Genomic DNA, 101,857 nt, shown 5'->3' with positions numbered 1-101,857 from the left:
CGATCTATCAACCATCTGAGGGTGGTATCAGATTGATGGGGTGAAGGTGCCCCATCAACCATTAAATCCGTATACCCTTATCAAAAAGAGCAGACCTACAATCTGGAATACCGTGGCCGCAACGTCGGCTTCATCGACAAAATCGACGCCAATGTCTTCCAAATCAACACCGACGACACCAAACCGCCTAAAGGCGCTCCTTCTCCAAAAGCCCAAGCTTCCGGCACGGCGCAAGGCGGCGTTCCCATTGGCCAGCTTGAGTTAAGCAAAATCAAAGCAACCGGCGCGAATCTGAACCTCGCCAGCTCTTTCGGCGACGGACACATGGTGAAATACGGCGTCAACTACCGCCACGAAACCTCCGAGCCGTCCGACAAAGGCGCGTGGCTGAAGATTCTCGGCCTGTATGACCGCGACAAAGAGAAGAAATCCGAATACGGCGTGTACGCGGAAGGTATCTGGAACCTGCACCCCGTTACCCTGACCACCGGCCTGCGTTACGACCATTTCAAATACAACGCCGCCAGCAGACAAAGCGCGTCCCACGGCCAGCTCAACCCCAGCATCGGCGCGATTTGGGACATCAACGACAACTTCTCGCTCTTGGCAAACCTCAATCAGGCAAGCCGCGCGCCCCGCCTGAACGAAGCCCTGTTGGCTAACGAACGCGCAGGCGCCGCCGCCGATTTGGACAGCAACCTCAAAGCCGAAACCGCCCGCCGTGCCGAACTCGGCTTCAAATGGCGCAACGATAACTTCAACGTCAGCGGCAGCGTGTTCCACCAACGCATCAAAGACCTCATCGTCTACCGTTGGGCAAAAATCAACAACAACACCGCCTCCATCACCGAACGCGGCAAGATTTACAACGGCGGCACGCTCAAAACCTACGGCTACGAACTTGACGCATCCTACCGCTGGGGCGGTCTGACCGCGCGCGCCGGCGTGTCCTACGTCAAACCCCGTCTGAACGGCGAAATGTACTACGGCGAAAGCCCGATTCAAGCGGAAGACCACGAAAGCTCGTTCACCTTCTGGAACACCGGCCGCCAATGGCTGACCGGTCTGTCTTATCAGTTTGAAAACCCCAAACTCGAAATCGGCTGGCGCGGCCGCTACGCCCAAAGCGTGAAATACACCGACGTCGCCCGCGGACAAGGCACGATACACGGCAAGAAATCAGGCTACGGCGTACACGACATCTACGCCAACTGGCAGCCGCTGAAAAAAGACAACCTGAACGTCAACTTCGCCGTCAACAACATCGGCAACAAGCAATACCGTTCGCACAGCCAACGCTTCCCTGACGGCAACGGACGCATGCCCTTCTACGAACGCGGCCGCGAGTTTGCCTTGGGCGTGAACTATCGTTTCTGATGATACGAACGACGTTATAAAGAAACCAAAGGCCGTCTGAAATTCAGTTTTCAGACGGCCTTTTATAATTCGTAGACAATTTGATTTTAAAGTATCTCCTCTCCCTTTCTAGTTACACAACGGATTATCCAGTCTTCAAATCTTCTCCATTGGGCTTCTTTTCCAAATCGGTCATGATTTGATTCCTTCTGAAAACTGACTACCAATTCTTCCAATATAAATAAAATATTATATAGATCATCTCCAGTGCCGTCTGAAAATATAAGGCTGTATTTTTACATTTAACCATGACGTTGGAGTTTAAAAATACAATCCAAATATTCATTACACTTTTACTGTAAACCATTTGACAAAGTCATCTTTAAAGCTATAATATTTCTCATATATGATTTTTGTTATATATATTTATTGATAGACAATTCATTCTGAAACAAGGAGCAATAAAATGAAACGAAACTTGGGTACTTTGGATCGCGTAATCCGTATTGTTATCGGCGTAGCGCTGATTGCTGCAGCCGCTACCGGACAAATTGGCTGGTGGGGTTGGCTGGGCATCGTCCCTCTGGGCACAGCACTGATTGGCAACTGCGCACTGTACAGCTTATTGGGCATCAACACCTGCCGCATCAACAAAAAATAACGAAGACAAAACATGAGTACGGTCGGACAACTCCCGCGAATCACGCCTTCCGAAGCTACGGCAAAAATCCGTGAGGACGCGTTGGCAGTCGATATCCGAAGCCAAGCCGAATATCGGGGCGGGCATATTGGCGGTGCATTATCCCTTCCGCCTGAACAGCAGCGAGACAAACTGCCCGATGATACAGCCCCATGCCTGATTTTTTATTGCCTGAGCGGCAAACGTACAACACGGGCAGAAACAATATTGTCAGTGCTTGGCCAAGGTCGAGAATGCTATATTCTAGAAGGCGGCTTACAGGCATGGAAGGCTGCAGGGCTTCCTACTGTTGCCGACCGTGCCGCACCGGACATCATGCGGCAGGTGCAAACCATTGCGGGCAGTTTGATTCTGTTGGGCGTGCTGGCAGGTTGGCTGGTATCGCCTTGGTTTTATCTGATAGACGTAATGGTCGGTGCAGGCCTGTTAACGGCGGGGTTAACCGGATTCTGCGGCATGGCACGCCTGCTGGCCAAAATGCCATGGAATCATTAAGCAAAGGCCGTCTGAAAGTTGCTGCTAAGACTATTATGACTGATAATTCGACCTCCTCATTTGCCGACAAGCGTGAAAAATGACCACTGCCGACAATCAACCACCCTACGAAGAAGCCACCGCTTTTCTCAAACTACTGGCCAATCCCAACCGCCTCGCCGTATTGTGCAAACTACATGAAAGGCCGCACAATGTAACCGAGTTGGCTGAATCATCCGGACTGCCACAAGCGGCAATGTCCAGCCAATTAGCCCTACTGCGTGAAGCCGGTTTGGTATCGTTTGAAGTGAACCATCGGGAACGGCAATATTACATTGCCGACCCGAGGGTAACCAAGATGATACAGTTGCTGTATTCCTTTTTCTGCGCAGAAAAATCTTGAAATATTGCCGGAATAGGAAGGCCGTCTGAAAATTTTTCAGACGGCCTTTATTGTATTTATTTTCAGATGACCTTTTTATACTGCTTCTATATTTACACTTAAAGCTCGCGTGCGTACCGCACACACCCTGCCTACAGGTTTAATGCAGGCTATGGCTTGCTATCGTGTGCCACTTGAAATAAACAACGTAAATATGAGCGTGTGTTGTTTAATGTGGATTGTTAGGGACTAATCTGATTCCTGCTGCTTCCAATCTAATTTCAGGCCTTCCTGTCATAAAATCCCAATCTTTTGGCATGGTGGATTTGAGTTTTAAATTGAAGTCCATAAACTTTGCTTCTTCTTTCGTAATATGTGCCACCTTCCAATTTTTCTGTAATGCATGCGCCAATTCTTCTTGTGTATATTTTTGCTCCTTAATTAACTCTTCAAGCTTTTCAACTATATACGCACAAGGGACAACGTGCTCAATACGACCCTGAACCCCATCTAATAATTTTTCTGATTTCCCTAAAGAAATAAAATACTCTTGTGGGTGTAATAAAGAATCGAATATTCGGCTATGGTAACCTATTCGTACTCCTGTACTCTTTTCGTGTTCAACTAAATTTGTAATATGACGAACCAGCAATAAACAAGTTTGAAAAATTAGCTTATTTTTTTCATCTAGCATTTTATTGTCTCCAAATAATTGTTTGTCTGAATAAATTTAATCTAAATGTTAGATTGTAACCCGATATTATCGTTGAAATAACAATAAATTGCGATGACGGAGCGTTTAAGCAAGTCATAGCCTACATGAAGTCTATTTATAGTGAACGTTTGGGACGCACGCGGTTAAAAGATTTGACAAGATTAATTGCTTTTATATTCCATATCGTCTTTATAAAGGGTCGTCTGAAAGCTGAAAAATCATTTCAGACGACCTTTTTTCACTAGCCTCTACTTTGCTATCACCCTGTCTTTCAAAGTCTTCAATACGTTCTTCACCGTATTAATCCGCACTTCGATATTTTCCATCTCTGCGGTAAATCGCAGCTTATCGGCTCCGGCAAGGCGGTATTTTTTATCTTTTTGAATCAGCAGGATGATTTCGGTTGGATCGACATTGTTATTTTTACCAAAGGTTACCGTTACCGCTTCGCTGGTCGCATCAATGGCATCAATGCCTAATTCTTTTGCCGCAAGCCGTAAGTGGTGGCTTTCGATGAGGGTTTTGACGGGTTGTTCGGGCAGGCCGAAGCGGTCGACGAGTTCTTCGTGTATGGCGTTGATTTGCTGCACGGTTTCGCAGACGGCAAGGCGTTTGTAGAGGACGAGCCGTTCGTGGATGTCGGGGCAGTAGCTTTCGGGCAGCAGGGCGGGGCTGTGCAGTTTGATTTCGGTGGTGATGCCCAGCGGCGCGTCGAGGTCGGGCTGGCGGCCTTTTTTGAGGTCGCGCACGGCTTGTTTGAGCATTTCGGTATAGAGTGTGAAGCCGACCTGTATCATTTCGCCGGACTGCCCTTCGCCGAGGATTTCGCCGGCGCCGCGGATTTCCAAATCCTGCATGGCGAGGGTGAAACCTGCGCCGAGTTCGTCTGCCGCCGCGATGGCGTCGAGGCGTTTTTCTGCGTCTTTGGTGATGTATTCGGGCGTGAGCAGGTAGGCGTAGGCTTGGTGATGGCTGCGGCCGACGCGCCCGCGAAGCTGATGCAGTTGCGCCAGCCCGAATTTATCGGCGCGGTTGATGATGATGGTGTTGGCGTTGGGGATGTCGATACCGGTTTCGATGATGGTGGAACAGAGTAACACGTTGAATCTTTGCTGCAAAAAGTCGCGCATGACTTGCTCCAGCTCGCGCTCGCGCAGTTGTCCGTGCGCCACGCCGATGCGGGCTTCGGGTAGCAGGGTTTCCAGCCGCTCGCGCATGTTTTCGATGGTATCCACTTCGTTGTGCAGGAAAAACACTTGTCCTCCGCGTTTGAGTTCGCGCAACACGGCTTCGCGCACGCTGCCTTCGCTGAAGGGTTTGACAAAGGTTTTGACGGCGAGGCGGCGGCTGGGTGCGGTGGTAATCAGCGAGAAGTCGCGCAGACCTTCGAGCGCCATGCTGAGGGTGCGCGGAATTGGCGTGGCGGTCATGGTGAGGATATCGACATTGGCGCGCAGGCGTTTGAGCTGCTCTTTTTGGCGCACGCCGAAGCGGTGTTCTTCATCGATAATCACTAAACCTAAATTTTTGAATTTGATGTCGTCCTGCACCAATTTGTGCGTGCCGATAACGATATCGACCGTACCGTCCGCCATGCCTTCCAGCGCGGCTTTGGTGGCTTTGCTGTTGTTGAAACGCGAAAGGCTGGCGACTTTCACGGGGAAATCGGCGAAGCGGTCGGCGAAGTTTTGCGCGTGCTGCTCGACCAGAAGCGTGGTCGGGGCAAGTACGGCGACCTGTTTGCCGCCCATTACCGCCACAAACGCGGCGCGCAGGGCGACCTCGGTTTTGCCGAAGCCGACATCGCCGCACACGAGGCGATCCATAGGTTTCGCCTGCGTCAAATCTTTAATCACGGCGGCAATGGCGGCGGCCTGGTCTTCGGTTTCTTCATAGCCGAAACCGTCGGCAAACGCCTGATAGTCCATCTCGTTGATTTCAAACTTGTATCCCGATTGGGCAGCGCGTTGGGCGTAGAGATTGAGCAACTCGGCGGCGGTATCGCGCGCTTTTTCGGCAGCTTTGCGTTTTGCTTTGTTCCACGCGCCGCTGCCGAGCTTGTGCAAAGTAACGTTTTCATGCGCCTGACCGGAGTAGCGGCTGATTAAATGCAGCTGCGAAACAGGCACATAAAGCTGCGCTTCGCCCGCGTATTCGAGCAACATCATTTCGTTGGTTTCATCGCCCAAGTCCATTGTGACCAAGCCCATATAGCGCCCGATGCCGTGTTCTTCGTGTACAACAGGATCGCCGATATTGATTTCGGCAAGGTCGCGCAACAGGCCGTCTGAAACGGCGGCGTGTTTCTTACGATGATGTTTGCGTGAGCGGGCAACATATTGATAAAGATCGGATTCGGTAATGACCGCGATGTTTTGATCTTCTAATTTAAACCCGTAAGCCAACGGCGCCACTGTAATCATCAGCGGCTCATGTGCCGACAAAAAGCCCTGCCAGTCGGATACACTTTTGACTTTTAAGCCGTTTTGCTGCAAGAAACCGAGCATGGTTTCGCGCCGTCCCAGACTTTCGGCACACAGCAAAATCCGTCCTTCAAAGGCCGTCTGAAAATCCTTCAATGCCTGCAACGGCTCGTCGGATTGGCGGTTGACGGCAAGGTCGGGCAGGGTGTGTTCCTTGCCGGAAACATCGGGCAGCACTTGTCCGTAGTTTTTCAGATGGCCTGCAAAGACATCAGAAGAGAGATACAAATGCTGTGGAAGCAAAGGCGGATATGTTTCATCGCCCTGTGCCATGGCGTAACGCGATTTGACGTCGCTCCAAAAACGGTTTGCCTCGGCATGAACATCGCCCAAAGAGACAAACAGCGCATCTTCGCCGATATAGTCAAACAGCGTTTCCAGCTCGTTTTCAAAAAACAGCGGCAGATAATATTCCACGCCCGCGCCGAAGTGGCCGTTGCTGACGGCTTTGTACACAGCGGCATCGTTCGGATTGCCATCGACTTCCTCACGAAAGCGGCTGCGGAAAATCTTTTGCGCCTCGCTGTCGGTGGGAAACTCGTGCGCCGGTAGCAGGCGGATTTCGGAAACGGGGGAAATGGTGCGTTGCGTTTCAGTATCGAAGGTTTTAATGCTGTCGATTTCATCGTCAAACAAATCGATGCGGTACGGTATTTCGCTGCCCATCGGGAACAAATCGACTATACCGCCGCGCACGGCAAACTCGCCTGCCGCGACAACATGGGAAACATGGTTATAACCTGCATCCACCAAATCACTTTTCAGACGGCCTATATCCAAAGTCTGCCCTGTTTTCAGCCAAAACGTACGCCCTGCCAGAAACGGCACGGGTGGCAGCTTCTGCATCGCCGTGGCAACCGGTACGAACAACACATCCGCAGTGCCGCTTTTAATCTGCCACAATGCTGACAAGCGCTCCGACACCAAATCCTGATGCGGTGAAAAACGCTCGTAAGGCAGCGTTTCCCAGTCCGGCAGGAATACCGCCGTATCGTGCGGACGGAAAAACAGCCAGGCCGTCTGAAGGCGTAGCGCCTGTTCCGCATCTTGGGTCAAGACAACCTTGAGCTGCTTATGCGGCAGATAACGCGCCAAAGCCAAGGGCAGCGAGCCTTGAGACAGATTGAGCCAACGGGATTTTTCACGAGGTTTGGGAATCGGATAGGTCATGACAAAACAGTTTGTAAGTAAGTAAATACAAGCACCATAGGCCGTCTGAAAAATTTTCAGACGGCCTTTAGCGATCAAATAGATTTTCAATTTTACTGGATACAGGTTTAAAAGAATATAAGCCCTTACATTCAGACGGCCACGCCGGCCAGTTTTCCAATAAATCCGGTTATCACCAATGCCGCAACGCCCCATAGGCACACGCGCAAAACGGCGGGAACAACAGGCGCGCCACCGAGTTTGGCGGAGACATAGCCTAGTCCTGCCAGTCCGCACAAAGTGGAAACTGCCAAGGCCGGAACAATGGCGCTAGAAGCTGTCAATGCGACCAGTAACGGCAAAATCGCGCCGGCACAAAATGAAGCGGCAGAAGCCAGCGCAGCCTGCATGGGACGGGCGGAAGAAGCTTCGGTAATGCCGATTTCGTCACGCGCGTGGGCGGCGAGCGCATCGTGTTCCATCAAGGCTTTGGCCACCTCTGCGGCAAGCGCATCGGACAAACCGCGGAGGCGGTAAATTTCCGTCAGCTCTTCCAACTCCGCATCAGGATTATTTGCCAACTCAAAACGCTCTTTGTGTAAATCGGCTTTTTCCGTATCCGATTGGCTGGACACAGAAACGTACTCCCCCGCCGCCATTGATACTGCGCCCCCGATAAGCGCCGAAACGCCCGTCAACAGCAGGGTTTGGAAATCAGGCGCGGCAGCGGCTACGCCCGTCAACAGCGAGGCAGTGGAAATCAGGCCGTCATTGGCACCCAATACGCTTGCCCGAAGCCAGTTGTTGCGGTCGCTGAAATGGCGTTCGCTGTGGTGTGAATACATATATGCTCCGATAAATTGGCTGTTTCCAGATGATGATAACATTGTATTGTTTTTTGAAATCAATGTCAGTTTATCCCTTCAAATCAAGCATTCTTAAATCTTTCTGCTGCCATTTCAAACCATAAAACCAACACTCCTCTTTGGATTTTTTCAGACGGCCTTAACGCTTTTACAAGCAAATTTATTGTTCCAAGTCATGGCATTATCACAAGGCAGTTTTGTGCTGCTTGGTTTATTCGTTTAAAGATGCTATCTTTATGAATCTTTCCACTCCTCAATCCATTGAAAGGATGTATCATGGCCGAAGAAAACAAAATCAAAGTAAACGATTTGCCTGAAGATAAAAAAGAGCAAACCGAAGAAACCGAGCTGCCCGTTATCAACAACGAAGAAAAACGCGGCGGTCATGGCGAAGGCGGTTGCTGCGGCGCATGCGGCGGCTAATCTTCCCGACAAAGCCCCCAAGGCCGTCTGAAAAGTCTTACTTTTCAGACGGCCTTTTCCTTTCTAAACAATTACAGGTAAATCAATGAAAGGATGCGGGAGAAGAATTTAAACCCAACCGCGTTTGTGCTACATTCACATCTTTACAAACCACAACAATCTGCACACGCAGACACACAAGGAAGAAAAAAATGTTTTGGTATATCGTCAGCTTTTTCGCCATTATCGTTTCCCTGCTCGCCCTCTGGGTCAACGCCAGCGCGTTCGGTATGCAGGATGACGGAACGCCACAATCCGAATATGAAAAAATGTTGGGCCTGGGTGCGAAGCTGAAAGACAAAGATACGGTTGCCAAGGAACGCGAAGCAGCGCGCCTTCACCCTGACGATTAAGCCTTACCGACTGGACAATCTTGCCAAACTGGGCTAATGTTCCAAACGCATAACGCACACCAACACAACTATACGAGAAGGTAAGAGAAATGACTGTACGAATCGAACACGATTTATTGGGCGACCGCGAGATCCCTGCTGAAGTATATTGGGGCATCCATACTTTGCGCGCCATTGAAAACTTTAAAATTTCCACGCAAAAAATTTCCGACGTACCGCAATTTGTCCGCAGCATGGTCATGGTTAAAAAAGCCACCGCGCAAGCCAACGGCGCATTGGGTGCCATCAAGCCGGAAATCGCGGCCGCCATCGAAAAAGCCTGCGATGAAGTATTGGTCAAAGGCCGCTGCCTCGACCAATTCCCGTCCGACGTTTATCAAGGCGGCGCCGGTACTTCGGTCAACATGAATACCAACGAAGTCATTGCCAACCTCGCATTAGAAGTCTTGGGTCACGAAAAAGGCCACTACGACATCGTCAATCCGATGGACCATGTTAACGCCAGCCAATCCACCAACGACGCCTACCCTACCGGCTTCCGCCTTGCCGTGTATTACAGCATCGGCGAATTGCTCGACAAACTGGCCATCTTGAAAAACTCTTTTGCCGCAAAAGCCGAAGAGTTTAAAGATGTTTTGAAAATGGGCCGCACCCAGCTTCAAGATGCCGTGCCGATGACTGCCGGACAAGAGTTTCAATCTTTCCAAGTGTTGTTGGAAGAAGAAATCCTCAACCTCGACCGTACCCGCTCCCTACTGCTTGAAGTCAACCTCGGCGCCACAGCCATCGGTACCGGCGTGAATACGCCTAAAGGCTATGCGGCTTTGGTTGTTGAGAAACTCTCCGAAGTCAGCGGCCTGCCTTGCAAACTGACTGAAAACCTGATCGAAGCGACCTCCGACTGCGGCGCATATGTGATGGTACACGGCGCATTGAAACGCACAGCCGTCAAACTGTCTAAAATCTGTAACGACTTGCGCCTGCTCTCTTCCGGTCCGCGCGCTGGTTTGAAAGAAATCAACCTGCCTGAATTGCAGGCCGGTTCTTCCATTATGCCTGCCAAAGTCAATCCCGTGATTCCCGAAGTCGTCAACCAAGTCTGCTTCAAAGTCATCGGCAACGACACCACCATCACTTTCGCAGCCGAAGCAGGTCAGTTGCAGCTGAACGTTATGGAGCCGGTCATCGCCCAATGTATGTTTGAAACTATTTCCCTCTTGGGCAATGCCGCGGTCAACCTGTCCGACAAATGCGTCAAAGGCATTACGGTCAACCGCGAAATCTGCGAACACTACGTCTTCAACTCCATCGGTTTGGTCACTTATCTGAACCCATACATCGGCCACCGCAATGGCGACTTGGTCGGAAAAATCTGCGCCCAAACCGGCAAAGGCGTGCGCGAAGTCGTACTGGAGCGCGGCCTGTTGAGCGAAGAAGAGCTCAACCGCATCCTCTCTCCAGAAAACCTGATTAATCCTCATCTGTAATTAGGATTTGAAATCAAAGGCCGTCTGAAACTTTAACGTTTAAAGTTTCAGACGGCCTTTTCGTATTGATATTGATATTTATCGAATTTTTTTTGCGAAATTCAGAATTAAAAGATAGCCTGACCGTCAGGTTTGATTTAACATGGTGTTGCCCCAGCCTGTTTCCTCCTTAAGGTTATGCCGGTAATGATGCCTCAAAAGGAACCGGATATTGGAATAACATCTTCATTTATTAGGAAAACCAGATGAATCAAATTACACGCGAACAAATGCTGCAAGTATTCGAAAATCGCTGCTCCACCCGTTATTACGATCCCAACAAAAAAATCAGCCAAGAAGATTTTGCAGCGATTCTAGAATTTGCCCGCCTCTCCCCAAGCTCCGTCGGCTCCGAGCCATGGAAATTCTTGGTGATTCAAAACAAAGCCCTGTGTGAGAAAATCAAGCCTTTCAGCTGGGGGATGCAATCGCAACTGGATGACTGCAGCCATCTGGTGATTATCCTTGCCAAGAAAAATGCCCGTTACGATACCCCGTTCTTCCGCAGTGTTGCCGAACGCAGGGGCCTGCAAGGAGAGCAACTGGAAAAAGCATTGGCAAGATACAAAAGCTTCCAAGAAACCGACATTAAAATTGCCGACGACCAACGCGCACTCTTTGACTGGAGCGGCAAGCAGACCTATATTGCTTTGGCCAATATGCTTACAGGTGCAGCGGCCATCGGCATCGATTCCTGCCCAATCGAAGGCTTCAACTACGACAAAATGAACGAAGTATTGGCAGCAGAAGGCCTGTTTGATGCCAACGAATGGGGCGTATCCGTAGCGGCAACATTCGGCTATCGCGCCAAAGAAATCACTAAAAAATCACGCAAGCCGATTGATGAAATGGTGACTTGGGTCGAATAAGTAGTTTGTATTCTCAGGGCGGCAAAACCGCCCTTTTACTTTTCCAAAAAGAGAAGCAAATTCCGTAACAACAAATACTTCTAAATTTAAAATCAGAAGGCCGTCTGAAACCATGTGTCAGAAATCCTAGATTTCATTTCACACCGTTTCAGACGGCCTGATTTAATACGCTTCTACTTAAAACGATACTTTCAAACTGCCGTAGAAGGCACGGCCATGCTCGTTGTAGGTCTGCGCGCCGTTGCCGGTGCGGTACAGTTTTTTGTCGAACAGATTGCTGATGCCGCCGCGCACGGCCACGCGTTTGTTCCAGTTGTAACCGGCGTTGATGCCCCAGATGCTGTATCCGCCCAAAACGGTTTGGTTGCGGGCTGAAGCCAGGGTTTCTCCGCTGCCGCCGCTGCCGCTTTGTTCGATGTTGTTGATGGCGACCGAACGCGGTTTGGTGCGGCCGTATTGGGTGAAGGTCAGGTTGGCGTCAAAGCGTTCGTTCGGCGTCCAGGCCAGCGTGCTGTTGATAGTGAACTTCGGAATCAGCGACAGGGGGTTGCCTTTGTAGTCTTCCGATTTCTGCATGTAGGTGAAGTTGTTGCTCCATTTCAGCGTGTTGTGCAGGGGGATGACGAGGTTGCCCTCCAGGCCGGAAACAGTCGCCCTCGGTGAGTTGTCCCATTGGTAGAGGATGCCTGAGCTGGTGCTGCTGCGGGCTATGATTTCCGTGCCGGTGATGATTTTGTTGCGGTAGGCATTGTGGAAGTAGGTTGCCGAGGCCTGCCAGCCGTTTTTTTCGAATTCGATGCCGATTTCCTTATTGACGCTGGTTTCGGGTTTTAGGTTGGCATTGCCCATAAAGTAGCAGTGTGGGTCGCTGCCCAATTCCACGGGGCAGCCGTTACCGCGCGTGTACAGGATGAATTCGGGGTTGCTTTGGTACAGGTTGGGGGCTTTGTAGGCGCGCGCGATGCCGCCTTTGACCAGCCAGTTTGCGCCGATCTGCTGGGAGAAGTTGAGCGCGGGACTCCAGTTGCCGCCGCTTTTGCTGTTGTGGTCGTAGCGCAGGGACGGTATCAGTTTGGTGGACGGGGTCAGCGAAATATTGTCTTCGACATAGATTGCCTTGTTCTGCTGCGATGTTTTGCCGCCACGTATGGCGGAAACGCCCGGGAAGGTCGATGTTTGGCCTTGGTCGGTAAAGCCTTGGCGGTTGGATGAGGGATCGTCCAGTTTGCTGTCGGTAAATTCCGCACCGACGGTCAGTACGTTTTCTACGCCGAGTTTGAACGGTATGTTGGCCTCGCTGCTGAAACGCAGGTTTTTCAGACGGCTTTGGACGTATTCCGTGCCGACATAGCTGCCCTCAGGCCCGCCTGCCAAACCTTCGGGCAGGTGGCTGTTGGTGGTGCGTTCGTAGCTCAATACGTTTTTGGTGTCGCCCCAGTCCCACGCGCCGTCATGGGTCAGGGCGTAGGAGGAACGGTAGAGGCGAGCGGTTTCCTTAATGCCGCTCCGGTAAATTTCGCGCAGGGTCGAATCGGTGTCGGAAATCACCACGCCTGTGGCAGTATCTGTAATGACGGTCCGTGTATTGGCAGCATTGGAATTTTGCGAATCGCCGTTGTAGATATTGCCCTGACGGCTGTAGCTGCTGTCTAAAATCAGGGTTTGTGACGGACTGATTTTCCATTGTAGGCGGCCGGCTATGTCTTTATTCTTCACACCTTCCACCCCTGCCGCTCCATAGGTGGTGTTGGTAACAGTGCGGGTTTGTCCGGCAGGCACAACGACACGTCCGCGTTCCCGTATCGGGCCGTTTTTCGTAGTAACAGTGGTGATAGAATCGCGGTTAATGTCTGTGGAATCGGCATCGGTTTTGTTGAAATTGCCGTAGATACGGAAGCCCAATACGTCTTGGATAATCGGCCCGCCAAGGTTGAAGCCGACACGGTTGGTTACCCCTTCCTTGCTGTCTTGCGGCTGGTTAGTGTAATAGTTCACTGATCCTTTGAATTCTTTCGGTACTTTTTTGGTGACAATGTTGACCACGCCGCCCATCGCACCCGAGCCATAACGCGTTGCCGCCGGACCGCGCAAAACGGTGATGGATTCAATTTCTTCAACCGGCACCCAGTTGCTGTCGCCGCGCGTATTGCGTTCGCCGCGCATACTGATACGCTCGGATTGGCGCGAGTTCACAGGCTTGCCGTCAATCAGAATCAATGTGTTTTCAGGGCCCATACCGCGCAAGTCGATTTGGCGTTTGTTGCCACGCTGACCCGTCGCTGTATTGCCGGTCAGGTTGACGCCCGGCATGGTGCGGACAAATTCGGAAATATCGTTGACGGCCGGACGCTTGTCAATGTCGTCTTTCGAAATACGCGATACGCCGAGCGATTGCTGCAACTGCTTCTCGGCAGTAACGTAAACGGTATCGACTTCAGCCTGCTCAACTGCTTTCTCTTCAGCTGCGTGTGAGAATGCACTAATTAACGCCAAAGGCAAAATGGCGAGTGTGAATGTTTTCATTGCATCGTTTCTCTTTAACTTTGTTTGTTAAAAATCAAAATAAAAATTATTCGAGATTTTAAATAAACTTAACAGAGTTTTCAATGCAATTAAGAGTGATTTACAATTATTCGTTAAATTAAGCCAATAAAAATAACCAAATGCCTAATAATTAAAAAGGCCGTCTAAACCGGCATGAAAGGGAATCTGAGATTTCCATCATACCGTTCAGACGGCCTTATTCAAATTTTAATTATTTGCCTGCTGCTTTTTGCAAAAGGGCATACAATTCGTCTTTGAGTTTGAGTTTGGCTTTTTTCAGCTCCTCGATTTCTTCGGCGCCGCTGGTTACCACGTTATTCACCAAACCGGTAATTTTATCGTCCAGCTCGTTGTGCTCCTCAAACAAACGGGCAAAGTGTGCATCCTCTTGTTTCAGTTTAGAAATCAGATCGCGATATTCTGGAAACATTTTGTTTTCCTCTCTTGTTAATTAAATAAAAAAGTACTGCTGCCAAAAACTAGGACGAATTAATCTTTAGCTTCATTATAACAAACACGGGCGTTTTATCCAGTCTTTTTTAAGCCGAAACTGTTTTATGTCAAAATTAATAATATCACCATTAGCCATCGTCCCAATGGAAAGAAACAGGTTTCTAGACGGTTTGCCGACTTGGGCATACAATCGGGCTTATGCGTTTACACAATGGCCGAACCACCCTATTCCGTCATATCAACGGCATGGACGGACAATTTATCCTGCTTGAAAACCATCCTTCATGGATGCCGGTCAATGATGCCGATTTCAACCATGCTGCCCCCTTGCCTGACGGTTTGGCCGTGCACGAAGAATCATTTTATCCATTTGAAAAAATAGATGCCGCCGAATCGGCAGACAATATCAAAATCTTCAGCGAAGAAGCTCTACGGTTGGAGAAAGAACGATTAAATGCAGTAGCCTTGGTAGAACTGGCAAAAAATCTTAAAGCCGCCCAAGCCGAATCCGATTTGGTCGCACTTCTGGAAAAAATGGATTTTCATTTAAAACAAGATGATATTTTCAAATAAACCCTTCAATCTCAGGCCGTCTGAAACCAAACACCCGACACAATTGTTGACAATGCAAGAAAAATAGTTCATCTTGAACCAATCCGCAGCACTCCATCCCATATTTTCAGCCCATCACAAAGGAATCGAGAACATGTTTTCAAAAAGCGTTACCCTCGCACAATATGACCCCGATTTGGCAGCAGCCATCGCCCAAGAAGACAAGCGCCAGCAAGACCACGTCGAGCTAATCGCCTCTGAAAACTACGTCAGCTGTGCCGTTATGGAAGCCCAAGGTTCGCAATTGACCAACAAATACGCCGAAGGCTATCCTGGCAAACGCTACTACGGTGGCTGCGAATACGTTGATATTGTCGAACAATTGGCGATTGACCGCGCTAAAGAGTTGTTTGGCGCAGAATATGTCAATGTCCAACCGCACTCCGGCTCGCAAGCCAACCAAGCCGTATATGCTTCAGTTTTGAAACCGGGCGACACCATTTTGGGCATGTCTCTGGCACACGGCGGCCACTTGACCCATGGCGCAAGCGTTAACATCTCCGGCAAACTCTACAACGCCATTACTTATGGTTTGGATGAAAACGAAGTTCTCGATTATGCCGAAGTAGAACGCTTGGCGCTTGAACACAAACCTAAAATGATTGTGGCCGGCGCATCTGCCTATGCGCTACAAATCGATTGGGCAAAATTCCGCGAAATCGCCGATAAAGTCGGCGCATACCTCTTTGTCGACATGGCGCACTATGCCGGCCTGATTGCTGGCGGCGAATATCCTAACCCCGTACCATTCTGCGACTTCGTAACCACCACCACCCACAAAACCCTGCGCGGCCCTCGCGGCGGTGTGATTTTGTGCCGTGACAATACCCACGAAAAAGCGCTGAACTCTTCTATCTTCCCAAGCCTGCAAGGTGGTCCGTTGATGCACGTTATCGCTGCCAAAGCCGTGGCGTTTAAAGAAGCGTTGCAACCTGAGTTCAAACAATACGCAAAACAAGTGAAAATCAATGCTGCCGCTATGGCGGAAGAGTTGGTTAAACGCGGTTTGCGCATCGTTTCCGGCCGTACTGAAAGCCACGTTTTCCTCGTTGACCTGCAACCGATGAAAATCACCGGCAAAGCCGCCGAAGCCGCTTTGGGCAAAGCTCATATCACCGTCAACAAAAACGCCATCCCGAACGATCCGGAAAAACCATTCGTTACCTCCGGCATCCGCATCGGCTCCGCCGCCATGACCACACGCGGCTTTAACGAAGCCGACGCGCGCGTATTGGCAAACTTGGTTGCCGACGTATTGGCCAACCCTGAAGACGAAGCCAACCTCGCCAAAGTCCGCGAACAAGTGACTGCTTTGTGCAATAAATATCCGGTTTACGGCGCATAAGCATTTCGCCTTGGATAAAATAACAGGCCGTCTGAAACTTCAGACGGCCTTTTTTTATTGCAACTTTCTTTTAAATTTCAAAACTGTTTGTTTCACTGACTTTGCGTATCATGCCTGCTGCGACAGTATGGTTGGTGGCTTCGTCAATCAAAATAAACGCGCCTTGTGCATGGTTGTCTTCGTATGCGGCAGCAGAAAGCGGCTGCTGGGTTTTGAGGCTGACGCTGCCGATGTCGTTGAGCTTGAGCGTTTCGGCGGATTCGACGCGGCTGAGGGTGTTCACGTCCCAAACATAGGCAATTTCGCTGATTTTTACGGGCGTGGTTTGGGTAGTGTGCTTCAGCAAATATTTGCGGCGCAGATTGAGCGGAATATCGTCAAACCAGCAAAGCGCGGCTTGAAATTGTTGTTCGGGAACAATGGCGCTGTCGGCTGAAACAATACTGTTGCCGCGTGAAATATCGATATCGGTATCCAAAACGACAGTCAACACTTCCCCTGCCTCGGCAGATTCGGTTTTACCGTTTGCATTATAGATTTCGGCAACTTTGGCAACATGGCCGCTGGGTAAAACTTTAACTTCATCGCCCACTTTCAGACGGCCTGCTTCCAATCTGCCTTGATAGCCGCGGAAGTCGTCGCTGCTGCTGCCATCTTGGCGCGCCACGCGTTGTACGGGAAAATGCGCGGCTTGGTCAGCGGCATTTTGACGGTTGACAGGTAGGCTTTCAAGCAAAGGCAAAAGCGGCAAACCTTCATACCACGCGGTTTGGCTGCTGGCATTGACGATATTGTCGCCTTTTAAGGCGCTGATGGGTAGGAAGTGGATTTGTGCTTTGAGGCCGATTTGTTCCGCCAGTTTTCGATAGGCCTCGATAATGGCTTGATATTTGGCTTCGTCAAAGTCGAGCAGGTCGAGTTTGTTGACGGCGACGATGATGTTGGGGCAGCCCAGAAGTTTTAGAATCGCGCTGTGGCGTTTGGTTTGGGGCAGGAGGACAGGCTCGCTGCCGGAAAAATCGACGCGCGTGGCATCGACCAAAATAATGGCGGCATCAGCAGTTGATGCGCCGGTAACCATATTGCGCGTGTATTGCTCGTGTCCCGGCGTGTCGGCAATAATGAATTTGCGTTTGGGCGTGGCGAAATAACGATAGGCCACGTCAATGGTAATGCCTTGTTCGCGCTCGGCGGCAAGGCCGTCTGTCAAACTGGCAAAATCAGGCGTTTCGCCGTTTTCAGTGGCACGGTTGAGCTTGTCAATCTGGTCGGTCAGTAAGGTTTTGCTGTCGTAGAGCAGGCGGCCGATGAGGGTGGATTTGCCGTCATCGACACTGCCAGCGGTAATGAAGCGTAAAAGCGGAGCGGAAGCTACGGTCATGATTCTTTCCCATTTCTCGTGATTTCTCAAACTGACTGCTACTTTAAACAGGCCGTCTGAAAATGGGAAAGAATGTTTGGTTGTTAAAAAAGCTGTTTTCGTTATATCGCAAAACTATGGGATATTACCTCACACCATCCGTTTTCTCCGGGTCGCCAACCAACATACAATCGACCCTAAGCACACCATTCCCGCACCCTGCCAAAATGTCATGGACAAAGGCGCGCTAATCAAAAATGATGACACTACCGCAGACAATACCGGAATGAAATAAGATGCGCCTGCCAATACGGTCAGGTTGCCGCGCGAAATACCGATATTCCACACTGCATAGCCCAAGCCCATACAAGACGCGGCGGCAACGGCATAGCCGAGCGATACGGAATCAAAACTCAACGTATCCGCGCCGCTGAGAAAATACTCTATCCACAACAATATCGACACCAGCGCAAAGAAAAAGCCGACGCTGCTGCCTTCCGCTTTCACGCGCGCCGTCAGCGTACAATATGCCGCCCAAAACACCGCATCCGCAAATGCCATGATGTAGCCGCCGGGATTGGTGCGGACATTGTGGTAGATGCCGGAAATTGACAAGCCGACATCGCCGCCCAATACAGTGGCAATCCCTAAAAACGACAGCACAAAGCCGATGACTATCCACCATTTTGACGGCTGTTTGTTGAAATATACCGCTCCGACGATGGTAAACGTCGGCCACAAATAATTGACCATGCCGATTTCCACCGCCTGTCTCGCGTTTTGCGCAAAACCGACCGAGAGCGACAAACACAGTTCGCAGCCGACAAAAAACACACTCGCCCAAAACAGATAGCTGCGGTTGTAATTGCGTAAATGCGGCCGGCCGAAAATCAGCCAAATCAATACGGTGGACAGGGTGTACATCATTGCCGCTCCGCCCACTGCCCCCATATGCAGGCTCAAAGAGCGTATCAGAGAAATGACAAAGCTCCACAAAGCAACGGCAAGCAGCCCGATGGCAGTGGCTTGTTTAGAGGAGATGTTTTGAGATAAGAAATGAATCATGGCGTATGTGCTGAAGATGGTTTTATTAGGTTTATCGTAGTTTGAATATATCGTTTCTACATTAATTATTTTAACGGTTTCAAGGCCGTCTGAAAATGATTGTTTCAGACGGCCCTCCATTTGCAATTAGTCCTAAACATGACTATAATCCGCATCCAATTAGTCAATATTGAGACCAATTTATGAATCAGCTCGACCAACTCGGCATGCGTATCAGCCACATAGACAGCGCATTTGACCAATGGATTAAACAGCAAAACACCAACTCAATACCTTCGCCGTTCTCTACACCTTGGCCACCGAAGGCAGCCGCACTCAAAAACACATAGGCGAAGAATGGAGCCTGCCCAAGCAAACCGTTTCCGGCACATGCAAAACGCTGGCGGAACAAGGCTTGCTGACATTTCACGAAAGCGAACAAGACAAACGCGAACGCTTATTGTCGCTGACCGAGCAAGGCAAAGAATCCGCCGCACCATTGGTGCAAAACATGCAGGAATTCAGCAAACGAATTTTTACCGCCTTCGGTGAAAAACGTGCAGCCCGACTGTTTGCCGATTTGGACGCGTTGGCCGAATTAATGGCGCAAACCCTCAATACTAAATAAGGAAGGAGGGCAACCATGTGGAAAATGTTGAAACACATCGGTCAAACACACCGCCGCAAACTCATCACAACCTTCTCTCTCGTCGGCTTGGATAATCTGCTCTTGCTGGTATATCCCGTGTTTGGAGGCTGGGCGATTAATGCCGTTATGGAAGGCAACGTCTGGCAGGCAATGTTGTATGGTGTGGTGGTCTTATTAATGTGGATAATCGGCGCCGCCCGAAGGATAGCCGATACGCGTACATTTACCAAAATCTATACTGAAATAGCCGTCCCGGTCGTTTTGGAACAGCGCAAGCGAGAAGTACCGCATTCCGCCATTACCGCACGCGTTGCCCTATCGCGCGAGTTTGTCAGTTTTTTTGAAGAACACCTGCCCATCGCTGCTACTTCGCTGGTCTCCATCTTCGGTGCATGTATGATGTTGCTGATATTGGAATTTTGGGTGGGCGTATTGGCTGTCGCGATACTTGCCCTGTTTTTATGGTTGCTGCCGCGTTTTGCCGCCATCAGCGAAAACCTATATTTCCATTTAAACAATCGGTTTGAACGCGACAACCACCTTATCCGCGACGGCAACGAGCATCAGCTCTACCGCCACTATGGCTGGTTTGCCAAACTACGCGTGCTGATTTCCAACCGCGAAGCCTTAGGCTATCTCAGTATCGGCATGGCGATGAGCGTATTGTTCGGCTTCGCCTTTATACACATGACGCTTAAAGGCTACGGAAGCGCCGGCCATATCTATTCCGTCAGCACTTATTTATGGATGTTTGCAATGAGCTTGGACGATGTACCGCGCTTGGTCGAACAATACTCCAATCTAAAAGATATCGGACAACGCGTTGAACTCTCGGAAGAAAACAATCTTTCTAAGGCCGTCTGAAACCTTAACACACTATCAGGACATATTATGAGTTGGTTTTATTTAATCTTAGCCGGTATGCTGGAAATCGGCTGGCCATTGGGCTTGAAGCTGGCACAACAGGAAGGCTACCGCTGGCATGGCTTTGCCGCCGCGCTTGCCTGCATCGTCGGCAGCGGATACTTCCTTTACCTTGCCCAAAAAAGTATTCCGATGGGTACAGCCTACGCCGTCTGGACAGGCATAGGCGCGGCAGGGGCTTTTTTGGTAGGCGTTGTATTTTTCAACGATGCTGCCAACTTCGGCCGCTGGCTTGGCGCATTTCTCATCATCTCCGGCGTCGTAGTGATGAAACTCTCCAGCGGAAACTGAAAATCTCGTTTCTATCCAATCCAAGGCCGTCTGAACAGGTATGCTCAGACGGGCTAATACCTTCCCGAATATAACGAAATCATCTTAAATTAAAACCAAGCATTCTTTCCTTTTTTCAGACGGCCTGTTTAAAGTGGCGACTGTCCATTATTCAAACAATCGGTTATAGCCGTCCAATAAAGGAATCCAAATGAGCCAAGCCAATCCGCTTCCCCCCGAACTCTCCGTCCAACTCTCCACACTATCCCCCACCCAACTTGCCTGGCTCTCCGGCTATTGCTGGGCGCAAAGCCAAGGCGTATCCGGTATAGTAGCCGAACCATCTGCCCTGCAAACGGCCGCTTCGGCAGTCAGCCGCCGCGTGTTAGTCCTCTCCGCCTCCCAAACCGGCAATGCCCGCAGCGTTGCCGAATCCCTACACGCCAAACTTCAAGCCGCCGGCGTAGAAGCCCGCCTCAGCAGCGCAGGCGATTTCAAAAGCAAAACCCTGCCCGACGAAGACATCGTCCTTTTGGTTACCTCCACCCAAGGCGAAGGCGAACCGCCCGAAGAAGCCCTACCCTTGTACAAATTCATCTACGGCAAAAAGAAACCTGATCTCAGCAAACTCACCTTTGCCGTCTTGGGCCTTGGCGATTCCTCCTATCCCAACTTCTGCCAAGCAGGCAAAGACTTTGATGCCAAATTTGCCGAACTGGGTGCAGGCCGTCTGAACGACTTGGGCATTTGCGACTTAGAATTCCAGGCCGATGCCGACGCATGGATTGCCGCCGTCGTACCCAAAGTGGCTGAGTTAACCGCCCAAGCAACAAGTCCAAGTACAACCGCTGCACCAAACAGCTCAGCCACACCAAGCAACGATGCCATCTACACCAAAGAAAACCCCTACATAGCCACCCTATCCGTGCGCCAAAAAATCACCTCGCGCGACGCGGAAAAAGACGTCGAACACATCGAAATCGATCTCAGCGGCTCAGGTTTGTATTATCAGGCAGGCGACGCGCTCGGCGTATGGCCGCTTAATTCCGCCGACCTCGTTCAAGAAATCCTCGACCTCAACCAACTGAACGGCAACGAAACCGTCCAACTTTCAGACGGCCGCGAAACCGACATCCGCACCGCCCTGACCGAATCCGCAGACATCACCCAAAACACACCGGCATTCGTCCAACAATACGCCGAATTAACAAACAACGAGGAACTCAAAACCATAGTTGCAGATAAAGCCCAACTGGATGCCTACCTCGCCGCCACACCGCCCGTAGGCGTACTTGCCGCCTATCCGCACCCACTGGACGCACAAACCCTATACAGCCTCTTCCGTCCACAAACCCCTCGCCTTTACTCCATCGCCTCCGCACAAGATGAAGTCGGCGAAGAAGTCCACCTCACCATCGGCGTCGTCCGTTTCGACCACCACGACCACACCTACACCGGTGCAGCTTCCGGCTACTTGGGCGAACGCCTCGAAGAAGGCAGCGAAATCCGTGTCTTTGTCGAACCCAACCCCAACTTCTGCCTGCCCCAAAAGGGCGATACACCCATCATCATGATCGGCGCAGGCACAGGTGTTGCCCCCTTCCGCTCCTTCATGCAACAACGCGCCGCCAATGGCGACAGCGGCAAAAACTGGCTCTTCTTCGGCAACCAACGCCTAGCCGACGACTTCCTCTACCAACTCGAATGGAGCGATTGGCGCAAAGACGGCCTCCTCACCCGCGCCGACCTCGCATGGAGCCGACAAGGCGAACACAAAGTCTATGTCCAACACAAAATCACCGAACGCGCCGCCGAAGTTTGGAACTGGCTGCAACAAGGCGCACACATCTACGTCTGCGGCGACGCTACACGCATGGCACGCGATGTCGAAAACGCCCTGATCGAAGTCATCGAAACCCAAGGCAAACTCAGCCGTGACGAAGCCGAAGACTACCTCAACGACCTGCGCGAAGACAAACGCTACCAACGCGACATTTATTGATTGGATAAACAAAAATAAAGGCCGTCTGAAATTCAGTTTTCAGACGGCCTTTTTAAAGAGCCTGCTCGGATTGTTATCAATTCACCCGGTTTTGCATTATAATTGTGCAAATTTGACTCACTCGAAAGAAAATAAATTGGAAGGATTACAACAACTTGTAGATTTATTGGTGGGTTTTGTCGATTGGATATTGAAATTACTGGCATTCTTGTTTTAAACTACGTTCCATTCTTTTATACATTAAAGACGTATTTTCATCATGCAAACCGCGCAACGCTCTGCTACTTTCTTCTATTGGTACCACACAAACGTGCGGTACTTTTTTGCGCTTGTCTAAAACAGACCAAATTGAAAATACGCAAATTAGAGCCGCCTCATTTGAGCGGCTTTTTTTATACCCACCATGGCCGCTTAAATCCACCCATTTTTAAGAAATAAGGAATACAGCCATGACTGCCTCAACTAAAATCCACAGCCAAACACAAATGTTACACACCTGCCGCATGGTCGTTGACAGCAACAGCCACCACAGCATGCTCAACATGCACACTTTGCCTGATTCGCCTGACAGCCTCATCAGCGAAGCCCTGATTCCGCAAGTACGCACCATCGCGACCTTGATTGCCGCAGAGCGCCACGACTTCAATCAAAGCAGCCCCAACGTTTTTACTGATGAAGCGGATTTCTTCGCAGCGCGTATTTTGGTTTTGGGCGTACGCCGTTTCCATTTGGACATTACCCTGCTGCCTATGCTCAAAACCGCCAACAAACGCGCCGAAGCTTTCGCCAAACGCCATCACATGCCCTTCTCTCCCGCTGAAATGCAAATGTCCCTGCACACCCGCCGCCCTGCCAACCTGCTGATTATCGAAACCGAACACGAAATGCCCGCACTGGGCAATCTGGCTGCCAACAGCCGTGCATTTGCAGCGCAACTTTCCAATATTATTTTGTAAAACTACTTGAAAAACAGGGAAATGGTTTAATATTAGGCGAACACACTCCGCCGAAATCTCGGCAAAGACAAACTTCTCTCAGGAAAAACAATGAAAAAACTGATTGCCTTAGCCGCCCTTTCCACTTTTGCCCTTGCTGCCTGCAAAGACAATACCCAAGCGCAGCTTGAGCAGCAACAAAAACAAATCGAAGCATTACAACAACAGTTGGCACAACAAAACGGCCAACAAGAAGACAATACGGTTTACCAGCTCACGCCTGAAGCCGTGAAAGACACCATTCCTGCCGAGGCACAAGCCAACGGCAACAACGGCCAACCGGTAACCGGTACAGACGGCCAACAATATATCTACGACCAATCCACCGGCAGCTGGCTGCTGCAAAGCTTGGTGGGCGCGGCAGCCGGTGCATTTATCGGCAACGCATTGGCCAACAAATTCACACAGGCAAGCAATCAAAACAGCCCGATTGCACGTCAAGCCCGTGCCAACTATTATCAAACCGCACGTCCAAACAGACGCACCAGCCAACAGCTGAATACGCGCACCCTGCGTGCCCAGCAACAAAACGCTCAACAGCAACAGCGTTACCGCGAAACCGCGCGTCAGCCTTCCAACTACCGCCGCCCAAGTATGGGTCGGGGCTTTGGCCGCCGTCGCTGATTCGGTTTATATTCCATCTTTAATATAAATACGCACAATATAAAAGGCCGTCTGAAAATCTGATTTTCAGACGGCCTTTGGTTTTCTCTATTTTCTTATTGTAGACTTGCGGATCTGGTTGTATGCATTATGCCCAGAAGTCTCGCGGAGCGTCCAATACAGGTTTGACGATGCCGGTACGGATGGCAAAATCGCCAAAACCTTCATCATCTAAACGGTTTCGAGACCAATCTGCCACCCAGCCTTCGACAATTTCAAGGATTTCAGGTTCAGTAATGTTTTCTTTAAACAGGCGCGGAATGCGGGTGCCTTCGCGGTTGCCACCTGCGTAGAGGTTGTAGCGTCCGACGGCTTTACCGACCAAACCGATTTCCGCCAGCATGGCGCGACCGCAACCGTTGGGACAACCGGTTACGCGCAAAACGATGTATTCGTCTTCCAAACCATATTTAGCGAACATTGCGTCGATTTTATCGGAGAATGTCGGTAGGAAACGCTCAGCCTCCGCCATCGCCAGCGGACAAGTCGGCAAGGCAACGCAGGCCATCGAGTTCTCACGCTGGATGGTAATCGATTTGCTGATTAATCCATGTTCTTTGGCGATTTTATCAATCGTATCTTTTAATTCCGGCGGTACATTGGCGACCACCAGATTTTGATTGGCCGTCAGACGGAAGTCACCGGGATGGATTTTGGCAATTTCGCGGATGCCTGTTTTCAATGGTCTACCGGGATAATCGAGCAGGCGGCCGTTTTCAATAAACAAAGTCAAATGCCAGTTGCCTTCATGCCCTTGTACCCAGCCGATATGGTCGCCACGATGGGTAAACTCGTAAGGGCGGATGGGTTCAAACTTAATGCCCATGCGTCTTTCGACTTCTTCTTTGAACACATCCACGCCCACGCGTTGCAGCGTATAGCGTGTACGGGCAGCTTTGCGATCGCTGCGGTTGCCCCAGTCGCGCTGGGTACTAACGACAGCTTCGGCAGCATTGAGGGTGTATTCAAGCGGAACGAAACCAAATTCGTAAGAAGTGTTCGGATAGGTTTTAGTATTGCCGTGTTCACTGGATAAGCCGCCGCCGACCAATACATTGAAGCCCACCAACTTGCCGTTTTCTGCAATCGCCACAAAACCCAAATCGTTGGAATGAATGTCCACATCGTTGTCGGGCGGAATTACGACGGCAGTTTTAAATTTGCGCGGCAAATAGGTTTTACCCAAAATCGGCTCGACCTCATCAGCAATTTCTTTATTACGCGGCTCGGTCGGCTCGGTTGTAAACACTTTTTCACCGTCCAGCCAGACATCGGCATATGCCATGGTACGCGGCAGAAGGTGCATACTGATGCGCGCCGCCCATTCATAGGCTTCTTGGTGCAAAGTGCTTTGTACAGGATTGCTGGTACACAACACATTACGGTTGACATCGCTGGCTGTGGCAATGGAATCGAGACCTAGTTTGTGCAATGCCTGATGTGCCTGTTTTAAATCGGTTTTCAGAATGCCGTGGTATTGAAAGGTTTGACGGTTGGTCAGGCGGATAGAGCCGTAAATCGTATTTTCACCGGCAAATTTGTCGATACCCAGCCACTGCTTCGGCGTAATGATGCCGCCGGGCAAACGGCAACGCAACATCATGTTTTTTAAAGGCTCAAGTTTTTGTTCGGTACGCTCGGCACGAATATCGCGGTTGTCCTGTTCGTACATACCGTGGAAGCGGATAAGCTGAAAGTTGTCGGCAGTAAAGCCGCCGGTAAAGTCGTCTTTCAACTCCTCCTTAATCGTACCATGCAGATAATCGCTGCGCTCTTTCAAGGCTTCGTTGCCGGACAAAGGCGTCTCAGGCAGCTTGGCGCGTGGGTCAGTTGTGGTAGCAGTCATTGAAGCACTCCTTATTTTTGGTATAGGCGTTACTTTAATGAGGCCGTCTGAAAATGAGAAAGAATGGTTTGTTTGTTTTAAAGACGATTTTGTTATATCGGTAAAATGCCGCACTTACCTATAGCTAATTTGAATTTACTATATTTATGTTCTGACTGATGAGCATTGGCAGATTAGAAATAAATTGAACAGATGACTTACATCATTAGCCTGCATCAAGCCCGATTCTAATTAAACCCACTATAATCCATTATTTTCCACGGGCTTAAACCGTAAAAATACAGCAAGCAAACTTTATGTCTCACTCCCTTATACGCACCTTCGCTCAAACCTTTAGTTTTCCCTATACAGAAACGTTGCAAGAACTGCCCCCACTGGAAGACAACCGTCATCTGCATTTGGGTGCATTAGCAGATTTCTACTGCCATATGGACGGTACATGGCATTCCGACAATCCACTTGCCAATTATTGGCTAGAGATGGAAACTCTGTTTTTACAATGGGTGACTTATCCCAAATTGCCCAACAGTTGGCACGATTGGGCCTTCGGCTGGGATAGGAAGACCAAGCAATATCTGCCTACACAAGGCTGGCGTGAAGAATGGGCGATATTTGGCATAATGTTTGACGATTCAATTCTTTTTGCTGATACCACCGCTCCCGGCAGTCCTGTTTATTGGTTGATAATAGGTTACGGTACAATAGAAAAACGCCGCCTTATCGCCCCTTCCGTAGCAATACTAATGCAAACCTTATTGGCAATTTATGATTTTGAGCGCGAATGGCGGAAAGCAGGCGGGGAGTTCTACGATGAAGAAAGCTGCGACATACCTCCAGAATTATATTCTGCTCTGCATGATTTACTACAACGGGAACTGCCACCAGAATGCGCGGCAGGATTTGAAAAAGCGTTTTGGGGCTGATGCTGTAATTGCAATCTAGAAAACCTATTCTCTAGCCGTCTGAAATTTCGGCTTTAGGGAACAATTATTTAAAATAATATGATTGATTCGTTTGAAATATCAGTTTGAAAATGCTTGAAGGATTGATAGGCTGCTGAGATATAAAAAGGCCGTCTGAAAATCTGATTTTCAGACGGCCTTGATATTGGATGGGGCAAACCGATTAGGCTTGTTTGTTCCAACGTTCGATAGATTCTTTGATGACTTGTTTCGCTTCTTCTACATCGCCCCAATATTCAACTTTAGTGGTACCTGCTTTTTTCAGGTCTTTGTAGTGGTTGAAGTGGAACTCGATTTGTTTGATCAGTTGTTGCGGCAAATCGGCCAAAGTTTTGTAGGCGTTGCCGTTGTTACGGTCGTCGGCCGGAACGCAGACGATTTTGTCATCCACTTCGCCGTCGTCAACGAATTTCATCACACCGATAACGCGTGCTTCCAGGAAAATACCGGTTGCCAAAGGCTGCTCGGTCACCAGCAATACATCCAATTCGTCGCCGTCTTCGTCCAAAGTTTGCGGAATGAAGCCGTAGTTGGTCGGTTTGGCGAAAATTGCCGGTTCAACGCGGTCGAGTTGGAAAGCGGCCAGTTTGCGGTTCCATTCGATTTTGTGGTTGCTGCCCGCAGGGATTTCGTTGACAACGTTGATGATGCCGCCGTCCACATCGCCCGGGGTCAGGATTTTATTGAAGTCTGCCATGATGGTTTCCTTTGATTTTAAATAGAGTCAAACGGCGAAAGTATAGCAAACCCAAGGCCGTCTGAAAATGTGAAACTGTCGTATTCAGACGGCCTTTTTGGCATTCAGCCTTTTGACCAGTTCTAAAATTGCGCGTTTATTGGAAGGCGAAAACACTTTTTCTGCCGCTTCTTCCGCACTAAACCAACCGTAGGCAACGTGTTCGTCCGGTTGCAGGACGATAGGCGTATCGCGCGGAATTTGGGCGGAGAAGATGTGTTCGCGGTTTTCAAAAACGCCTTTGGGATAGCGATGGCGCCAGTGATGATAGATTTCATAAACGGTGCTGTCGTGCCAGTTTTCCAGCTGTCCGTCTGCAAGGCGGATACCGGTTTCTTCCCACACTTCGCGCCATGCGGTTTCTTCGATACGCTCGCCCTCTTCCAAGCTGCCGGTAACCGACTGCCAAAAACCTTGCGGCGCCGTGCGTTCAATCAGCAGGATATTGCCGTCTTTATCATACAAAACAACCAAAGCGGAAACGGGATACTTCAAAGGCTTACTGCTCATGACTTGTCCTTGCCGGTTTGGTTGGGGAGGCTGATTTTTTGTAGTAAGTAAGCCAAAAGGTTTTCCATGTATCACTCAAAAATGGGAAATTGATATTCAGACGGCCTTTGCCGGAAATCCGCAAAGGCCGTCTGAAATTATACCTGATTTAACTGCGCCAGTTTCCAAGACACCAGCTCTTCCGCTTCTTCCGGCGAGTTGGCCTTCAATCCTGCTTCGCCAAAATACGAAATTTTAGGCAACTCGCACAAAAACTTATCGACGTCTTCTGCCGTCAAAAAACGGCCGTGCAAATCAAATCCGACATTTAAAGCACGCCCTTTGATTTCCGCCACCCTGTCATGCAAATGGCCGTACAAGTGATACCAGCCCTGATAGCAGCCGTCCCATTCCTGAATCGGATAGTGAAAAAGAACCAGCGTATTCTTAATTTCCGGCAATTTAAGTTTCAAATACGGCCGTATGGACGACAGCAGCGGATGGCCGTCATGCTTGGTTTGACTGCGGAAAAAGTCGGCATGTTGCCGAATCACATGATCATGATTGCCGTAAATCAAGTGATGTTGCCCGTTTAAACGCGACAAAACGCACTCTATCTGCTTATGGTCGTGGGCAAAGGAAAAATCGCCCAAGTTGTACACCGTATCTTCTGGCGTAACGGTTTCATTCCATGTCTGAATTAAAAATTCATCCATCTGCTCCACGTTATCGAACGGTCGAAATTGCGGGCAAAATTTGGCGATATTTTTATGTGAGAAATGTAGGTCTGATGTGAAGTAGATTTTGCTCATACCGTGCTTTCTGCGTTGCAGGCTTGAATCGTATCACGCGCGGGCGTATGCTGAGTAATGTTTTTATGTGCTTCAAGGAGTTCGTATGCGTTTGGTTATTGCCGCGCCGGCCAACGGCGCAATATTGAAAGACGCGCTCAAAGCGCATCTGCAAAACGACCCGCGGGTCAGCAGTTTGGTCGATTTATCCTCGCCCGAAGGAAGCTATCCGCAACTCTCGTTTGCCGCGGCCGAAGAAGTCGCGGCAGGACGAGCCGACCGTGCGCTGTTGATTTGCGGTACCGGCGTGGGTACGGCGATTGCCGCCAATAAAGTGCGCGGCATTCGGGCGGCGACGGCACATGATTTGCTTACCGTCCGCGGCTCGGTGGAAAACTATAACGCGCAAGTTTTATGTATGGGGCAAAACGTGATTGCCGCTCCGGCTGCTTGGGCATTGGTCGATATCTGGTTGGACTTGCGCCACGACACAAGTAGCGGCTATGCGCCTAAGGTCGGCGAAATCGAAGCATACGAGCGCGAAAAATAAATGATAAATTTTCTATGCATTTTCTTACAGGTTCCGGACCATAATATTTACAAAGTTTCTAGAAATGGAAAAATTTATACTAACCACACAATTTATAGTTTAGCTTTTATTATTTATACCATACTAAGAGAATAGACATTTCTTTTTATTTGGGATATTATTATTTCATATAACTTACTAAACTCTTTTACAAAAAGAAAGATATCGATGGAAACCTTCTCACAATATATAGTTATTGATACAGAGACAACTGGATTATATAAAGGATCAAGACTTGTCCAACTTGGATGGATTGTATTTGATAAAAATGGTAATAAATTATCAGAAAATGAATACTTGATAAAACCTGTTAATTATACAATTCCAGAATCAGCAATAGCTATCCATAAAATTACAACCGAACAAGCAATAGAAAAAGGATTCTTACCACAAGAAGTTTTAAGTTATTTTATGAATGATATTTTCAAACCAAATACTTTATTAATTGGACATAATATTGAGTTTGATATAAGAGTCCTTGAAACAGAATTAAAGCTTTTAAATATTTTTCCTAAAAACCTTCCTATTTCAACTTATTGCACAATGCGCTCTACAAAAAATATTTGCAAAATTCCAAGTGCTAACTATAGAGACTTCAAAATACCAAAGCTCATTGAATTATATCGGCATTTATTTAAAAAGGGGTTTACAAACGCTCATAATGCACTAGCAGACTGTCGAGCAACTGCAGAATGTTTTTTCGAATTAAAAAGATTAAATTTAATTCAAAATAGTTACATTCATACTTCCATATTCAACAAAAAACAACCTCAAATTATTATTATTGAAAAAGAATACCCAAAAAAAGAAATAAAAACTAATCAATATAAATTTGAGAATACCAATACCAATACCAGTACCAATACCAGTACCAGTACCAATACCAGTACCAATACCAGTACCAATACCAATACCAGTACCAATACCAGTACCAATTACAATTGGATATGGTGGGTTATTGTCATTTTGATCTACTTTTTACTACCTAATACTTGCTCCAATAAAAAAGATAAATTATCAAGTTATAGCACATCGACATCAAATCCAACAACACCCCTAATAATAGAAAAACAACGTGATAGTTTACCTCCACCAGTAGAAGACCCAATAGCTCATGCACAGATACTCATTAACAATCAAGATTATAAAAGTGCTTTACCTATTTATACTAAATTAGCCTACCAAGGTAATGCCACAGCGCAAGATCAATTGGCTAGAATGTATCTTATGGGGCTTGGAGTAAAAATAAATCTTAGTAAAGCAGTTTACTGGTTTGAAAAAGCTGCCAATCAAGGATTTGATAATTCACAATATGAATTAGGCCTAATGTATGCTACTGGCAAAGGAGTTATACAAAATTATCAAAATGCAATATTTTACTGGCAACAAGCAGCTACTCAAGGAAATGAAAACGCAAAAAAAGCTTTACAGGTATTAGCAGAAATGGAGCAAAAGGAAAACGAAGATTATAGAAAAAAACAGGAGGAACAACAAAGATTATTAGAAGAAAGACAACAAGCAGAACAGCAAAGATTGTTAGAAGAAAGACAACAAGCAGAACAGCAAAGATTGTTAGAAGAAAAACAAATGTTAAATAGACAACAGGAGCAGTTGCGTTTAGAGAAACAACAGGAAAACGAATTAACAGCTGCTGTTCAACAATCACAATACCTTTTACAAAGTACATGGAATAAAATTCCGAATAATATTCAAACTAGCTTACTTAATGAACAAAACAATTGGGAAGCTTACCGTAACCGAAATTGTGAAAGTTATCGTAACAATAACACAACCAAACTGAATTGTTATATCCAGTTAAATCAAGAGAGAACTCAATATTTACAAGGATTTATTATTCAATAACGGGTAGGAATTACTCTAAATAATAGAGTGATTCCTACTTACCAAACTAGTATTATATTTAGAATTAAATGAACACCGTCTTGTTAGTATGAGATTTTATAAGTTGATTATGTATCAGCACTATATAATTAAAAAATAATTCAAACTATTGTTTTTTAATATATTTTTTAAAACCGTCTCAAAAACGCCTGAATAAACGCGATTTTATCCAATTCCGACATGGCATTGAATGTTTCCTGATGCTCGTGGATATAGTCGATTAAAGGATAAAATTCTTCATCAACATGGCGTTTGTCCAGCTTGCGGCCGATATTGCCTTCGTTGCTTCGTCCCAGAAACTTGGAAATCAGGTAATACGGCGATTTGAGTTTGAACAGCATTTCGCCGTTTTGCGCATCAAATACCATAAAGCCTTCGTGTTCCACATTTTTCAGACGGCCTTTCAGCTCGCCGAACGTGATGTTTTTCAGCGTTTCGGGGCGGCGGATGCCGTATTGTTTGCCGATTTCGTCCAATTCCGCTTCGCTAAACTGACGACCTGTCGCCACATCGATGCAGCCGATTAGGGTTTCCCCCAATTCTTCGCGGATGATGTGTACGTCTTTCGCATCTGTGATTTCAAACAAAAAAGTATGGTTCGGATACGCGCGGAACAGGGTTTCGTATTGCGCGCAATGTGCGGCGGTCATGTCGGCAAACGCGCTATCAAGCGAACCGGTGGTCGAATACAGCACTTTACCATCAAACTCCGCGCCGTGGGAAGGATGGTCGTCTGAAAGCAAGACGAAAGTGCAGCAGCCGAGGAAGCCGTTTACTTTCACCACTACGTCCACCAATCTCTCGTCACTGATTCGGATCGGATAACGGCTGCCTTTGGCAATACGTTCCGAATAATTGAACACTTTTTTAAACGGGCGCACGATGATTCGATTATGCGCATCGATAATCAAACCGCGCATTTCCAGCAAAGCATCATCAAAGCGGTTGTTATAGAACACGCTGCGGGCGTATTTCAACACGCGCAATTCGGGGTAACGCTTGGACGCTTTGGCGGTAAAGTTACGGCTGCCGTGTTGCAGATAGTGATCGGTCACAAAAGTTTGCTGCGCTTCGTCAAACACCAGCGGCTTATGCTCGATAGCCTGCATCTGTTCGATTTTTTCTAACTGCTCCGCATTTGCCGGCTGCACGGCCTCGATGTGGATTTCGTTTGCCACACGGTTTTGGTTCAGCTTGATATACGCCGCCAACACGTCATGCTCTTTCACGCCGTGCAGGTTAGGATAGAAATTGTGCAGTCGATAAATTTCTGTTTCAAAACCGCTTTTCTCCGCCTGATCCAATAAATGACGGCAACGCGAAGCTTTTTGGTTGGTATTGGAATTAATGATCAAAATATTTCGATTCGGATTTTGGCGTCCAAGTCTCAAAGTTTCAGTCATCAAAGCATTGCCGTGTTTCTGCGCTTTATCCACCGCTTCGCCCGACCAACGATATTCACCATATTCATCGGTAATAAACAAATCGTTTTCAATACGGACCACTTCCGCATCCGGATACTGCGCTTTAAATTCGGCGGCTTTTTGTTCGGCAAACGTCGATTTTCCCGAACCTTGATGACCGCGGATTAAGATGAATTTTTGCATTTTGTTTCCTTATTCTTTTTCTCAGCTTGTCCTGAATAAATAGGCCGTCTGAAAAATATTTCCACCCTTTTTTTCAGACGGCCTTAGCTTTAGTTCACAGCTGCCAACGGCGTTTTCTCAATCTCTTCTACCCAGAAATCTGTACCCATACCTCGTTCGGCAAAGGAACCGATTAGGGAGAATACTTGATCGGAGAAGCCGCCGATGTTCAAGATATCGTGACGGTTTCGTGCTTGAGCCTGAACGTAGGGCTGGATATCCAAACAAACGAGTTTGGCTTCCGGACAGCGTCGTTTCAGAATGTCCCACTCTTTCATCAGGCTGGTTGTTGCGCCCCATCCTTGGCTTTCATCTGCCCAACTTTCGTTGTCTGACACGATGACGACCAAATCCACGTCGGCTTTTTCACGGTTCAACATGGCGAGCGGTGCGCTGCAAGCCGTTCCGCCGCCGCCGATATTGGCGAGTTTTTCGGCATTGGTCATGATGCTGTCGCGCGGGTTGAGCTTCACGTTTACCGTGATTTGTTCAAACGGCATCACGCGTGCTTGCGGGTTGGTACGCAACATGGCGGCGGATACGAGCGCGGCAATGTCGATGCAGCGGGTTTTGCTGGTCGCGCTGCCGCGATAGCCTGTAACTGAGCTGTGCATAGAGCCGGAAACGTCCGGACAAACCACGACTTTGCCTTGGATTGCCGGTACGTTTTGTACGGCGGTTTCCATCGCATCTTGCAGGGCTTCACGGATTTCAGACGGCATTTGGTCAGATGTTGCCTGATACGCGGTCAGCAACTGATAAGGCAGGACGCGGGCGCGGGCAATGGCGGTTTCGTCACGCAGTTTTTCTGCCACCATTTTGATGTTTTTGCTTTTAGCAAACACTTCGTGGCGCAGGAAAGTGTTCAGGTTTTGACGAATCTGCTGCCATGAGCCGTTGCGGGCGATTTGTGCCCAGTCGCCGTTGTTCAAGTCTAAAGCAGTGAGCATTTGGAAAGGAACGTTGGGCAATTCGCCTTGGCGGCTTTGTTTGTAATCTTCAAAAGCGCGGGTAATGGGTGGCAATGCTTCGCGGTCGTACGGTTTGCCGATCAGCCATGCAAACCATGCGGCACGCCATGCTTCACGCGGTTTTGGGTGCACCATTTTGACCACGTCTGCCAGCGACGGCGAATTGCCGACGGCGGCGTTCAACAGTTGTTTTTCGGTAGCGGTCAAAAGCCAAGTCTGCATCAGTTTTTTCGGACGGTTGCCGAAAGATTTTCTGCCGACTGCACCGCTGCGGATAATTTGTGCGAAGTTACGCAACATTTTACCGTTGTCCACTACTTGGTCGAATACACGAGCGAGCATGTTCACGTCTTTTTGCGCCAACACGGCAAGCAACAGCGCAGGCATATCTTTCATAAAACCTTTTTGACGGGCATATACGGCAGTTTTGGCAATAAACTCGGCATCCAGGCTTTCTGCCAATTTCAGCACTTGGTCAAGTTGGCTTTGTGCATCAGCATAGAAGGTATTATTCAGACAACCGGTAGCCGCAAGCTGTGCCAGCTGTTGTTTGGGCGTCAGCGTGTAGGCGATGCCGCCGGCTTCATTATGGGTATCGGTTTTAGTAAAACGGTTTTTAATAGATTGAAACAAATTAGTATTAGCCATTTTCATTTTCTTTCATATTGTTGGTTTGAGGCCGTCTGAACTTGTTTTAGCTTTGTTTTTCAGACGGCCTTGAATGGGTGGCAGCGTGGCGGCTAAAGATGAAGAGAAGCGTTTTTAACTGAAAGCTAATGTATTCTCTTCCGGGCATCCGCCTACTGCCGTAGGGCGACCAGTTTAATTAGGATCATTCGGGTTTGTAGCAAGAAAGGAATGTAATCCTAATAGCATTCGCCCATAAGGGGTGGCACATTGGGCAACAAAGAGTGGAGAAATTTTTACGCGCTCTATCCTCTGAGCTACTCTGCCATAGTTGGCGACAGAGACGGGACTCGAACCCGCGACCTCGAGCTTGGCAGGCTGTAATTCCTCCGGTATTTGCCAAATATACCGAAAACGGTTTTTATATCAGCCCGCCTGAATATTTCAGACGGCCTCGAATGGATGGCAGCGTAGCGGATAAACATGAAGAGAAACGGTTTTAACGTGAAAGGTTAATGTACCCTCTCCGAGCATCCGCCTGCTGCCGTAAAAGTAATATGGCACGCAACAAGTTTTTAAGGGAAACATGCCTTTACTCTACCAACTGAGCTACTCTGCTATTTTGGATAACAGAGACAGGACTCGAACCTGCGACACAAGGATATCCATGTTGTAGTTTCCCCAGGCATTTGCCTGCCATATTGAAAAGGGTGAGCGACTAAATAAACAAGACGTTCAACGTCTATCAGACGAGACAGGATTCGAACCTGTTAATCCAAATGTAGTCTTGTTGGCATTCGCCCTGTAACCACACAGCAACTAAATTTACGGAAAATTTTTCTCCGGTAACTGTATTTCCCGAAGCATCTGCTGTATCGTTACATTCACAACATAGCCAACAGCGTGCCAAGAATAAAATTTTTATAAAAATAATTTTTAATTAATTGAATATAAAGAAAATATATTTTAAAGTGGCTTTTATCGCCAAATAGCGTATAATACTAAAAAATATATTTATAGATAGTTATATAGAAAATAAAATATACAAGGATATATGATGCGATTCGATGATTTGGACAAACACTTGCGGCTAAGTAAACGGAAAATTTGTCCTGGAAAAATAATTTAAAGGCCCTCTGAAACATGAATACCATCCCCAAAAAACAAGTCGCCGTCAGCTTTCTTGGTACAGTGCTGGACAAAGGTTTCGGTCAGGGCCGTTGGTTGAAATGGCGGCCAAACGTCGCCATGAATCAGCGTCAAGATTTTCATCTCGACCGTATGGAGCTGTTTTATGCGGAGAAATACCGCGAACTGGCGGATCATGTAAAAGCCGATATTCAGCAAGTATCGCCGCACACAGTCGTCAATCTCGTGCCTATGGAGCTGGCAAACCCGTGGGATTTCTCCGAGGTTTATACCAAACTGCACGATTGGGCAGCAAACTATCCATTTGATACAGAAGAAGAAACCTATCTCACCCACATCACGACAGGTACACACGTTGCCCAAATCTGCCTGTTTTTATTGGTGGAATCACGTCAAATCCCCGGCGTACTGTTGCAAACCGCTCCGCCCAAAAATCAAAGACGCAGTATGGAGGACGGCAATGTCGGTAGTTATGAAATCATCGATTTGGACTTGGCGCGTTACGACGTGCTGGCCGAACGCCTCGCCGCCGTGCGCGATGACGCAGTGCGCTACCTGAAAAGCGGCATTTCTACCCAAAACGCCGCCTTCAACCGCATGATTGCCGAAATTGAACAAGTCGCACTCAACTCTCCTTCCCCCATTCTGCTTTCCGGCCCGACAGGCGCAGGTAAATCCATGCTGGCACGCAGGATTTTTGAATTGAAAAAAGCGCGCCATCTGATTAAAGGCACATTTGTCGATGTAAACTGCGCCACCCTTCGCGGCGACGGCGCAGCATCTGCCCTGTTCGGCCACAAAAAAGGCGCCTTTACCGGTGCTGCAGAAAAGCGTGAAGGCTATTTGAAAACCGCCGACGGCGGTGTATTGTTTTTAGATGAAATTGGCGAATTGGGCTTGGACGAGCAAGCTATGTTGCTCAAAGCCATTGAAGAAAAACACTTTTATCCCGTCGGCAGCGACAGCGAAGTCAAAAGCGACTTCCAACTTATCGCCGGCACCAACCGCGACCTACGCCACGAAATCCGCGCCGGACGCTTCCGCGAAGACCTGTTCGCCCGCATTAATATCTGGAATTACCCACTACCTGCACTCGCCAACCGTCGCGAAGACATCGAGCCCAACGTCGAACACCAGCTCGCCTTAGCCTCGCAAGAACTCGGCCGAACCACCCGCTTCAACAAAGAAGCCCTGGCCACCTACCTCGACTTCGCCCACTCCAACCAAGCACCATGGCGCGGCAACTTCCGCGACCTCGCCGCCAGCATCATGCGCCTGGCCACACTCGCGCCGCAAGGCAGGATACAAGTAGAACAAGTCCAAGCCGAAATCGAACGCCTCAAATGGTTATGGTCGGAAGAACCCTTTTCAGACGGCCTCCTACATAACAGGCCGTCTGAAAAAGCACAAGACTACCCCGATAAAATCGATTGGGACACATTGGATTTATTCGACAAACTACAACTGCAACACGTTATCGACGAATGCCGCAAACATCCCAACATGGCCGCCGCCGGCCGTGCATTGTTCAACGTCTCCCGAACAGAAAGGGCAAAAGTCAATGACAGCGATCGACTGAGAAAGTATTTGCAACGGTTTGGACTGGAATGGGGGGATATTTAAATAGAGTGGGCAGACTAGTTCATTTTGAGAGCATTATTTTTTATCATTTATAAAAAACAAAAGGCATCAATCTGATGCCTTTTTATTTTCGTTAACATAAAAAATTAACGTTCATACCAACGTTTGGTCGATTCACGAATCACTTCTTTGGTTTACTTCAAAAATGCCGCATGATAGGCAATATGCTCGCCAACAAAACTGGCGATGAAGTAATAGCTATGATCATAGCCTTTGTGGAAGCGCACATCGACTGGTTGATTTGCCGCACGACAGGTTTCAATAAAATCTTCGGTACGTAATTGTGTTGGCAAAAACTCATCTTCCAAGCCCTGATCAATGCGCATACCTTGTACTTTATAGCCTTGTTGAATGAGTGAGCTGGCATCATATTGCTGCCATTTTTCGCGATCTTTTCCTAAATAGGCAGAAAAGGCTTTTTCTCCCCAAGGCACGAGGCTAGGCGATAAAATGGGCGAAAAGGCAGAAACACTTTGATAACGTTCTTGGTTTCGCAGCGCCAATACCAATGCGCCATGTCCGCCCATTGAATGTCCCATAATCGAACGTTTGCCGTTGGTAGGGAAATTTTCCTCAATCAGACTAGGCAACTCATTCAAAATATAATCATACATTTGATAATTCGTCGCCCAAGGCTGCTCGGTCGCATTAAGATAAAAGCCCGCACCCTGCCCTAAATCGTAAGCATTATCGTTCGGCACTTGCTCTCCGCGAGGGCTGGTATCGGGAGCAACCACAATTACTTGATGTTCTGCCGCGTAACGCTGAAAGCCTGATTTGGTAATGAAATTTTGTTCCGTACACGTTAAGCCGGAAAGCCAATAAATCACACCAAGCGGTCGATTCTCCGGATTATCCGGCAAATAGACGGCAAATTTCATTTCGCATTGCAGCGTTTGGGCATGGTGTGCCCACACTTGTTGCGAACCACCAAAAATTTGATGTTGTTCAATCAGTTTCATCGCGTACCTTAGTAATGAATAACAGCGCGGATCGATTTACCTTCATGCATTAACTCAAAGGCTTCATTAATTTGATCGAGCGTCATTGTGTGGGTCACAAACGGTTCTAACTCGATATCGCCTTTCATTGAATCTTCCACCATTTTCGGCAGTTCAGAGCGGCCTTTCACGCCACCAAACGCCGTGCCTTTCCAAACACGACCGGTTACCAACTGGAACGGGCGAGTTGAAATTTCTTGCCCTGCACCCGCTACGCCGATGATAATGGATTGTCCCCAACCACGGTGTGCGCTTTCTAATGCTTGACGCATCACGTTTACATTGCCGATACATTCAAAGGTATGGTCAATACCCCATTTATTGATGTCTAACAACACATCTTTGATTGGTTTATCGTAATCGTTAGGATTTAAACAATCCGTTGCACCAAATTGTTTTGCCAGCTCGAATTTTGCAGGATTGGTATCAATAGCAATAATACGACCCGCTTTAGCTTGACGTGCACCTTGCACCACAGCTAAACCAATCGCCCCTAAACCAAACACTGCAACAGAGTCGCCTTCTTGCACTTTTGCCGTATTATGTACCGCACCAATACCTGTGGTAACGCCGCAGCCGAGTAAACATACTTGTTCGTGGTTTGCTTCCGGGTTGATTTTCGCCAGTGAAACTTCGGCAACAACTGAGTATTCACTGAAAGTCGAACAGCCCATATAGTGATAGATCGGCTGACCTTGATAAGAAAAACGCGTCGTGCCATCTGGCATTAAGCCTTTACCTTGTGTATCACGCACTGAAACGCATAAGTTGGTTTTACCTGAACGACAAAACTCACATTCGCCACATTCAGCGGTGTAAAGAGGAATGACGTGATCACCTGGTTTTACGCTTGACACACCTTCGCCCACAGCAACGACCACACCCGCACCTTCGTGTCCAAGCACCACAGGGAATACGCCTTCAGGATCGCTTCCTGACAACGTAAACGCATCAGTATGGCACACACCAGTGTGAGTGTTACGAATTAACACCTCGCCTTTGCGTGGCATTTCTACGTCGATTTCCACAATTTGTAAGGGTTGATTTGGGGAGAATGCCACCGCCGCACGAGATTTGATGGTTGGATTGGTTTGTTTAATTTCCATTAATTTTGCCTTTTAATTCATTAATAAAGTTATCTAGCCTACGAAAGATAACCACAGTTTATACTTTGGAACCCACCCTGAAGCAAGCATTTTTGCAATTTTGGCTCCGGCGATAGCTTGATCGACTAAAGGGCTGCCATGTAATTGGCGGTTAAAGGCTTCCGAATATTTCCCTTAGTCATGAAGCTGTCCAGTATGGCAGGCACCGAATACCCGAGCAAACTCCACCGCCATTTTCCCAACATTGACCAAATGGCTTTGTAAGGTTTGCCAATGTTCGTAAGGCAAGAGATTACCGAGTTTGTCTTGGGCAGAATGGGCGTAGTAAATTAGGGTTTTCATATTGAAATTCTAAAAAATTTAAACTGATATTATGCAATGATAATATGATATTAAATTTAATATGCAAATAGAAAAAATGCTGTCTGAAACTTTTTCAGACAGCATTGTTATTGATTACCCTTTATGACTTGCTTCTAATATCCTTCACAGCTTTCACTAAAGCTTCGGAAAGCGAAGGATCAAAAGAAGAGCGGTCTGCTTGGACAATATTTGAACATACAGCCCCTCTTCCTTACTTAGACATGAGATACGGTGGCAGAGTTTCAACACACAGCCGCCCGAAGGCGGCTGGACGTGGGCAATGTCATGATGTTGCGTGGCGATTGGTTTCAACACACAGCCGCCCGAAGGCGGCTGGTTGTTTTAATTCGAAATTAATTTGTTTCAAAGGGTTTCAACACACAGCCGCCCGAAGGCGGCTGATTCACGCTCGGCAGGCGTTTGGTATTCGGCGATGTTTCAACACACAGCCGCCCGAAGGCGGCTGTTCAAGACATGAATGTTTGGCTAAAATGGCCTGAGTTTCAACACACAGCCGCCCGAAGGCGGCTGTCGAGGTATTGACAGCTACAAGCAACGATATCCGAGTTTCAACACACAGCCGCCCGAAGGCGGCTGTTCTATTTGGATGAGGCATTCATTTTTCCTTTCAAGTTTCAACACACAGCCGCCCGAAGGCGGCTGTCGAGGTATTGACAGCTACAAGCAACGATATCCGAGTTTCAACACACAGCCGCCCGAAGGCGGCTGTTCTATTTGGATGAGGCATTCATTTTTCCTTTCAAGTTTCAACACACAGCCGCCCGAAGGCGGCTGTAGGAATCTTTGGCCTGTTCCTCCGGATTCTTATTGTTTCAACACACAGCCGCCCGAAGGCGGCTGGCGCCAGGCGTTTGATGTAGGTATAGCCCTGAAACGTGTTTCAACACACAGCCGCCCGAAGGCGGCTGCCAGGCGTTTGATGTAGGTATAGCCCTGAAACGTGTTTCAACACACAGCCGCCCGAAGGCGGCTGTTTTGAAAACCTGCCGAGCAAGAAAGCCCGCACACAGTTTCAACACACAGCCGCCCGAAGGCGGCTGAGCCTCTCTTAAAAGCCTTGTTCCATCAGGTTTCGCAGCCCCGATTTCGCTAAGCTCCTAAGAAAAGCGTGAACGCGAGTATAACACAGCCTTTTCCGTTACGCCCGCATTCGCAATATCCTGATTATTAAAGAACAATCCCAATTCGCCAACCCTGCCGCATTTTCATGAGAACCGCAGGTTGGCGATTTACACAATCAACGTATCCTTAAACACATCCACCGCCGGTTTTGCGCCGTGGTGTTCCACTTTGCGCCGCCATTTACTGCCCAGATGGTAAAAGCGCAGACTGTCGGTTTCGGGGTTGTAGGTTTTTAAGAGTTTGTCTTTTAAAACAACCCATTGATCGGGCGCGATGTCGCATTCGAACACCGAATACTGTACGCGCACGCCGTAGTCCAAACACAATTTTGCCACGCGCCGCAGCCTTGCCTGTCCTTCCGCATCTTCCAGCGAAATATCGTAAGTAATCAGCATCAGCATTTTGTATTCCCATGTGCAGGCTGCTTTAGAGGTCGTCTGAAAACATCCAACCCATTTTCAGACGACCTGCAAACCTATCTCATCAAAAACGGCGGATATTCCGCCAAATCTCCGCGCAAGTGCCGCGCCAACAGCATTGCCTGAATATACGGTAGCAGCCCGATTTCCACTTCCTCGCCTAAAAACGGATGAACGATTTTCTCCTGCTTTTTCGCCTGCAAGGCTTGAAACGACAGCTTACGCGCATCGGCTTTTAAACTCACCGCGCCGCTTGCTTCGGTAACGAAATCCTGCGGTTTGATTTGCCCTCGGTTAATCAGCGACAACACCAGCCTGTCTGCCCACCACGCGCGGAATTCTTCCAAAATATCCTGCGCCAAACTGTCGCGTCCCGGTCGGTCGGCGTGCAGAAAACCCACCTGCGGATCCAGCCCCACGCCTTGCAGCGCGCCGCTGATGTCCTTGCCCAGAATGCTGTACACAAACGACAACAGCGCATTCACCCCGTCTCTGGGCGGACGGCGGTTGCGCCCGTCAAAAACAAAACCGCTTTTTTCGCTCAAAAGCTGCCCAAATACGCCGAAATAACGCGCCGCCGCATCGCCCTCAATACCGCGCACCACGTCCAGCTCCGCCGCGCCCTTCAACTGCCGCAGTGAAATGTTCAAAGCATCGACCGCACTTTGAATCGCCGCATGCTCACCATAATTGCGAATCTGCCGCTGAAGCACCCGTTTACTTGCCTGAATCTTTGCCGCAATGATATTACGCGCAATCGGCACGGGATTTTGCTCCGACACCCGATACTGCGCCCGACGCAACAGCACATTGCCGCTCTGCCGCCCTTGAAGCCGTCCCAAGAAACGCCCGTTTTCCGTAAAAAACGCCAAATTCACATTATTTTCGCCGCAAAACCCCAGCAGAAAAGGCGACACCAGCACATTTCCAAAACAGAAAATATGCCCGATGGAATGCACCGGCAACTGCGCTACCTTCTTACGCTCCTGCTCCACCACCAGCGTCTCCCGCTCCTTATGCAGATAACTGCCTTGGGTGGTGATGTAGAGCGTGTTTTGCAGTTTGCGCATGGGGAACTCCTTAGGTTTTGACTGTGCTTTTTAAAGGAATGTTTAGTTTATTTATCTAAAAAAAAACAGTCAGTTAAATGAATTAATCCTAATTAAAACGTTATATAATTAGTGGAATTTCCCAAGATATCCATTTAGATGTAAAAAAGGGTCTATTCATACAGGAAATAGATGTATTAAACATAAACAACGCTCTTGCTCCATTTAAAATTTCCCACTCTTCTGCAGGACCCAAGTTAGTACTTAGGCTGTCATCGTAAATCTTTTGAAGATTTTTAATTAAATAGTCTTGGACGCTCACAATATCCGAAAAATCAAGTAGCTTATTACTGTAATATATGCAATTCAAATTAGTATCTTTAGGCAAAACTTTAAAAGATGAAAATTTTCCTTGGAGAATATTTCTAAAAGTATTCCACTCATACATTGATATACCATTTTTAGTGCACATATCAAGGTTTTCGATAGAATGTATCAGTATAAATCTGCAGTTTTTTGCCATATCTAATTTATTAACTATTTTTTTACCCAATCTTGATATAAGCCGCTCTTTAACTTTATCAGTTAGTGCTTTTGAACGTAGAGAGCATAACTGATCTATTCCATGATTCAATGATTCATTTCTGCAATATTCATTAAATTCGTCCTTAAAAAATGGATGAATAGTCGCGATTCTATGCTTAATCTGGCAGAAATATATTAGATTAGATGACCTATCATAAATAATGATGTCTGCATCATATTTCTCTTTGGGATCATTTATACCATTTGTTACTATAAATCTATTGCTATCGAGCTTATTTTTTAGGTATTCTAAAAGATAATCACCTTCAAACCATGAACCAATCTTATTCATGTTAGTTAAATATTTAGATGATATTGTTTTAATTGCAAATTTAAGATTGATATTATTTAGTCTTATTAATTTATTATCTAGCTCTGTTACTATGCGATCATTTTCATGGACTTCAAAATCATCTAATTTTTTAAAAAGGTATTTAATTTCATCTTCAGAAAAACCAAATTCATATAATTTATCCCTGCTAATAATTGGTTGAGTATTATTTATATTTTTAATATCATGTTGCAATGAAAAAAATGAAACGATCTCTGCTAATCTTCTGATATCTGAAAAAATCACATTATCAGCGGAATCTAAAAATTTCGTATAGAGTGGATGGAAGCTTATATATTTATCTAATACAATATCTACAAAATTCTGGAATAAATAAGAATCTCTATGAATTACTTTACGACCAATTTCATTCCTAAATATCACATCAGAGAAATGACTTTGCTTAGTAAAGTATCGTGCAAACCAAATCATCTTATAAGATTTCAATAATTCTTTATTTAATTTATACTTTTTACATCCTTCATAATTACTATCATACTCTATAATCCCCAGTAAAATATATGAAACAAATTCACTAAAGGCATAAAAAGCATAAAGGTTACATTTATCTTGATATGATAGTTGGTGCCAGAGTGGAAGATTATTTTTAACCAAATCATCCTTTATCCTTTCTCGATATTCATTTTCTATAATTTTAGCGTTATCTATTAACTTTTCTTCTCCATTGTCTAATATATATGTTTTGCATCTGATACTTTTTACTCCTTTAGTAAATAAATGTTTCTTATTTGCTAGGCTGTATGAAATATATTTCCTAAGTAGGAACAATTCTCTTCCTAGAACACCTGGAATATATTTTTTGATATCTGAGTCTGAGATATCAAGAGGCTTGTCAATAAGTGATAGAACAAATTTACGCTTTTCCTCCTCCATTATCTCCAAATGACTCATTAAACATTCAAACCAATGCACAGTTTTATTCATATAAATTTTCCATAGTTCATTTACTCAAACAACCCCTCCACATACCCCACACTCCTATCCCGTTTCCCCAGCAACGCCGGCTGGCAAATCTCCACCAGCGAACAGGCTTTGCAGCGTTTGCCGTAGTCGGGCGGCGGAGTTAGGCCGCTGTTTAAAAGTTCGCGGACGGCGGCGATGGTGGCGAGTGTTTGGGCGCGCAGGTCGTCTGAAAACACGACGGGGACGCGGTGGCGGGTTTGCATATACCACAGCGCGCCCTCAGAGACGGTTTGCCCCGTCATTTCTTCCAAACACAAACCTTGGGCACAAAGCTGAATTTCATCCATTGGGTCGGGTTTGGGCTTGCCGCGTTTGTATTCCACAGGTTTCAGACGGCCTGTTTTCGTGGCCACTTCCACTAAATCCAACACGCCGCTGATGCCCAGTTTCTCCGCCGAGACATGCACCGTCCGCTCAAAACGCACACCCTTGCGCGTTTCCGGCTCGCCCGAATCCACCCGCTCATGCAGCGCCTTGCCCTGCGCGATCAAATAGTTCTCCGCCCACGCCTGCTCGTTGTGAATCACCGCATTGGCGCAGGCAGAAGGCGTAGTGTTGCAGGGCAGAAAGGGGAATCAGGCGTGTGTCCTGATTTTCCCCTTGGGTTTCGGTTAAAAGTGCGGTCATCTTTTTAAGTGTTTTTAAAGCAGTTCTTCCACACTCACGCCATTGAGGCCGTCTGAAACCACGCTGATTTTGTAATCGCCAAAACCGCTTGCGGGCGTACCTGATTCGCCGTTTACGCGTTCGACTTTTACGGCGTCAAACAGTTTATGTGCAGGCTGGCTGCCGAGTGCGCTATCGTGTTTGAAAACAATCAGTTTGCGTGCCGCCATTTCGCCACGGGCGGCGGAGCGGTCATGCTCAAACATCAGCGTCAGGGCTTGCCAGAGTTTGGCTAAGTCGTCGTCTGAAAAACCGGTTTTGGCGGCAAGGTTGGCGGAGATAAAGCCGTGCACGCGGTAGAGCGCGTAAGGGACGATGTATTTACGCCCCATAGTGCGTTCTTTTTCCAAGTCTTTTTCATTGGTTACCGCCATGCGGGTGATGGAAACTTCCAGCGGCACAATCGGGTCGATGGATTGGGCGAACGCCAGTTGTACCGGACCGCGCACTTGTCCGCTGTTGACTTCGGTGGTCATCACGGCGCCGAAGGTGCGGATATCGAAGAAGTTTTTACACATCCACGCGGTGATATCGAGGGCTTTGGCTTCGTCTTTTGGCAGTTTTTTTTCTTTAGTATTTGGTTCAATCCCTAAAGCCTCATAAGCGCGTTTGTTTTGCAGGTTTAACACGCTTTTTTCTTTGACGTAGATTTCGTAACCGGCTTCGTTTTCGCTGCTGATTTCTACAAAATTACGGATTTTGCGTTTTAGGCAGACATCGGTTACCAAACCTTTGCTGGATTCGGGATCAAGACGCGGCATATTGCCCGCATCGGGATCGCCGTTGGGGTTGCCGTTGATTACATCAAAAAAGTAAACAAATTCATAGCGGTTTTGAATGGCAGACATTTTCAGGCTCCTTAGTTCTCAATAGTTTCAGCGGTTTCTTTTTTAGCAAAATAGCTTTGTTTTTGGTGGTAATAGCCAATGGCGAAGCGGCCTTGCTCGTCAATGCTCAAATGGCGCGGGAAGGTTTCGGGCAGTTTGGCAATGATTTCGCCCAAATCTTTATCCAAATTCACCGCCATGCCGGCTTTGTCTTTACGCAAGCGCGATAAATGGTGTTTTGCACCCGACAAAAGACGCGGAAAAACGGAAAACGGCACGGCGGATGCAGAGCCGTAATAGCGGTCGGCAATGCCGGTATTTAATTCGCCCAACGCCTGATATTGAATGCGCTCCAATACGGCAAACAGCCGCCCTAAAAGATAGGCGCGATTCGGGCTTTCATTGTTCAAACTCATAGGAACTCCTTCTTCGATAAAACCTTTTCTAAAACGCCGCTCTAATACGGCTTTCATCATTGCCACGCGCAGACCGTTCACGTCGCCATCGGCGCGGATTCGGGTAATCAGTTGCGACAGTAAACTCAAGGGATACGGTGTACCGCAAATCACGGCGCGGGTCATCTCACCTGCCAACACGGGCGAGATGTTTTCGCTTTTGCCCAATACGGCAGTTTGCAATAAAAGTCGCCAAATAGACGGCGGCGTTTTCCATGCACAAGGCTCAAGAGCTAAATCTTGCCAATGCTGCGCCAAATTTTCCGCCAACTGCCCAAACGTGGTATCCAGCCAAAACCGAACAGAAATCCGCGCGGCATTAGGGGCAAGCCCTAAGATATAAAAACGGGTATTGGGAGAGAGTTCGGGCGCAATTTCTTGCAGCGGACGACCTTTGCCGATTTGTTCCAACACGTTAAAAATTTTGGCGCTTTCTTGTTCGTCATCCGGCGGCGTAAATACGTGCACGAAGAAGCCTTCGGCAGCCTGCGCAGTCGCGTTATCGTCCGCTTCCGCCCAAAAGACCGTACTGGCGTCGCCGATAGTCAGGCAGTGATTATTCGCTTCTTGATTACGTTGGCGCAACAGATAGTTCAGCGCGGTGGTGTAGGCAAAGGCAGATTGTTCGGAAACAGGCGCATTTGCGCCCTGCTCCTTGCCGAACGAGGCAAAGGCTTCTTTGTTGAACGAAATAATCGAACCGCCGGAGCTTTGCCCGCCAAACACGCCTTTAATTGCAGGATGCAGCCGTGCAATCGGGGCGGTGTCGCCGCTAATCAGACACAAGCCCTCAAGAGCTTCATCGCTTTTTAGGCAGCCTGCCCACAAGGTTTGTGCGGCTTCGCGTTTATGGATAAGTGCGGTCGGTTTTTCAAGAGAAAATGCGATATTGGCATCCAGTATTTCGGCAGGCAGATTTTCGGCAGCAAAATGTGCAGGCTGCCAGTTTTGCAGAAAACGGCACAAGGCTTGCAGGCCTTCATCTTCGCTGTTTTGCAGTAAATCAAGATGGTATTGCTTGAAGGCGTCAAAGGTTTTTTCAGACGGCGTAAACGGTTTTTCTTTGGCTTCGGCTTTGTTTTTATTGGCTTCCACGCCAAGCGCGTAGGCAGTTTTATCCCACAAAAAATTCGGTTTGATACCCGACGTGCGTTTTTCAGGGCGCGGCACACTCATCAGCTTCGGTTGCGGCTTTTTATCGGCTGTCAGATTCGGCACAACGGTTTTCAGACGACCTTCTTTATCCAACACCAAAATCCAGCCGATTTTTTCCTCGCTAAAGCCATAAGGCGGCACTTTCGGGGTGCCCATTTCATCGGTTTCTGCTGCCAAACGGCGGTAATAGCGGGCAAGGGATGCAAGAATCATGCTTTCACCTCCTCGGCGTAAAACGGCGGCACAAGAATGACGCCCTCTTTCATTTCCGCACGGAAAAAATGCGGCGTGTTGCCGTGGTCAAAATCAATATCGTGCAGCATCCAGCCCAAATCGCGGTTTGCCTCGCTTTCCGATAACGCCGACAGCGGCAGCGGCTCGCCCTCGTCAATCAACGCAAAATCGGCAGGAAATTCACGCACGCCCAAACAAGGCTGCTGAAAGCATTGCCCCTTTTTCGCACGGCGTTTGAACATCTCGATATGTTTGGTAACGGTCTCATCCGCGCCTGCTTTTGCCGTCAGCACCGCATGGGCTTCAATCACATAAGCCACGTCTTTAAGCACCGTCGCCGCGCGCTGCTGGCGGTCGTCTTCAATCAGCGTATATAAATCGGCAACGCTCTTACGTTTGATCGCGCCGCTGACCTTGCCCGCCGAAATCTTGCCGCCCAACTCATTACGCCGCACCGACTCAAACTGAATCGGTTTCAACACATAAATCCTATCAATCACCCAGCGAATCGCCGGCTTCCAATGTACCGCCGCCAAAATCCCGCGCGCTGCCGACGGCGTGATGACATCATAAGACACCCGCTCCACCTTCATCTCCGGACGGGTAAAACAGGCATAATCGCCCCAAACGTGTAGGCGGATTTGGTTCATTTGGTTCTCCTTTTGTTTGGAAAGTGCGGTTTCAGACGACGTTTAAAAACGTTGGGAGAATTGACCGCACTTTTTTGCACCCTCAACTACAGTAATCCAATCATTTCCTCAATGGATTGTTTAAGTTCATCTTCTGTATAAAGTGTATTTTGTCGATTTTCAGGATGATGAATATGGTTACGGATAAATGTTTGTAAACTTACGGGATATGGTTGTCTAACCGTGCCATCACTATTTACTCTAGTCCAATATTTACTGAATTGGATTCCTTGAGCATTAATCCATTGTTCAAAATCTCTCTCACTAAATTTTCCATTCTTATCTTGTAATCTTCCGTATAATTCATTATGTAATTCCACGGTAGGCAATTTATACGCTTTAAAATTAATCTCTCCCCAAGTTGGACTCCAAGGAAAAATTTTTTCCAATGAAGCATCTTCAACAGTATTACTAATTCCATCTTTTCTAAAAATAAACAGACCGACGTTATTTAAATGCGGTGTAACCAAAAAATATGGGGAATGCGTAGTCAAAAATACTTGTTTTGTTTTTGAAATTTCCAGTAAGGCCTCAAAAAGTTTGGTTTGACCTTTCGGATGCAAACAAATTTCAGGTTCATCAATAAACAAATAAAACGGCTTGGTTTGACCTTGCTCTTCATCATGTGCTAACTCTTCTGCATAGACTTGAAGCAAAGCTAATGCGACTGAACGCTGCATTCCATTACCTTTTTCAGACATTGGGATATCCACGCCATCGTCAATGAAGATAGATGCACTTTTAAAAAATGAATCTATCTTTAGTTCATCGAATCTAAAATGAATATGTGCTTGTCCAAATTGTTCTGTAAAAATATGCTGAACTTTTTGTTCAACGACTGCAATTTTTTGACGTAACTCTGAATTGGGATTATTAAAAACACTGTTAAAACTATCTTGGAAATCCCTATATTCAGAGGTTGTAATGTGAGCCTGTGCAATTTCTTTTAGCAACAATCCACAAAGAGTTGTTGATCCAAAAGCTGCCTCATCGCTAGGGTTTGTATCAGCCCAGATAAAATTTGTCTCAAAGAGTTTTTTGAATGGTGCATCAATACCACTTGGGTTGGAATACCCTTGTGAATTTTCATTCCATAAATCTAATTGTTTACAATCTACTGTACTTCTCCTTGCTCTAAGTTCATTATTACTTGTAATTGAATTGATAAAAGCAGTTTGTTTATTGCTCTGAACAAAATAATTAACTGAATTCTCAATATCACCGCAAAAAGTGAGTTCAATACAAGCATGTTCTGGCTGTGTATTATTCTCACGCTTGCTTCTAATTCGATCAATTTCTCCTTTGATTCCGTTTCGTAAAAAATCCACCGCCTCAAAAATAGATGACTTACCAGAGTTATTTTCTCCAACGAATATATTTAAACCACTACCAGGCGTGGTGCCATCAGGAATTTTAAAGTTGATCTGATGGTTCTCACCAATAAACCCTTTAAAATTAGATAAACAAATACTTTTTATAAACATAACAGTTTCCTTTTCTTAGATTAAAAATAAAGATTGAGTTAAAACACCAAACTCTCCTCTCTTATAAAATCAGTATCCTCCCAACTCAACCCCGCCACTTCATCATACAAATCCAGTCCAATCAGCGTATAAAACTGTTTGCCGAAGTTTTTCTCGTTAATCGGTTCGATACGCCCTGCTTTATACAAGGCAGCGAGGGCTTTTTCGGGGATTTGGACGATGTAGGGTTGCAGTTTGCGTAAGAGTCCGCCGATGTGGTCGGCGTGATGCAGGCTGCTAATGAGGTTTTCGGCATCAACATCGAACGGAATAATCAGCGGCTGCATATGGCTTTCGATCATGCAGAATTTGTCAGCGATGGTTTGGAATGGGAAATCGAGGCTTTGTCCTGTATCATTGTGCATTTTCAGGATTTTTTTATTGTCCAGTTCGCTGCCTTTTAATTGATAAAGCTCGGCGAAGTAGGCAGCGACGGCTTGGGTGGATAAGAGGTCGTCTGAAAAGCTGTCGGCAGTCAGGCGCATAACGGCGGCCTGGGCGGCAAGTTCGGGCGGGGCTTTCCATTGTTCTTCGGGCGCGAATATCCAGACAAAGCTGTTTTCAGACGGCCTTTTGCCTTCGCGGTTACAGCGCCCTGCGGCTTGGGCAACGCTATCTAAACCTGCCTCGGCGCGCATCACCAGCGGAAAATCCACATCAACGCCGGCCTCAATTAAGGAGGTGGCGATAACGCGGCAGGGTTCGCCGTTTTTCAGACGGCCTCGGATTTCATCGAGTTTTTGGCTGCGGTGTTTGGCGCACATTAAGGTGGTCAGGTGGAATGTGCCCTCAAGGTATTTGGCTTGGTCGTACAGGCTGCGGGCGTGGCAGCGGTTATTGACGATGACGAGCATTTGCGGGTGTTCGGCAAGTTTGGCGAGCAGGTCGGCGTCAGTTTGTGTGCCGATATGGTGCACGGTGGTGCGGCGCAGTTTGTCGAAAAGTGCGGTCGGTTTCGGGGCTATTTCACGCACGTTTTCAAAGCCGCGATAGAAGCCGTTTTCGGCTTGCACGGCTGGCTGGGTGGCGGTGCACATGACGACGCTGCAGCGGTAGTTTTGCGCCAATTCTTTGATGGCTTGCATGATAGGCAGCAACAGATTGAGCGGCAGCATTTGCGCTTCGTCGAGGATGATGACGGAGCCTGCGATGTTGTGCAGCTTGCGGCAGCGCGAGGAGCGGTCGGCAAAGAGGGATTCAAAGAATTGCACGGCAGTGGTCACGACAATCGGCGCGTCCCAGTTTTCCGAGGCAAGTCGCAATTTGTCTTTGGTGGCCTCATTTTGCAGTTTGCCATCGTCGAAGGTGCTGTGGTGTTCCAACACGGCTTGTTCGCCCAATTCGCCAAAGGCTTTGCGGAATTCAGCGGCATTTTGTTCGATGATGCTGGTGAACGGGATGACGTAAATCACGCGCCGCATACCGTGCCGTTTGGCGTATTCCAGCGCAAATGCCATGGAAGTGAAAGTTTTGCCGCCGCCGGTCGGCACGGTGAGCGTGAACAGCCCTTGCGGTTGTGCCGCTTGTTCTACGGCGTAATCGAGAATTTCGCTGCGCAGGCGGTTTAAGGCGGCATTGCGTTTTTCGGCTTCGGTTTGCTCTGGAGCTTGGGTGACACGTCGTCTGAAAGTGTTGATAAATTGATTGAAATTGTGTTGTAAGGCGTTTAGATCGGGATAGTCGCCTCGCTCGACGGCTTTGTTTTCTAGGTTTGAATAAAAGGCTTCAGTATCAAGATAATCGGCATCTACCAAGCAGGAATAGAGCATTCTGGTGAAAAAAGCGTAGGAGAAAAAAGGATGATGCGCGTCGGCTTTGAGTGGTGGCGGAGAGAGGGTTTCAGGAAGCTTGATTTCTTGTTGCCACAGGTTATCGAGAGCGGGAATATCTGCGCCAAATTGCAATACTAACCGCTGCTTTAACGTGCGGCGGTTATCCCCTTCACCATTGCCATTTGCCAACCCGGCATGATGCCCCGCAATGCAAAACGCCATCAGTTTGCCGATAACATTTCCCCAGTGTTCTACCGCAATTTTTGCTCCAGCGGTGGCATGATCAACTGAAGGACCGCCATGCAATCGGTGATTAAAGGGTTCCGAATATTTCCCTAAGTCATGAAGCTGTCCCGTCTGGCAAGCAATTTCCTGTGCACCAAATACCCGAGCAAACTCCGCCGCCATTTCGCCAACATTGACCGAATGGCTTTGCAAGGTTTGCCAATGTTCGTAAGGCAAGAGATTACCGAGTTTGTCTTGGGCAGAATGGGCGTAGTAAATTAGGGTTTTCATATTGAAATTCTAAAAAATTTAAACTGATATTATGCAATGATAATATGATATTAAATTTAATATGCAAATAGAAAAAATGCCGTCTGAAACTTTTTCAGACGGCATTTTTATTAATTACCCTTTATAACTTGCTTCTGATATCCTCCACCGCTTTCACTAAAGCCTCGGAAAGCGAAGGATCAAAAGAAGAGTGGCCTGCTTGGACGATTCTCAATTCTGCTTCAGGGAAGGCTTGCGAGAGTTCCCACGCGCTTTGCATCGGGGTGCACAGATCGTAGCGGCCTTGGACGATGATGGTTGGGATATGGCGGATTTTGTCGATGTTTGCCAAGATGGCTTTATCGCCCTGCAACCAGCCTTCGTTCACGAAATAATGGTTTTCCATTCTTGCGATGGCAAGGGAGGCTTGCGGGTCTTCATCCACGTCTTTTGGTTCAAACCGAATAAGGTAGCTTTCCCAATCTGCCCATGATTTAGCTGCTTTGAGGCGCGTAGCTTCATCTTCGCTGAACAGCATTTCATGGTAGGCTTTAATTAGGGCTTGGCGTTTGTTTTCGGCTACGGGGGCAATGAATTTTTGCCATTGAGCCGGATAAATTTGGCTTACGCCACCTGCTTCGTTCAACCATGCCATTTCAGACGGCCTGCACAGGAAAATACCGCGCAAAACTAAGCCGCTGACGCGATCGGGATGGGTTTCGGCATAAGTCAGCGACAAGGTGCTGCCCCATGAGCCGCCGAAAACCAGCCATTTTTGAATGCCGAGCATTTCGCGTACTTTTTCAATATCGGCAACCAAATCCCATGTGGTGTTGTCTTCAATACAGGCATACGGTTTAGAGCGTCCGCAACCGCGTTGATCAATGATGACGATGCGGAAATGCTCTGGGTTGAAAAAGCCGCGACAGGCCGGTGATGCGCCTGCTCCGGGGCCGCCATGCAGGAAAATCACGGGGTGGCCATCAGGATTGCCTGACTCTTCCCAGTAGATTTCGTGAATGTCGGATACGCGCAAAAGGCCGCTATTTCGTGGTTCTTGAATCGGATGCATGAGCTTTCTCCTTTGTCTGATGAATAGGTTGATTGTAACACTTTACCTGCTGATTTTTCAGACGGCCTACATAGGTTTATCGCCACAAATGGCGTAAAATAGCACTTTTTTGACAGGATTATTTATGACTGACAACAAACAAACACATGCGGCACCCGAAGGACAACTTTTATTGCGTACGGTAGCCATGCCGCGCGATACCAACCCTAATCAGGATATCTTCGGCGGCTGGATTATGTCGCAAATGGATCTAGGCGGCGGTATTTTGGCGGCAGAAATCGCACAGGGACGAATTGTAACCGTAGCCGTTCAAGAAATGAATTTCATCAGACCGGTAAAGGTCGGCAACGTCGTGTGCTGCTACGGTCATTGTGTCCGCGTAGGCAATACTTCTTTGCAACTGAAAATCGAGGTATGGGTTAAGACTTTGATGAACGATATGGTAACGGAAGACCGCCAACTGGTCACCGAAGCCGTGTTCACTTACGTCGCTATCGATGCACAAGGCAATCCGCGCCCTATTCCTCGCGAAGGCAATGCAAAGCTGGCACATTTGTAAGTTTAAAAATCAAAACAAGGCCGTCTGAAACCTCAATGTTCAGACGGCCTTTTTTCATACAGAAGCAAAATGTAACCAGCAATATGATGATCATGTCTTTAGGCAGATTGGCCGGACGGATTTCCTCCAAAATGCTGCTGCGCAACTGGGTTATCGTCTGCATGGGCAATTTGGTGGGCACACTGGCAATGGCTTTTTTCCTTGGGTACTATGTCGGTATGATTGAAGGCAGCATGGCAGAAAAAACCATTGCTGTGGCGGAGGCAAAAGTCCATATGGATTTCGGCCGCGCTTTTGTATCGGCAGTAGCATGTAACTGGATGGTCTGCATGGGCGCGTGGCTGCATTTTGCCGCTAAAAACACAACCGGACGAATGCTGGCCATTTGGTTCCCCGTCATGATTTTCGTATTAAACGGCTTCCAACACCTTGTCGCCAATATGTTCGTTATCCCAGCGGGTATTCTGGCAGGCGCAAACATCACATGGGGGCAATTTTTCTTTAACATGATTCCCGTATTCTTGGGCAATGTCGTCGGTGGTGCATCCTTTGTCGGCGCGTCTTATCTTTATACTTATAAAGACACGCTGAAAGATAGTGCCGAATAGCCCTGCTTTAGAAACAACAAAACCTGCTTTGAGAAAGCAGGTTTTGTTTCAGACGGCATTGGTATTAAGTTTTAAAATCCATTCGGACACATTATTCAGATAAATCATCCAAACGAAAAAAGAGCCGTTTTTAAAACGACTCTTTCCAATTTTTTGGTCGGAGTGAAAGGATTCGAACCTTCGACCCCTTGCACCCCATGCAAGTGCGCTACCAGACTGCGCCACACTCCGACTCGATAAGCTGTGAATTCTAGTTTCAAACGCTGATTTTGACAAGTGCTTTTTAGAAAGGGAAATTTACTCGTTTGAAAACATTTAAATTATTTGTAAACAAAAAAAGGCCGTCTAAAATCATTCAGACGGCCTTTGATTATCCAGGCAAATATCAAGCTTCAACCGGAATAATACCGATTTTGGCCTGCCATTGTTTTGGCGCAATGGCGTGAACCGATTCACCGTTGCTATCCACCGCAACGGTCACAGGCATGTCTTTGACTTCAAATTCGTAAATCGCTTCCATACCCAATTCTGGGAACGCCAAGACTTTAGATGCTTTAATGGCTTTGGCAACCAGATATGCCGCGCCGCCGACAGCCATCAGGTAAACGGCTTTATTATCGGCAATGGCTTGGCAAGTTGCTGCACCGCGTTCGGATTTACCGATCATACCCAGGAGGCCGGTTTGTTCCAGCATTTGGCGGGTAAACTTATCCATACGGGTGGAAGTAGTCGGACCGGCCGGGCCAACAACTTCGTCACGGACTGGATCAACCGGGCCAACGTAGTAAATCAGTTTGTTGGTGAAATCTACCGGCAATTCTTCGCCTTTGTTGAGCATATCAACCAAACGTTTGTGCGCGGCATCGCGTCCGGTCAGGATTTTACCGTTCAGCAACAACACGTCGCCGGTTTTCCATGTTGCCACTTCTTCTTTGGTCAGATTGTTGACATCGACACGTTTGCCGTTGTCCGGGCTGTAAGTCAAATCCGGCCAGTCTTCCAAAGATGGGGCTTCCAGTTTGGCCGGGCCTGAGCCGTCCAATTCAAATTCGATGTGGCGGGTAGCCGCGCAGTTTGGAATCATGGCAATCGGTTTGGAAGCCGCGTGGGTTGGGTAGTCAAGGATTTTGACATCCAGCACGGTGCTCAAACCGCCCAAACCTTGTGCGCCGATGCCCAAGGCATTTACTTTTTTGTAGAGTTCTAAGCGTAGGGCTTCGGTTGTAGACAATTCTGCACCGGAATCGGCTTTTTCTTTGAGTTCCTGAATATCGATATGGCTCATCAGGCTTTCTTTGGCCATCAACACTGCTTTTTCAGGCGTACCGCCGATGCCGATACCCAAAATGCCCGGAGGACACCAGCCGGCACCCATTTGAGGAACGGTTTTCAATACCCAATCAACGATATTGTCTGAAGGGTTGAGCATGGCAACTTTGGTTTTGTTTTCAGAACCGCCGCCTTTGGCTGCGCAAGTGACTTCGACTTTGTCGCCTTTTACGATTTCCATATGTACAACGGCAGGGGTGTTGTCTTTGGTATTTTGACGTTTACCAGCCGGATCGGCCAATACAGAGGCGCGCAGTTTGTTGTCAGGATAGGTGTATGCACGGCGTACGCCTTCGTTAACCATTTCCTGTACGCTCATCTCGGCATCCCACTGTACATCCATGCCCACTTTCAAGAATACGGTCGCAATACCGGTATCCTGACAAATCGGACGATGGCCTTCAGCACACATACGGCTATTGACCAAAATCTGCGCCATCGCATCTTTGGCGGCAGGGTTTTCTTCTTTTTGATAAGCCTTATACAAAGCCTGAATGTAGTCTTTAGGATGGTAGTAGCTGATGAATTGGAAAGCATCGAAAATACTTTGGATAAAGTCTTCTTGCTTGATGACGGTCATGATTGTGTTCCTTTTCGGGAGTCATGGTAGGAAGGGTTTGTTTATTTTTTAAGAGACCGATTTTTTCAGACGGCCTTCAATAGTGTAATAGTGCTTTCAAATGAATAATTCAGACAATATCATTTTCATACCTTATTGATTTAAATAGAATTTAATATCGCATTAAATCACTTGGTTATTGATAATATATATCCACTGACCATTCACTTACACAGAAATAAAATTACATTATTTTTAAATGATATTCTAATTACAAGTCCGTCTGAAAATGTTTGCTTTAAGTATCTGAGAAAGAAATTTAGTAGCTTGTATTTAAAAGGAAACTACCTAAATTTCAGACGGCCTTTCTTATTTTCCAATACGATACACAATTGTAAAATCTGTGTCATTTTCTCCCTCAATCTTCTTGACTGATATCAAACTCATTTAATTTTCTGAAATTTTATAACAATCTTTTCACTTACTTACCTATAAGAATATTATTCAATATATACAACAATCTATGTAAAATTGTCTAACATATAATAATGATTTTTACTAGTAAATATACGAATATTTTAAAATTTATAATAAAAAAGTAATTTTATTTTACTTTTAAAATCAAGTTGTTGTAATAAATTTGTCTAAATAATAGGCATATTTTGTTTGCAATCCTCCTTCTATAAAACCTTAGGTTACCCCTATCATCAAAACCACTAAATTCTGATACACTTCGACTCATAAAGATAAACATTGATTTTAAAAGAATTTCCGAGTAAATCACTTGGATATTTTCCTCATACGCAATAAATGTAATAAAAATACAATTAATCAAATTACCCACTATTCCAACTTCCAATTTCACAGGAACAAACCATGAGTGAAAATTTGTTAACCCTGACCATAGACGGCCATGAAGTCAAAGCTTCCGCCGACTCGTCAATCATCCAAGCCTATGCCCGTTCAGGCAATGCGATTACTGCCAATGTCGGCTGTATGGGTCAAGGCGTATGCGGTTCCTGCCGCTGCATGATTCGTAAAGAAGGCGAGCGCGAAGTAACCACCGCACTGGCATGCGAGACTAAAGTTGAAGAAGGCATGCATATCAGCTTCTTGGACTACTTTATTCCCGAGCATATCCAATATTACGACGTCGGGGAAATTGGTGACGGCTGGAACTGGTTGGACGATACCGCCAAAGCCTTCCCAGAAGCGCAAAACTGCCGTCATTGCGGCGGCTGCAATCGCGCCTGTCCTAAAGGTTTGCAAGTAGAAAACGGCGTAGCGCAGGTAGTTTCCGGCGATTTCGGCGCAGCTGCGCTGACCTTTGACCAATGCGTGATGTGCAACCTCTGCACCCTCTCCTGCCCAGAACACATCCGTCCGAACCACTTGGGCCTGTTCGCCCGCCGTATGAAAGCGGCGCGTACGTTGCGCCCTGTGGATTTGATGCGCCGCCTACGCGAAATCGACAGCGGCAAAATGAAAGTCGAATTTGAAGAGGAGTCAGTGTAATGGTTAACAAAATCCAAGGCATAGACTACGAAACCGCCCTTGCCAACCTGCGTGCGTCCTCATTGGAGCTGCGTGGCGATTTACCTGAAAAGAACGAATTACTGAGCCAATTTCACCCTGACTATCAGGCAAATGCGCGTGTGAAACTACCTATCGGTCCAAACCAAGGCGATTACTGCCATCCTGATTTGGCGAAACTGCTGATCAGTCATCCACTGATTGACGACTATGATTTGTCGGGCGCGGAACATTTGAACACTGACGTGCTGGTTATTGGCGGCGGCGGTGCGGGCGCGGCAGCGGCATTGTCTGCGACTGAAGCCGGCGCACGCGTCATCATGGCGAACAAACTGCGTATCGGCGACAGCAATACCGTGATGGCCGAAGGCGGCATTCAAGCAGCGGTCGGCGCAGAAGACAGCCTGCAACAACACTTTGACGACACCATCAAAGGCGGCCACAACGTCGGCAAAAAAGAATTGGTGGCACAAATGGTTACCGATGCGCCGTCCGCCATCCGCTGGCTGATTGGCTTGGGCATGACCTTCGACCTTGCCAAAGGCGCGGACAGCAACGGCATGTTGAGCCGCAAACGCGCAGGCGGTACGACCGTACCGCGCATCCTGAGCTACCGCGACTTTACCGGCCTCGAAATGATGCGCGTACTGCGCGAGGCTGTCGAACTCGACGAAAACATCACCCAGCTCAACCGCCACCCCGCCATCGAATTATTGTCGGACGAACACGGCCGCTGCGTCGGCGCGATTTTGTACGATTTGGAAAAACGCTCTTTGGTGTTGGTTCACGCCAAAGCCGTGGTATTGGCAACCGGCGGCAGCGGACGCCTGCATTTGCAGGGTTTTGCCACTTCCAACCACTATGGCGCGACTGCAGACGGCCTGGTAATGGCTTACCGTATCGGTGCCAAACTGCGCGATGTCGATTCTTTCCAATACCACCCGACCGGTGTTGCCCACCCTCCGCACTTGGCAGGCGCGCTGATTTCCGAAGCCGTGCGCTCCGCAGGCACCAAGCTGGTCAACGGTTTGGGCGAACGTTTCGTTGACGAATTGCAACCGCGCGACGTTGTTGCCGCTGCGATTCTGCGCGAATGCCGCGAAGGCCGCGGCGTGGTACGCGATGGTCAAGTCGGCGTGTTCCTCGACACCCCGCGCCTGATTGCTAACGACCCTGACGTATTGAACCGTCTAGTAACACTCGGCCATGTTGCCCACAAATGCGGCATCGACCCTGCTGTTGAGCCGGTCATGATTCATCCGACCCTGCACTATCAAAACGGCGGTATCGAAATCAACGGCAACGGCGCGACCTGCGTCGAAGGCCTCTATTGCGCCGGCGAAGTAACCGGCGGCATTCACGGCCGCAACCGTCTGATGGGCAATGCACTTTTGGACATCATCAGCTTCGGTCGCCGTGCCGGTAAAGCCGCGGCAAATTGCGGCCTGCCGCTGAAAAAAGTACGCGGCGGTGTCGGACACGTCCACGACCTGCAACGCGAAATGACCCGGGCCGGCCTGACCAGCGACATCAAAGCCCCCGTTTTATATCCCGACTACGGCAAATTCGATTTGCGCGAACACGCCGGTTTGCAGGAGCAACAATCATGAATCAAGCCAATCAAAACTTACTGCATCCTTCCCGCCAAGTCGGCGCAGATTTAGCCGCGTGGCGCAAAGTCGGCGGCGGCGAAGGCCTGCTGGCTGCGCTTGCCGATCCTCAAAGCATTGTTTCCAAACTGCAAGATGCCAATCTTTGCGGTATGGGCGGTGCAGGTTTCCCGACTTGGCGCAAATGGGAGGCCGCCGTTGCCGCCCAAAGCAAAAATGGCGACAAATACGTCGTCTGTAATGCCAACGAAGACGAACCGGGTACATTTAAAGACCGCGTACTGCTGGCAAATACGCCGCACCAAGTCATCGAAGGCGTCCTGATTGCCGCCGTTGCCTGCCGTGCCAATAAAGCAATTTTGTACGTCAACCCTCATCAAACCGAATCCATCGCTTCCATCACACCGGCCATCGAGCAATGGAAAAACAGCGATTTGTTTATCCGCATCGAAAACTACTTGGGTAAACCTTTGGACTTGCAACTGGTTGAAACTTCAGGCCGTTATATCGGCGGCGAAGAAACTGCCGTAATTTCATGGCTGGAGGGCGGTTTCCCCTTCCCCCGCCGCAAGCCGCCTTTCCCCGCCGAAAGCGGTGTCAACGGTGAGCCGACCCTTATCAACAATACCGAAACCTTCGCCAATATTCCGCAAATCCTTGCCAAAGGCGCGGAATGGTACAAATCTTTGGGTTTGGGCGATGCGGCCGGTACAAAACTCTACTCTCTCTCCGGCGACGTATTGAATCCGGGCCTGTACGAACTGCCAATGGGCACGACCTTGCAATCGCTGATTTACGATCACGGCGGCGGTATGCTCGAAGGCCGTACGTTTAAAGCCGTATTTACCGGCGGCCCGTCAAACACGCTTTTGACCGTAAAAGATTTGGATGTGCCTTTGGACTTCGTGTCCGTACGCGAACGCAAATCCAGCCTCGGTACCGGCGCGATGATTGTGATTTCCGAAGGCACCAGCGTGGTGCGCAAAGTGGCCGAGTATGTGGAATTTTTCGCTTCCAACTCATGCGGTCAATGCCCGCCTTGCAAAGGCGGCACATTCCAGCTTTCCCGCCTGCTCAACCGCGTGGACACCGGTATCGGCACTTCCGACGACCTGCGCGCCCTGCAAAGCCTGTGCCAACTGTTGCCACGAAGCGGCCGTTGCGGTTTGATTGACGGCGCAGTTACCGTGTTGCAAAGCTCGCTGCGTACCTTCCCCGAAGAGTACGGCCTGCCGCAAGAACAGGAGTAAAACGGCGTTGTTTTCAGACGGCCTGTTACTATAAAGGCCGTCTGAAAACAGATTTCCCAATACTTTAATCCTCAAATTAGGAGATTCAAAATGGGCTTCAAGCCAATTCCTGCTGCGGTCGCACTTGTGCTGACGCTGCTTATCTGGTTCGTTATCCCCGTTCCTCAAGGCGTATCGCCTGACGCATGGCATCTTTTGGCATTGTTTGTCGGCATCATTGCCGGCATCATCGGCAAAGCCATGCCTATCGGCGCCATGGCGATTTTGGGCATTACCTTGGTTGCACTGACCGGCGTGACCAATGAAAAAGCCGCCGACGCAACCAAAGACGCTTTGAGCAGCCTCAACAACTCACTCATCTGGATGATCGGTATCGCCATCATCATCTCGCGTGGCCTGTTGAAAACCGGCTTGGGTATGCGTATCGGCTACCTCTTGATTTCCCTCTTCGGCAAACGCACGCTGGGCGTAGGTTACAGCTTAGCGCTTGCCGACTTGGTCATCGGTCCGGTAACGCCGAGTAATACCGCGCGCGGCGGTGCCATCGTACATCCGATTATGAAATCCATTGCCTTGAGCTTCGACTCCGACCCTGAAAAGGGTACGGAAGGCAAAATCGGTAAATACCTTTCACTGGTCAACTTCCACTCCAATGTAATTACCTGTCTGATTTTTATCACCGCCACCGCACCTAATCCACTGGTGGTCGAATTGGTTGCCAAAGCCACCAATTCACAAATCCAACTCTCTTGGGGTACTTGGTTCTTGGCAATGATCGTACCCGGCCTGCTTGCTATGCTACTGATGCCGCTGGTGCTGTATTTCCTGTATCCGCCTGAAATCAAACAAACCCCTAACGCCACTGCATTGGCAAAAGAGCATTTGACCCAAATGGGACCGATGAAGCGTGAAGAAAAAATCATGCTCGGTATTTTCCTGGTTCTGCTGCTGTTGTGGGCGGGTATTCCTGAGATGCTGTTTGGCGTGAAAGTGGACGCTACTGCCACCACCTTCCTCGGCTTGAGCCTGTGCCTGTTGACCGGCGTACTGACTTGGGACGACGCGCTGAAAGAAAAAAGCGCGTGGGATACCATTGTTTGGTTTGCTGCCTTGGTGATGATGGCAAACTTCCTCAACAAACTGGGCCTCATCAGTTGGTTGTCCGACTCCATGCAAGGCGGTATCGCCCACATGGGTTTGGGTTGGGAAGCCGGTTGTGCCCTGTTGATGCTGGCCTACCTCTACGCCCACTACGTTTTCGCCAGCGGTACGGCACACGTTACCGCCATGTTCGGCGCATTCTACGGCGCAGGCTTGGCCTTGGGCGCACCACCGATGCTGTTTGCCCTGATTATGGCAGCCGCTACCGGCATCATGATGTCGCTGACCCACTACGCTACCGGTTCTGCACCTGTCATTTACTGCTCCAACTATGTAACCATGACCGAATGGTGGAAAGCCGGCTTCATCATGAGCGTGCTCGAAATCCTGATTTTCGGCACTGTCGGTATCTTGTGGTGGAAAGTTTTGGGCTACTGGTAACCTTCTGGCTTATTTAAAACTCAGGCCGTCTGAAAACTCCAATTTCAGACGGCCTTTTGTTACAATTTCATTTTTACCGAACACACTCAATTACCGTGAAAATACTCATCCTCGGCAGCGGCCAAGTCGGCTCGACCGTCGCCCAAAACCTTGCCTCCGTTCCCAGCAACGACGTTACCATCATCGACATCGACGAAAAAGCGCTCAACCGCATCAGCAGCCGCCTCGATGTCCAAACCATCGTCGGCAACGGCGCATCGCCCTTTACCCTCGAACAGGCAGGTGCGGCGGACTCCGACCTCCTGCTTGCCCTGACCCGCAGCGACGAAACCAACATCGTTGCCTCCAAAATCGCCGCCGACCTGTTCAACATCCCCGGCCGTATTGCACGCGTACGCTCAAGCGAATACCTCGAATATCCGGTTGCCGGCAGCGACAAACCCGAAGAAGGCAGCCTCAACATCTTCGGCATTACCGAAACCATCAGCCCAGAACAACTGGTTACAGAACAACTTGTCGGCCTGCTCAGCTACACCAGCGCATTACAGGTACTCAGCTTTGCCAACGACCAAGTCCGCATGGTGATTGTTCAAGCTCGCAAAGGCGGTTTGCTGATCAGCCGTGAAATTGCCGACATCAACCAACATCTCCCCGAAGGCGCGGACTGCCAAATCTGCGCCATCTACCGCAACAACCGCCTTATCGTCCCCACGCCGCAAACCGTCATCATCGAAGGTGACGAGGTACTTTTTACCGCCGACATCAGCAGCGTCAACATCATCATGCGCGAACTGCGCCCCAAAGAAGCGCGTACCCGCCGCATCATGATTGCCGGCGGCGGTAACATCGGCTACCGCCTCGCCAAACAGCTCGAATCCAAATACGACATCAAAATCATCGAATACAAACCCCACCGCGCCGAATGGCTAGCCGAGAATCTGGACAACACCCTCGTCCTGCAAGGTTCCGCCACCGATGAAACCCTGCTGGACGAAGAATACATCGACGAAATCGACGTCTTCTGCGCGCTGACCAACGACGACGAAAACAACATCATGTCCAGCCTGCTGGCGAAAAACCTTGGTGCCAAACGCGTAATCACCATCGTCAACCGCTCAAGTTACGTCGATTTGCTCGAAGGCAACAAAATCGATATCGTCGTTTCCCCCCACCTGATTACCATCGGCTCCATCCTCGCCCACATCCGCCGTGGCGACGTCGTTGCCGTCCATCCTTTGCGCCGCGGTACAGCCGAAGCCATTGAAGTGGTGGTACACGGCGACAAAAACACTTCCGCCATCGTCGGCCGCCGTATCAGCGGCATCAAATGGCCAAGCGACTGCTACATCTCCGCCATCGTCCGCGGCGCAACCGGCGAGGTCATCATGGGACACCACACCGAAACCATCCTCCAAGACGGCGACCACATTATCTTCTTCGTCTCACGCCGCCGCGTTCTGCCGGAACTGGAGAAACTCATTCAAGTTAAAATGGGCTTTTTCGGTTAAACCCAAAATCCGTTTGCTTGAAGTCATAAAAAGGCCGTCTGAAAACCTTTTCAGACGGCCTTTATTTCTTGTTTTATTTATGCTTTAGCAACGCTGTTTTTACGACCAAACCAAACAAAACCAATCGCACCCAATACAATCATCGGTACGCTCAACCATTGACCCATGGACAAACCCAAGGTCAACAGGCCGAGATAGTCGTCAGGCTGGCGGGCAAATTCGGCAATAAAGCGGAACAAACCGTAACCGCCCAAGAACAATGCCGCCGTTTGTCCGGCCGGACGTGGTTTTTTCGAGAAAATCCAAACGATGACAAACAGGCAAATGCCTTCAAGGGCAAACTGGTAAAGCTGAGACGGATGGCGCGGCAGCATGCCGTATTGTTGCAGCCATTCGGCCCACAAAGGATTGTGCGCCGCAGCTTCCGCATCTTCGTAACGCGCTTGCGGAAAACCCATTGCCCAAAAAGCATTGAGTTCGGTCACGCGTCCCCAAAGTTCGCCGTTGATAAAGTTGCCGATACGGCCGGAAGCCAAGCCCAGCGGTACGAGTGGCGCAACGGTATCCATCAATTTTAAAATGCTGATGTTGTGCTTACGGCCAAACAGCCACATGGCAACGACCACACCCAAAAAGCCGCCGTGAAACGACATACCGCCTTCCCAAACTTTGAAAATATCCAACGGGTTGGCCAGATAGTCGGAAAATTTATAAAACAAAACGTAGCCGATACGGCCGCCCAAGATCACGCCCAAGATACCCCAAGTCAGGAAATCGTCGAGTGTTTCTTTGGTAAACACAGAATTGCCCTGCGCGATACGGCGACGGCCCAAAATCGTAAACAGGATAAAGCCAACAATATAGCTCAAGGCATACCAGCGGATGGCAAGCGGGCCGATGCTGATCAGCACCGGATCAAACTGGGGATGTATCATCATAATGTGTGTTCCTTATCTCAAAGGCCGTCTGAAAGCCTGAACTTTCAGACGGCCTGTATGCGGTATCGGATAGTTTAACGCAAATCGCCAACCACATTCAAAATAGCAGACAACATTGCCTCGCCCAAGCGCAGCGAGCGTTGGCCGTTCCAGCCGAAATCGTCGTCCGGCAGGTTGGCATTGTCTTTAAACGGCATTTCCAAAGTATAGGCAAGGCAGTTGAAATGATTGCCGACCCAGTTGGTCGCCAAAGTCATGTTTGCCTGACCCGGCGCATCTTTGTCATAGCCGTAATCGTCTTGGAAATCGGGGCTGGCATTGAGCAACGCGAGCTTGAATTGGTCTTCCAAGGCTTCGATGCGCTCGTTGTAGTTCGGCACGCCTTCGGTACCGGCCACAAAGACAAACGGCAGACCTTCATCGCCATGAATATCCAAGAACAAATCCACGCCGGTTTCCATCATTTTTTCACGGACGGTAAAGACTTCGGGGCTTCGCTCCAAAGTCGGGGTTTCCCATTCGCGGTTGAGGTTGGCGCCGGCGGCATTGGTGCGTAGATTACCCAAAACCGAACCGTCCGGATTCATATTCGGCACAATGTAAAAAGTTGCACGGTCAAGCAGCATGCGCGCGGTCGGATCTTGCGGATCAAGCAGGCGACCCAGCAAACCTTCGACAAACCATTCCGCCATGGTTTCGCCCGGATGCTGACGGGCGATAATCCAGACTTTCATATCGCTTTCGACTTGGTTACCGATGGTCAGAAGGTTGATGTCGCGGCCTTGAACGGTACTGCCCAAATCGTCGATACGGCACAAACCGCTGCCCTGAGCATCGCCCAAAAGGTTCAAATGCTGCTCGTTGGAATAAGGCTCGAAATAAGCGTAGTAAACGCTGTTGGACAAAGGCGTATGGTTGATGGTCAATACGCCGTTTTCGTAGCTGGTCGGCACGCGGAACCAATTTTGGCGGTCGTAAGAAGCGCAAGCCTGATAGTCCTCCCAGCCCAAAGGATACGCAGCGTCCGCCGCATTTTCAAAATGCATCACGCAGTTTTGATAGGCCGCACCCTGCAAACGGAAGTAAAACCATTGGGCAAACTCCGAAGCATTGTCGGGACGCAGGGCGAGACGGATATCGGCAGGGTTGCTCAAGTCTTTGACAACGACCGAACCGGCATCGAATTGGGTGCTGATTTTCATCATGGGTATCCTTAGTAATCGGCGAAGAGGCCGAAGCAAACCGTCATTTTACCGTTTGCATGAGGCTGGTTTCAACCATTTAACTGATTTAACAGGATTTCAAGCGCTTGGAAATATTGTTTCAGACGGCCTTTGGGATTAAGATAAAGGCAGAAATCATGAAACAAGGTTGAAACCATGACCCAGCAACAATCTGTCTCCCCTTCCATCAAGGCGCGCGTCCTTGCTGAATCTTTACCTTATATCCGCCGTTTTTCCGGCTCCATCATCGTCATCAAATACGGCGGCAATGCCATGACCGAACCTGCCTTAAAAGAGGGTTTCGCACGCGATGTCGTCCTGCTCAAACTAATCGGCCTGCATCCCGTCATCGTTCACGGCGGCGGCCCGCAAATTAATGAAATGTTGGAAAAAGTCGGCAAAAAAGGAGAATTTGTTCAAGGCATGCGCGTGACCGACAGCGAAACCATGGACATTGTAGAAATGGTTTTGGGCGGACACGTCAATAAAGAAATCGTTTCCATGATTACTACCTTCGGCGGTCGCGCCGTCGGCATTACCGGCCGGGACAACCACTTCATCAAAGCGGAAAAACTCCTGATCGACACGCCTGAACAAAAAGGCGTGAACATCGGCCAAGTCGGCACAGTGGCCGACATCGATACCCGTTTGGTGGAAGGCTTGGTTGAGCGCGGCTGCATTCCTGTCATTGCACCCATCGGCGTAGGCCAAAACGGCGAAGCGTTCAACATCAATGCCGACTTGGTTGCCGGCAAACTGGCGGAAAAACTTCAAGCCGAAAAACTGCTGATGATGACCAATATCCCCGGCGTACTGGATAAAGAAGGCAAATTATTGACCACCCTCACGCCAAGCCGCATTGACGAACTGATTGAAGACGGTACGCTGTACGGCGGAATGCTGCCTAAAATTGCCTCCGCCGTCGAGGCCGCCAAAAGCGGGGTCAAAGCTACGCATATCATAGACGGCCGCGTTCCCAACGCCCTGCTCTTGGAAGTACTGACCGATGACGGCGTAGGCTCGATGATTTTGGGCGAAGGCTAATCCGTTTTTCAGACGGCCTTATGCCTTATTTAATCAGCTTTTCACCCTAAAAAGGGTAAAAAATGTTACACTATACGGCTTATGTTTGTTTGAGCGATATTGACGTGAAACAAACTTACAGTCGGTTTCATACCGACTCCGATGCCATACCTGGCAAAGACGGTATAATGTCTGCATTCATCAGACTTTGGCAATCATCCTTAAGGCCGTCTGAAACGTAACAAAGCTACTTTTCTTTTACCATCCTATTTGGAGATATTCATGAGCGCAATCGTTGATATTTTTGCACGCGAAATTTTGGACTCCCGCGGCAACCCTACTGTAGAGTGTGACGTATTGTTGGAATCCGGCGTCATGGGACGCGCAGCCGTACCAAGCGGCGCATCAACCGGCCAAAAAGAAGCTTTGGAACTGCGTGACGGCGACAAATCCCGTTACTTGGGCAAAGGCGTATTGAAAGCCGTTGACCACGTCAATAACCAAATCGCGCAAGCCCTCATCGGTATCGATGCCAACGAACAATCTTATATCGACCAAATCATGATCGAATTGGACGGTACTGAAAACAAAGGCAACTTAGGTGCCAACGCCACTTTGGCCGTTTCCATGGCCGTAGCACGCGCAGCCGCTGAAGATTCAGGCCTGCCGCTGTACCGTTACTTGGGCGGCGCAGGCCCAATGGCTCTGCCTGTTCCGATGATGAACGTAATCAACGGCGGCGAACATGCCAACAACAGCCTGAACATCCAAGAATTCATGATCATGCCTGTCGGCGCAAAATCTTTCCGCGAAGCTCTGCGTTGCGGCGCCGAAATTTTCCACGCACTGAAAAAACTGTGTGATGCCAAAGGCTTCCCAACTACCGTGGGCGACGAAGGCGGTTTCGCACCTAACCTGAACAGCCACAAAGAAGCCCTGCAACTGATCGTAGAAGCAACCGAAGCCGCAGGCTACAAAGCAGGCGAAGACGTATTGTTCGCCCTGGACTGCGCATCCAGCGAGTTCTACAAAGACGGCAAATACCACTTGGAAGCCGAAGGCCGCTCTTACACCAGCGCAGAATTTGCCGAATACTTGGAAGGCCTGGTTAACGAATTCCCAATTGTTTCCATCGAAGACGGTATGGACGAAAACGACTGGGAAGGCTGGAAACTGCTGACCGAAAAATTGGGCGGCAAAGTTCAATTGGTCGGCGACGACTTGTTCGTAACCAATCCAAAAATCTTGGCTGAAGGCATCGAAAAAGGCGTGGCAAACGCATTGCTGGTCAAAGTCAACCAAATCGGTACATTGAGCGAAACCCTGAAAGCCGTTGACTTGGCCAAACGCAACCGCTACACCAGCGTAATGAGCCACCGTTCCGGTGAAACCGAAGACAGCACCATTGCCGACTTGGCAGTTGCTACCAACTGTATGCAAATCAAAACCGGCTCCCTGTCCCGTTCTGACCGCATGGCGAAATATAACCAATTGTTGCGCATCGAAGAAGAATTGGCCGAAGCCGCTTACTACCCTGGCAAAGCCGCATTCTACCAATTGGGCAAATAAGCAGAATATAGGATATTGATTGTATGAAGTGGGTGACTTTTGTTTTAACCTTCGCACTTTTGTGCTGTCAGTACAGCCTTTGGTTTGGTAAAGGCAGCGTCGGGCATACGGAAGAATTGCAGGAGCAGCTCGTCCGTCAGGAGGAAAAAAACCAAACGCTCACTTTGCGCAACAATTTCCTCAATGCGGAAGTTGAAGACTTGGCACACGGACAAGAGGCCATCGCCGAAATTGCCCGCGTCGAATTGGGCTATGTCCAAGACGGCGAAGTGTATTACCGAATCATCGACCGCCGCTAAACCCTGCAAAACAAAGGCCGTCTGAAAACATATTTTTCAGACGGCCTTTTTCATCGCAATCGCTATATAATCACATATCCCAAAATCAAATCACACTCATCATGTATGACGTAAACACCCACGATGTCCGCCGATTCTTTGCCCACGTCTGGCAACACAGACTCGCACCGCTCCAATTGGACGGCCTGCAACAAAAAGCATTGCGCATTATCGAAGCCCATCCCGAATACGGACACTATCTCGAAGACATCGAACAATATTTAGATAAAGAATGGCTGCCCGAAGACGGCGAAAGCAACCCATTCCTGCATATGTCGCTACACCTTTCCCTGCAAGAGCAAAGCGCCATCGACCAGCCCCCGGGCATCCGTGCCATCCACCACCAACTTTGCGCCCGTTACAACGGCGACTGGGTCAAAGCCGAACACGATATGATGGAAGCCTTGGCAGAAACCATCTGGGAAGCGCAACGCTACGGACGGGGCCTTGACGTCAATGCCTACATGACCCGATTACGGAAATTGGTCGGCTTAGGCCAAGAAGAAAAAGCCCGCCTCAATCCCCATGAAGTCGGCCTGATGGATACAAAGTAACTTCTTTTCAGACGGCTTCACCCCATACAAATCCTTACGCTTGCCAAAGCCAACATTTCCATCTTTCATGCTAAATTACTTTTTTGAAATCCGCATTACAAGGAAAACCAAAATGCTCCGCCCAGCCCTTACCGCCCTACTACTAGCCGTCTCCCTGCCCGTTGCAGCAGAAAGCCTCAATTACAACATCGTTGAATTTTCCGAATCCGCCAACATGGAAGTGCCGCGAGATACCATGACCGCGCATTTCAGCATCAACGCAGAAGGCAAAGACCGTCAAGCCGCCAACCAAGCTTTCATGAAGAAATTCAACCAGTTCAACAAAATCTCCCAAAACAGCAAACTTAAAGCCGAGCTGATGGAGCGCAACGCATCCCCGCGCTATCAATACACCAACGGCAAACGCACCCAAACCGGCTGGGAAGAACACGCCTACTTCAAAGTAGAAAGCAAAGACTTTGAAGCACTCAACCGCCTGATTGCCGACAGCATCAATATCGCCATTTTGGAAAGCTCCTCGTTTTCCGTATCCAAAGAAAAACGCGAAGAAACCGTCGACCAACTGAGCAAGGCCGTCATCCTGCGCTTCAAAGATCGCGCCCAAAACCTCGCCCAAACACTCGGCTTCTCCAGCTACAAAATCGTTAAACTCAACCTGGGTCACATCGGCAACCGTCAAGTCGGCGGCAATTTTGCACGCGCCAAAATGCTGCGTGCAATCCCCGCCGCAGAAGTAGCGGCAGGAATAGAAGATGGCGTACCAGCCTCCCCAGGTTCGGAAGAGATCAGCCTGACCGTCAACGGCTCGGTGCAAATGTAGGATTTTCTTTGAAATCATTTTAAAGGCCGTCTGAAAGTATATTTTTCAGACGGCCTTTTATATTACTCAATGATTAGAATGGAATATCGTCGTCGATATCATCAACCGGAGCGGTCGGTTGTGCCGGAGCGGGACGACGGGCTGGGGCTGCTGGGGGTTCTTGAGCCGGAGCAGATTGGTATTGCTGTTGTGGCGCTTGTTGGTAACTGCCTTGGCTTGAATGAGCGCCTTGGTTGTAGCCGTCATCGTATGGTGCGCCGCCGCTGTTGTCGTTGCGGCCGCCAAGCATTTTCATTTCGTTGGCGATAATGTCGTAAGCGGTGCGCTCGATGCCGTCTTTGCCTTGGTATTTACGGCTTTGGATACGGCCTTCCAGGTACACTTGGCTGCCTTTACGCAGGTATTGACCGGCGATCTCGGCGAGCTTGCGGTACATGGTAATGTTGTGCCATTCAGTACGTTCTACGCGCTGGCCGTTACGGTCGTTCCAAGTTTCGCTGGTGGCAACGCTGAAGTTACAGACGGCCTCGCCGTTGGGCATATAGCGGACTTCCGGGTCACGGCCGAGGCGGCCGATGAGGATAACTTTATTCAATGACATTTTACACTCCTGTGATGATTTTTTCGGCGGCCTCTTGGTCGAATCCTTTTTGCAAGGCCTTGATATAAATGGTTTGCTTGTCTGCGCTAAAGCTGATGCTTTCAACGCCTTCAATTTCGGTCAATTTTTGGTAGAGCAAATCCGGATTTTGTTGCCATTCGGCGTTAAGCGGATAGCTGAGGTTTTTGACAGGCTTCGGTGCCGGCGAAATGACTGCCAATACCAGCCACAGCAACATCAGTACGCTACAAAAGGCAAATACGCCTGCAAAACCGTATTTTTGGAACAATAAACCACCGGTTGCGCCGCCGACAAACAAGCCGACCGACTGCATGGTGTTATATACGCCCATCGCCGTACCTTTCAAATCGGACGGAGCAATTTTTGACACCATAGACGGCAAGCTGGCTTCCAATACATTGAAACCAATAAAGTAAACAATCAGATAAGCGGTAATCAACCATACCGAGTGCATTCCAAACAGCAAACCTATTTGCGCCGCGGTAATGCAGACGATACCAAGGATAAACACTTGTTTGAGCTTGTTGCGCGTTTCGCCGACGATAATCAGCGGCACCATAATAATCAGGCCGGTAATGGTTGACGGCAGATAGACTTGCCAGTGATGGATTTTTTCCAAACCCAACTGCGTCATGGCAAACGGCAATGCGGTAAATAAAGCCATTTGCGCCGCATGCAAGGCAAAAATACCGAAGTCGAGATTGAGCAGTTGGCGGTTTTTCAATACCTCGCCCATACGCGAAGGCTGCGCCTGCGTGTCTTCGTGCATTTTTGACACTTCGGGATCAGGCGTCATCCAAGCAACCACGCCGATACTGATTACAGTCAGAATACCGGTCAGCGCAAACAGGCCGGATACGCCGATAAAGCTGGCAATCATCGGTGCCAGCACTAGGCTGACGGAGAAGGTCAAGCCGATACTCAGGCCGATCATCGCCATCGCACGCGTCCGCACTTCATTACGGGTCAAATCCGCCAGCAAAGCCGTTACCGCCGCACTGACGGCACCCGCGCCTTGAATGGCACGCGCGGCAACCAACATCTGCAGGCTGTCGGCAACTGCAGCCAAAAAACTACCCGCCGCAAACACAATCAGGCCGGCATAAATCACTTTTTTACGGCCGAACTTGTCGGAAGCCATGCCCAAAGGCAGTTGCAGCAAAGCCTGTGTCAGCCCGTAAATACCCATTGCCATGCCGACCAGAGCTTTATTGTTTTCTGCGCCGGGCAACGAAGCGGCATACATCGCCAAAACAGGCAACACCAAAAACATCCCCAACATACGCAGTGCGTAAACGCCGGAAAGTGTGGTACTGGCACGCCACTCGTGCGGAAACATTTGAATGCGGTTATCTCTTGCCATAAAGAATGTTTCAGACGGCCTTAAGTTTGCGAAAGGCCGTCTGAAAGTGTGAATTAACAGATTTTCTGATTATACAGGATTCAAAGGAATTGCATGGGGTCAAATCGCAAGCTGTTTATCGCAAACCTGCTTCATCGGTATAAAACAGTTTCAACTGAAAACCAGCATCACGCAAGATCCGCCCTATCCCATTTATCCTGAATCAACCCCACTGCCATCTATTTCGCCACGCGCCTAACACGGCGTTCGGATATTTATTACTGCCCAAACTGCCGTTAAACCTTGCCAAAGCGCGGACAATATTGCCTTTTTCGATATTGTTGTAATGGCGAAGAATGGTGCAGCCATAGCGCAGATTGGTGCGGATATCGAAAAGATTGTGCGACGGATTGCCAATATAGTTTTTCCAAAACGGCATCACCTGCATCAAACCGCGCGCTCCCACTCCGCTGATGGCATATTGACGAAACGCGCTTTCTACTTCAATCAAACCCAGAATCACTTGGGTGTTGAGTCCGGCACGACTGCTTTCGTATTGAATATTGACCAACAAACGGCGGCGCTCGCCCTCATCGGGAATAAAGCGTGCCAATCGGGAAGACATCGCCGCCAACCAACGTTCCCCTTCCCTCGAATCGGCAAACACCAGCCGCGCAGGGCTGGCACTATTGATCGAACTACGCATCACGGAAGCCACATCATCGGCCAGCGTTTCTTCACGTTGCGCCCCCGCCCATGCGGTCGCAGGCGTCAAAAGCATGGCTCCGCCCACTTGCAACAGACGGCGGCGCGATAAAAATAAGGAATCTTGGTTTTCCGATTTCATGTGTTTCTCTTTTTAGGCCGTCTGAAAAGTTCAGACGGCCTTTGATATATTTGCTTAAAATCAGCATTATAAAATACATCTATGAGCAGAATCAAAGAGCTGTATTCCTTTTATTGTCAAGTGATACCGCCTCAAGTAACATTTAGGTTTTTCTAATCAAGCGGTATTTTTTATGACCACCACTCCCGCCAACGTTTTAGCCTCCGTCGACTTGGGTTCCAACAGTTTCCGCCTGCAAATTTGTGAAAACAACAACGGCCAGCTGAAAGTCATCGACTCGTTCAAACAAATGGTTCGCTTTGCCGCCGGCTTGGACGAACAAAAAAACCTGAGTGAAGCCTCTCAAGAACAAGCCTTGGAATGTTTGGCAAAATTTGGCGAACGCCTGCGCGGATTCCAACCTGAAAACGTGCGAGTGGTGGCCACCAACACTTTCCGCGTCGCCAAAAACATCGCCCAATTTCTGCCCCGTGCCGAAGCAGCGCTGGGTTTCCCCATCGAAGTGATTGCCGGCCGCGAAGAAGCGCGTCTGATTTACACCGGCGTAGTGCATACCCTGCCGCCCAAAGGCGACAAAATGCTGGTTATCGACATCGGCGGCGGTTCGACCGAATTTGTCATTGGCTCGGATTTGCAACCTCTGACCACAGAAAGCCTGCCTTTGGGCTGCGTAACGTACAGCATGCGCTTCTTCCAAAACAAAGTGACCGCCAAAGATTTCCAAGCCGCCGTTTCCGCCGCGCGTATTGAAATCCAACGCATCAGCAAAATGATGAAGCGTACCGGTTGGGATTTCGCCATCGGCACGTCCGGTTCGGCAAAATCCATACGCGACGTTTTGGCAGCCGAATTGCCGCAAGAAGCCGACATTACCGCCCAAGGCATGCGTTATCTTGCCGATAGGATTATCGAAGCCGGTTCGGTTAAAAAAGCCAAATTTGAAAACCTCAAACCCGAACGAATCGAAGTTTTTGCAGGCGGATTGGCCGTGATGATGGCCGCTTTTGAAGAGCTTTCGCTGACCAAAATGACCGTTACCGAGGCTGCCCTCCGCGACGGCGTGTTCTACGACTTAATCGGCCGCAGCCTCAATGTCGATATGCGCGAACAGACAACGGCGGAGTTCCAAAAACGCTACCACGTCAGCCTCAACCAAGCCAAACGCGTTGCCGATACCGCGCAAGCCTTCATGAACAGCCTGTGCCACGCCAAAAACGTAACCGTTCAAGAACTTGCCCTGTGGAACCAATACCTCAGCCGCGCAGGCCGTCTGCATGAAATCGGCTTGGATATTGCCCATACCGGTTATCACAAACACTCCGCCTACATTCTCGAAAACGCCGATATGCCGGGCTTCTCACGCAAAGAGCAAACCATTTTGGCGCAACTGGTTATCGGCCATCGCGGCGACCTTAAGAAAATGGCAGACATTATCGGTAACAACGAAATCATGTGGTGTGCCGTATTGTCCCTGCGCCTGGCAGCCCTCTTCTGCCGCTCGCGCCTGCCGCTTGATTTGCCGCCGCAAACCCAGCTTCGCATCGATGAAAACAACCACAGCTTCATCTTGCGCATCAACGCCCAATGGCTGGAGCAACACCCCCTCATCGCCGATGCGCTGGACTACGAAAGCGCGCAATGGCAAAAAATCGATATGCCTTTCTCGGTTCAAGCACAATAAACCGCGCTCCGTTATAATAGGCAGCTGTTCAAAATCCAAACCGCAGGCCGTCTGAAAACGACAGCCTGCCATACATCAAGGAAAACCATGAGAAAACCCCAACGTGGCTATGCCCGCCAAGACCGTGTCAAAGAACAAATCATGCGCGAGCTTGCCGAACTCGTCCGCACCGGCCTGAAAGACCCGCGCGCAGGCTTCATCACCATCAACGAAGTCGAAGTTACCCGCGATTACAGCCACGCAACCGTGTTCTACACCGTCCTCGACGACAGCACACGCGACATTACCGAAGAAGCTTTGGAACACGCCAAAGGTCATTTGCGCAGCGAATTGGCCAAACGCATCAAACTCTTCAAAACGCCTGAGCTGCACTTCAAATACGACGAATCACTCGAACGCGGCATGAGTATTTCCAGCCTGATCGACCAAGTAGCGGCGGAAAAACCGGTTGAAGACTGATTGATTAAAACACACAGGCCGTCTGAACCCTTTCAGACGGCCTAAACATTAACACTCCCCCAACTTAATATGACAGCCAAACCCACCAAACGCCCTGTCAACGGCGTTCTTCTCCTCGACAAACCTGAAAGCCTTTCCAGCAATACCGCCCTGCAAAAGGCGCGGCGCTTGTTCCGTGCCGAAAAAGCCGGGCATACCGGCGTACTTGATCCTTTGGCTACAGGGCTTCTACCTGTTTGTTTCGGTGAAGCGACCAAGTTTGCCCAATATCTGATTGATGCCGACAAAGCCTATACGGCCACTCTGAAACTGGGCGAAGCCAGCAGTACGGGCGACGCCGAAGGTGAAATCATTGCCACCGCACGCGCCGATATTTCATTGTCCGAATTTCAGACGGCCTGCCAAGCCTTAACGGGTGATATCCGCCAAGTGCCGCCGATGTTTTCCGCCCTCAAGCACGAAGGCAAACCGCTATACGAATACGCACGCAAAGGCATCGTTATCGAACGCAAAGCGCGCGACATCACCATTTACTCCATTGATATCACTGAATTTTATGCACCTAAAGCCGTGATAGACGTACGTTGCAGCAAGGGTACCTACATCCGCACACTCAGCGAAGACATCGCCAAACACATCGGCACATTCGCCCACTTGACCGCCCTGCGCCGTACTGAAACCGCCGGCTTTACCATTGCCCAAAGCCACACGCTCGAAGCCTTGACAGAATTGGATGAAGCCGAACGCGATGCCCTATTGCTGCCTTGCGATGTCTTGGTGCAACATTTCCCCAAACTTGAGTTAAACGACTACGCCATTACCATGCTCAAACACGGCCAACGCCCCCAGTTTACCGAAGACATTTCCGCCGAACAGCCCATCCGTGTATACAACCGAGACGGCGCATTTATCGGACTGGTGGAATATCAAAAAGAAATAGGCCGTCTGAAAGCCTTGCGCCTGATGAATACCGCCGATAAATAACTTCCTGCAAAGAGAGCCGATCATGAAAGTCTATACCGCCGCCCAAATGCGCGAACGCGAACAAGCAGCCGTCGATAAAGGCACAAGCTTCGACCAACTAATGGAAAACGCCGGCAGTTCTGCCGCCCGAGACCTCATGCAGCGTCATCCTCAAGCCGGATGCGCCCTGATTGTTTGCGGCAAAGGCAACAACGGCGGCGACGGCTTAGTCATGGCAAGATATATGCAGGCGCAAGGGTGGCACATCGATATTCTGTTTTCACTCGGAGAAAACCTCTCCCCTTTAGCTCAAACCAATCGCGAACGCCTCAACGGTTTGCCCCATATTGAATTGATATCCGCACAAGAACTGGAAGGCCGTCTGAAAAAAGGTTACGACATCATTATCGAAGGCATATTCGGCACAGGCTTCAGTGGCGCACTTCCAACCGAAATCGCCGCCCTCTGCAGCCAACTCAATCATTCAAACGGCCTGAAGGTCGCCCTCGATATCCCCACCGGCCTCAACTGCGACACCGCCGAAGCCGATCCCGACACATTCCGCGCAGACCTGACCTACACCTTTGCCGCCTACAAACCGGCACATTTAAGCGAATCCGGCAAAACCTATTGTCAAGAAACCGTCTGTTTACCTATTGGCATTGATTAAAAAAGCAAATAAGATGTCATATTTAAATCGCTTTATTTTTAGAAACAACACATTCTAAAAGAAACACGCCAATTAATTTACGACCAAATTATCAACGACACGGAAACAGATAATGAACGAACAAGAATACCGCCAAACTTTTAAAGAAGATCAAGCCGTCGGCTGGGAAGCCATCGATGCTGTGCTTAAAGCACTTTATGGTGATATCAAACCTCGTCATTACGGCTCTATTATCAAATACATTCTAGGTGGTGATGACCCATTAGACGGCAGTAGTATTTATGATTGCGAAGAGCAAACCTTCCATCGCCACATTGTTTCCTACGGCATGAGCGAACTTTACTTTAATCCAGAACTTGCCGGTGCAGATTACAGTAAATGGGGATTTGAATTTACCTTCCGTACTCCCCCTTACGATCAGGATCCGGATTCTGGCTACAACACCAAACACGAGCCTTACTGGGCAATTAATCTAATGAATAATCTTGGCCGTTACGTTTTTGAAAGTGGTAACTGGTTTGAAGCCTATCACTTTACTTCAACTAACGACCCTATCCGAATGGATACAGAAACCGCCATCGTCGGCGTAGCCTTCGCACCAGACCCCAAGCTGCCCGCTATCAAAACGCCAAACGGTGAAGTTCAATTTCTGCAGATGGTCGGCCTTACCCAGCCCGAGCTTGACTGGCTCTGGCAAGATCCAACAACCAAACGTTGCCAAGAGCTGATCGATATGATGCGCAAAGACAATCCGCTGTTGATTACCGATTTAGCGCGTACAAAAAGCTATGTACAACCCTAATTGATAAAGCCAAAGGCCGCCTGAAAACAAATTTTCAGACGGCCTTTAGTTTATATTTCAAATAAAAAATAGCAACTTACTTCCAAATCTGAGCCAATTTAATCCCCAGCGCCGTCAAACCAAACGAACCGAAAACATGCAGACAGGTCGCCATCAAAGCCATGCCCCAACGTTGCGCCTGCATCAAACCCACCATCTCCACTGAAAAACCTGAAAATGTGGTCAAGCTGCCGAGAAAGCCGGTAATCCAAAGCAAACGCCATTGCGGATCGGTTAAGAGTTCTGCCAATACGCCGATTAGCAGCGCTCCCAGCCAGTTTGCCGCCAATGTACCGATAGAAAAAGGCGCAGAAGACACCAGCACTAAGCCAAACAACCAACGCAATACAGCCCCAACAGCGGCACCGCAAACAATAGGAAAAATATACGCAAACATAACAAGTTAAACATTCAATTCAAAAAACAGGCCATCCGGTCATGAGGCCGTCTGAAAACCCAGCAAGGATGCCTTCATATCTTATTGCCAAATCTTAGGCGCGGATTTCAAATACCTGTCGTCATCGAAAGTACAAATCCATTGCGGCTTGAGCGCGATGAAAATAGCTGTTGAAATACCGCTCAAAAATGCCTCTGCCCAAGCGATTAAGAAGAAAACAGGAAAGGCGGTTTTCCATAATACCGTCGTATCAAATACATCCGCCCAGTCTAACAAACCGACCAAAATTACGCCGGTAAACACCATTCCGACCGCCGCAGCCCAAAAACCATTCAGAAAAATAAAGATAAATATATTGGCAGGCAAACGCGACACCCAATGGCGGAAACCCAAGTTCACCAATAAAGGCGGAAGCAATACGGACAAGGCATTGATGGGGAACATATGCCAATCGCCCCAAAGCCACAAATACGGAAAAAACAGCAATACGCCAAGGCAGAAAGCGGCAGAAGTGCCCAGCATTAAAGCTGTCAAGTTTAAGGCAAGCAAATGATAGCTCATGCCGGCTAGTTGTCCGCTTTCCGGGGAGGCATTCAAACTCCAAGCCAGCGGCAACATCACGGCAGCCACCAAAAAAGCGGAACGATGCTGCGATACCGACACCCATGCCTGCTTTGCACACAAAGCAAAAATCACCAGCAACACAGGCCATGCCGCCATCACGACACCAACGGGAAACCATCCGTTTTGAAAAATCATCATCTCATCCGCAAAATGTTCAGACGGCCTATTATACGCGTCTCAAGCCATAGCTTTGACAATCCTGTCTGCCTTTGCCGTTAAAGCTTGTTTCGGCTGGTTTTGTTTACCCGAAAAAAGCGTTAGAATAACGGACTTTGCCGTTTAATTAAGGGGATGGACGCATGCTTTGGACAATATTGGCTTTAATTCTGCTTGCTGTCATAGCCGGCTTGTTCTGGTGGCGCCAGAAACAAGAGCAAAAGTGGCGCCAAGAATTGGCCCGACTCAGTGGCGACGAACAAGAAATAAACGAAGAAGACAGCCCGGTCGGTTTTTCCGACCAACTGGACAGCCTGAAACGTTTGTTCAGTATGAACAAGCACACTGCCGACAACCATAAAATCGCCCGCATCCGCCTGCTTTCTGCGCTCGAACACAATAAAACGCAACGCGCCGAAACAAACGAAGAGCATGCAGCAGAGCCGTTTGCCGAAGAGCCGGAACACATCGCAGCTACCGAAGAAGAAATCAAAGTTGCGCCTAAAACCCGTAAATCTGCCAAACCGGAACGTATTCCTAAAATCACGCCGTTTGCACAAATGGAAACTCCCGAATACAGCCCGTCTTTGGTGCAAAACAGCAATTTTGAAGAAATCACATTAGAAGAAGCCACCCGTTCCCTGCACGAAGCAGCGGTTGAAGAATGGAACGAGCATTTGGCAGAAAAAAATGCGCCGATTTACAAAGACGAAGTTGAAACTCCATTATTGCGCGCTTCATCCCTGCCGATGACCGGCATGGAAATCATCGACTACAACGACCCTATCTTGCGCCGCACACGCGAGCGTGCCTTGGCGCGTGCCAATAATGTCCGCGTGGCAGAAGCCAATGCGCCGCATATCGAAACCGTTCAGACGGCCTTAAGAACTGCCGAAAAAGAAGCCATCCTCCCCTATACTTCCATGCAGGCATTCCCTTCTGAAATCCAAGCGGAAGATATTCACGACAACCTTGCCCGCCGCACCGCCGCCCGCCACAAACTAGCTGCGGCCGTCGCCCCATTGCGCGACTACTCTCCGCGCACCATCGAAAATGACGAAATTCTGGCCAATTTGGGACAAATCAGCCGTCCTGCCAGCCTGCGCCGTCAAGTTCGCCATACCGAAGCGGCCGCCGAAAGATGGGCGCGCAAACAAGCTGCCACGGAAGCTGTTGCACCACAACCTGCCGTATCGGCAACGCCGTCCCGTCCAAAACCGGCTGCGCCTGTTAAAAAATCCCCTTATATCTCCCGACCTGCCGCGCCAAACGCAACCGTAGTCGAGCCGCCTGCCGTACCGGTTGTCCCGATGGCGAAAACCGATATTCCCGAGCCGCCCGTTTTCCAAACCTCGATTGCACCGATTGATATCCCCGAGCCGCCTGCTTTCGAACATAAAATCCAAGTGCCGATTTTTGATTCGCAAGTCAATGCGCATGTTAGCAATCAGCCTGAACGCAGTATCCGCGATTATTTAATCAGCGAATCTGCGGAAGAAGAAACAGAATTCGATGGTGAGCCGGAAGCGCCTGTACAAGCGGAAACAGAAGCGATTCAAGCGGTTGAAACGATTGAACCTGTTGAACCTGTTGAAACAATCGCAAGGCCGTCTGAATATACACAGACAGTCATTGAAACGCCTGTTCGAAGCGTAGAACCAAGCGTTCAAGAAGATACACCAAGCATAGCTATTCCAACTTCGGCAACCCTGACCGAGGCACACCTGCCGACCACTGCCCTGCTCCTGCCGCCGCAGTTTGACCCAAGCGCCTCGCAAACTGAAGAACAGTTGCTGGAAAACAGCATTACCATCGAAGAAAAACTGGCCGAGTTCAAAGTTAAAGTCAAAGTGATGGACTCCTATTCCGGCCCGGTCATTACGCGTTATGAGATTGAGCCTGATGTCGGTGTACGCGGCAGTGCCGTTTTGAACCTTGAAAAAGACTTGGCGCGCTCGCTTGGCGTGGCTTCCATCCGCGTGGTGGAAACTATCCCAGGCAAAACCTGCATGGGCTTGGAATTGCCTAATCCGAAACGCCAAATGATCCGCCTGAGCGAAATCTTCAATTCGCCTGCATTTACCGAGTCCAAATCCAAACTGACCCTCGCACTCGGCCAAGACATCACCGGCCAGCCTGTCGTCACCGACTTGGCCAAAGCGCCGCATCTGCTGGTTGCCGGTACGACCGGTTCGGGTAAATCCGTGGGTGTGAATGCCATGATTCTGTCCATGCTCTTCAAAGCAACGCCTGAAGACGTGCGCATGATTATGATTGACCCGAAAATGCTGGAATTAAGCATTTACGAAGGCATTCCTCACCTGCTCGCCCCTGTCGTAACCGATATGAAGCTGGCCGCAAACGCGCTGAACTGGTGCGTCAACGAAATGGAAAAACGCTACCGCCTGATGAGCTTTATGGGCGTGCGCAACCTTGCCGGCTTCAACCAAAAAATTGCCGAAGCCGCCGCTCGTGGCGAAAAAATCGGCAGCCCGTTCAGCCTCACGCCTGAAAATCCTGAACCATTGGAGAAACTGCCGTTTATCGTGGTCGTGGTAGATGAGTTTGCCGATCTGATGATGACTGCAGGCAAGAAAATCGAAGAGCTGATTGCCCGTCTTGCCCAAAAAGCACGCGCAGCCGGCATCCATTTGATTCTTGCCACCCAACGCCCAAGCGTGGATGTCATTACCGGACTTATTAAAGCCAATATTCCGACACGCATTGCCTTCCAAGTGTCCAGCAAAATCGACAGCCGCACGATTCTTGACCAAATGGGTGCGGAAAACTTGCTCGGTCAAGGCGATATGCTGTTCCTGCCACCCGGTACCGGCTATCCGCAACGTGTACACGGCGCATTCGCATCAGACAACGAAGTACACCGCGTAGTGGAATACTTGAAACAATTCAGCACGCCTGACTATATCGACGATATTTTAAGCAGCGGTTCGACCGAGGACTTTACCAGCACCAGCCGCAGCAACGACAGCGACCTCGACCCCATGTATGACGAAGCCGTTTCCGTTGTCTTGAAATCGCGTAAGGCCAGCATTTCCAATATCCAACGCCAACTGCGCATCGGCTACAACCGCGCTGCCCGCCTGATTGATCAAATGGAAGCCGACGGTATTGTTTCCCCGGCGGAAAACAATGGCAACCGCACCATCTTGGCGCAAAGCAGTGAGCATTTAGATTAACTTATCTCCATCAATAAAAGGCCGTCTGAAAAGTTTTCAGACGGCCTTTTTTAATCAGATAATGGGTTCAGAGATTCCAATTAAATAAACAAGCAAATAAGTAATCTGTAAACGGCATTTCTTACAAAAACAAATGCTTTTGCATTAACGGCATTTGCTTCGCTATCAAATAAATCCAGTCCCAATAATCAAAATTCGACCTGCCAAATATATGTCCCTATCCATTTGTCGCCATTTTCAGACTGCCTTTTGTCAAGACCGGAAAAAACAGGTAAATCCGTTTTTCGATTAGAAGCAATATTATTATGATTCATGCCTTCGGCAACACCCCCACCCTTTACGAGGAAAAACAAATGAAAAAATATTTTGCAGAATTTTTCGGCACTTTCTGGCTGGTATTCGGCGGCTGCGGCAGCGCAGTTTTGGCAGCAGCCTACCCTGAACTTGGCATTGGTTTTGCCGGTGTCGCCTTGGCATTCGGCTTGACCGTACTGACCATGGCTTACGCCGTCGGCCACATTTCCGGCGGCCACTTCAATCCTGCCGTTTCCGTCGGCCTTTTCATCGGCGGCCGTTTCAACGGTAAAGACCTGTTGCCTTACATCGTATCCCAAGTTATCGGTGCGATTGCCGCCGCGGGCGTTCTGTATCTGATTGCTTCCGGTAAAACCGGTTTTGATGCTGTTGCTTCCGGCTTTGCCAGCAACGGTTTCGGCGAGCACTCTCCTAACGGTTACGACATGATGGCTGCTTTGCTGATCGAATTCGTACTGACCGCATTCTTCCTGATTATCATCATGGGTTCTACCGACAAATTGGCTCCGGCCGGCTTTGCCCCTATCGCCATCGGCCTGGGTCTGACCCTGATTCACTTGATCAGCATTCCTGTGACCAATACTTCCGTTAACCCTGCACGTTCTACCGGCGTTGCCTTGTTCCAAGGTGGCTGGGCTGTTGAACAACTGTGGTTGTTCTGGTTGGCTCCTATTGCCGGCGCAGCAGTTGGCGCGGCTATTTACCGCTTCGTTTTGGCTAACAACGACAAATAATCTTGACGGAATGACATTCCCGGTGCGGCTGACACTTCTAAACTGACCGCACCCAAGTTGCCGAGACACAAACGCACCGCCTGCCTCAGACGGTGCGTTTGTTTTTGCCGTGTTACAATATTTTCTTTTCCCACATTCTCAAACCATCATGCAAACCTTACCTTTTCAAACCGATATCGCTGCCAGAATGCTTGTCAATACCGAAAACGAAACCATTCATCCCGATGCCGTATTCGTACAAACGCAAAACGGCTATTGGATTGCCTGGCACGACCAGCAAGCCGCCCTGCTTGCCCCCGACACACCACCCGATATTCCCTGCTTTTGGGTAGAAGGCGCAGAAAGCCTGGAAGAGCTGGTAAGCATGGTAGAAAACGGCGAATTTGACGAAGTTGAAGAATTTGACGGCGATGATGATGCTTGGCAAGAAGCACTCGGATGCGGCCATCATCATGAAGGACACTGCGGATGCAGTCATTGAGATGCACAAAACGCCTGCTTCCGGCACTTGCCCTTTGTCTGACGCTTAACGGCTGCGTTATAGGCGCGGCTGTCGATTTGGCTGCCACAACCGTCCTGACTGCCGGAAAATTGGTCGTCAAAGGAACGGGGGCAGTGATTGATGCCGCCATTCCCGACAGTAAAAAAGACAAGGATAAAGAAAAAGAGAAGGAAAAGAGCAAAGAAAAGCCAAAATCGGAAGAAATCGTCTATAAGGAAGATTCATCCGACGAAGTAGCGCAATAATCCTTTAGACGGCCTCAGTAAGGTAACCAATCCTACTGAGGCCGTCTGAACATTCATCCTTACATATAGCCCTGTTCGCGCAAAGAGCAGGTTTCTTTTGCCGTCACGATAAAATGGTCCAACAGCGTAATATCGACCAAACTTAAAGCCTGTTTCAAACGCTCTGTAAACTGCACATCAGATTCAGACGGCCTTCCCGAACCACCCGGATGATTGTGTGCCAAAATCAAACTGTCGGCGTATTCATCCAATGCCAATTTGACGATTTCACGGATATAAACCGTGTTTTCCGCCACCGTACCACGCGACAATTCCCGTACCGCAATCAATTGATTTTGACGGTTGAGAAGCAAAGCAACGCTGACCTCGATTTTTTCATGCCCAAGATGCAGGCGCAGATAATCCGCAACCGATTTCGGGTTTGACAGAACCATCTGCTCCTGCAAATCCTCACCCAAAATCCGCCGCCCGATTTCTTTGACCACTGCAAATTGAGTATAGCTCGCCAAGCCCATGCCCTTATAAGCAGCGAGTGTTTTGGCATCCGCACTCATCAGCTTCCCCAAACTGCCAAACTCGCTCAACAAATAACGAGCCAAATCGACCGCGCTCATACCGCGCGTTCCGACACGCAACAAAATCGCCAGCAACTCCGCATCACTCAACGCCGCCGCACCATGCGCCAAGAGCTTCTCGCGCGGCCGTTCCCCTTCAGGCCATTCTTTGATACTCATGTTTTCCCTTTTATTCATATAGCGGATTTAGTTTTTATTTAGAACAAAACCATCTTGCCCGCATAAAACGCAATCCGCACGATTTTATTAAAATTAATGCAATTTGCGTATTTTATTCTATCTTAAATTATTTTTTAAGACATTTAAATATAAATTAAACCCTTTTGTGCAGAAAAACAACGTTACCCATTTTTGCTATCCTGTTCCCCTGCCTGCCTTTCCTTTCCTATTTGTTTCAAATCAGCCGCTACAAGCATTTTCATATTGCCCCTATGAGGCTTAGGCTAATATAATATTGAGTTTGCCGAGAGCAAAAGCTGAGGCTTAAACTGCTTTCTATCCACGCTGCCCGTGCGCTTTACAAGAGTTTCAGACGGCCTCCGTCCAACTCCCGCCAGCAATCAAACAGCTTTTTATCACCCATTCGAAAATCCGTTTTGCCGGTACTCGTCTTTCTTTTTGGAGTATTGCCATTATGACCGCAACCACTGCGTCTTCAGCCAAACCTTATTTGCAAATCCAAGGCTTGGTGAAAAAGTTTGGTGACAATTACGCTGTCGATAACATCGACTTGGACATTTACCAACATGAAATCTTTGCCCTTTTGGGCAGTTCAGGCAGTGGCAAATCCACGCTGCTGCGCATGTTGGCAGGCATGGAAAGCCCAAACCAGGGCAAAATCATTCTCGACGGCCAAGACATTACCAAGCTTGCTCCGTATGAGCGCCCAATCAACATGATGTTCCAAAGCTATGCCCTGTTCCCGCACATGAGCGTTGAACAAAACATCGCTTTTGGTCTGAAACAAGACAAAATGCCTAAAGGCGAAATCGACGCCCGCGTCGAAGAAATGTTGCGCCTGGTGCAAATGACCAAATACGCCAAACGCAAGCCGCACCAACTCTCCGGCGGCCAGCAACAGCGTATCGCTTTAGCGCGCAGCCTGGCGAAACGTCCTAAAATCCTGCTGCTTGACGAACCTTTGGGCGCACTCGATAAAAAACTACGCCAACAAACCCAACTGGAATTGGTCAACACGCTGGAACAAGTCGGCGTAACCTGCATCATGGTTACCCACGACCAAGAAGAAGCGATGACCATGGCTACCCGTATCGCCATTATGTCTGACGGCCAATTGCGCCAAGTCGGCACCCCTAGCGACGTGTACGACTACCCTAACAGTCGCTTTACCGCCGAATTTATCGGCGAAACCAATATTTTTGACGGTGTCGTTGTTGACGACCGCGCCGATTTCTCTATCGTCAAATGTGACGGCTTGGAAAACCACGTCCGCATCGACCACGGCCTGGGCGTTCCGAACGAGCATGAAATCTGGATCAGTATCCGCCCTGAAGATATTGATTTGCATAAAGAAAAACCAGAACATTTGGGCGCACACAACTGGGCTCAAGGCACAGTCAAAGAAATTGCCTACTTGGGCAGCTTTGCGATTTACCACATCAAACTCGCCAACGGCCGTGTTGTCAAAAGCCAAGTTCCCGCACCTTATTGGTATGTGCGTAACATTACGCCGCCGACTTGGGACGAAACCGTCTATATCAGCTGGCCTGAAAACCAACCTACGCCTCTGTACAGTTAATTTGAGGGAAATGCAATGGACCTTAAAAAACTGAAAAAGAAACTGTTTCGCCGTCCTGGACAGCATGCAGTGATTGCCGTGCCGTATATCTGGCTCTTGGTGCTGTTTCTGATTCCGTTCGCCATCGTATTAAAAATCAGCTTTGCCGAACAAGAAATTGCCATTCCGCCATTTACGCCGTTGACGACGATTGATGAAGACTTAGGCCGTCTGAACATTGCCATCAGCTATCAGAACTACGCCGACATCTTCCAAAACTTTTGGAATACGCTCAATCCGTTTGGCGACAGTGAAAACAGCAATATCTATCTGATGACCTACTGGTCTTCGATTAAGACTGCGCTGACAACGACCATTATCTGCCTGTTGATTGGTTATCCGACCGCTTATGCCATTTCACGCGCCAATCCGGCTGCGCGCAACGGCCTGCTGTTGGCAATCATGCTGCCTTTCTGGACCTCTTTCCTGTTGCGTGTTTACGCATGGATGGGCTTATTGGGTCACAACGGCATCATCAACAATTTCTTAATCAAATACGGAATCATCAACGAGCCTTTAGATCTGTTCTACAATGCTTTCTCGCTGAATTTGGTGATGGTTTACGCCTATCTGCCGTTTATGATTTTGCCGCTGTACACACAACTGGTAAAACTGGACAACCGTCTGCTCGAAGCTGCTTCTGACTTGGGCGCAGGTCCGATCAAATCCTTCTTTACCATTACCCTGCCTTTATCCAAAACAGGCATCATTGCAGGCTCTATGCTGGTCTTCGTTCCAGCCGTCGGTGAATTTGTGATTCCTGAATTGGTGGGCGGTTCTGAAAACCTGATGATCGGTAAAGTATTGTGGCAGGCATTCTTCGACCAAAACAACTGGCCGCTGGCTTCTGCCGTCGCCGTCGTTATGGTTGCCCTGCTGGTTGTACCGATTGCCCTGTTCCAGCACTATGAAAACCGCGAATTGGAAGAAGGAGGCAAATAATGCAGAAAACCAAATTATCCTGGTTCTTGAAACTGATGCTCCTACTCTCGCTGGCATTCCTCTATATTCCGCTGGTGGTTTTGGTCATCTATTCTTTCAATGAATCCAAACTGGTTACCGTTTGGGGCGGTTTCTCAACCAAATGGTACGGCGCATTGATGGAAAACGACACCATCTTGGAAGCAGCTTGGCTGTCATTGCGTATCGCCATCGTTTCCTCACTTGCCGCCGTAGCACTCGGCACATTAGCTGGTTACGCTATGGCGCGTATCAAGCGCTTCCGCGGCAGCACCCTGTTTGCCGGTATGATTTCCGCGCCTATGGTGATGCCTGACGTGATTACCGGTTTGTCCATGCTGCTGTTGATTATTCAGGTGCAAATGTTCCTGCAAGGCAGTGAATTGCTGCAATCGCTCTACTTTGATCGCGGCTTCTTCACCATCTTCCTCGGCCACACCACACTTTGCATGGCGTACATTACCGTCGTTATCCGATCGCGCTTGGTGGAATTGGATCAATCCTTGGAAGAGGCCGCTATGGACTTGGGTGCCCGTCCGCTGAAGATTTTCTTCGTGATTACCCTGCCGCTGATTGCCCCTGCGATTGCTTCCGGCTTCCTCTTGGGCATTACCCTGTCTTTGGACGACTTGGTGATTACCTCCTTCCTGTCAGGCCCGGGTTCATCGACATTGCCGCAAGTGATTTTCTCCAAAATCAAACTCGGCCTTGACCCTCAGATGAACGTTTTAGCAACCATCCTGATCGGTATCATCGGTACGCTGGTTATTGTCGTTAACTACTGGATGATGCGTCAGGCAACCAAACGGGAACGCGAGGCTGCCGAAGCCTACCGCCAAGAAAAATTGGCAGCCGAGAAAGCCGCCTAATATGCAGACAGGCTGTCCGATAAAGCGTCGGAACAGCCTGTTTTATTAACTTCATCTTATCCTTTCAGACGGCCTGAACCCAAACCCACATTCCAGGCCGTCTGAAAACCTATTTTCAATGAAGTGAAAACAAACCTAAAGCTCAAATCATGATCAATCCCAGCTTCAAAGAATACCTTCCTTCCTACTATGTCAGCACGGCCAATCCCCATCCGTCTTATCCGACGCTTGAAGGCCGTCTGAAAACTGAAACCTGCGTTATCGGCGGCGGCCTGTCCGGCTTATGCACCGCCCTACCGCTTGCCGAAAACGGCGATGAAGTCATCGTACTTGAAGCCGCCCGTATCGGTTTTGGCGCATCAGGTCGCAGCGGTGGACAAGTCATCAGCGACTTTGCCTGCGGCATGGAAGAAATCGAAAAACAAGTCGGTTTGAAACAGGCCCAATGGTTCTGGCAGCAATCCCTACAAGCCGTTGAACTGGTTGACTCGCGCATTCAAAAACACAACATCCAATGCGATTGGCAACGCGGCTACGCTACCGTCGCCGTCCGTCCTCAGCATTGGGAAGAATTGCAACAATGGCACGAACACGCCCAAAAACATTATGGCGCAAGCCATTACCAGCTTTGGGATAAAGCCACGCTGAAGCAGCAACTTGCCAGCGATATGTATCAAGGCGCGCAATTTGATCCTTTATCCGGCCACTTACACCCACTCAATTACACCCTAGGCATTGCCAAAGCGGCAGCCGATGCAGGCGCACAACTTTTTGAGCAATCCCCGATGACGCGTATCGAGCCATGCGATAACGGCTGGCTGGTGCATACTCCTAACGGCAGCGTTGAGTGCAAAAACCTCGTTTATGCCGTCAATACCTATGCAGGCTTACACCCGAAATTCAAAATATTGGAACAAAAAGCCATTGCAGTCAGCACCTTTATCATCGCCACCGAGCCCCTGGGCGAACGTGCCAAAGACCTGATCCGCAACAATATGGCCATCTGCGACAACCGCCACGTCCTAGACTACTATCGCCTCAGCGCCGACGGCCGCCTGCTCTTCGGCGGCAAAGACAACGAGTTTATCGATGACCCTGACCGCATGACCGAACTCGTCCGCCAAGACATGCTGAAAGTTTTCCCGCAACTTGCCGACGTCAGAATCGAGCATTCTTGGGGCGGCGAATGCGACATTACGCGCAACCTCGCCCCACATTTCGGCCGCCTCGCCCCTACCGTTTTCTACGCCCAAGGCTATTCCGGACACGGCATGGCGATTACCGGCATTGCCGGTTTGGCGATTGCCGAAGCCATCATGGGCGATGACGGCCATCTGAAACCTTTTGAGCAACTGCGCCACAGCAACATCATTACCCAGCCTTTCCTGCGCAAACTCGGCTCTTTCCTCGGCTCAAAATACTATCAATGGAAAGACAGCCACTAAACCCAAGCAAGAAACATATTTCAGACGGCGGCAGATTCAAGTAAAATTCAGGCCGTCTGAAAACTTAGATACGACAAAATTCAATCATTCATCAGCAAGGAAACCATCATGAGCAACCATCATAAACTCATCATCCTCGGCTCCGGCCCTGCCGGCTATACTGCCGCCGTCTATGCCGCCCGCGCCAATCTCAACCCTGTGATCATTACCGGCGTTGAGCAAGGCGGACAACTGATGACCACCACCGAAGTGGACAACTGGCCTGCCGATGCCGAAGGTGTACAAGGTCCGGAACTGATGGCCCGTTTCCAAGCTCATGCCGAACGCTTCGGTACCGAAATGATTTTCGACCAAATCCACACCGTTGATTTGCAAAACCGTCCGTTTACCCTCAAAGGCGATATGGGCGAATACACCTGCGATGCGCTCATCGTTGCCACCGGCGCATCTGCCAAATATTTAGGTTTGCCAAGCGAAGAAACCTTTGCCGGGAAAGGCGTTTCCGCCTGCGCAACTTGCGATGGTTTCTTCTACAAAAAACAAGATGTTGCCGTAGTAGGCGGTGGCAATACCGCAGTAGAAGAAGCCCTCTACCTTGCCAATATCGCCAACACTGTTACCCTGATTCACCGCCGCGACAGCTTCCGCGCCGAGAAAATCATGGTGGACAAACTGATGCAACGCGTCGAAGAAGGCAAAATCATCCTCAAGCTCAACAGCTCGGTTGATGAAATCTTGGGCGATGAAAGCGGCGTTACCGGTGCACGCCTGAAACACAATGACAGCAGCACTGAAGAAATCGCCGTCAAAGGCGTTTTCATCGCCATCGGCCACAAACCCAACACCGATATTTTCAAAGGCCAACTCGATATGGATGAAACCGGCTACCTAAAAACCAAAGGCGGTACCGGTGACAATGTCGGCGCAACCAATATCGAAGGCGTATGGGCGGCAGGCGACGTCAAAGACCATACCTACCGTCAAGCCATCACCAGCGCCGCTTCCGGCTGCCAAGCCGCGCTTGATGCCGAACGTTGGCTTGACCGCCACGGCGTATAAGCCTCTAAGCTACGCCCTATTCTTTAAAACATCATCAACAGGCCGTCTGAAATTTCAGACGGCCTATCATCTGTTTGCCATTCGGATTTTCATTTTCATGGCAAATTTATATCAAATAAGTACTTTTGCTTTATAATGACAACAAATACCCAATAAACAGGGAACAAATATGAAAAAAACACTAACGACACTTATCCTTTGCGCACTGACTCCTGTCGCCCTGGCTGCCGATACTTACGGCTACTTGGCCATGTGGCAAAACCCAGCCGACAGCAATGAAGCGCTGCAAATCAAAACCACCAAAGAAAATGCCACCCAACTGGATGCAACAGCCGAACTCGAAACATTCTGCAAAGGCCAAGATGCCTTAGCCGGTATCGGCGCAGGCCAAGCAACAGGCTGCAAAACGGTTGTCCCACTGCACAATACCTGTATTGCTGTTGCCTACCCTAAAGCCATGGGCAAATTGACTGCTCAAAACGTAGTGGCCATTACCTCCCCTCGTTTCAAAACCGTGCATCAAATTGCCTTGAACCAGTGTATCAAAAAATACGGCTCACAAGGACAATGCGCTTTAGAAACAGTATATTGCACTTCTGAAACCTACTATCAAGGTACGGTCAAAACCCTCTGGGAAAAAATCAAATCCATTTAAGGTCGTCTGAAAATAAAACCGGCTTGCCCGATATTCTCCATATCACGGCAAGCCGGTTTTTTTATCCTGGCTTTTATTTGCTGTTTTTTTCCAACAATTTGGCCACAACGCCTTCAGCCTGTTTCACCAAATCAGGGTTGGTTCGGAAGTGGTTTTCATCGTTCAAAGAGTAGCTGACCGTAGAAACCGCATACTTCGTGCTTCGCAACACAAATACGCCTTTACGCAAGATTTCGTTATTGCCTTTGGTTTTGTAACGCAGGTTATACGGGCAAGAAGAATCATACAGTTTGCCGCGGTTGTCCGCGGTTACAATCGTACTGCCAATGCCGCGTTTCGCCAAAGCTTTGGACAAAGCACGATCCAAATCATGCGGTCTTACTTTTGCGTTTTGAATGATGCAGACATGTTTGATGCTGGTCAGCTCTTCAGGTTTCAATACTCTTTGTTCCGTAGTGGAACACGCGCCCAGCAACAATACGGCTGAAGCCGCCGCTAAAATCATGGTTTTCATCTGTTTTCCTTTTAAAATGTTCAAACAATAAATATTCAGACGGCCTTTATCAAAAGGCCGTCTGAAAAAATCAACGTACGTTTTTCATCAAACGTTGTTTCTCACGCTTCCAATCCGCTTCTTTCAGGCTTTGGCGTTTGTCATGCTGTTTCTTACCCTTGGCCAAACCGATTTCCACTTTGATTTTACCGCGAGTGTAATGCAGGTTTAAGGGCACAATCGTATAACCGGCGCGTTCGGTTTTGCCGATTAACTTATTGATTTCCGATTGCTTCAACAACAACTTACGCGGACGGACAGGGTCGGGTTTGACGTGTGTCGAGGCAGTGGGCAATGCGGTAATGTGGCAGCCCACCAAATAGAATGCGTCTTTTTTCCAGTAGATATAGCTTTCTTTTAATTGCACGCGTGCAGCGCGGATGGCTTTGACTTCCCATCCCTCCAATACTATACCGGCTTCGATTTGGTCTTCGATAAAGAAATCGTGAAAGGCTTTTTTATTATTGGCAATACTCATTGTGCTGATTCTTTACAAACTTTTCAGACGGCCTATTTTATCAGGCATGCTTAAAAAATAAAACGGCAAACGGTTTTGAAACGTTTATTCGCTTAAAACATGGCGGTGGTAAAAGCGGTCTATATCGGCAATGGCTTTTTCATCTTCAGGGCGCAAATCCAGTTTCAAATCGGCAAGGCGGATCAAGATTTGGTCTTCACGCTCGGCAACGGCGCAGCTGACTTCTCCTTCGCTGCGGAAATGACGGATAAGCTCGTCCAACTGGTTTAAAGCATTTTGATAAGATGAATTTGGATTCATAATTTTTAACTCGAACGCCCATAAAAAATGGCGGGAAACCCCGCCATGATTTTACGGCTTACGCCGCGCATTTGATTAAGCAGCTTGAATGTTAGCAGCTTGTTTGCCTTTATGGCCGGTGGTTACGTCGAAAGATACGCGTTGACCTTCTTTCAGGGTTTTGAAACCATCCATGTTGATCGCTGAGAAGTGAGCGAACAAATCTTCGCCACCTTCATCAGGAGTGATGAAACCAAAACCTTTAGCGTCGTTAAACCATTTTACGATACCGGTTGCCATTAGAAACTTCCTATACTTAAAAATTAACAAAATCAGCAAAACAAGGCATACAGCAAACTAAAACGTTCAGCGTTTCTCCCACGTATCACATACGCGGTCGAGTGCCAACTTCTGCTTAACCGTCTTTTTACATTTGTTAAGACAAAACGTCAAGCTATGTTTTCAAAAAAGTGGGAAAATAAAAAAAAATTGCCGAAATACAACAGAAAACTGTTTACACTCTAAAACAGGCCGTCTGAAAACTGAAACCTAAGCTTATGAACCATCCGAATACCGACCACCAATCCGATACCCTGCTCAGCGATATCAACACACAGCCGCCGAAACGTTACGGCGTATTTTTATTGAACGACGATTACACCACCATGGAATTTGTCGTCGAAATCCTGACCGAAGTCTTTATGCTTACACAGGAACAGGCAGTGGCCGTCATGTTGCTGGTGCACCACGAAGGCAAAGGCCTGTGCGGCACCTACACGCGCGATATTGCGCAGACCAAGCAACATCAGGTCATGGAACGTGCCAAAGCTGAAGGGCATCCGCTCAAATGTATAGTCGAAGAGGTTTAAATCATGCTTTCACCCGAATTGGAACACATCCTGCAACTGCTCTACCGTGAAGCACGCAACGCCCGTTATGAGTTTATCAGCTTGGAACACCTGCTTTTGGTGTTGATAGAAGAAGATGCGGCTGTGCCGAACGTCTTGAAACTGTGTGGTGCGGATTTGAAAGTCCTGTCCGAGCAGCTTGCGGCCAGCGTTGCAGAAAATACACCGCAAATTCCCGATCATCTTCTGGATACGGTCGAAACCCAGCCGACATTGGGCTTCCAACGCGTCATCCAACGGGCAATGGTGCATACCCAGTCTGCCGGCAAAGCCGCAGTAGAGCCTTTGGATATTTTGGTTGCCATGATGAGCGAATCTGAAAGCCATGCCGTTTATTTCCTCAAATTGCAATCCATTACACGCTTTGAAGTCTTGCGTTGCATTGCCCATGGCTCGCCTGATGACGAAGACTGCAATGATTCAGACGGCCTGGGACGCGAGGGCGAAGAAGCGGAACAGAAAACCGGCTCTCTTTCCGACTACACCGTCAACCTCAACGCCGAAGTCAAAGCCGGCCGTATCGACCCTTTGATTGGTCGCAAACACGAAATGGAAAGGCTGGTACAAATCCTGTGCCGCCGCCGCAAAAACAATCCGCTTTTGGTCGGCGAGGCTGGTGTGGGCAAAACCGCGCTGGCGGAAGGCTTAGCACACCAAATCGTCAACGGCGATATTCCCGACGTGCTGAAAGAAGCCGAAGTATACGCACTGGATATGGGTTCGCTTTTGGCGGGCACGAAATACCGCGGCGACTTTGAAGCACGGGTCAAATCCGTCTTGAAACAGCTCGAAAAAATCCCGCACGCCATTTTATTCATCGACGAAATCCACACCATCATCGGCGCGGGCAGCACCAGCGGTGGCACAATGGATGCGTCTAACCTGCTCAAACCTGCGCTGGCAAAAGGCTCGCTGCGCTGCATCGGTGCGACCACTTATGACGAATACCGTACCATTTTCGACAAAGACCACGCCTTAAGCCGCCGTTTCCAAAAAATTGACGTGGTCGAGCCTACCATTTCCGAAACCGTACAAATCCTGCGCGGCTTGAAACCGATGTTTGAAGATTTCCACCAAGTCCGCTATACGCAAGGCGCACTTGAAGCCGCAGCCGAACTTTCCGCCCGCTACATCAACGAACGTTTCCTGCCCGACAAAGCCATCGACGTAATGGATGAAGCAGGCGCGGCGCAACGGATTTTGCCCAAATCCAAACAGAAAAAAGTCATCGGCAAAGCGCAAATCGAAACCGTCATCGCCAAAGTTGCGCGGATTCCCGAAAAAACCGTGTCGCACGACGACAAACAAGTGTTGCAATTCCTCGGCCGTGATTTGAAAAACATGGTTTACGGTCAGGAAAACGCCATTGACGCGCTGGTTGCCGCCGTCAAAATGTCGCGCTCCGGCCTCGCCCTGCCCGACAAACCGATAGGCAGTTTCCTCTTCTCCGGCCCAACCGGCGTCGGCAAAACCGAAGTCGCCAAACAGCTTGCCTACTCGATGGGCGTACCGCTGCAACGCTTTGATATGTCCGAATACATGGAACGCCACGCCGTATCGCGCCTCATCGGCGCACCACCAGGCTACGTCGGCTTTGAACAAGGCGGCCTTTTGACCGAAGCCGTCAACAAGCAGCCGCATTGCGTGTTGCTCTTGGACGAAATCGAAAAAGCCCACCCCGACATTTTCAACGTCCTCCTGCAAGTCATGGACGCAGGCAAACTGACCGACAACAACGGCAAGAGTGCCGACTTCCGCAACGTCATCCTGATTATGACCACCAACGCAGGCGCGGAAAGCCTCAGCCGACCCAACCTCGGCTTTACCGCCAAACGCGAGCGCGGCGACGAAATGCAGGCAATCAACAAACTCTTCACGCCCGAGTTCCGCAACCGCTTGGACGCGATTATCCCATTTGCGCCCTTGTCCGAACCCATTATCGTCAAAGTCGTGGACAAATTCCTGCTCCAGCTCGAACACCAGCTCCTCGACAAAAAAGTCGAAGCCGAATTCACACCGGCATTGCGCAAATATCTGGCGGAAAAAGGTTTCGACCCGCAAATGGGCGCACGCCCGATGAACCGCCTGATCCAGGAAAAAATCCGCAAACCGCTCGCCGACGAACTTCTGTTCGGCAAACTCACCGAAGGTGGCTTTGTGCTGATAGACTGGGATGCAGCAAAAGAAAAAGCCGTGTTGAAGTTTAAGAAAAGCAAGGTCAAACCTGAAACAGAAACTGTTTAACCGACTGAAAAATAAAAGGCCGTCTGAAATTTCAGACGGCCTTTTTATCCCAATCAAAAATCTGATTTACAAAACAGATTTAACAGTGGCAACCACATTGTCTACGGTAAAGCCGAATTCTTTGAACAGCAAATCAGCAGGTGCAGACTCGCCGAAGCGGTTGATACCGACCACGGCGCCGTTCAAACCGACGTATTTATACCAACCGTCGGCATGTCCGGCTTCTATGGCTACGCGTGGCAAACCTTCCGGCAGAACAGCGGCTTTATAGGCGGCATCTTGACGGTCGAATACATTGGTAGAAGGCATGGAAACAACGCGTACGGCAATACCTTGTTCTGCCAATACTTTTTGCGCTTCCAGAGCCAATTCAACTTCAGAACCGGTAGCAATTACAACAGCTTGTGCATTGCCTTGAGCTTCACTGATGACGTAGCCACCGCGTTTGATGTCGTTCAGCTGTTGTTCATCACGCGCTTGGAATTTCAGGTTTTGACGGCTGAAAATCAAGCTGGACGGATGATCGGCAGCTTTAACGGCTTCAGCCCACGCCACCAAAGATTCAACGGTATCGCATGGACGCCATACATCCATATTTGGAATTAGGCGCAGAGTGGCAGTTTGCTCGATAGGTTGGTGGGTAGGACCATCTTCGCCCAAACCAATGGAATCGTGAGTGAACACAAATACAGGGTTGATTTTCATCAGCGACGCCATACGCAAAGCATTACGCTCGTATTCGCTGAACATCAGGAAAGTCGCGCCGAATGGTTTAACACCGCCATGCAGGGTAAGGCCGTTCATGATTGCGCCCATGCCGAACTCGCGAACGCCGTAGTGAATATAGTTGCCGCCGTGTTCGCGGGTAACGGAAACGCTGTTTGACCAGTCAGTCAGGTTGGACGGGGTCAAGTCTGCAGAACCGCCCACCAATTCAGGCAGCTCTTTTGCCAAGATTTCGATGCTGTTTTGGCTGGCTTTACGGGTGGCGATGGTTTCTGCTTTGGCGCACACTTCTTTCAATGCGGCTTGAACGTAAGCATCGAAGTTTTCAGGCAGTTTTTTATCCATGCGACGCACAAATTCTGCGGCTTCGGCAGGATATTTGGCTTGATATTGAGCGAAGAGTTCGTTCCATTCGGCCTCAAGTTTCGCGCCTTTTTCTTTTGCATCCCATGCAGCATAGATCTCTTGAGGGATTTCAAACGCAGGATAAGCCCAACCCAAATGTTTGCGCGTGGCTTCGATCTCGTCCGCACCCAAAGGCGCACCGTGGGTTTTGTGGCTGCCTTCTTTGTTAGCACTGCCTTTACCGATTAAGGTTTTGCAGCAAATCAGGGAAGGTTTGCCGGTTTCGGCGCGGGCGGCTTCAATGGCCGTCTGAATGGCATCGGTATCATGACCGTTTACATTTGGAATCACCTGCCAGCCGTAGCTTTCAAAACGTTGCGGGATGTTTTCGGTAAACCAACCGTCCACTTTACCGTCAATGGAAATATTGTTGTCATCATATAAAACAATCAGTTTGCCCAAACCTAAAGTGCCGGCAAGCGAGCAGGCTTCGTGCGATACGCCTTCCATCATACAACCGTCGCCCATGAAGACGTAGGTGTGGTGGTCAACGATGTTCAAACCGTCTTTATTAAATTCGGCAGCCAAGATTTTTTCGGCTAAAGCCATGCCCACTGCGTTGGCAATACCTTGTCCCAATGGACCGGTCGTGGTTTCCACGCCGTCGGTGTAGCCATATTCAGGATGGCCGGGGGTTTTGCTGTGCAGTTGGCGGAAGTTTTTCAGATCATCAATGGAAACGTTGTAGCCGGTCAGGTGCAACAGGCTGTAAAGAATCATAGAAGCATGACCATTGGAGAGGACAAAACGGTCGCGGTTGTAGAATTTCGGGTTGGCCGGATTATGATTGAGGAACTTCGTCCACAATACTTCCGCCATTTCCGCCATACCCATAGGCGCACCCGGGTGGCCGGAGTTGGCTTTTTGTACGGCATCGACTGAGAGGAAACGGATTGCGTTTGCCAGTTGAGACATGGTTTGACCTTCCTTGGACAAGATTGGAAATATGAAAAAAGGTGTGCCGATTATCGCCTGAATCAGCCGTGCTTTCAAGGATAGCTTTTGATATTCGCTTTGTCAGACGGCCTGTTTCCACTCGGTTGCCCGAAACGGACAGGATAGATGATATTAACTGTTATTTCGTTTTGAAACAGTGCTTTATATATTTTTATCGTGTAAATAGCAAATCACTATAAGTTTGCATACAGGCTGATTCGTAAACCTTTGAATACTGCCCTTTTCAGACGGCCCTACATCAAACGGCCACAAGGAATCCATCGTTAAGACGAAGTCCCTCTTTTGCTTTGAATAGAGTCAAATGTTATGATTTGTATGCACGCGAAAGGCCGTCTGAAAATATTCACATCAAATTACTACCATGACAACAGGCTTGTGTGCACTTCATCAAGGAACACTGAAATGTCACCAGAAAACCAAGCTGAAAATACCACACCCTCAACAGAAAAAACAGCAAAAGCCACTCCGCCCAAACCTTCCAAACCTAAATCCAGCGTGATTCAAATCCATCCTGAAGGCGAACGCATCCATCCTAAAAAGGCGGAAGGACGCTTTGCCAAACTGCGTATCGCCGCAGTATTGGCGACCCAGTTTGTATTTTACGTTATTCCATGGTTCAACTGGAGCGGCCGTCAGGCGGTTTTATTCAATATCCCTGACCGTCATTTCTTCATTTTCGGACTGTCGCTGGGTATGGGCGATTTGATTTACCTTGCCTTACTGCTGATGATTTGCGCATTCGGATTGTTTTGGTGGACAACCATTGCCGGTCGTTTGTGGTGCGGCTATTCATGCCCGCAAACGGTTTACACCGAAATTATGCTGTGGATTGACAACTTGGTCGAAGGCGATAGAAACAAACGCCTAAAACTGGAAAAATCGCCTTGGAACTTTACTAAAATTCGCATTAAGGCCACCAAATACCTGCTGATTTTCCTTGTCTGCGCATGGACAGGTATCACTTTTGCAGGCTGGTTTATCCCGATCCGCCAATTTGTTCCCGATTTATTCACCGGAGCAGCAGGCGGCGGCGCAATGTTTGCCGCAGCATTTTACGGATTCATGACTTTCTTCTTCGCCCACATCATGCGCGAAAAAGTGTGTCTGCATATGTGTCCGTATGCACGTTTCCAAAGTGCAATGTTTGACAAAGACACGCTGATTATTTCTTACGATACCGAACGCGGCGAACCGCGCGGCGCACGCAAGAAAACCGCCAACAAAGAAGACAGCGGCTTGGGCGACTGCATCAACTGCACCATGTGCGTGCAAGTCTGCCCCGTCGGTATCGACATCCGCGACGGTTTGCAATACCAATGTATCGGCTGCGCGGCGTGTATCGATGCCTGCGACGAAATCATGGACAAAATGGGCTACGAGCGCGGCTTGATCCGTTATACAACCGAAGGCGCGTTGGAACACGAATACCCTGAAAGCGACATCAAAAAACGCTTGAAACGTCCGCGCGTAGCTGGTTATGGCGCAGTACTCCTGGTGGTCATCATCGCCTTCCTGGTCGGCATTTCCACCCGAAAAATGGTCGAAGTCGATATCCTGAAAGACCGTGGTGTCATGGTTCGCGAAAACAGCCAAGGCTGGTTGGAAAATGCCTATAACCTGCGTATTATCAACAATAGTGAAAACGAACAACTGATGACCGCAACCGTCAAAGGCTTTGACGAAATCGCGCTGACCGGCCTGCCTGAAAACGGTATTAAAATTGCGCCGCGGGAAACCGTTACCATCCCAGTACAGGTATCTACCATTCCCGAATACGCCGACAAAGGCAGCCATCCGATTGAATTTACCTTTATCTATCGCGAGACCGGCTCTGCCGACTCCAAACCGACTACTTTAGAAGAAAAAGCAACCTTTATCGGAGAATAAACGGTGTCCCCACAACCCAAAATCAAACCTTGGTACAAACATATTTGGCCCTGGGTGCTGATGGCAGGCCCCATCTTCGTCGTTATCGCCAGCGTTTCCATGTTCTTCGTCGCAAAAGAACACACGACAGACTTGGTGTCTGACGATTACTACAAAGACGGCAAACACATCGAAATCCAACTTCACCGTGATGAAGAAGCCGTTAAACGGCAAATTCAAGTGCAGGTCTTAATCAGTCCGGATATGAATGCCGCCAAAGTATTCGTCAGCGGACAATTCGATACCAAACAGCCATTAAACCTATTGTTGATGCACCCGACGCGCAAAGCCGATGACCAAACCGTCAAGCTGCGCGCCGTAACAGCCGAACCACAAAACGGCCGCATGGAATACGAAGCCGTCTTTAAACCTTTACGCCCAACCAATCATTGGTACTTACGCGTTGAAGATGCCTCAGGCGTATGGCGTGTTGAAAACAAATGGATAGTCAGCCAAGGCAATGCAGTCAATCTGACGCCTATGGACAAATTGTTCGACAACGGCAAACAAGCCGCTTCAACAGAACAATAAATCCCGACCCAGGCCGTCTGAAACCTTTCAGACGGCCTGAAATCTTCATACCCTCTTATATTCCCTTCCAAATATGATTTTTTCCGATTGGCGCAGACTGACCGAAAATGAAGTCCGTATGGCAAAACAAGTTTTTGCGGACAGCATAGACTTCCACCACATCAAAATATATCGCGGCATTCCACTTATACCCAACGCCAATACCGCCATTGCGCCCAATGGAAACATATACTTTCCTCGTAAACACTGCCCTGATGATTTCACTCAAGCCGGCATCGCCTACAAAATCTGGCTGATTCATGAGCTGACACATGTCTGGCAACACCAGCGCGGTCACAAAGTTTGGCTTTCCGGCCTATTCATCATGCTCAAAGGCGGATACAGAAAACGCAAAGCTTACGCCTACCCTATCCCCTTACCCCACATCAACCAATTAAATATCGAACAGCAGGCAGACCTTATTGCTCACTATTTCGCAGCTACTTTTCTACCCAAAAACATTTACACCCCGCAACAGCCTATTTTTCAGACGGCCTTAGCAGATTTTCTTCACAACCCACACGACAAAAATCTATGCCCAAGATACTTGTCGGCAAAAAAACAACACTTCAAAAAGCAGAGTGAACAAATAAGCTATAATGAACAACCCGACACATCATCCAAAAGATCCCAAACCATGCCTTGGAACATACCTATTTTACTTACCTGGATGCGCGTCCTATTAATCCCCGTGTTCACCATCCTATTCTATTTACCGAACACATGGATTCAACCACAAACCGTCAACTGGACAGCCGCTATCATCTTTGCACTTGCAGCTATTACAGACTGGTTCGACGGCTTTTTAGCACGCCGCTGGAAACAAACCTCCGACTTCGGTGCATTCCTCGACCCCGTTGCCGACAAGCTCATGGTTGCCGTTGCCCTGCTCCTGCTCGTCAGCCTTGGCAGAACATACGCCATCTTCGCCATGATTATTATCGGCCGGGAAATCACCATTTCCGCCTTGCGCGAATGGATGGCACAAATGGGCAAACGCGGCAGCGTTGCAGTGGCCACTATCGGCAAATTCAAAACCACCGCCCAAATGATCGCCATCTTCCTTTTGCTTATCGGCACAGACAAATATAACGATCCTTTCTATCTCATTGGTAACATATTGATGTTTATAGCATCTGTATTGACCATCTGGTCCATGTGCTACTACCTGAAAATGGCATGGAAAGAATTCAAATAAATTTTTAAAAAAAATAAAAACAAAATACTTGACGCACGCGATTAAATCCATAATAATTGCGTCTTCTTCGATATACGAAGCAACAAACTATCAGAGCGGGAATAGCTCAGTTGGTAGAGCGCAACCTTGCCAAGGTTGAGGTCGCGAGTTCGAGACTCGTTTCCCGCTCCATTCTGATTACTTGTTGATTGTTCTTTTTCAATATGCGGGAATAGCTCAGTTGGTAGAGCGCAACCTTGCCAAGGTTGAGGTCGCGAGTTCGAGACTCGTTTCCCGCTCC

The 101,857-nt window shown here is 48.8% G+C and carries 87 protein-coding genes, 3 tRNA genes, 5 pseudogenes and 1 CRISPR repeat array; of the genes and pseudogenes, 54 read left to right on the top strand and 41 right to left on the bottom strand.

Features of this window, described 5'->3' with window-relative positions:
* Positions 1–78: 78 nt before the first annotated feature.
* The 4 genes and pseudogenes from ACTHTG_RS04375 to ACTHTG_RS04360 all read left to right on the top strand — a co-directional run.
* Positions 79–1,377, top strand: a pseudogene (locus ACTHTG_RS04375) (TonB-dependent receptor domain-containing protein); the annotation flags it as partial.
* Between the two features lie 445 nt (positions 1,378–1,822).
* Complete coding sequence (locus tag ACTHTG_RS04370; protein ID WP_003746314.1) at positions 1,823–2,017, top strand: YgaP family membrane protein; 195 nt, start codon at positions 1,823–1,825, stop codon at positions 2,015–2,017.
* Positions 2,018–2,029: 12 nt separating this feature from the next.
* Positions 2,030–2,551: a rhodanese-like domain-containing protein gene (locus tag ACTHTG_RS04365; protein WP_049336809.1), complete on the top strand. Its 522-nt coding sequence runs from the start codon at positions 2,030–2,032 to the stop codon at positions 2,549–2,551.
* 79 nt (positions 2,552–2,630) lie between these two features.
* Positions 2,631–2,933 carry an ArsR/SmtB family transcription factor gene (locus ACTHTG_RS04360; RefSeq protein WP_049336810.1) on the top strand — a complete coding sequence of 101 codons (303 nt, stop codon included), beginning with the start codon at positions 2,631–2,633 and terminating at the stop codon, positions 2,931–2,933.
* A 208-nt stretch (positions 2,934–3,141) separates the two neighbouring features.
* Here the strand turns inward: ACTHTG_RS04360 and ACTHTG_RS04355 are convergent, their stop codons facing one another.
* The 3 genes from ACTHTG_RS04355 to ACTHTG_RS04345 form a co-directional block, all read right to left on the bottom strand.
* Positions 3,142–3,606 (bottom strand): hypothetical protein, encoded by a 465-nt coding sequence (locus tag ACTHTG_RS04355; protein WP_049336811.1) that lies wholly within the window; start codon positions 3,604–3,606, stop codon positions 3,142–3,144.
* Positions 3,607–3,875: 269 nt separating this feature from the next.
* Positions 3,876–7,280: a transcription-repair coupling factor gene (gene mfd, locus ACTHTG_RS04350; RefSeq protein WP_049336826.1), complete on the bottom strand. Its 3,405-nt coding sequence runs from the start codon at positions 7,278–7,280 to the stop codon at positions 3,876–3,878.
* A gap of 131 nt (positions 7,281–7,411) precedes the next feature.
* Positions 7,412–8,104: a VIT1/CCC1 transporter family protein gene (locus tag ACTHTG_RS04345; RefSeq protein ID WP_004519991.1), complete on the bottom strand. Its 693-nt coding sequence runs from the start codon at positions 8,102–8,104 to the stop codon at positions 7,412–7,414.
* Positions 8,105–8,401: 297 nt separating this feature from the next.
* Between ACTHTG_RS04345 and ACTHTG_RS04340 the strand changes: the two genes are divergently transcribed.
* From ACTHTG_RS04340 to ACTHTG_RS04325, 4 genes are all read left to right on the top strand, one after another.
* Positions 8,402–8,548 carry a hypothetical protein gene (locus ACTHTG_RS04340; RefSeq protein WP_049336812.1) on the top strand — a complete coding sequence of 49 codons (147 nt, stop codon included), beginning with the start codon at positions 8,402–8,404 and terminating at the stop codon, positions 8,546–8,548.
* Positions 8,549–8,739: 191 nt separating this feature from the next.
* Entirely contained in the window at positions 8,740–8,940 is a 201-nt protein-coding gene (locus ACTHTG_RS04335) for a hypothetical protein (RefSeq protein ID WP_004519993.1), read from the top strand.
* 89 nt (positions 8,941–9,029) lie between these two features.
* The gene (aspA, locus tag ACTHTG_RS04330; protein WP_049336813.1) at positions 9,030–10,427 is read left to right on the top strand and encodes an aspartate ammonia-lyase; all 1,398 of its coding nucleotides are present in this window, start codon (positions 9,030–9,032) and stop codon (positions 10,425–10,427) included.
* Positions 10,428–10,672: 245 nt separating this feature from the next.
* Positions 10,673–11,335 carry an NAD(P)H-dependent oxidoreductase gene (locus ACTHTG_RS04325; protein ID WP_070588404.1) on the top strand — a complete coding sequence of 221 codons (663 nt, stop codon included), beginning with the start codon at positions 10,673–10,675 and terminating at the stop codon, positions 11,333–11,335.
* A 177-nt stretch (positions 11,336–11,512) separates the two neighbouring features.
* Here the strand turns inward: ACTHTG_RS04325 and ACTHTG_RS04320 are convergent, their stop codons facing one another.
* Positions 11,513–13,858, bottom strand: a complete 2,346-nt coding sequence (locus ACTHTG_RS04320; RefSeq protein WP_308538498.1) for a FepA family TonB-dependent siderophore receptor — start codon at positions 13,856–13,858, stop codon at positions 11,513–11,515.
* A 232-nt stretch (positions 13,859–14,090) separates the two neighbouring features.
* The gene (locus tag ACTHTG_RS04315; protein WP_003746288.1) at positions 14,091–14,309 is read right to left on the bottom strand and encodes a YdcH family protein; all 219 of its coding nucleotides are present in this window, start codon (positions 14,307–14,309) and stop codon (positions 14,091–14,093) included.
* A gap of 221 nt (positions 14,310–14,530) precedes the next feature.
* On the opposite strand from ACTHTG_RS04315, the gene ACTHTG_RS04310 reads away from it, so the two are divergent.
* Both ACTHTG_RS04310 and glyA read left to right on the top strand, forming a co-directional pair.
* Positions 14,531–14,905 (top strand): hypothetical protein, encoded by a 375-nt coding sequence (locus tag ACTHTG_RS04310; protein WP_039862199.1) that lies wholly within the window; start codon positions 14,531–14,533, stop codon positions 14,903–14,905.
* Between the two features lie 133 nt (positions 14,906–15,038).
* Entirely contained in the window at positions 15,039–16,289 is a 1,251-nt protein-coding gene (gene glyA, locus ACTHTG_RS04305) for a serine hydroxymethyltransferase (RefSeq protein WP_004520001.1), read from the top strand.
* A gap of 70 nt (positions 16,290–16,359) precedes the next feature.
* Here the strand turns inward: glyA and ACTHTG_RS04300 are convergent, their stop codons facing one another.
* Positions 16,360–17,670: a sulfate adenylyltransferase subunit 1 gene (locus ACTHTG_RS04300; RefSeq protein WP_004520002.1), complete on the bottom strand. Its 1,311-nt coding sequence runs from the start codon at positions 17,668–17,670 to the stop codon at positions 16,360–16,362.
* A gap of 129 nt (positions 17,671–17,799) precedes the next feature.
* Positions 17,800–18,714 carry an aromatic amino acid DMT transporter YddG gene (gene yddG, locus ACTHTG_RS04295; protein WP_039862220.1) on the bottom strand — a complete coding sequence of 305 codons (915 nt, stop codon included), beginning with the start codon at positions 18,712–18,714 and terminating at the stop codon, positions 17,800–17,802.
* 182 nt (positions 18,715–18,896) lie between these two features.
* Here yddG and ACTHTG_RS04290 point away from each other — a divergent pair.
* The 6 genes and pseudogenes from ACTHTG_RS04290 to ACTHTG_RS04265 all read left to right on the top strand — a co-directional run bounded on the left by ACTHTG_RS04290 (position 18,897) and on the right by ACTHTG_RS04265 (position 24,157).
* Positions 18,897–19,321: pseudogene (locus tag ACTHTG_RS04290) on the top strand (MarR family winged helix-turn-helix transcriptional regulator).
* A 15-nt stretch (positions 19,322–19,336) separates the two neighbouring features.
* Positions 19,337–20,206, top strand: coding sequence for an ABC transporter six-transmembrane domain-containing protein (locus ACTHTG_RS04285; protein WP_070588398.1), 870 nt, complete (start codon positions 19,337–19,339; stop codon positions 20,204–20,206).
* Positions 20,207–20,233: 27 nt separating this feature from the next.
* Positions 20,234–20,557, top strand: a complete 324-nt coding sequence (locus ACTHTG_RS04280; protein WP_004520006.1) for a DMT family transporter — start codon at positions 20,234–20,236, stop codon at positions 20,555–20,557.
* 190 nt (positions 20,558–20,747) lie between these two features.
* Positions 20,748–22,538 carry an assimilatory sulfite reductase (NADPH) flavoprotein subunit gene (locus ACTHTG_RS04275; protein WP_049344187.1) on the top strand — a complete coding sequence of 597 codons (1,791 nt, stop codon included), beginning with the start codon at positions 20,748–20,750 and terminating at the stop codon, positions 22,536–22,538.
* 449 nt (positions 22,539–22,987) lie between these two features.
* Positions 22,988–23,494 (top strand): hypothetical protein, encoded by a 507-nt coding sequence (locus ACTHTG_RS04270; RefSeq protein ID WP_003685697.1) that lies wholly within the window; start codon positions 22,988–22,990, stop codon positions 23,492–23,494.
* A gap of 90 nt (positions 23,495–23,584) precedes the next feature.
* A complete protein-coding gene (locus ACTHTG_RS04265) occupies positions 23,585–24,157 on the top strand; it encodes a hypothetical protein (protein ID WP_004520009.1) in 573 nt (190 codons plus the stop codon).
* A 127-nt stretch (positions 24,158–24,284) separates the two neighbouring features.
* Here the strand turns inward: ACTHTG_RS04265 and cysI are convergent, their stop codons facing one another.
* Positions 24,285–26,042 carry an assimilatory sulfite reductase (NADPH) hemoprotein subunit gene (gene cysI, locus ACTHTG_RS04260; protein ID WP_440360518.1) on the bottom strand — a complete coding sequence of 586 codons (1,758 nt, stop codon included), beginning with the start codon at positions 26,040–26,042 and terminating at the stop codon, positions 24,285–24,287.
* 296 nt (positions 26,043–26,338) lie between these two features.
* Between cysI and ACTHTG_RS04255 the strand changes: the two genes are divergently transcribed.
* Positions 26,339–26,965, top strand: coding sequence for a hypothetical protein (locus ACTHTG_RS04255; protein WP_440360519.1), 627 nt, complete (start codon positions 26,339–26,341; stop codon positions 26,963–26,965).
* Between the two features lie 202 nt (positions 26,966–27,167).
* Here ACTHTG_RS04255 and ACTHTG_RS04250 read toward each other — a convergent pair whose 3' ends face one another.
* From ACTHTG_RS04250 to ACTHTG_RS04240, 3 genes are all read right to left on the bottom strand, one after another.
* Positions 27,168–27,701: an inorganic diphosphatase gene (locus ACTHTG_RS04250; protein WP_004520013.1), complete on the bottom strand. Its 534-nt coding sequence runs from the start codon at positions 27,699–27,701 to the stop codon at positions 27,168–27,170.
* A gap of 84 nt (positions 27,702–27,785) precedes the next feature.
* Complete coding sequence (nudB, locus tag ACTHTG_RS04245) at positions 27,786–28,250, bottom strand: dihydroneopterin triphosphate diphosphatase (protein ID WP_004520014.1); 465 nt, start codon at positions 28,248–28,250, stop codon at positions 27,786–27,788.
* Positions 28,251–28,387: 137 nt separating this feature from the next.
* Positions 28,388–29,041, bottom strand: a complete 654-nt coding sequence (locus ACTHTG_RS04240; RefSeq protein ID WP_308538499.1) for a phosphoesterase — start codon at positions 29,039–29,041, stop codon at positions 28,388–28,390.
* 85 nt (positions 29,042–29,126) lie between these two features.
* Between ACTHTG_RS04240 and ACTHTG_RS04235 the strand changes: the two genes are divergently transcribed.
* Positions 29,127–29,570, top strand: coding sequence for an RpiB/LacA/LacB family sugar-phosphate isomerase (locus ACTHTG_RS04235; protein ID WP_070823576.1), 444 nt, complete (start codon positions 29,127–29,129; stop codon positions 29,568–29,570).
* A 207-nt stretch (positions 29,571–29,777) separates the two neighbouring features.
* Entirely contained in the window at positions 29,778–31,472 is a 1,695-nt protein-coding gene (locus ACTHTG_RS04230) for an exonuclease domain-containing protein (RefSeq protein WP_440360520.1), read from the top strand.
* A 167-nt stretch (positions 31,473–31,639) separates the two neighbouring features.
* Here the strand turns inward: ACTHTG_RS04230 and ACTHTG_RS04225 are convergent, their stop codons facing one another.
* Both ACTHTG_RS04225 and ACTHTG_RS04220 read right to left on the bottom strand, forming a co-directional pair.
* A complete protein-coding gene (locus ACTHTG_RS04225) occupies positions 31,640–33,118 on the bottom strand; it encodes an RNA ligase (protein WP_308538623.1) in 1,479 nt (492 codons plus the stop codon).
* A gap of 89 nt (positions 33,119–33,207) precedes the next feature.
* Complete coding sequence (locus ACTHTG_RS04220) at positions 33,208–34,782, bottom strand: vWA domain-containing protein (protein ID WP_308538622.1); 1,575 nt, start codon at positions 34,780–34,782, stop codon at positions 33,208–33,210.
* 1,116 nt (positions 34,783–35,898) lie between these two features.
* Here ACTHTG_RS04220 and rtcR point away from each other — a divergent pair.
* Entirely contained in the window at positions 35,899–37,527 is a 1,629-nt protein-coding gene (gene rtcR, locus ACTHTG_RS04215) for an RNA repair transcriptional activator RtcR (RefSeq protein ID WP_004520021.1), read from the top strand.
* Positions 37,528–37,679: 152 nt separating this feature from the next.
* Here rtcR and fghA read toward each other — a convergent pair whose 3' ends face one another.
* From fghA to pip, 13 genes and pseudogenes are all read right to left on the bottom strand, one after another.
* Positions 37,680–38,507, bottom strand: a complete 828-nt coding sequence (fghA, locus tag ACTHTG_RS04210; RefSeq protein ID WP_049336824.1) for an S-formylglutathione hydrolase — start codon at positions 38,505–38,507, stop codon at positions 37,680–37,682.
* An 8-nt stretch (positions 38,508–38,515) separates the two neighbouring features.
* Positions 38,516–39,652, bottom strand: coding sequence for an S-(hydroxymethyl)glutathione dehydrogenase/class III alcohol dehydrogenase (locus ACTHTG_RS04205; RefSeq protein WP_004520025.1), 1,137 nt, complete (start codon positions 39,650–39,652; stop codon positions 38,516–38,518).
* 93 nt (positions 39,653–39,745) lie between these two features.
* Positions 39,746–39,994, bottom strand: a pseudogene (locus ACTHTG_RS04200) (CRISPR-associated helicase/endonuclease Cas3); the annotation flags it as partial.
* A 260-nt stretch (positions 39,995–40,254) separates the two neighbouring features.
* Positions 40,255–41,076: a CRISPR direct-repeat array (repeat unit 31 nt; unit sequence GTTTCAACACACAGCCGCCCGAAGGCGGCTG).
* A gap of 189 nt (positions 41,077–41,265) precedes the next feature.
* On the bottom strand, positions 41,266–41,559 hold the full coding sequence (gene cas2, locus ACTHTG_RS04195; protein WP_003685729.1) for a CRISPR-associated endonuclease Cas2: 294 nt from the start codon (positions 41,557–41,559) through the stop codon (positions 41,266–41,268).
* A 74-nt stretch (positions 41,560–41,633) separates the two neighbouring features.
* The gene (gene cas1c / locus ACTHTG_RS04190; protein ID WP_440360521.1) at positions 41,634–42,647 is read right to left on the bottom strand and encodes a type I-C CRISPR-associated endonuclease Cas1c; all 1,014 of its coding nucleotides are present in this window, start codon (positions 42,645–42,647) and stop codon (positions 41,634–41,636) included.
* Positions 42,648–42,747: 100 nt separating this feature from the next.
* Positions 42,748–44,487, bottom strand: coding sequence for a hypothetical protein (locus ACTHTG_RS04185; RefSeq protein WP_440360522.1), 1,740 nt, complete (start codon positions 44,485–44,487; stop codon positions 42,748–42,750).
* A 20-nt stretch (positions 44,488–44,507) separates the two neighbouring features.
* Positions 44,508–45,153 (bottom strand): annotated as a pseudogene (gene cas4 / locus ACTHTG_RS04180) (CRISPR-associated protein Cas4).
* 14 nt (positions 45,154–45,167) lie between these two features.
* A complete protein-coding gene (gene cas7c / locus ACTHTG_RS04175; RefSeq protein ID WP_440360523.1) occupies positions 45,168–46,040 on the bottom strand; it encodes a type I-C CRISPR-associated protein Cas7/Csd2 in 873 nt (290 codons plus the stop codon).
* Between the two features lie 11 nt (positions 46,041–46,051).
* Positions 46,052–47,842, bottom strand: coding sequence for a type I-C CRISPR-associated protein Cas8c/Csd1 (gene cas8c, locus ACTHTG_RS04170; RefSeq protein ID WP_440360524.1), 1,791 nt, complete (start codon positions 47,840–47,842; stop codon positions 46,052–46,054).
* A complete protein-coding gene (gene cas5c, locus ACTHTG_RS04165; RefSeq protein WP_004520756.1) occupies positions 47,839–48,513 on the bottom strand; it encodes a type I-C CRISPR-associated protein Cas5c in 675 nt (224 codons plus the stop codon). Before cas5c ends, cas8c begins: the two co-directional genes overlap by 4 nt.
* Positions 48,514–48,599: 86 nt before the next feature.
* Positions 48,600–50,036, bottom strand: a complete 1,437-nt coding sequence (locus tag ACTHTG_RS04160) for an ATP-dependent nuclease (protein ID WP_004520757.1) — start codon at positions 50,034–50,036, stop codon at positions 48,600–48,602.
* A gap of 38 nt (positions 50,037–50,074) precedes the next feature.
* Entirely contained in the window at positions 50,075–52,363 is a 2,289-nt protein-coding gene (locus ACTHTG_RS04155) for a CRISPR-associated helicase/endonuclease Cas3 (RefSeq protein ID WP_004520758.1), read from the bottom strand.
* A gap of 121 nt (positions 52,364–52,484) precedes the next feature.
* Entirely contained in the window at positions 52,485–53,414 is a 930-nt protein-coding gene (gene pip / locus ACTHTG_RS04150; RefSeq protein WP_004520759.1) for a prolyl aminopeptidase, read from the bottom strand.
* A gap of 124 nt (positions 53,415–53,538) precedes the next feature.
* Here pip and yciA point away from each other — a divergent pair, with 124 nt between their 5' ends.
* Both yciA and ACTHTG_RS04140 read left to right on the top strand, forming a co-directional pair.
* Positions 53,539–53,973, top strand: a complete 435-nt coding sequence (gene yciA, locus ACTHTG_RS04145) for an acyl-CoA thioester hydrolase YciA (RefSeq protein ID WP_004520760.1) — start codon at positions 53,539–53,541, stop codon at positions 53,971–53,973.
* Between the two features lie 71 nt (positions 53,974–54,044).
* Positions 54,045–54,581 (top strand): annotated as a pseudogene (locus ACTHTG_RS04140) (formate/nitrite transporter family protein); the annotation flags it as partial.
* Between the two features lie 154 nt (positions 54,582–54,735).
* On the opposite strand, the gene ACTHTG_RS04135 reads toward ACTHTG_RS04140, so the two are convergent.
* A tRNA-Pro gene (locus tag ACTHTG_RS04135) sits at positions 54,736–54,812 on the bottom strand.
* Positions 54,813–54,966: 154 nt separating this feature from the next.
* Complete coding sequence (locus ACTHTG_RS04130; RefSeq protein WP_003746217.1) at positions 54,967–56,490, bottom strand: fumarate hydratase; 1,524 nt, start codon at positions 56,488–56,490, stop codon at positions 54,967–54,969.
* 855 nt (positions 56,491–57,345) lie between these two features.
* Between ACTHTG_RS04130 and ACTHTG_RS04125 the strand changes: the two genes are divergently transcribed.
* The 5 genes from ACTHTG_RS04125 to trkA all read left to right on the top strand — a co-directional run bounded on the left by ACTHTG_RS04125 (position 57,346) and on the right by trkA (position 63,912).
* Positions 57,346–57,984 carry a 2Fe-2S iron-sulfur cluster-binding protein gene (locus ACTHTG_RS04125; protein ID WP_004520763.1) on the top strand — a complete coding sequence of 213 codons (639 nt, stop codon included), beginning with the start codon at positions 57,346–57,348 and terminating at the stop codon, positions 57,982–57,984.
* On the top strand, positions 57,984–59,612 hold the full coding sequence (locus ACTHTG_RS04120) for an FAD-binding protein (protein ID WP_049335867.1): 1,629 nt from the start codon (positions 57,984–57,986) through the stop codon (positions 59,610–59,612). Before ACTHTG_RS04125 ends, ACTHTG_RS04120 begins: the two co-directional genes overlap by 1 nt.
* On the top strand, positions 59,609–60,862 hold the full coding sequence (locus ACTHTG_RS04115) for a complex I 51 kDa subunit family protein (RefSeq protein WP_049335869.1): 1,254 nt from the start codon (positions 59,609–59,611) through the stop codon (positions 60,860–60,862). Before ACTHTG_RS04120 ends, ACTHTG_RS04115 begins: the two co-directional genes overlap by 4 nt.
* 90 nt (positions 60,863–60,952) lie before the next feature.
* A complete protein-coding gene (locus ACTHTG_RS04110) occupies positions 60,953–62,404 on the top strand; it encodes a DASS family sodium-coupled anion symporter (protein ID WP_049335870.1) in 1,452 nt (483 codons plus the stop codon).
* 95 nt (positions 62,405–62,499) lie between these two features.
* Complete coding sequence (gene trkA, locus ACTHTG_RS04105) at positions 62,500–63,912, top strand: Trk system potassium transporter TrkA (RefSeq protein WP_049335872.1); 1,413 nt, start codon at positions 62,500–62,502, stop codon at positions 63,910–63,912.
* A 77-nt stretch (positions 63,913–63,989) separates the two neighbouring features.
* On the opposite strand, the gene lgt is transcribed toward trkA, so the two are convergent.
* Positions 63,990–64,850 carry a prolipoprotein diacylglyceryl transferase gene (gene lgt, locus ACTHTG_RS04100; RefSeq protein ID WP_004520768.1) on the bottom strand — a complete coding sequence of 287 codons (861 nt, stop codon included), beginning with the start codon at positions 64,848–64,850 and terminating at the stop codon, positions 63,990–63,992.
* A 74-nt stretch (positions 64,851–64,924) separates the two neighbouring features.
* On the bottom strand, positions 64,925–66,055 hold the full coding sequence (locus ACTHTG_RS04095) for a M14 family metallopeptidase (RefSeq protein ID WP_004520769.1): 1,131 nt from the start codon (positions 66,053–66,055) through the stop codon (positions 64,925–64,927).
* A 174-nt stretch (positions 66,056–66,229) separates the two neighbouring features.
* On the opposite strand from ACTHTG_RS04095, the gene argB reads away from it, so the two are divergent.
* The 5 genes from argB to ACTHTG_RS04070 all read left to right on the top strand — a co-directional run bounded on the left by argB (position 66,230) and on the right by ACTHTG_RS04070 (position 70,377).
* Entirely contained in the window at positions 66,230–67,117 is an 888-nt protein-coding gene (gene argB, locus ACTHTG_RS04090) for an acetylglutamate kinase (protein WP_004520770.1), read from the top strand.
* 261 nt (positions 67,118–67,378) lie between these two features.
* Complete coding sequence (gene eno / locus ACTHTG_RS04085) at positions 67,379–68,665, top strand: phosphopyruvate hydratase (RefSeq protein WP_004520772.1); 1,287 nt, start codon at positions 67,379–67,381, stop codon at positions 68,663–68,665.
* Between the two features lie 23 nt (positions 68,666–68,688).
* Entirely contained in the window at positions 68,689–68,964 is a 276-nt protein-coding gene (gene ftsB, locus ACTHTG_RS04080) for a cell division protein FtsB (RefSeq protein ID WP_003679613.1), read from the top strand.
* 101 nt (positions 68,965–69,065) lie between these two features.
* The gene (locus tag ACTHTG_RS04075; protein WP_049335876.1) at positions 69,066–69,557 is read left to right on the top strand and encodes a DUF1841 family protein; all 492 of its coding nucleotides are present in this window, start codon (positions 69,066–69,068) and stop codon (positions 69,555–69,557) included.
* A gap of 112 nt (positions 69,558–69,669) precedes the next feature.
* On the top strand, positions 69,670–70,377 hold the full coding sequence (locus ACTHTG_RS04070; RefSeq protein WP_039862478.1) for an SIMPL domain-containing protein: 708 nt from the start codon (positions 69,670–69,672) through the stop codon (positions 70,375–70,377).
* A 73-nt stretch (positions 70,378–70,450) separates the two neighbouring features.
* Here the strand turns inward: ACTHTG_RS04070 and ACTHTG_RS04065 are convergent, their stop codons facing one another.
* The 3 genes from ACTHTG_RS04065 to ACTHTG_RS04055 form a co-directional block, all read right to left on the bottom strand.
* Complete coding sequence (locus tag ACTHTG_RS04065; protein WP_004520776.1) at positions 70,451–70,978, bottom strand: single-stranded DNA-binding protein; 528 nt, start codon at positions 70,976–70,978, stop codon at positions 70,451–70,453.
* Position 70,979: 1 nt separating this feature from the next.
* The gene (locus ACTHTG_RS04060) at positions 70,980–72,362 is read right to left on the bottom strand and encodes an MFS transporter (protein ID WP_308538276.1); all 1,383 of its coding nucleotides are present in this window, start codon (positions 72,360–72,362) and stop codon (positions 70,980–70,982) included.
* A gap of 202 nt (positions 72,363–72,564) precedes the next feature.
* Entirely contained in the window at positions 72,565–73,188 is a 624-nt protein-coding gene (locus ACTHTG_RS04055; protein ID WP_039863563.1) for a lytic transglycosylase domain-containing protein, read from the bottom strand.
* Positions 73,189–73,360: 172 nt separating this feature from the next.
* On the opposite strand from ACTHTG_RS04055, the gene ppx reads away from it, so the two are divergent.
* The 5 genes from ppx to ACTHTG_RS04030 all read left to right on the top strand — a co-directional run bounded on the left by ppx (position 73,361) and on the right by ACTHTG_RS04030 (position 77,763).
* Complete coding sequence (gene ppx, locus ACTHTG_RS04050) at positions 73,361–74,869, top strand: exopolyphosphatase (protein ID WP_004520779.1); 1,509 nt, start codon at positions 73,361–73,363, stop codon at positions 74,867–74,869.
* 87 nt (positions 74,870–74,956) lie between these two features.
* Positions 74,957–75,328 (top strand): 30S ribosome-binding factor RbfA, encoded by a 372-nt coding sequence (gene rbfA / locus ACTHTG_RS04045; protein WP_003685554.1) that lies wholly within the window; start codon positions 74,957–74,959, stop codon positions 75,326–75,328.
* 69 nt (positions 75,329–75,397) lie between these two features.
* Positions 75,398–76,312: a tRNA pseudouridine(55) synthase TruB gene (truB, locus tag ACTHTG_RS04040; RefSeq protein ID WP_004520780.1), complete on the top strand. Its 915-nt coding sequence runs from the start codon at positions 75,398–75,400 to the stop codon at positions 76,310–76,312.
* Positions 76,313–76,334: 22 nt separating this feature from the next.
* Positions 76,335–76,961, top strand: coding sequence for an NAD(P)H-hydrate epimerase (locus ACTHTG_RS04035; protein WP_004520781.1), 627 nt, complete (start codon positions 76,335–76,337; stop codon positions 76,959–76,961).
* Positions 76,962–77,073: 112 nt separating this feature from the next.
* On the top strand, positions 77,074–77,763 hold the full coding sequence (locus ACTHTG_RS04030; RefSeq protein ID WP_004520782.1) for a suppressor of fused domain protein: 690 nt from the start codon (positions 77,074–77,076) through the stop codon (positions 77,761–77,763).
* 76 nt (positions 77,764–77,839) lie between these two features.
* Here the strand turns inward: ACTHTG_RS04030 and ACTHTG_RS04025 are convergent, their stop codons facing one another.
* Together ACTHTG_RS04025 and ACTHTG_RS04020 are read right to left on the bottom strand one after the other, a co-directional pair.
* Complete coding sequence (locus ACTHTG_RS04025; protein ID WP_003679592.1) at positions 77,840–78,199, bottom strand: CrcB family protein; 360 nt, start codon at positions 78,197–78,199, stop codon at positions 77,840–77,842.
* A gap of 81 nt (positions 78,200–78,280) precedes the next feature.
* Positions 78,281–78,958, bottom strand: coding sequence for an energy-coupling factor ABC transporter permease (locus ACTHTG_RS04020; RefSeq protein WP_049335881.1), 678 nt, complete (start codon positions 78,956–78,958; stop codon positions 78,281–78,283).
* Between the two features lie 164 nt (positions 78,959–79,122).
* On the opposite strand from ACTHTG_RS04020, the gene ACTHTG_RS04015 reads away from it, so the two are divergent.
* From ACTHTG_RS04015 to ACTHTG_RS04000, 4 genes are all read left to right on the top strand, one after another.
* A complete protein-coding gene (locus ACTHTG_RS04015) occupies positions 79,123–82,176 on the top strand; it encodes a DNA translocase FtsK (RefSeq protein ID WP_004520784.1) in 3,054 nt (1,017 codons plus the stop codon).
* 353 nt (positions 82,177–82,529) lie between these two features.
* A complete protein-coding gene (gene aqpZ, locus ACTHTG_RS04010) occupies positions 82,530–83,225 on the top strand; it encodes an aquaporin Z (RefSeq protein ID WP_039862497.1) in 696 nt (231 codons plus the stop codon).
* 148 nt (positions 83,226–83,373) lie between these two features.
* Complete coding sequence (locus ACTHTG_RS04005; protein WP_004520787.1) at positions 83,374–83,706, top strand: hypothetical protein; 333 nt, start codon at positions 83,374–83,376, stop codon at positions 83,704–83,706.
* Positions 83,694–83,972: an NF038104 family lipoprotein gene (locus ACTHTG_RS04000; protein ID WP_004520788.1), complete on the top strand. Its 279-nt coding sequence runs from the start codon at positions 83,694–83,696 to the stop codon at positions 83,970–83,972. Before ACTHTG_RS04005 ends, ACTHTG_RS04000 begins: the two co-directional genes overlap by 13 nt.
* A 59-nt stretch (positions 83,973–84,031) precedes the next feature.
* Here ACTHTG_RS04000 and radC read toward each other — a convergent pair whose 3' ends face one another.
* Positions 84,032–84,706 carry a RadC family protein gene (radC, locus tag ACTHTG_RS03995; protein ID WP_039862480.1) on the bottom strand — a complete coding sequence of 225 codons (675 nt, stop codon included), beginning with the start codon at positions 84,704–84,706 and terminating at the stop codon, positions 84,032–84,034.
* A 475-nt stretch (positions 84,707–85,181) separates the two neighbouring features.
* On the opposite strand from radC, the gene ACTHTG_RS03990 reads away from it, so the two are divergent.
* The 6 genes from ACTHTG_RS03990 to ACTHTG_RS03965 all read left to right on the top strand — a co-directional run bounded on the left by ACTHTG_RS03990 (position 85,182) and on the right by ACTHTG_RS03965 (position 91,333).
* Complete coding sequence (locus ACTHTG_RS03990; protein WP_004520791.1) at positions 85,182–86,306, top strand: ABC transporter ATP-binding protein; 1,125 nt, start codon at positions 85,182–85,184, stop codon at positions 86,304–86,306.
* 15 nt (positions 86,307–86,321) lie between these two features.
* Complete coding sequence (locus ACTHTG_RS03985; protein ID WP_440360525.1) at positions 86,322–87,287, top strand: ABC transporter permease subunit; 966 nt, start codon at positions 86,322–86,324, stop codon at positions 87,285–87,287.
* A complete protein-coding gene (locus tag ACTHTG_RS03980) occupies positions 87,287–88,174 on the top strand; it encodes an ABC transporter permease subunit (RefSeq protein WP_003679574.1) in 888 nt (295 codons plus the stop codon). The genes ACTHTG_RS03985 and ACTHTG_RS03980 overlap by 1 nt, the downstream gene beginning before the upstream one ends.
* Before the next feature lie 149 nt (positions 88,175–88,323).
* The gene (locus tag ACTHTG_RS03975) at positions 88,324–89,619 is read left to right on the top strand and encodes an NAD(P)/FAD-dependent oxidoreductase (protein WP_308538278.1); all 1,296 of its coding nucleotides are present in this window, start codon (positions 88,324–88,326) and stop codon (positions 89,617–89,619) included.
* A 108-nt stretch (positions 89,620–89,727) separates the two neighbouring features.
* The gene (gene trxB, locus ACTHTG_RS03970) at positions 89,728–90,678 is read left to right on the top strand and encodes a thioredoxin-disulfide reductase (RefSeq protein WP_308538279.1); all 951 of its coding nucleotides are present in this window, start codon (positions 89,728–89,730) and stop codon (positions 90,676–90,678) included.
* A 169-nt stretch (positions 90,679–90,847) separates the two neighbouring features.
* Entirely contained in the window at positions 90,848–91,333 is a 486-nt protein-coding gene (locus tag ACTHTG_RS03965; protein ID WP_070823529.1) for a DUF4189 domain-containing protein, read from the top strand.
* Between the two features lie 73 nt (positions 91,334–91,406).
* Here ACTHTG_RS03965 and ACTHTG_RS03960 read toward each other — a convergent pair whose 3' ends face one another.
* The 4 genes from ACTHTG_RS03960 to ACTHTG_RS03945 all read right to left on the bottom strand — a co-directional run bounded on the left by ACTHTG_RS03960 (position 91,407) and on the right by ACTHTG_RS03945 (position 92,943).
* Positions 91,407–91,847, bottom strand: a complete 441-nt coding sequence (locus tag ACTHTG_RS03960) for a hypothetical protein (RefSeq protein ID WP_003682952.1) — start codon at positions 91,845–91,847, stop codon at positions 91,407–91,409.
* Between the two features lie 70 nt (positions 91,848–91,917).
* Positions 91,918–92,364, bottom strand: coding sequence for an SsrA-binding protein SmpB (gene smpB, locus ACTHTG_RS03955; RefSeq protein ID WP_049348437.1), 447 nt, complete (start codon positions 92,362–92,364; stop codon positions 91,918–91,920).
* An 84-nt stretch (positions 92,365–92,448) separates the two neighbouring features.
* Positions 92,449–92,664: a hypothetical protein gene (locus tag ACTHTG_RS03950; protein ID WP_063076458.1), complete on the bottom strand. Its 216-nt coding sequence runs from the start codon at positions 92,662–92,664 to the stop codon at positions 92,449–92,451.
* 75 nt (positions 92,665–92,739) lie between these two features.
* Positions 92,740–92,943, bottom strand: coding sequence for a cold-shock protein (locus ACTHTG_RS03945; RefSeq protein ID WP_440360526.1), 204 nt, complete (start codon positions 92,941–92,943; stop codon positions 92,740–92,742).
* A 257-nt stretch (positions 92,944–93,200) separates the two neighbouring features.
* On the opposite strand from ACTHTG_RS03945, the gene clpS reads away from it, so the two are divergent.
* A complete protein-coding gene (clpS, locus tag ACTHTG_RS03940; protein ID WP_004520799.1) occupies positions 93,201–93,512 on the top strand; it encodes an ATP-dependent Clp protease adapter ClpS in 312 nt (103 codons plus the stop codon).
* A 3-nt stretch (positions 93,513–93,515) separates the two neighbouring features.
* Entirely contained in the window at positions 93,516–95,795 is a 2,280-nt protein-coding gene (clpA, locus tag ACTHTG_RS03935) for an ATP-dependent Clp protease ATP-binding subunit ClpA (protein WP_004520800.1), read from the top strand.
* Positions 95,796–95,861: 66 nt separating this feature from the next.
* Here clpA and tkt read toward each other — a convergent pair whose 3' ends face one another.
* Positions 95,862–97,841: a transketolase gene (gene tkt, locus ACTHTG_RS03930; protein WP_039862482.1), complete on the bottom strand. Its 1,980-nt coding sequence runs from the start codon at positions 97,839–97,841 to the stop codon at positions 95,862–95,864.
* Between the two features lie 444 nt (positions 97,842–98,285).
* Between tkt and ccoG the strand changes: the two genes are divergently transcribed.
* The 5 genes from ccoG (at position 98,286) to ACTHTG_RS03905 (ending at position 101,855) form a co-directional block, all read left to right on the top strand.
* Positions 98,286–99,770, top strand: coding sequence for a cytochrome c oxidase accessory protein CcoG (gene ccoG / locus ACTHTG_RS03925; protein ID WP_004520803.1), 1,485 nt, complete (start codon positions 98,286–98,288; stop codon positions 99,768–99,770).
* A 3-nt stretch (positions 99,771–99,773) separates the two neighbouring features.
* A complete protein-coding gene (locus ACTHTG_RS03920; RefSeq protein ID WP_039862483.1) occupies positions 99,774–100,340 on the top strand; it encodes a FixH family protein in 567 nt (188 codons plus the stop codon).
* Positions 100,341–101,016: 676 nt separating this feature from the next.
* Positions 101,017–101,577, top strand: coding sequence for a CDP-diacylglycerol--glycerol-3-phosphate 3-phosphatidyltransferase (pgsA, locus tag ACTHTG_RS03915; RefSeq protein WP_003679552.1), 561 nt, complete (start codon positions 101,017–101,019; stop codon positions 101,575–101,577).
* Positions 101,578–101,672: 95 nt separating this feature from the next.
* Positions 101,673–101,748: transfer RNA gene (locus tag ACTHTG_RS03910), tRNA-Gly, on the top strand.
* 34 nt (positions 101,749–101,782) lie between these two features.
* Positions 101,783–101,855, top strand: a tRNA-Gly gene (locus ACTHTG_RS03905).
* Positions 101,856–101,857: the final 2 nt, after the last annotated feature.

This window comes from Neisseria sp. P0017.S009 (assembly GCF_051957375.1).
Lineage (GTDB): Bacteria > Pseudomonadota > Gammaproteobacteria > Burkholderiales > Neisseriaceae > Neisseria > Neisseria perflava.
Note: the sequence above shows the minus strand (reverse complement) of the source record. Positions and strands in the feature narration are given on the sequence as shown.

Bases quoted from the DNA above. Each gene is read 5' to 3' on its own strand.
- ACTHTG_RS04325 (WP_070588404.1), top strand. From the start codon at position 10,673: ATGAATCAAATTACACGCGAACAAATGCTGCAAGTATTCGAAAATCGC.
- aqpZ (WP_039862497.1), top strand. From the start codon at position 82,530: ATGAAAAAATATTTTGCAGAATTTTTCGGCACTTTCTGGCTGGTATTC.
- radC (WP_039862480.1), bottom strand. From the start codon at position 84,706: ATGAGTATCAAAGAATGGCCTGAAGGGGAACGGCCGCGCGAGAAGCTC.
- ppx (WP_004520779.1), top strand. From the start codon at position 73,361: ATGACCACCACTCCCGCCAACGTTTTAGCCTCCGTCGACTTGGGTTCC.
- eno (WP_004520772.1), top strand. From the start codon at position 67,379: ATGAGCGCAATCGTTGATATTTTTGCACGCGAAATTTTGGACTCCCGC.
- yciA (WP_004520760.1), top strand. From the start codon at position 53,539: ATGACTGACAACAAACAAACACATGCGGCACCCGAAGGACAACTTTTA.
- ACTHTG_RS04310 (WP_039862199.1), top strand. From the start codon at position 14,531: ATGCGTTTACACAATGGCCGAACCACCCTATTCCGTCATATCAACGGC.
- ACTHTG_RS04300 (WP_004520002.1), bottom strand. From the start codon at position 17,670: ATGACCGTAGCTTCCGCTCCGCTTTTACGCTTCATTACCGCTGGCAGT.
- ACTHTG_RS04065 (WP_004520776.1), bottom strand. From the start codon at position 70,978: ATGTCATTGAATAAAGTTATCCTCATCGGCCGCCTCGGCCGTGACCCG.
- aspA (WP_049336813.1), top strand. From the start codon at position 9,030: ATGACTGTACGAATCGAACACGATTTATTGGGCGACCGCGAGATCCCT.
- truB (WP_004520780.1), top strand. From the start codon at position 75,398: ATGACAGCCAAACCCACCAAACGCCCTGTCAACGGCGTTCTTCTCCTC.
- nudB (WP_004520014.1), bottom strand. From the start codon at position 28,250: ATGAGCAGTAAGCCTTTGAAGTATCCCGTTTCCGCTTTGGTTGTTTTG.
- argB (WP_004520770.1), top strand. From the start codon at position 66,230: ATGACCCAGCAACAATCTGTCTCCCCTTCCATCAAGGCGCGCGTCCTT.
- cas7c (WP_440360523.1), bottom strand. From the start codon at position 46,040: ATGTCTGCCATTCAAAACCGCTATGAATTTGTTTACTTTTTTGATGTA.
- ACTHTG_RS04060 (WP_308538276.1), bottom strand. From the start codon at position 72,362: ATGGCAAGAGATAACCGCATTCAAATGTTTCCGCACGAGTGGCGTGCC.
- ACTHTG_RS03950 (WP_063076458.1), bottom strand. From the start codon at position 92,664: ATGAATCCAAATTCATCTTATCAAAATGCTTTAAACCAGTTGGACGAG.
- pip (WP_004520759.1), bottom strand. From the start codon at position 53,414: ATGCATCCGATTCAAGAACCACGAAATAGCGGCCTTTTGCGCGTATCC.
- ACTHTG_RS04185 (WP_440360522.1), bottom strand. From the start codon at position 44,487: ATGAATAAAACTGTGCATTGGTTTGAATGTTTAATGAGTCATTTGGAG.
- ACTHTG_RS04155 (WP_004520758.1), bottom strand. From the start codon at position 52,363: ATGAAAACCCTAATTTACTACGCCCATTCTGCCCAAGACAAACTCGGT.
- ACTHTG_RS04025 (WP_003679592.1), bottom strand. From the start codon at position 78,199: ATGTTTGCGTATATTTTTCCTATTGTTTGCGGTGCCGCTGTTGGGGCT.
- ACTHTG_RS04320 (WP_308538498.1), bottom strand. From the start codon at position 13,858: ATGAAAACATTCACACTCGCCATTTTGCCTTTGGCGTTAATTAGTGCA.
- ACTHTG_RS04075 (WP_049335876.1), top strand. From the start codon at position 69,066: ATGTATGACGTAAACACCCACGATGTCCGCCGATTCTTTGCCCACGTC.
- ACTHTG_RS04360 (WP_049336810.1), top strand. From the start codon at position 2,631: ATGACCACTGCCGACAATCAACCACCCTACGAAGAAGCCACCGCTTTT.
- cas2 (WP_003685729.1), bottom strand. From the start codon at position 41,559: ATGCTGATGCTGATTACTTACGATATTTCGCTGGAAGATGCGGAAGGA.
- ACTHTG_RS04055 (WP_039863563.1), bottom strand. From the start codon at position 73,188: ATGAAATCGGAAAACCAAGATTCCTTATTTTTATCGCGCCGCCGTCTG.
- ACTHTG_RS04205 (WP_004520025.1), bottom strand. From the start codon at position 39,652: ATGGAAATTAAACAAACCAATCCAACCATCAAATCTCGTGCGGCGGTG.
- ACTHTG_RS04020 (WP_049335881.1), bottom strand. From the start codon at position 78,958: ATGATTTTTCAAAACGGATGGTTTCCCGTTGGTGTCGTGATGGCGGCA.
- ACTHTG_RS04095 (WP_004520769.1), bottom strand. From the start codon at position 66,055: ATGATGAAAATCAGCACCCAATTCGATGCCGGTTCGGTCGTTGTCAAA.
- ACTHTG_RS04255 (WP_440360519.1), top strand. From the start codon at position 26,339: ATGTCTCACTCCCTTATACGCACCTTCGCTCAAACCTTTAGTTTTCCC.
- glyA (WP_004520001.1), top strand. From the start codon at position 15,039: ATGTTTTCAAAAAGCGTTACCCTCGCACAATATGACCCCGATTTGGCA.
- ACTHTG_RS04315 (WP_003746288.1), bottom strand. From the start codon at position 14,309: ATGTTTCCAGAATATCGCGATCTGATTTCTAAACTGAAACAAGAGGAT.
- cas5c (WP_004520756.1), bottom strand. From the start codon at position 48,513: ATGAACCAAATCCGCCTACACGTTTGGGGCGATTATGCCTGTTTTACC.
- clpA (WP_004520800.1), top strand. From the start codon at position 93,516: ATGCTTTCACCCGAATTGGAACACATCCTGCAACTGCTCTACCGTGAA.
- mfd (WP_049336826.1), bottom strand. From the start codon at position 7,280: ATGACCTATCCGATTCCCAAACCTCGTGAAAAATCCCGTTGGCTCAAT.
- ACTHTG_RS04130 (WP_003746217.1), bottom strand. From the start codon at position 56,490: ATGACCGTCATCAAGCAAGAAGACTTTATCCAAAGTATTTTCGATGCT.
- ACTHTG_RS04030 (WP_004520782.1), top strand. From the start codon at position 77,074: ATGAACGAACAAGAATACCGCCAAACTTTTAAAGAAGATCAAGCCGTC.
- ACTHTG_RS04275 (WP_049344187.1), top strand. From the start codon at position 20,748: ATGAGCCAAGCCAATCCGCTTCCCCCCGAACTCTCCGTCCAACTCTCC.
- pgsA (WP_003679552.1), top strand. From the start codon at position 101,017: ATGCCTTGGAACATACCTATTTTACTTACCTGGATGCGCGTCCTATTA.
- ACTHTG_RS04355 (WP_049336811.1), bottom strand. From the start codon at position 3,606: ATGCTAGATGAAAAAAATAAGCTAATTTTTCAAACTTGTTTATTGCTG.
- ACTHTG_RS04340 (WP_049336812.1), top strand. From the start codon at position 8,402: ATGGCCGAAGAAAACAAAATCAAAGTAAACGATTTGCCTGAAGATAAA.
- ACTHTG_RS03965 (WP_070823529.1), top strand. From the start codon at position 90,848: ATGAAAAAAACACTAACGACACTTATCCTTTGCGCACTGACTCCTGTC.
- ACTHTG_RS04240 (WP_308538499.1), bottom strand. From the start codon at position 29,041: ATGAGCAAAATCTACTTCACATCAGACCTACATTTCTCACATAAAAAT.
- ACTHTG_RS04280 (WP_004520006.1), top strand. From the start codon at position 20,234: ATGAGTTGGTTTTATTTAATCTTAGCCGGTATGCTGGAAATCGGCTGG.
- ACTHTG_RS04265 (WP_004520009.1), top strand. From the start codon at position 23,585: ATGAAAAAACTGATTGCCTTAGCCGCCCTTTCCACTTTTGCCCTTGCT.
- ACTHTG_RS04285 (WP_070588398.1), top strand. From the start codon at position 19,337: ATGTGGAAAATGTTGAAACACATCGGTCAAACACACCGCCGCAAACTC.
- ACTHTG_RS04110 (WP_049335870.1), top strand. From the start codon at position 60,953: ATGGGCTTCAAGCCAATTCCTGCTGCGGTCGCACTTGTGCTGACGCTG.
- smpB (WP_049348437.1), bottom strand. From the start codon at position 92,364: ATGAGTATTGCCAATAATAAAAAAGCCTTTCACGATTTCTTTATCGAA.
- ACTHTG_RS04015 (WP_004520784.1), top strand. From the start codon at position 79,123: ATGCTTTGGACAATATTGGCTTTAATTCTGCTTGCTGTCATAGCCGGC.
- trxB (WP_308538279.1), top strand. From the start codon at position 89,728: ATGAGCAACCATCATAAACTCATCATCCTCGGCTCCGGCCCTGCCGGC.
- ccoG (WP_004520803.1), top strand. From the start codon at position 98,286: ATGTCACCAGAAAACCAAGCTGAAAATACCACACCCTCAACAGAAAAA.
- ACTHTG_RS04250 (WP_004520013.1), bottom strand. From the start codon at position 27,701: ATGGCAGACTTCAATAAAATCCTGACCCCGGGCGATGTGGACGGCGGC.
- ACTHTG_RS04225 (WP_308538623.1), bottom strand. From the start codon at position 33,118: ATGCAAAAATTCATCTTAATCCGCGGTCATCAAGGTTCGGGAAAATCG.
- ACTHTG_RS04220 (WP_308538622.1), bottom strand. From the start codon at position 34,782: ATGAAAATGGCTAATACTAATTTGTTTCAATCTATTAAAAACCGTTTT.
- ACTHTG_RS04115 (WP_049335869.1), top strand. From the start codon at position 59,609: ATGAATCAAGCCAATCAAAACTTACTGCATCCTTCCCGCCAAGTCGGC.
- ACTHTG_RS03960 (WP_003682952.1), bottom strand. From the start codon at position 91,847: ATGAAAACCATGATTTTAGCGGCGGCTTCAGCCGTATTGTTGCTGGGC.
- ftsB (WP_003679613.1), top strand. From the start codon at position 68,689: ATGAAGTGGGTGACTTTTGTTTTAACCTTCGCACTTTTGTGCTGTCAG.
- ACTHTG_RS04000 (WP_004520788.1), top strand. From the start codon at position 83,694: ATGCAGTCATTGAGATGCACAAAACGCCTGCTTCCGGCACTTGCCCTT.
- ACTHTG_RS04345 (WP_004519991.1), bottom strand. From the start codon at position 8,104: ATGTATTCACACCACAGCGAACGCCATTTCAGCGACCGCAACAACTGG.
- cysI (WP_440360518.1), bottom strand. From the start codon at position 26,042: ATGACTGCTACCACAACTGACCCACGCGCCAAGCTGCCTGAGACGCCT.
- ACTHTG_RS03945 (WP_440360526.1), bottom strand. From the start codon at position 92,943: ATGGCAACCGGTATCGTAAAATGGTTTAACGACGCTAAAGGTTTTGGT.
- clpS (WP_004520799.1), top strand. From the start codon at position 93,201: ATGAACCATCCGAATACCGACCACCAATCCGATACCCTGCTCAGCGAT.
- ACTHTG_RS04230 (WP_440360520.1), top strand. From the start codon at position 29,778: ATGGAAACCTTCTCACAATATATAGTTATTGATACAGAGACAACTGGA.
- ACTHTG_RS04235 (WP_070823576.1), top strand. From the start codon at position 29,127: ATGCGTTTGGTTATTGCCGCGCCGGCCAACGGCGCAATATTGAAAGAC.
- ACTHTG_RS04370 (WP_003746314.1), top strand. From the start codon at position 1,823: ATGAAACGAAACTTGGGTACTTTGGATCGCGTAATCCGTATTGTTATC.
- ACTHTG_RS04365 (WP_049336809.1), top strand. From the start codon at position 2,030: ATGAGTACGGTCGGACAACTCCCGCGAATCACGCCTTCCGAAGCTACG.
- ACTHTG_RS04070 (WP_039862478.1), top strand. From the start codon at position 69,670: ATGCTCCGCCCAGCCCTTACCGCCCTACTACTAGCCGTCTCCCTGCCC.
- ACTHTG_RS03980 (WP_003679574.1), top strand. From the start codon at position 87,287: ATGCAGAAAACCAAATTATCCTGGTTCTTGAAACTGATGCTCCTACTC.
- ACTHTG_RS03990 (WP_004520791.1), top strand. From the start codon at position 85,182: ATGACCGCAACCACTGCGTCTTCAGCCAAACCTTATTTGCAAATCCAA.
- ACTHTG_RS04160 (WP_004520757.1), bottom strand. From the start codon at position 50,036: ATGTTTATAAAAAGTATTTGTTTATCTAATTTTAAAGGGTTTATTGGT.
- rtcR (WP_004520021.1), top strand. From the start codon at position 35,899: ATGAATACCATCCCCAAAAAACAAGTCGCCGTCAGCTTTCTTGGTACA.
- ACTHTG_RS03985 (WP_440360525.1), top strand. From the start codon at position 86,322: ATGGACCTTAAAAAACTGAAAAAGAAACTGTTTCGCCGTCCTGGACAG.
- rbfA (WP_003685554.1), top strand. From the start codon at position 74,957: ATGAGAAAACCCCAACGTGGCTATGCCCGCCAAGACCGTGTCAAAGAA.
- yddG (WP_039862220.1), bottom strand. From the start codon at position 18,714: ATGATTCATTTCTTATCTCAAAACATCTCCTCTAAACAAGCCACTGCC.
- ACTHTG_RS04270 (WP_003685697.1), top strand. From the start codon at position 22,988: ATGACTGCCTCAACTAAAATCCACAGCCAAACACAAATGTTACACACC.
- cas1c (WP_440360521.1), bottom strand. From the start codon at position 42,647: ATGCGCAAACTGCAAAACACGCTCTACATCACCACCCAAGGCAGTTAT.
- tkt (WP_039862482.1), bottom strand. From the start codon at position 97,841: ATGTCTCAACTGGCAAACGCAATCCGTTTCCTCTCAGTCGATGCCGTA.
- cas8c (WP_440360524.1), bottom strand. From the start codon at position 47,842: ATGATTCTTGCATCCCTTGCCCGCTATTACCGCCGTTTGGCAGCAGAA.
- ACTHTG_RS04005 (WP_004520787.1), top strand. From the start codon at position 83,374: ATGCAAACCTTACCTTTTCAAACCGATATCGCTGCCAGAATGCTTGTC.
- ACTHTG_RS03975 (WP_308538278.1), top strand. From the start codon at position 88,324: ATGATCAATCCCAGCTTCAAAGAATACCTTCCTTCCTACTATGTCAGC.
- ACTHTG_RS04120 (WP_049335867.1), top strand. From the start codon at position 57,984: ATGGTTAACAAAATCCAAGGCATAGACTACGAAACCGCCCTTGCCAAC.
- lgt (WP_004520768.1), bottom strand. From the start codon at position 64,850: ATGATGATACATCCCCAGTTTGATCCGGTGCTGATCAGCATCGGCCCG.
- ACTHTG_RS04035 (WP_004520781.1), top strand. From the start codon at position 76,335: ATGAAAGTCTATACCGCCGCCCAAATGCGCGAACGCGAACAAGCAGCC.
- ACTHTG_RS04125 (WP_004520763.1), top strand. From the start codon at position 57,346: ATGAGTGAAAATTTGTTAACCCTGACCATAGACGGCCATGAAGTCAAA.
- fghA (WP_049336824.1), bottom strand. From the start codon at position 38,507: ATGAAACTGATTGAACAACATCAAATTTTTGGTGGTTCGCAACAAGTG.
- ACTHTG_RS04335 (WP_004519993.1), top strand. From the start codon at position 8,740: ATGTTTTGGTATATCGTCAGCTTTTTCGCCATTATCGTTTCCCTGCTC.